89 protein-coding genes are annotated in these 87,798 nt (G+C 43.9%); 45 read left to right on the top strand and 44 right to left on the bottom strand.

The window, feature by feature from the left end; translation table 11 throughout:
- Positions 1–13: 13 nt before the first annotated feature.
- Complete coding sequence (locus AC6RV6_RS06280) at positions 14–244, top strand: hypothetical protein (RefSeq protein WP_500239743.1); 231 nt, start codon at positions 14–16, stop codon at positions 242–244.
- Between the two features lie 85 nt (positions 245–329).
- Here the strand turns inward: AC6RV6_RS06280 and AC6RV6_RS06285 are convergent, their stop codons facing one another.
- Together AC6RV6_RS06285 and AC6RV6_RS06290 are read right to left on the bottom strand one after the other, a co-directional pair.
- Entirely contained in the window at positions 330–584 is a 255-nt protein-coding gene (locus AC6RV6_RS06285) for a hypothetical protein (RefSeq protein WP_500239744.1), read from the bottom strand.
- A 736-nt stretch (positions 585–1,320) separates the two neighbouring features.
- Entirely contained in the window at positions 1,321–1,770 is a 450-nt protein-coding gene (locus AC6RV6_RS06290; protein WP_500239745.1) for a tellurite resistance TerB family protein, read from the bottom strand.
- 126 nt (positions 1,771–1,896) lie between these two features.
- On the opposite strand from AC6RV6_RS06290, the gene aspS reads away from it, so the two are divergent.
- Positions 1,897–3,681: an aspartate--tRNA ligase gene (aspS, locus tag AC6RV6_RS06295; RefSeq protein WP_500239746.1), complete on the top strand. Its 1,785-nt coding sequence runs from the start codon at positions 1,897–1,899 to the stop codon at positions 3,679–3,681.
- A 6-nt stretch (positions 3,682–3,687) separates the two neighbouring features.
- Here the strand turns inward: aspS and AC6RV6_RS06300 are convergent, their stop codons facing one another.
- Entirely contained in the window at positions 3,688–4,380 is a 693-nt protein-coding gene (locus tag AC6RV6_RS06300) for a L,D-transpeptidase family protein (protein ID WP_500239747.1), read from the bottom strand.
- Between the two features lie 157 nt (positions 4,381–4,537).
- On the opposite strand from AC6RV6_RS06300, the gene AC6RV6_RS06305 reads away from it, so the two are divergent.
- The 3 genes from AC6RV6_RS06305 (at position 4,538) to AC6RV6_RS06315 (ending at position 6,351) form a co-directional block, all read left to right on the top strand.
- Positions 4,538–5,044 carry a cupin domain-containing protein gene (locus AC6RV6_RS06305; protein WP_500239748.1) on the top strand — a complete coding sequence of 169 codons (507 nt, stop codon included), beginning with the start codon at positions 4,538–4,540 and terminating at the stop codon, positions 5,042–5,044.
- 133 nt (positions 5,045–5,177) lie between these two features.
- Positions 5,178–6,182 (top strand): porphobilinogen synthase, encoded by a 1,005-nt coding sequence (hemB, locus tag AC6RV6_RS06310; RefSeq protein ID WP_500239749.1) that lies wholly within the window; start codon positions 5,178–5,180, stop codon positions 6,180–6,182.
- Positions 6,183–6,216: 34 nt separating this feature from the next.
- Positions 6,217–6,351: a hypothetical protein gene (locus AC6RV6_RS06315; RefSeq protein ID WP_500239750.1), complete on the top strand. Its 135-nt coding sequence runs from the start codon at positions 6,217–6,219 to the stop codon at positions 6,349–6,351.
- Between the two features lie 11 nt (positions 6,352–6,362).
- Here the strand turns inward: AC6RV6_RS06315 and AC6RV6_RS06320 are convergent, their stop codons facing one another.
- The 4 genes from AC6RV6_RS06320 to AC6RV6_RS06335 form a co-directional block, all read right to left on the bottom strand.
- On the bottom strand, positions 6,363–7,526 hold the full coding sequence (locus tag AC6RV6_RS06320; RefSeq protein ID WP_500239751.1) for a hypothetical protein: 1,164 nt from the start codon (positions 7,524–7,526) through the stop codon (positions 6,363–6,365).
- A gap of 73 nt (positions 7,527–7,599) precedes the next feature.
- Positions 7,600–7,764, bottom strand: coding sequence for a hypothetical protein (locus AC6RV6_RS06325; RefSeq protein ID WP_500239752.1), 165 nt, complete (start codon positions 7,762–7,764; stop codon positions 7,600–7,602).
- Positions 7,761–8,084 (bottom strand): nucleotidyltransferase domain-containing protein, encoded by a 324-nt coding sequence (locus AC6RV6_RS06330; RefSeq protein WP_500239753.1) that lies wholly within the window; start codon positions 8,082–8,084, stop codon positions 7,761–7,763. Before AC6RV6_RS06330 ends, AC6RV6_RS06325 begins: the two co-directional genes overlap by 4 nt.
- A 79-nt stretch (positions 8,085–8,163) precedes the next feature.
- Complete coding sequence (locus tag AC6RV6_RS06335; protein WP_500239754.1) at positions 8,164–9,483, bottom strand: AAA-like domain-containing protein; 1,320 nt, start codon at positions 9,481–9,483, stop codon at positions 8,164–8,166.
- 67 nt (positions 9,484–9,550) lie between these two features.
- Here AC6RV6_RS06335 and AC6RV6_RS06340 point away from each other — a divergent pair, with 67 nt between their 5' ends.
- On the top strand, positions 9,551–11,473 hold the full coding sequence (locus tag AC6RV6_RS06340; RefSeq protein ID WP_500239836.1) for a S9 family peptidase: 1,923 nt from the start codon (positions 9,551–9,553) through the stop codon (positions 11,471–11,473).
- A gap of 85 nt (positions 11,474–11,558) precedes the next feature.
- Here AC6RV6_RS06340 and AC6RV6_RS06345 read toward each other — a convergent pair whose 3' ends face one another.
- Complete coding sequence (locus tag AC6RV6_RS06345; protein WP_500239755.1) at positions 11,559–12,431, bottom strand: pentapeptide repeat-containing protein; 873 nt, start codon at positions 12,429–12,431, stop codon at positions 11,559–11,561.
- Positions 12,432–12,851: 420 nt separating this feature from the next.
- Between AC6RV6_RS06345 and ilvD the strand changes: the two genes are divergently transcribed.
- The gene (gene ilvD / locus AC6RV6_RS06350) at positions 12,852–14,540 is read left to right on the top strand and encodes a dihydroxy-acid dehydratase (protein WP_500239756.1); all 1,689 of its coding nucleotides are present in this window, start codon (positions 12,852–12,854) and stop codon (positions 14,538–14,540) included.
- A 46-nt stretch (positions 14,541–14,586) separates the two neighbouring features.
- On the opposite strand, the gene gyrA is transcribed toward ilvD, so the two are convergent.
- The 3 genes from gyrA to purN form a co-directional block, all read right to left on the bottom strand.
- Positions 14,587–17,301, bottom strand: coding sequence for a DNA topoisomerase (ATP-hydrolyzing) subunit A (gyrA, locus tag AC6RV6_RS06355; RefSeq protein WP_500239757.1), 2,715 nt, complete (start codon positions 17,299–17,301; stop codon positions 14,587–14,589).
- A gap of 287 nt (positions 17,302–17,588) precedes the next feature.
- Positions 17,589–18,617: a hypothetical protein gene (locus AC6RV6_RS06360; protein WP_500239758.1), complete on the bottom strand. Its 1,029-nt coding sequence runs from the start codon at positions 18,615–18,617 to the stop codon at positions 17,589–17,591.
- Between the two features lie 53 nt (positions 18,618–18,670).
- Complete coding sequence (gene purN, locus AC6RV6_RS06365) at positions 18,671–19,372, bottom strand: phosphoribosylglycinamide formyltransferase (RefSeq protein ID WP_500239759.1); 702 nt, start codon at positions 19,370–19,372, stop codon at positions 18,671–18,673.
- Between the two features lie 246 nt (positions 19,373–19,618).
- Here purN and AC6RV6_RS06370 point away from each other — a divergent pair, with 246 nt between their 5' ends.
- Positions 19,619–19,933: a CdiA C-terminal domain-containing protein gene (locus AC6RV6_RS06370; RefSeq protein ID WP_500239760.1), complete on the top strand. Its 315-nt coding sequence runs from the start codon at positions 19,619–19,621 to the stop codon at positions 19,931–19,933.
- Between the two features lie 35 nt (positions 19,934–19,968).
- Positions 19,969–20,733: a SitI3 family protein gene (locus tag AC6RV6_RS06375; RefSeq protein ID WP_500239761.1), complete on the top strand. Its 765-nt coding sequence runs from the start codon at positions 19,969–19,971 to the stop codon at positions 20,731–20,733.
- A gap of 29 nt (positions 20,734–20,762) precedes the next feature.
- Here the strand turns inward: AC6RV6_RS06375 and AC6RV6_RS06380 are convergent, their stop codons facing one another.
- Positions 20,763–21,686, bottom strand: coding sequence for a hypothetical protein (locus AC6RV6_RS06380; protein WP_500239762.1), 924 nt, complete (start codon positions 21,684–21,686; stop codon positions 20,763–20,765).
- A gap of 142 nt (positions 21,687–21,828) precedes the next feature.
- Here AC6RV6_RS06380 and AC6RV6_RS06385 point away from each other — a divergent pair, with 142 nt between their 5' ends.
- A complete protein-coding gene (locus AC6RV6_RS06385; protein WP_500239763.1) occupies positions 21,829–23,175 on the top strand; it encodes a MurT ligase domain-containing protein in 1,347 nt (448 codons plus the stop codon).
- A 1-nt stretch (position 23,176) separates the two neighbouring features.
- Here the strand turns inward: AC6RV6_RS06385 and AC6RV6_RS06390 are convergent, their stop codons facing one another.
- Both AC6RV6_RS06390 and AC6RV6_RS06395 read right to left on the bottom strand, forming a co-directional pair.
- Positions 23,177–23,974: a metallophosphoesterase gene (locus tag AC6RV6_RS06390; protein WP_500239764.1), complete on the bottom strand. Its 798-nt coding sequence runs from the start codon at positions 23,972–23,974 to the stop codon at positions 23,177–23,179.
- A gap of 67 nt (positions 23,975–24,041) precedes the next feature.
- Positions 24,042–24,578 (bottom strand): pentapeptide repeat-containing protein, encoded by a 537-nt coding sequence (locus AC6RV6_RS06395; protein WP_500239765.1) that lies wholly within the window; start codon positions 24,576–24,578, stop codon positions 24,042–24,044.
- 201 nt (positions 24,579–24,779) lie between these two features.
- Here AC6RV6_RS06395 and AC6RV6_RS06400 point away from each other — a divergent pair, with 201 nt between their 5' ends.
- Together AC6RV6_RS06400 and AC6RV6_RS06405 are read left to right on the top strand one after the other, a co-directional pair.
- Positions 24,780–26,168 carry an AAA-like domain-containing protein gene (locus AC6RV6_RS06400; RefSeq protein WP_500239766.1) on the top strand — a complete coding sequence of 463 codons (1,389 nt, stop codon included), beginning with the start codon at positions 24,780–24,782 and terminating at the stop codon, positions 26,166–26,168.
- 134 nt (positions 26,169–26,302) lie between these two features.
- Entirely contained in the window at positions 26,303–26,524 is a 222-nt protein-coding gene (locus AC6RV6_RS06405) for a hypothetical protein (RefSeq protein ID WP_500239767.1), read from the top strand.
- 43 nt (positions 26,525–26,567) lie between these two features.
- Here AC6RV6_RS06405 and AC6RV6_RS06410 read toward each other — a convergent pair whose 3' ends face one another.
- A complete protein-coding gene (locus tag AC6RV6_RS06410) occupies positions 26,568–27,428 on the bottom strand; it encodes an EamA family transporter (RefSeq protein ID WP_500239768.1) in 861 nt (286 codons plus the stop codon).
- 283 nt (positions 27,429–27,711) lie between these two features.
- Between AC6RV6_RS06410 and mtnA the strand changes: the two genes are divergently transcribed.
- Positions 27,712–28,752, top strand: a complete 1,041-nt coding sequence (gene mtnA, locus AC6RV6_RS06415) for an S-methyl-5-thioribose-1-phosphate isomerase (RefSeq protein ID WP_500239837.1) — start codon at positions 27,712–27,714, stop codon at positions 28,750–28,752.
- 79 nt (positions 28,753–28,831) lie between these two features.
- On the opposite strand, the gene AC6RV6_RS06420 is transcribed toward mtnA, so the two are convergent.
- Complete coding sequence (locus AC6RV6_RS06420) at positions 28,832–29,020, bottom strand: hypothetical protein (protein ID WP_500239769.1); 189 nt, start codon at positions 29,018–29,020, stop codon at positions 28,832–28,834.
- Positions 29,021–29,120: 100 nt separating this feature from the next.
- Here AC6RV6_RS06420 and AC6RV6_RS06425 point away from each other — a divergent pair, with 100 nt between their 5' ends.
- Entirely contained in the window at positions 29,121–30,485 is a 1,365-nt protein-coding gene (locus AC6RV6_RS06425) for a sensor histidine kinase (RefSeq protein WP_500239770.1), read from the top strand.
- A 38-nt stretch (positions 30,486–30,523) separates the two neighbouring features.
- Here AC6RV6_RS06425 and ileS read toward each other — a convergent pair whose 3' ends face one another.
- From ileS to AC6RV6_RS06440, 3 genes are all read right to left on the bottom strand, one after another.
- Positions 30,524–33,403 (bottom strand): isoleucine--tRNA ligase, encoded by a 2,880-nt coding sequence (gene ileS / locus AC6RV6_RS06430; RefSeq protein ID WP_500239771.1) that lies wholly within the window; start codon positions 33,401–33,403, stop codon positions 30,524–30,526.
- A 121-nt stretch (positions 33,404–33,524) separates the two neighbouring features.
- Positions 33,525–34,451, bottom strand: coding sequence for an HD-GYP domain-containing protein (locus AC6RV6_RS06435; protein ID WP_500239772.1), 927 nt, complete (start codon positions 34,449–34,451; stop codon positions 33,525–33,527).
- Between the two features lie 136 nt (positions 34,452–34,587).
- Positions 34,588–35,505 carry a tRNA (5-methylaminomethyl-2-thiouridine)(34)-methyltransferase MnmD gene (locus tag AC6RV6_RS06440; RefSeq protein WP_500239773.1) on the bottom strand — a complete coding sequence of 306 codons (918 nt, stop codon included), beginning with the start codon at positions 35,503–35,505 and terminating at the stop codon, positions 34,588–34,590.
- On the opposite strand from AC6RV6_RS06440, the gene AC6RV6_RS06445 reads away from it, so the two are divergent.
- From AC6RV6_RS06445 to proB, 6 genes are all read left to right on the top strand, one after another.
- A complete protein-coding gene (locus AC6RV6_RS06445) occupies positions 35,497–35,946 on the top strand; it encodes a hypothetical protein (protein WP_500239774.1) in 450 nt (149 codons plus the stop codon). The two genes, AC6RV6_RS06440 and AC6RV6_RS06445, sit on opposite strands and share 9 nt — an antisense overlap.
- A 121-nt stretch (positions 35,947–36,067) precedes the next feature.
- The gene (locus tag AC6RV6_RS06450) at positions 36,068–37,501 is read left to right on the top strand and encodes an LCP family protein (protein ID WP_500239775.1); all 1,434 of its coding nucleotides are present in this window, start codon (positions 36,068–36,070) and stop codon (positions 37,499–37,501) included.
- A gap of 138 nt (positions 37,502–37,639) precedes the next feature.
- Positions 37,640–38,212: a DUF3727 domain-containing protein gene (locus AC6RV6_RS06455; protein WP_500239776.1), complete on the top strand. Its 573-nt coding sequence runs from the start codon at positions 37,640–37,642 to the stop codon at positions 38,210–38,212.
- Between the two features lie 50 nt (positions 38,213–38,262).
- A complete protein-coding gene (mltG, locus tag AC6RV6_RS06460) occupies positions 38,263–39,321 on the top strand; it encodes an endolytic transglycosylase MltG (protein WP_500239777.1) in 1,059 nt (352 codons plus the stop codon).
- Between the two features lie 74 nt (positions 39,322–39,395).
- Complete coding sequence (locus AC6RV6_RS06465; protein ID WP_500239778.1) at positions 39,396–39,947, top strand: YqeG family HAD IIIA-type phosphatase; 552 nt, start codon at positions 39,396–39,398, stop codon at positions 39,945–39,947.
- A 286-nt stretch (positions 39,948–40,233) separates the two neighbouring features.
- Positions 40,234–41,340, top strand: a complete 1,107-nt coding sequence (proB, locus tag AC6RV6_RS06470) for a glutamate 5-kinase (protein ID WP_500239779.1) — start codon at positions 40,234–40,236, stop codon at positions 41,338–41,340.
- Between the two features lie 37 nt (positions 41,341–41,377).
- Here the strand turns inward: proB and AC6RV6_RS06475 are convergent, their stop codons facing one another.
- Both AC6RV6_RS06475 and AC6RV6_RS06480 read right to left on the bottom strand, forming a co-directional pair.
- Positions 41,378–42,427, bottom strand: a complete 1,050-nt coding sequence (locus AC6RV6_RS06475) for a helix-turn-helix domain-containing protein (protein WP_500239780.1) — start codon at positions 42,425–42,427, stop codon at positions 41,378–41,380.
- Positions 42,428–42,578: 151 nt separating this feature from the next.
- The gene (locus tag AC6RV6_RS06480; protein ID WP_500239781.1) at positions 42,579–43,223 is read right to left on the bottom strand and encodes a J domain-containing protein; all 645 of its coding nucleotides are present in this window, start codon (positions 43,221–43,223) and stop codon (positions 42,579–42,581) included.
- A gap of 36 nt (positions 43,224–43,259) precedes the next feature.
- On the opposite strand from AC6RV6_RS06480, the gene AC6RV6_RS06485 reads away from it, so the two are divergent.
- From AC6RV6_RS06485 to AC6RV6_RS06495, 3 genes are all read left to right on the top strand, one after another.
- On the top strand, positions 43,260–44,120 hold the full coding sequence (locus AC6RV6_RS06485; RefSeq protein WP_500239782.1) for a sugar kinase: 861 nt from the start codon (positions 43,260–43,262) through the stop codon (positions 44,118–44,120).
- A 26-nt stretch (positions 44,121–44,146) separates the two neighbouring features.
- Positions 44,147–45,019: a 3'(2'),5'-bisphosphate nucleotidase CysQ family protein gene (locus tag AC6RV6_RS06490; RefSeq protein ID WP_500239783.1), complete on the top strand. Its 873-nt coding sequence runs from the start codon at positions 44,147–44,149 to the stop codon at positions 45,017–45,019.
- 343 nt (positions 45,020–45,362) lie between these two features.
- Positions 45,363–46,265: a pentapeptide repeat-containing protein gene (locus tag AC6RV6_RS06495; protein ID WP_500239785.1), complete on the top strand. Its 903-nt coding sequence runs from the start codon at positions 45,363–45,365 to the stop codon at positions 46,263–46,265.
- Positions 46,266–46,743: 478 nt separating this feature from the next.
- Here AC6RV6_RS06495 and AC6RV6_RS06500 read toward each other — a convergent pair whose 3' ends face one another.
- Positions 46,744–47,850, bottom strand: coding sequence for a S8 family peptidase (locus AC6RV6_RS06500; RefSeq protein WP_500239786.1), 1,107 nt, complete (start codon positions 47,848–47,850; stop codon positions 46,744–46,746).
- Between the two features lie 320 nt (positions 47,851–48,170).
- On the opposite strand from AC6RV6_RS06500, the gene AC6RV6_RS06505 reads away from it, so the two are divergent.
- Complete coding sequence (locus AC6RV6_RS06505) at positions 48,171–49,634, top strand: RecQ family ATP-dependent DNA helicase (RefSeq protein ID WP_500239787.1); 1,464 nt, start codon at positions 48,171–48,173, stop codon at positions 49,632–49,634.
- Positions 49,635–49,666: 32 nt separating this feature from the next.
- Here AC6RV6_RS06505 and AC6RV6_RS06510 read toward each other — a convergent pair whose 3' ends face one another.
- From AC6RV6_RS06510 to AC6RV6_RS06520, 3 genes are all read right to left on the bottom strand, one after another.
- A complete protein-coding gene (locus AC6RV6_RS06510) occupies positions 49,667–49,816 on the bottom strand; it encodes a hypothetical protein (protein WP_500239839.1) in 150 nt (49 codons plus the stop codon).
- 27 nt (positions 49,817–49,843) lie between these two features.
- Positions 49,844–49,933 carry a cytochrome b6-f complex subunit PetN gene (gene petN / locus AC6RV6_RS06515; RefSeq protein ID WP_204105725.1) on the bottom strand — a complete coding sequence of 30 codons (90 nt, stop codon included), beginning with the start codon at positions 49,931–49,933 and terminating at the stop codon, positions 49,844–49,846.
- A gap of 111 nt (positions 49,934–50,044) precedes the next feature.
- Complete coding sequence (locus AC6RV6_RS06520) at positions 50,045–51,313, bottom strand: ABC transporter ATP-binding protein (RefSeq protein WP_500239789.1); 1,269 nt, start codon at positions 51,311–51,313, stop codon at positions 50,045–50,047.
- 226 nt (positions 51,314–51,539) lie between these two features.
- Between AC6RV6_RS06520 and AC6RV6_RS06525 the strand changes: the two genes are divergently transcribed.
- From AC6RV6_RS06525 to AC6RV6_RS06545, 5 genes are all read left to right on the top strand, one after another.
- Positions 51,540–52,925 carry an N-acetylmuramoyl-L-alanine amidase gene (locus AC6RV6_RS06525; RefSeq protein ID WP_500239790.1) on the top strand — a complete coding sequence of 462 codons (1,386 nt, stop codon included), beginning with the start codon at positions 51,540–51,542 and terminating at the stop codon, positions 52,923–52,925.
- A 469-nt stretch (positions 52,926–53,394) separates the two neighbouring features.
- Positions 53,395–54,192, top strand: a complete 798-nt coding sequence (locus AC6RV6_RS06530) for a hypothetical protein (RefSeq protein WP_500239791.1) — start codon at positions 53,395–53,397, stop codon at positions 54,190–54,192.
- A 60-nt stretch (positions 54,193–54,252) separates the two neighbouring features.
- Positions 54,253–54,585 (top strand): DUF433 domain-containing protein, encoded by a 333-nt coding sequence (locus AC6RV6_RS06535; RefSeq protein ID WP_500239792.1) that lies wholly within the window; start codon positions 54,253–54,255, stop codon positions 54,583–54,585.
- Positions 54,586–54,936, top strand: coding sequence for a DUF5615 family PIN-like protein (locus tag AC6RV6_RS06540; RefSeq protein ID WP_500239793.1), 351 nt, complete (start codon positions 54,586–54,588; stop codon positions 54,934–54,936).
- Positions 54,937–55,113: 177 nt separating this feature from the next.
- Positions 55,114–57,582 carry an ATP-dependent Clp protease ATP-binding subunit gene (locus AC6RV6_RS06545; protein WP_500239794.1) on the top strand — a complete coding sequence of 823 codons (2,469 nt, stop codon included), beginning with the start codon at positions 55,114–55,116 and terminating at the stop codon, positions 57,580–57,582.
- Between the two features lie 105 nt (positions 57,583–57,687).
- Here the strand turns inward: AC6RV6_RS06545 and AC6RV6_RS06550 are convergent, their stop codons facing one another.
- Together AC6RV6_RS06550 and AC6RV6_RS06555 are read right to left on the bottom strand one after the other, a co-directional pair.
- Positions 57,688–58,851, bottom strand: coding sequence for an iron-containing alcohol dehydrogenase family protein (locus tag AC6RV6_RS06550; RefSeq protein WP_500239795.1), 1,164 nt, complete (start codon positions 58,849–58,851; stop codon positions 57,688–57,690).
- 10 nt (positions 58,852–58,861) lie between these two features.
- Complete coding sequence (locus AC6RV6_RS06555) at positions 58,862–59,392, bottom strand: Ycf51 family protein (protein WP_500239796.1); 531 nt, start codon at positions 59,390–59,392, stop codon at positions 58,862–58,864.
- A 173-nt stretch (positions 59,393–59,565) separates the two neighbouring features.
- Here AC6RV6_RS06555 and AC6RV6_RS06560 point away from each other — a divergent pair, with 173 nt between their 5' ends.
- Positions 59,566–62,166: a colicin uptake protein gene (locus AC6RV6_RS06560; RefSeq protein WP_500239797.1), complete on the top strand. Its 2,601-nt coding sequence runs from the start codon at positions 59,566–59,568 to the stop codon at positions 62,164–62,166.
- Positions 62,167–62,359: 193 nt separating this feature from the next.
- Here the strand turns inward: AC6RV6_RS06560 and AC6RV6_RS06565 are convergent, their stop codons facing one another.
- Both AC6RV6_RS06565 and AC6RV6_RS06570 read right to left on the bottom strand, forming a co-directional pair.
- Positions 62,360–63,850, bottom strand: a complete 1,491-nt coding sequence (locus tag AC6RV6_RS06565; protein WP_500239798.1) for an adenylate/guanylate cyclase domain-containing protein — start codon at positions 63,848–63,850, stop codon at positions 62,360–62,362.
- An 86-nt stretch (positions 63,851–63,936) separates the two neighbouring features.
- Positions 63,937–64,998, bottom strand: coding sequence for a diguanylate cyclase domain-containing protein (locus AC6RV6_RS06570; RefSeq protein ID WP_500239799.1), 1,062 nt, complete (start codon positions 64,996–64,998; stop codon positions 63,937–63,939).
- 64 nt (positions 64,999–65,062) lie between these two features.
- On the opposite strand from AC6RV6_RS06570, the gene AC6RV6_RS06575 reads away from it, so the two are divergent.
- Positions 65,063–66,487 carry a hypothetical protein gene (locus AC6RV6_RS06575; protein ID WP_500239800.1) on the top strand — a complete coding sequence of 475 codons (1,425 nt, stop codon included), beginning with the start codon at positions 65,063–65,065 and terminating at the stop codon, positions 66,485–66,487.
- Here the strand turns inward: AC6RV6_RS06575 and AC6RV6_RS06580 are convergent.
- Complete coding sequence (locus AC6RV6_RS06580) at positions 66,430–66,603, bottom strand: hypothetical protein (RefSeq protein WP_500239801.1); 174 nt, start codon at positions 66,601–66,603, stop codon at positions 66,430–66,432. The two genes, AC6RV6_RS06575 and AC6RV6_RS06580, sit on opposite strands and share 58 nt — an antisense overlap.
- A gap of 15 nt (positions 66,604–66,618) precedes the next feature.
- Here AC6RV6_RS06580 and AC6RV6_RS06585 point away from each other — a divergent pair, with 15 nt between their 5' ends.
- Both AC6RV6_RS06585 and hisA read left to right on the top strand, forming a co-directional pair.
- Positions 66,619–67,428, top strand: coding sequence for a carbon-nitrogen hydrolase family protein (locus AC6RV6_RS06585; RefSeq protein ID WP_500239802.1), 810 nt, complete (start codon positions 66,619–66,621; stop codon positions 67,426–67,428).
- A gap of 41 nt (positions 67,429–67,469) precedes the next feature.
- On the top strand, positions 67,470–68,243 hold the full coding sequence (hisA, locus tag AC6RV6_RS06590; protein WP_500239803.1) for a 1-(5-phosphoribosyl)-5-[(5-phosphoribosylamino)methylideneamino]imidazole-4-carboxamide isomerase: 774 nt from the start codon (positions 67,470–67,472) through the stop codon (positions 68,241–68,243).
- A 46-nt stretch (positions 68,244–68,289) separates the two neighbouring features.
- On the opposite strand, the gene AC6RV6_RS06595 is transcribed toward hisA, so the two are convergent.
- From AC6RV6_RS06595 to AC6RV6_RS06615, 5 genes are all read right to left on the bottom strand, one after another.
- A complete protein-coding gene (locus tag AC6RV6_RS06595) occupies positions 68,290–68,574 on the bottom strand; it encodes a hypothetical protein (protein ID WP_500239804.1) in 285 nt (94 codons plus the stop codon).
- A 38-nt stretch (positions 68,575–68,612) separates the two neighbouring features.
- Positions 68,613–69,131, bottom strand: coding sequence for a type II toxin-antitoxin system death-on-curing family toxin (locus AC6RV6_RS06600; RefSeq protein WP_500239806.1), 519 nt, complete (start codon positions 69,129–69,131; stop codon positions 68,613–68,615).
- Positions 69,132–69,134: 3 nt separating this feature from the next.
- The gene (locus AC6RV6_RS06605) at positions 69,135–70,139 is read right to left on the bottom strand and encodes a DNA-binding protein (protein WP_500239807.1); all 1,005 of its coding nucleotides are present in this window, start codon (positions 70,137–70,139) and stop codon (positions 69,135–69,137) included.
- 52 nt (positions 70,140–70,191) lie between these two features.
- Positions 70,192–71,274 (bottom strand): 3-isopropylmalate dehydrogenase, encoded by a 1,083-nt coding sequence (leuB, locus tag AC6RV6_RS06610; RefSeq protein ID WP_500239808.1) that lies wholly within the window; start codon positions 71,272–71,274, stop codon positions 70,192–70,194.
- A 268-nt stretch (positions 71,275–71,542) separates the two neighbouring features.
- On the bottom strand, positions 71,543–72,367 hold the full coding sequence (locus AC6RV6_RS06615) for an SPFH domain-containing protein (protein ID WP_500239809.1): 825 nt from the start codon (positions 72,365–72,367) through the stop codon (positions 71,543–71,545).
- Between the two features lie 126 nt (positions 72,368–72,493).
- Here AC6RV6_RS06615 and AC6RV6_RS06620 point away from each other — a divergent pair, with 126 nt between their 5' ends.
- A complete protein-coding gene (locus tag AC6RV6_RS06620) occupies positions 72,494–73,369 on the top strand; it encodes a 6-carboxytetrahydropterin synthase (RefSeq protein ID WP_500239838.1) in 876 nt (291 codons plus the stop codon).
- Positions 73,370–73,446: 77 nt separating this feature from the next.
- Here the strand turns inward: AC6RV6_RS06620 and AC6RV6_RS06625 are convergent, their stop codons facing one another.
- Positions 73,447–73,647, bottom strand: a complete 201-nt coding sequence (locus AC6RV6_RS06625) for a hypothetical protein (RefSeq protein ID WP_500239810.1) — start codon at positions 73,645–73,647, stop codon at positions 73,447–73,449.
- Positions 73,648–73,825: 178 nt separating this feature from the next.
- On the opposite strand from AC6RV6_RS06625, the gene AC6RV6_RS06630 reads away from it, so the two are divergent.
- Positions 73,826–75,010, top strand: a complete 1,185-nt coding sequence (locus tag AC6RV6_RS06630) for an extracellular solute-binding protein (protein ID WP_500239811.1) — start codon at positions 73,826–73,828, stop codon at positions 75,008–75,010.
- A gap of 4 nt (positions 75,011–75,014) precedes the next feature.
- Here the strand turns inward: AC6RV6_RS06630 and AC6RV6_RS06635 are convergent, their stop codons facing one another.
- Genes AC6RV6_RS06635 through AC6RV6_RS06645 form a run of 3 tightly spaced genes read right to left on the bottom strand, consistent with a single transcriptional unit; the run spans position 75,015 to position 77,293 of the window.
- Positions 75,015–75,614, bottom strand: a complete 600-nt coding sequence (locus tag AC6RV6_RS06635) for a hypothetical protein (protein ID WP_500239812.1) — start codon at positions 75,612–75,614, stop codon at positions 75,015–75,017.
- Positions 75,615–75,619: 5 nt separating this feature from the next.
- Entirely contained in the window at positions 75,620–76,747 is a 1,128-nt protein-coding gene (locus tag AC6RV6_RS06640) for an aldo/keto reductase (RefSeq protein ID WP_500239813.1), read from the bottom strand.
- Between the two features lie 42 nt (positions 76,748–76,789).
- Entirely contained in the window at positions 76,790–77,293 is a 504-nt protein-coding gene (locus AC6RV6_RS06645; RefSeq protein ID WP_500239814.1) for a bifunctional nuclease family protein, read from the bottom strand.
- 166 nt (positions 77,294–77,459) lie between these two features.
- Here AC6RV6_RS06645 and ribE point away from each other — a divergent pair, with 166 nt between their 5' ends.
- The 4 genes from ribE to AC6RV6_RS06665 all read left to right on the top strand — a co-directional run bounded on the left by ribE (position 77,460) and on the right by AC6RV6_RS06665 (position 80,455).
- On the top strand, positions 77,460–78,146 hold the full coding sequence (gene ribE / locus AC6RV6_RS06650) for a riboflavin synthase (protein ID WP_500239815.1): 687 nt from the start codon (positions 77,460–77,462) through the stop codon (positions 78,144–78,146).
- Between the two features lie 31 nt (positions 78,147–78,177).
- Entirely contained in the window at positions 78,178–79,017 is an 840-nt protein-coding gene (locus AC6RV6_RS06655) for a M28 family peptidase (protein WP_500239816.1), read from the top strand.
- A gap of 100 nt (positions 79,018–79,117) precedes the next feature.
- The gene (locus tag AC6RV6_RS06660; RefSeq protein WP_500239817.1) at positions 79,118–79,630 is read left to right on the top strand and encodes a cofactor assembly of complex C subunit B; all 513 of its coding nucleotides are present in this window, start codon (positions 79,118–79,120) and stop codon (positions 79,628–79,630) included.
- 21 nt (positions 79,631–79,651) lie between these two features.
- On the top strand, positions 79,652–80,455 hold the full coding sequence (locus tag AC6RV6_RS06665; protein WP_500239818.1) for a Uma2 family endonuclease: 804 nt from the start codon (positions 79,652–79,654) through the stop codon (positions 80,453–80,455).
- A 9-nt stretch (positions 80,456–80,464) separates the two neighbouring features.
- Here AC6RV6_RS06665 and AC6RV6_RS06670 read toward each other — a convergent pair whose 3' ends face one another.
- Together AC6RV6_RS06670 and AC6RV6_RS06675 are read right to left on the bottom strand one after the other, a co-directional pair.
- Positions 80,465–80,665, bottom strand: coding sequence for a hypothetical protein (locus AC6RV6_RS06670; protein ID WP_500239819.1), 201 nt, complete (start codon positions 80,663–80,665; stop codon positions 80,465–80,467).
- Between the two features lie 4 nt (positions 80,666–80,669).
- Positions 80,670–80,852, bottom strand: a complete 183-nt coding sequence (locus tag AC6RV6_RS06675) for a hypothetical protein (RefSeq protein ID WP_500239820.1) — start codon at positions 80,850–80,852, stop codon at positions 80,670–80,672.
- Positions 80,853–80,907: 55 nt separating this feature from the next.
- Here AC6RV6_RS06675 and AC6RV6_RS06680 point away from each other — a divergent pair, with 55 nt between their 5' ends.
- The 4 genes from AC6RV6_RS06680 (at position 80,908) to AC6RV6_RS06695 (ending at position 83,521) form a co-directional block, all read left to right on the top strand.
- On the top strand, positions 80,908–81,213 hold the full coding sequence (locus AC6RV6_RS06680) for a TMEM14 family protein (protein WP_500239821.1): 306 nt from the start codon (positions 80,908–80,910) through the stop codon (positions 81,211–81,213).
- An 81-nt stretch (positions 81,214–81,294) separates the two neighbouring features.
- Positions 81,295–82,113 (top strand): 16S rRNA (adenine(1518)-N(6)/adenine(1519)-N(6))-dimethyltransferase RsmA, encoded by an 819-nt coding sequence (rsmA, locus tag AC6RV6_RS06685; protein ID WP_500239822.1) that lies wholly within the window; start codon positions 81,295–81,297, stop codon positions 82,111–82,113.
- Positions 82,114–82,220: 107 nt separating this feature from the next.
- A complete protein-coding gene (locus AC6RV6_RS06690) occupies positions 82,221–82,757 on the top strand; it encodes a hypothetical protein (protein ID WP_500239823.1) in 537 nt (178 codons plus the stop codon).
- A gap of 5 nt (positions 82,758–82,762) precedes the next feature.
- A complete protein-coding gene (locus tag AC6RV6_RS06695) occupies positions 82,763–83,521 on the top strand; it encodes an ATP-binding cassette domain-containing protein (protein WP_500239824.1) in 759 nt (252 codons plus the stop codon).
- Positions 83,522–83,562: 41 nt separating this feature from the next.
- On the opposite strand, the gene AC6RV6_RS06700 is transcribed toward AC6RV6_RS06695, so the two are convergent.
- Together AC6RV6_RS06700 and AC6RV6_RS06705 are read right to left on the bottom strand one after the other, a co-directional pair.
- Positions 83,563–84,321 (bottom strand): galactosyltransferase-related protein, encoded by a 759-nt coding sequence (locus tag AC6RV6_RS06700; RefSeq protein ID WP_500239825.1) that lies wholly within the window; start codon positions 84,319–84,321, stop codon positions 83,563–83,565.
- A 19-nt stretch (positions 84,322–84,340) separates the two neighbouring features.
- Positions 84,341–85,822, bottom strand: coding sequence for an Ig-like domain-containing domain (locus AC6RV6_RS06705; protein ID WP_500239827.1), 1,482 nt, complete (start codon positions 85,820–85,822; stop codon positions 84,341–84,343).
- A gap of 88 nt (positions 85,823–85,910) precedes the next feature.
- Here AC6RV6_RS06705 and AC6RV6_RS06710 point away from each other — a divergent pair, with 88 nt between their 5' ends.
- Entirely contained in the window at positions 85,911–86,198 is a 288-nt protein-coding gene (locus tag AC6RV6_RS06710; protein WP_500239828.1) for an RNA-binding S4 domain-containing protein, read from the top strand.
- On the opposite strand, the gene AC6RV6_RS06715 is transcribed toward AC6RV6_RS06710, so the two are convergent.
- Entirely contained in the window at positions 86,195–86,548 is a 354-nt protein-coding gene (locus tag AC6RV6_RS06715) for a TfoX/Sxy family protein (protein ID WP_500239829.1), read from the bottom strand. The genes AC6RV6_RS06710 and AC6RV6_RS06715 overlap by 4 nt on opposite strands.
- A gap of 242 nt (positions 86,549–86,790) precedes the next feature.
- Here AC6RV6_RS06715 and minC point away from each other — a divergent pair, with 242 nt between their 5' ends.
- A complete protein-coding gene (gene minC, locus AC6RV6_RS06720; RefSeq protein WP_500239830.1) occupies positions 86,791–87,744 on the top strand; it encodes a septum site-determining protein MinC in 954 nt (317 codons plus the stop codon).
- Positions 87,745–87,798 lie beyond the last annotated feature (54 nt).

Genomic DNA, 87,798 nt, shown 5'->3' on the forward strand with positions numbered 1-87,798 from the left:
CCCCCTAAAGGAGATGCGATCGCATTTTTATTTTATCCAGATCGATAAGCGATCGAACAATAATTTATCCCCAACCCCAGAGAGCGATCGCGCAGGAGGAGTTATCCGAAAAACTAAGCGATCGCCAAAATTTAATAATAGCTTTGTGCGATCGCCTCTCTTCCTAAAAAAAACACAATCGCTCTTAGTTTCCCAAGAACGATCGTGGTTTTCAATATTAAGAAAGCGAGTTGTGCTTCACTAACGAATCATCTGGGAAAGACGATCGAGATAAAGCATCCAACGAGAAAAACGCGCTAAACTCCTAGTCAGCAAGATTGCATTGCCTACTACAGAGATGGCATCTCACACTTAACATTTAACGTTGTACCCCAAGCTTGCCATACTGCCGATCCTGCTCCACCTGCTTGAGTGATGGTTGGAGTGCATTCTTTTGTTTCTCCGGCGAGCGCATGGACTTGTGCTACAAAAGTGCTACCTTCGGAAACAAAGGCAACATCTTGGCATTTGGTTTGTCCAATGGGGAATGAACCCGTCCAATCTGTGTATAAGATAGTGCCGTTAATGTCTACTTTCGTTCTCATCTCTGCAGCATATCCGGCTCCGACTAGAAGCGATACACAGGATTTATCGTAAGCATGAGCTTGTAGCGGCCAAGCAAATGTAAATGCGAGTACAAAAGCGATACAAGCAATCATTAATTTCCGTAGCTTCATTTTAGAACTCCTACATTGATTTTGTTCTGTTACCATACTAGGTGACTAGCAATCTGACAATAACATAGATCTAACAAAAATATTCAATTTAAGAAAAAAAACACTTACTAAGGGTTGTTAATATTTTTGTGTAGCAGACAGATAGAACGATCGCAGAGTAAACCTTATGCGACAACAGAAATACTGTACATATTCAGACACAGTACGCACCAGACTATTCAACTCACTTGAGTAATCTGGTTTGTAGAGTTCCCAGAAAATAGAATGCTGTAATCGCAAACAATGTTGCGATCGCTAAAGTGCAGTTCAATAATTTTGTTAGACGTTTACTAATTTTTATTTTTCGGAGTCGGATAGGTAAGAGCGATCGCAGTTTTTCTCTCGACTAACAACAAGATAAAAAAACAGGCGATCGCCTCTTCAGAGAAACAAAGGATTTTGCTCGATTATCCTTTATTTTTAATCATCATCACTTTGATAATTTCATTGGCGGACCCGAGGGTAATTTGTCCGGAATTAATTTCACTGCTATTGCGAAATTCATCAAATAATCCCATTCTTTTCTCCTATGTAAAAAAAGGGCGAGGATGACCCGCCCGCGTTATTATCCTCTATTTTTAATGACCATGACCTGAATAATTTGATCCACTTGGTCTTGAGGTAAATTTAAGGCTCGACACAGACTTCCCAACAAGTCTTCTTCTTCCTTAGAGACCTCACCATCGGACAGAACAAGATCCGTCGCGATCGCAAAGGTCGTATCGTAAAGATCGTGAGGAAGTGTTTCAATGGCGGCATTAAACAAAACATCAGCCCCATCTCGGCGCAAAATCCCTGAAATATTGTCAAACATTCGGCGCATGACATCACCGGAATAGCTGCGAAAGAGCCTCATTCGTCCCAAGGTCGTATTCAGCAGGCGAACTTCATCATCGGCGAGATAGCCATCGGCTGCGACGACTAAAAGCATAATGGCTGCAAAGGCTTCAGCAGGACCGAGAGTCACCTGTTTCTGGATGCTTCCACTTTTGCGGAATGCGTCAAATAAACCCATTTCTCTATCTTCTCCACAATCGGCATTCCCGATCTATGATGAACGACAGGAGAAGATAATGGGCAAAGTGTGAAGTTCTGTTACTATATAAAACTGCGTTATTTTTTGTGTTAAACCTCAATTGTTATGCGTACTCAATATTGTTCTGCCCTGCGAGCCAGTCATGTCGGCGAAACTGTCACCCTTTGTGGTTGGGTCGATCGCCGTCGGGATCTTGGTGGGGTTATTTTTATCGATTTGCGCGATCGCACGGGAACAATCCAAATTGTTAGCGATCCCGAGCGCACTCCCGACTCTTATGAAGATGCAGATGCGTTGAGAAATGAATATGTCATTGAAATCACTGGAGAAGTCCGTCAACGTCCGGAAGACTCCGTAAATCCTAAAATTGCAACGGGAGAGGTGGAAATTTTTGCCGATCGCATCTCTCTTCTCAACCGTGTCAGCAAGCAATTACCGTTTCAAGTTTCTACAGTCGATACGGAATCTGTTAAAGAAGAATTGCGCTTGAAATATCGTTATTTGGACTTGCGACGCGATCGCATGACGCAAAATTTAGTTTTGCGTCATCAAGTGGTTAAAGCAATGCGGCGCTTTTTGGAAGATGAGGAGAACTTTATTGAAGTGGAAACGCCAATCCTCACAAAATCGACTCCAGAAGGGGCGAGAGATTATCTCGTTCCCTCCCGGGTCAGTGGAGGGCAATGGTATGCTTTACCTCAGTCACCGCAATTATTCAAGCAATTGTTAATGGTAGCGGGATGCGATCGCTATTATCAGATTGCTCGTTGTTTTCGCGATGAAGATTTACGCGCCGATAGACAGCCAGAATTTACGCAACTGGACATGGAAATGAGTTTCATGTCGGAAGAAGAAATTATCGAGTTAAATGAAGCGTTAATCGGTTACATTTTCAAAACCGTGAAAGGAATCGATTTACCGCGTCCGTTTCCTCGGTTGACTTATAAAGACTCCCTCGCAAAATATGGGACGGATCGCCCGGATACTCGTTTTGGATTAGAGTTAGTGGAAGTTTCCGAATTGCTCAAAGATAGCGGCTTTAAAGTATTTTCTGGTGCAGTTAAAAAAGGCGGCATTATTAAAGTTCTTCCCATCCCTGACGGCGACAAAATCTCGAATGTGCGGATTAAACCCGGTGGCGATTTATTTAAGGAAGCCACGATCGCAGGGGCAAAAGGGATCGCTTATATCCGCGTCAAAAAAGATGGAGAAATTGATACAATTGGCGCAATTAAAGATAATCTCAGCGAGGAACAAAAACAAGAATTATTAGCGAAAACAGGCGCAAAAGAAGGCTATTTACTCTTGTTTGGCGCAGGAGATGCCGAGATTGTCAATAAGTCTTTAGATCGATTGCGTCAGACGATTGGTAACCAAATGGGACTGATCGATCGCGAAAAAATTAGCCTCGTTTGGATTACCGAGTTTCCGATGGTTGAATGGAATACTGATGAGAAGCGTTATGAGGCACTCCATCATCCTTTTACCGCACCTAACCCCGAAGATATCGACGATTTGAAAACAGCGAGGGCGCAGGCTTACGATCTGGTTTATAATGGCTTTGAAATTGGTGGCGGTAGCTTGCGAATTTATCAAAAAGATATTCAAGAAAAAGTGTTTGAAACAATTGGTTTATCAAAAGAAGAAGCCGCCGAAAAATTTGGGTTTCTTTTGGAAGCCTTTGAATATGGAACGCCTCCTCATGGGGGAATTGCTTATGGGTTGGATCGTTTGGTGATGCTATTGGCGAAGGAAGAATCCATTCGAGATGTGATTGCCTTTCCGAAGACTCAACAAGCGCGATCGCTATTAACAGATGCACCTGCAACGGTTGATGAAAAACAACTGAAGGAATTATATGTGCAATCGACTTATGACCCGGAAGAATAAGGGCAATTAGGGGATAATTTCTACTGTTGTCCCGGTTTGAATAACGCTATATATCTCATCAACATCTTTGTTTTTGAGAGAAATACATCCCAATGTCCAATTGTTTTGGCGATCGATGAGATTGTCCCCTCCTTCTGGTACGCCATGAATGCCAATTTCACCGCCAATACTGGCATTAACTGGAATGTTCCCTTGTTGTTTGGCTCGCAGATGCTTGCGCCATGAGTTGGGGTTGGGATAATCTAACCAAATGAATTTAGACCAACTTTGATGAGGGTAAAGATCGCGAACTTTAAAAACCCCTTCAGGCGTTTTGCGATCGCCTTCTCTGAGTTTATCTCCCGTAGGATTTCCTCCGAAAACTACAGGATAAGATTTAATTGGCTGGCGATCGTAATATAATGTCAGGATGCTCTGAGATTTATTGATAAGAATAGATGTTTTGCTTTTATCGATCGCAACAGAATTGAGAATATCGGGAATATTGCGATCGCTGTTTAATAAGTGGCTATAGTCTGGAGAAGAATGCCAAGGAGAAACTTGAGAATTTGTCAGAATTCCCCACAAATGATTGACTGGGAAAAGATAACCACGTTTAACTAAAATCAGATAAAAAGCCGTTCCGGATAATAATAGCAAGGAAAGTCCAGCGATCGCTTTTCTGTAACGCTTTTTGGTTTTAACGCGATTGTCAATCATAATCAGTTATCTAACGAGAAAACGATCGCCTCTACAACTGCGATCGCCCCTATTCCGGAAAATGTCTTTTAATGATATCATTAAACTGATACCAAATACAATCAAACCATAACGTTACTTTTCACAAAAGAATTTGCTTTAAGTGGTTTTATTCCTAATGAACAAAAATGAAATTATTAAAAAGCTGTCTCTTGTCAAACATATTGAGGGAGGATATTTTCAGGAAACTTACCGTTCTCATGCCACGATAAACACAGATCGACAAGGTAGTGAGAGAAACTTGCTCACTTCTATCTATTATATGCTGACTGACGATCGCCCCTTGGATCACTTTCACAGAAATCAATCAGATATTATTCATTATTTTCACGGCGGTTATCCCGTGACTTATTTGATTGTTGAGCCAAATGGAAAATTGTCAAAATTTAAACTGGGCTTTGATATGACTAAAGATCAGATTCCTCAGCTATTGGTGCCAAGTGGTTGTTGGAAAGCAGCAATACTCGAAGAAGGTGAATTCTGTTTACTTGGAGAAGCTGTTGCTCCCGGGTTTGACTATCAAGATATGGAACTGGCCAAACCTGATTCTTTTCGGGCGAATTTTCCGGGTTTATGGGAAGAACTATCACCTTATATCAAACAAGAAAGAAAGCCGAACAATTAAGCGATCGAATGTTTGACCTAATTTGAGGACAGCAGGAATTGACGACAGCAGGACAACTTAATAAAACTTTTCATTTTCGAGGTACGTTCCTCTCTACCATAATTTAACGAACCCTTGCTCGTCTCAAAGTGATATGCCTTCAGCAAACTCTACCTCAAACCCCCTCGACCTGATTCAACGCCCTCGTCGCTTGCGCCGCACTGCTGCATTTCGGCGCATGGTGCGGGAAACGCAACTGACAGTTAACGATCTGATTTACCCCGTATTTGTCATGGAAGGGGAGAATAAAAAAGAAGAGATTGTTTCCATGCCAGATTGCTATCGCTATTCTCTCGATTTATTGGTTAAAGAGGTGGCTGAGGCTTATAGTTTGGGAATTAATGCGATCGCTTTGTTTCCTCTCGTTGCGGATGATAAGAAAGATAATCAAGGTACGGAAGGTTATAATCCCGAGGGTTTAGTACAACGCAGCATCCGCGCTATCAAAAAAGAAGTTCCGGAAATTGTTGTCATTACCGATGTTGCTCTCGATCCGTTTTCCACCTACGGTCACGATGGTATTGTCGAAGATGGCGTGATTCTCAATGACGAAACGGTAGACGTGTTAGTGAAAATGTCGGTTTCTCATGCTGAAGCTGGAGCCGATATGGTTGCACCATCAGATATGATGGATGGTCGCATTGGTGCGATTCGAGCGGGATTGGATGAGGCAGGCTATATTGATGTCAGCATTCTCGCTTATTCTGCCAAATATGCTTCGGCTTATTATGGACCCTTCCGAGATGCCCTAGAATCTGCGCCGAAGTTTGGCGATAAGAAGACCTATCAAATGGATCCGGCGAATACGGATGAAGCATTGAAAGAGGTTGAGTTAGATATTGACGAAGGGGCTGATATTGTCATGGTTAAACCTGCTTTAGCCTATATGGATATCATTCGCCGCGTCAAAGAATTTAGCGATATGCCTGTTGCTGCTTATAATGTCAGTGGCGAATATGCCATGATTAAAGCCGCCGCACAAAAGGGCTGGATCGATGAGAAAAAAATTGTTTTAGAAACCCTCACTAGCATGAAGCGGGCAGGGGCGGATCTGATTCTTACTTATTTCGCAAAACAAGTTGCTTTGATGCTGAAGTAAGGCCAGTATAATATTGCGATCTGTCGGGAAGTGAATGAAGAAGTCTGCGATCCCTATAAAAACGGCGATCGCTTTTCTGAATCCTTCCCCAGAAGCGATCGCACGGAAATCCTATATCTTTATTCAATTGCGATATGGATTTTGTCCACAACAAGGCATCATAACTTAGATATTCTTGGTTTAAATCAGAAAGTTTTCTAGCGCTATATTCGCAGCTTCACGAATAGCAGTCGAACGGCGATCGTGTTCTGAATAGTCTTTCATAAACTTATGATACGCATCTTGATACTCTTCCTCTGACTTAAATTCATTTCGTTTGGGGTCCTCGATCTGCCTCCAAACGAATCTTAACATTCTTTCTGTTCGTTCGATTTGATCTACACAATTCCGAAATTTTCTAAATGTTTTATCATCGTGTAAAACACCAAGTTTAAATTTATAAATACCATCTGTGCGTTTTTCTTGAATATACCAGCGCACAATCATATTCAAAGTTTGCTCATAAGCAAAAGGAGTATAGGTTTCAAGAAGTTTTTTGAGTACATCTTTACGAATGTTTAGGAATTCAGATCTAGGTTTGCTTAATCCGCAATCGCTAGGATCGTTCACGTCCAAAATATTATTAGTGATTTGCCTAAAAGCGCCTCGAAACCAATTGGCAATTAAAGGAAAAGTTCCATGAATATCAATTAATTCTTTAGCCGAATGGGGTTGACTCTGATAATCTCCAATCACAATTTCTAAACCTTGTGTTTGTCTGTTACCGATTTCGATAAACATCCTCAGTTTTTGAAAGAAAATCCTAATGTTATTAATATACCTATCTATATCATTAAGATATTGTGATTCTAAACCTTGTGATTCTAAATCTTGTGTTTCCGAACCTTGTGTTTCCAAATCTTGTCTTACATTATTTGACAGTTCGTATGTATTCGCAAGAATCGCATCTGCAATCGCATTTGCAATCGCATTTGCAATGGAGGTGTTATTGTTATCTTGACCAATTTTTAGATCGATATCACCTATTCTCTCTATATCTCCAGGTAATAGCACAATTCTATCTGTATCATTTTGAGACTTCTCTAGTGCATATCCCCAACCTATCAGCCACCTTTGACAAGTATCTACAGACCACGTAGAAAGTATCTCTAATCGTTTATCTCTTTTTAGTTCGTCCCAATCAGAGGGGTTCATCTTGTTTTTGGTAGCTTCTTCAATCACAAGAATTGCTATTCTCCCATGTGTCGCAGCCGACGAACACTCCACTATTTTCTCAAAAATAGCTTTTTGAATTTCTGATTTTAAACCACCATAAGGAAATATAATTACAACTTGAGTTTCCATGACTGCCTAAACTTTTTTTGATATCAACAATATTAGCACTAAACCCGAGTGTTATTATCTCATACTCTATGCGTCAATAAGTAGCACAAAAAATAGTACAAAAAGCAGATGCGATGTAAAACATTCCATAATAAGCACGAGAAACCGCTAACTCAGCCAAATTGCTGTCTATTAATAAATCTGCACCGATTAAACTACATCGAGCTTTTTCTAATAGTAATTGTTGTTCGTGCGTCATAAGACAATACCTTCTCGTCGTACATTCAATAAAAAAGGGCTATTTTCTTGTTTAAATCTCTCCTGAGAAACGAAAGCACGAGAAATCACTGTTTCATATTCTAGAGATAAATCAGCAATAAATTTACTGGTTTTCTCAATTTCCTCCCTATAATTAAATCTTCGATTTAAAACAATTAGAACATCAATATCCGAATATTCTCCAGCATCTCCTCGTGCTTGAGAACCATATAAAATAATTTTTATCGAGTTTTCTTGGTAATTCTTAACAAACCAATTTTTAAGGATCGATATGATTTCATCTAAATTAGGATTTTTCATGCTTTCTCCTTATTTTGTGGATATTTTTCGATTGCGAACCTTCTTTGACTTTCCTTCGCATTATCAATCCTCCTCAAATTCAATTTAACAACTGGTAAAAATAATCTCGATACAAGCGATAACGAGGAAAAACGGCGCGATCGCTAAACTGAACTAAGCCCAAATTATATAACTTCTGTGCTTGTTCCTTCTCCTGATAAGATTGTAACTCAAGGGAATTTTCTGCGGTATAAATCTTTTCAAATACGGTAATAATTTCTTGAGGGAGTTGTTTTAAATAACGACGATAGCGGCGTAAATGACTGCCATAAATTCCCGACTCTGCGATCGCACTCTCTCGCAAAGTCTCAAAATCTCCTTCTCCTCTGGCGAAATAAGTTAAAGATTTCTGCACTAAATCAGGATGTCCCCCTATCAATTCCATTAAATTCCTAACTTGTTCCTCATCCCATGACAAACCATATAATTTAGACAATTCCCAAACTTCCTCCGTGGTAAATTCAGGAATAGAGATTTGCGTCCCGACATTAAACGGCGATTGATTGATTTCCAACTGTTCGTATAATTCCGTATGAACGATGAGCAATCGTAATGTTTGCCAAATCTTTCTCGTTTTTGCCTGTTCGTGTAGCGTTCTGAGAATCCCTAAAAACTCCCCAGCAATCTTAGCATAAGGAAAAATGCGATCGACATCATCTAAGGCAATTGTAAGAGGTTGATTATCAGCAAGCAAGTATTTCTCAAAATAAGTCATACACTTCACCTTATTATTGCCGAGCTTACTTTGCCAATGCTTTTCAATATTATTTTCCCCGGCCAAAATTTCCGTCACACTGGTACAAAACCAGAGTAAAAAACTTTCTAAACTAGCAAAATCCGACGCTTCTGCAAGGCGCAAACTCAAGCGAACGACGCGATCGCCGCGACTCTTGCGATAATTTAATCCTTTTGCCATCAGCAGCGTTTTCCCCATTTGCCAGGGAGCCTTAATACGAACCAAACACCCTGCTTGTGATAAAGTATGATAAAAAGATTGTTCGATTTGAGGACGTTCTAATTCTCGTGAATTGGCAATAATTTCTCTAGTGTCTTTGATAGGAGAAAGAATACGATCGTGAGAATTGTTCCAGTTGTGCCAATGTCGTTCTAATGCCTTGCGAAAATTGCGCTTTTCTACTTTTTCTCCTAACGCATCGGATAATTTTCGCCATAAATCTTGCCCGATTGTGCCGCGAATATAATCGGGATTAAAATTAGCTTCGCTGGCAATCTCTTCGTACTTTTTCTTCTGCCAAGAGCCTTGTAGCACGATCGCTTCGATATCTGTTAAATGTTCCCCCGTGCGATCGCAAAGGACGCGATCGGCAATTTGTAGTAATTCAGCTTCTCCAAAATTCATAACTTGTTTCTCTAACCCGCTAAACTACGATAAAATAAAAGACTAATTTGTTATGGTAGCGATCGCGATGAGTCATCCCCAAACCGCTCCTTTTGGTGCATGGAAATCCCCCATTACTGCCGATCTTATTGTATCGGGAACGATTGGGCTAGTCGATGCGGTCGTCGATGGAGAAACCGTTTATTGGTTGGAGGGGCGACCCTCAGAAGGGGGACGGAATGTTATCGTCAAACAGGATTCTCAGGGAAATGCGATCGATATCACGCCGCAACCATTTAACGTTCGCACTCGGGTGCATGAGTATGGTGGTGGGGCATTTTTAATCGCAATGGGAACGATCTATTTTGCCAATTTTGCCGACCAACGACTCTATCAGCAAGTACCGGGATCTGAACCGCAACCGTTAACCCCTGAAAATCAAAAACGCTATACCGATGCAATTTTAGATCGCGATCGCTTAATCTGCGTTTGCGAAGACCATACAGGAGAAGGAGAGCCGAAAAACACCCTCTCAACTGTCGATTTAAACACGGGAGAAGTCCGCGAACTCGTATCGGGAAGCGATTTCTATACCTCCCCTCGCTTGAGTCCAGATGGTTCCCAATTAGCATGGATCGATTGGAATCACCCCAATATGCCTTGGGATGGGACAAAATTATGGATTGCAACCCTACAAAGTAATGGAACTTTAGATAACGTACAGTGTATTGCCGGCGGAGAAGAAGAGTCAATCTGCGCCCCGGAATGGAGTCCCGACGGCGTATTATATTTTACGAGCGATCGCAATAATTGGTGGAATTTATATCGCTTTATCGACGGTAAAAGCGAATGCGTTTATGAAAAAGATGCAGAATTTGGCTATCCTCACTGGGTCTTTGGCGAAAAACCTTATACATTTTTAAACGAAAAGCAAATACTTTGTACCTATTCTCAAAATGGTCGCAAATATTTAGCCAAACTCGATCTAGAAAGCCAAAAATTAACAACTTTAGATGTTCCTTTTACCAGTATTTATTCCTTGACAAAACAAGGGAAATATGCTTATTTTATCGCCGGTTCTCCCCTCGAACCCACTCAACTTGTCAAACTAGATTTAAACACCCTCAACTACACGACGTTAAAGAAATCAAGCACCATTGAAGGAAACCCGGACTATTTTTCTCTGCCTGAAGCGATCGCCTTTCCCACAGAAGCCGGAAAGACTGCTTATGCTTGGTTCTATCCTCCCAAGAATAAAGATTATACCGCCCCCGCAGAAACCTTACCTCCCTTATTAGTCAAAAGTCACGGCGGCCCCACTGCAGCCACTTCTGCAACCTTTAATTTAAGAATTCAATATTGGACGAGTCGCGGTTTTGCTTTTGTGGATGTGAACTATGGCGGAAGTACGGGATACGGCCGAGAATATCGCCAACGCTTGCACAAAAAATGGGGAATTGTGGATGTTGATGACTGTACGAATGCAGCCAAATATTTAGCCGATCGAGGACGAGTAGATCGGGAAAAATTAGCGATCGCAGGAGGAAGTGCAGGTGGATATACAACCCTTGCGGCCTTAACTTTTAAAGATGTCTTTAAAGCTGGAGCGAGTTATTATGGAGTCAGCGATTTAGAAGTTCTTGCCAAAGATACCCATAAATTTGAATCCCGCTATCTCGATGGTTTGATCGGGAAATATCCCGAAGAAAAACACATTTATGACCAACGTTCTCCCATTTATTTCACCGATCGCTTATCTTGTCCCGTTATTTTCTTTCAAGGGTTAGAAGATCGAGTTGTTCCTCCCAATCAAGCAGAAATGATGGTGGCAGCCATTCAGAAAAAAGGTTTACCGGTTGCATATATTGCCTTTGAAGGGGAACAACATGGGTTTCGTCGGGCAGAAAATATTAAACGTGCTTTAGACGGGGAATTTTACTTTTATGCTCGTATTTTTGGCTTTAAACCCGCAGAGGCGATCGAACCGATTGAAATCATGAATTTAGATTAATCCTACAGCCAATAGAGAGGCGATTCGAGCAGTTAAATCAGTGACTGATTGCCTCTTTATTATTAAACTGTTTACTGATAACTATTCATGCTTTTCCATTCAGATCGCGACTTCCCGCATCCGGCATAATTGCTCCGCGTAAATCCGTATTCTTAAAATTGACATTATTAATATTGGCATCAATTAACTGTGCCTCAACTAAAATTGCTCCCGTCATATTCGACCAACACAATTGAGCCTTATAAAAATTACCGCGAGTAAAATCCGTACTTCGTAATGTTGTCCAAATGATATGAGCAGCTCTAAAATTGGATTCGGGAAACTTACTGCTCCCTAAATTGGCACTGCTAATACGCGCGTGACTGAAATCGACTTTTGCCCCCGTTGCGTAACTCAAATTTGCGCCATCCAAGATTGCTTTTGCTAAATTGGCATTATCTAAATTTGCCTTCATCAAAACCGCATTCGTTAAATTCGCCCCTTCTAAATTCACCCCTTCAAGGGAAGCGTTCATTAATTTTGCTCGTCCCAAGTTGCAGCCAATTAACTTGGCTCGACTTAAATTGCTCTCACGTAAATCGGCTTCGCTGAGAACGGCAAAACTCAAATCTGCTCCTGTCAAAATAGCACCGTGGAGATTAGCTGCTCTCAAAGAAGCATTGATTAATTTAGCCCCTTTTAAGGTCGCATTTTTTAAATTAGCGCCAATTAAATTAGCTTCGTTTAAAAGAGCATCAAGATGAGATTCACTGAGGTTGGCTTCTCTTAAGTTGGTTCTTGCTAAATTGGCACCAATTAAGTTTGCTCCACTCAGATCGCATTCGCGCAAATTTGCATCGCTTAAATCAGCCCCACCCAGAAAAGCGCTCTCGAGTTTTGCGCCTTGAAAATCTCGTTCTCCCCTTGCATAGCGTTGCAAGAGTTCTGCGGCATTCATCATCAATAACCCTTTACTCATATCCTCAATTACTTTGCGATACAACACCGTGAAAAAGTTGGCAGGCGATCGCCTTCCCGTTTATTGATAGTTTTCAATGTTGCACCCCTGAAATTTGTCCGTTTTGACTGCTCTATTCGAGCATTGCTTCTATTTAGTTATAATTCTTCATCTGTAGGAATAACCGATTGACCTGCGATCGTTTGGGCAGCGATCGCGATCCCTTCTTTAATGAAAATACAGTAAAAACAAGGCCGGGTAAGGCAATCAGACTTTCTTAAACAATTGTTAAGGATTTAGGGGATTTACGTATTTCCCGAGAAAAACTAACATTTCCAAAAAATTCCCAAAGATTGCCAAAAGAAGGGAAGGAAAGTTGGACAATAGAGCAATAGCTTCATCAAAATTGCCTTCTGGGTTAGCAGGAGAACAGAACAGATTATGTCAAGCAATGTATCGGACAACCGGAGAAGTCAGACCATTACTCAAGGCGTTCGGCGATCGCCCAACCGTGCCATGTTACGGGCGGTGGGATTTGGGGACGACGATTTTAGCAAGCCTATCGTCGGGCTTGCTAACGGTTATAGCACGATTACCCCCTGCAATATGGGGATTAATCTGCTGGCCGGACGGGCAGAAACCGCACTGCGAGAGGCGGGAGCCATGCCCCAGATGTTTGGGACGATTACTGTATCCGATGGTATCGCTATGGGGACTGAAGGGATGAAATATTCCCTTGTTTCGCGGGAAGTCATTGCCGATGCCATTGAAACCGCCTGTAATGCTCAAAGTATGGATGGCGTGCTGGCGATCGGGGGTTGCGATAAAAATATGCCCGGGGCGATGATCGCCATGGCCCGCATGAATATTCCCGCTATTTTTGTCTATGGCGGCACCATAAAACCGGGACATTACAACGGGCAAGATTTAACCGTGGTCAGTGCTTTTGAGGCGGTCGGGCAGCACGGGGCAGGGAAAATGGATGAGGAGACCCTGATGGCGATCGAGCGCAATGCTTGTCCGGGGGCAGGATCTTGCGGGGGAATGTATACGGCGAATACCATGTCTTCGGCGTTTGAGGTGATGGGGATGAGCTTGCCCTATTCTTCGACGATGGCCGCCGAAGATGAGGAAAAGGCGGAGAGTACCGCAAAATCGGCTGAGGTTTTGGTGGCAGCGATTCGGAAGCAAATTCTCCCTCGTCAGATTTTGACCCGCAAGGCCTTTGAAAATGCCATTTCTGTGATTATGGCGATCGGGGGATCGACGAATGCGGTTTTACATTTGTTAGCGATCGCTCGCACGATTGGCGTAGATTTAACCCTCGACGATTTTGAAACCATTCGCAATCGCGTTCCAGTATTATGTGATTTGAAGCCAAGCGGGCGTTATGTTGCCACAAATCTGCACGCGGCGGGAGGGATTCCTCAAGTGATGAAAATGTTATTGAGTCACGATTTGCTGCATGGCGATGCCTTAACCATCAGTGGGCAAACCGTTGCGGAAGTTTTGGCGGAAATTCCCGATGAACCTTCCTCCGACCAAGATGTGATTCGCCCGTGGGACAATCCCATGTATCAAACCGGGCATCTTGCCATTTTGAAAGGGAATTTAGCGGAATTTGGCGGCGTGGCCAAAATTAGCGGCGTGAAAAATCCGCAAATGACGGGACCTGCGAAGGTGTTTGAGTCGGAGGAAGAATGTTTGAGCGCAATCCTCGAGGGAAAAATCGGGGCGGGAGATGCGATCGTCGTGCGCTATGAAGGCCCGAAAGGAGGGCCGGGGATGCGGGAAATGTTGGCCCCTACTTCTGCCATTATTGGCGCGGGTTTGGGGGATTCTGTGGGCTTGATTACCGATGGGCGTTTCTCTGGAGGAACTTACGGGTTAGTTGTAGGTCACGTGGCTCCAGAAGCGGCGGTGGGCGGCGCGATCGCTTTGGTTAAAGAAGGCGATATGATTACGATTGATGCGAAAGCGCGATCGCTACACCTTCATGTTTCTGACGAAGAATTAGCGCAACGCCGTGCCAACTGGAAAGCACCCGAACCTCGCTATACTAAGGGGGTTTTGGCAAAATATGCGAAGTTGGTTTCTTCGAGCCATCTCGGAGCTGTGACGGATTCGTAACGAGTCTTGAAGGAGTAGAGCGGGCAATGCCCGCTCTCAGCGATCGCTATTCCTCTTCTCCCGTACTCTCTTCTGTTATCGTGTCAACTTCAGTGACTTCAGCTTCAGTTGCTTCAATCTCAGTTGCCTCAGTTTCAGTGACTTCAGTTTCAGTTGCTTCAACCTCAGTTGCCTCAGCTTCTATGGCTTCGACTTCAGTTGCTTCAAAACTTTCCTCTTCGTCCGAAAGCGGCACGATCGCAACAGCAGCGATCGCATCGTCTGTATCCAACTTTTGCACCCGTACTCCCGTCGCCCCGCGAGACTGAGGAGAAATGGCATCGACCGCTTGACGAATAATAACGCCTCGATTCGTGACTAGCATTAACTCATCTCCTGGGTGGACGACGAGTAAACCCACTAACTCATCCTCTTTCGACTTGAATTTGATCGCCCGCAGTCCCATTCCCGCTCGGTTTTGCAGGCGGAATTGAGACACCGGAACCCGCTTTCCGTAACCTTTGGCGGTGATGACCAAAACCCAAGGGCCTTCTCCCGCATCCGTTACGGTTTCTACGGTTTCCTCGCCATTTTCTTCAGTTTCCTCCTCTTCTTCCGTGCTGGGAGCAAGACTCGCCACGACTTGACTGGGGAAAATATCCATGCCGATCGCATTGTCATTTTTCTTCAGTTTCATGGACTTCACCCCCCGCGTTGCCCGTCCGAGAGGTCGCAGCTGTTGATGACTGGCTTGAAAATGAATAGCCATTCCCAACCGGGATCCGAGAATGATGCTATCTTCCTCTTTGGCCAAACGCACCCAGCGCAAACTATCCCCTTCTCCGAGGGAAATGGCAATCAAACCATTGGTGCGAATATTGCTAAAGGCAGACAATGCGGTTTTCTTAATGATTCCGTTTTGGGTCAGCATGACCAGATAACCATCGTCGCTAAACTCGCTGACACCAATTAACGAGGTAATTTTTTCCTCCCGAGGGATGGGGAGAAGTTGGACAATGGGCGCTCCCCGTGCCGTCCGGGATGCCGTGGGAATTTTGTAAGTATTGAGAGAGTAAACGACTCCGCGATCGCTAAAAAATAGCACCATATCGTGATCGCAACAGGTTAAGAAATGTTCGACGGCATCATCTTCCTTGATTTTGGCCCCCGCCCGTCCGCGAGTGGCGCGGTTTTGTGCCTCGAAGGTATCCACGGGCATCCGCTTGATATATCCTTGTTCGGTGAGAAGAATGACAACGGGTTCGTTGGCGATGAGATCGGTTTCGTCTAATTCTCCTTCTGCGGCCAGAATCTCCGTGCGTCGAGGAGTCGCATGAATGTTCTTAATTTCTGTGACTTCCTCGACAATAATGGCTTCGATCCGCTCTCGCCGGGCCAAAATATCTTCTAAGTCTGCGATCGTTGCCAGTAATTCTTCATGTTCTGCCTGAATTTTCTCGGCTTCTAAAGCAGTTAAACGACGTAACTGCATTTGTAAAATGGCATCAGCCTGAACTTCTGAAAGTCCAAAACTCTCCACTAATTGCTGTTTTGCCGTTGCGGTATCCGCCGCTTGGCGAATGAGTCGAATCACTGCATCTAAGTTTTCTAGCGCAATGAGCAATCCTTGCAAAATGTGGTCGCGTTCCCGGGCCTTGCGGAGTTTATACTGGGTACGACGAGTAATGGCTTCGATGCGAAAATCGAGGAACACTTGCAAAAAGCACTTTAGATCGAGGAGTTGGGGTTCTCCGTTGACCAAGGCCAGCATATTGGCCCCGAAATTGCTGCGTAGGGGGGTTTGTTTGTAGAGATTATTGAGGACGACTCGAGCGATCGCATCTCGTTTTAATTCGATGACAATTCGCATGCCATCGCGATCGCTTTCATCGCGAATGTCGGAGATGCCATCAATGCGTTTATCGTTAACGAGATCGGCTATTTTTTCAATTAACGCGGCCTTGTTGGTTTGATAGGGCAGTTGAGTGACGATAATGGCCTCGCGATCGGGACGGCCGCGATGTTCGATCAGTTCGATCGCTGCGACCCCCTGCATGGTAATCGAACCGCGTCCGGTGGTATAGGCATCGCGGATGCCGGCATGTCCTAAAATTTGCGCTCCCGTCGGAAAATCAGGGCCTTTGATATAGTGTCGCAGGTCTTGAATGGTAACTTCTGGGTTTTCAATCAGGGCAATTAATCCGTCGATGACTTCCCCTAAATTATGGGGGGGAATATTGGTGGCCATCCCCACGGCAATTCCCGAAGAACCGTTCAGCAAAAGTTGCGGAATGCGGGAAGGGAGGACGACGGGTTCTTGTTGCGCCCCGTCAAAGGTATCGGCAAAATCAACGGTTTCTGCTTCGATGTCTCGCAATAAAGCATTGGTGGCTAAAGATTGCAAGCGACATTCCGTGTAACGCATGGCGGCGGGGGGATCGTTGTCCACGGAGCCAAAGTTACCGTGACCGTTAATCAGAGGATTACGCATGGAAAAATCCTGCGCCATCCGCACGAGGGCATCATAAACCGCCGTATCGCCGTGAGGGTGGTACTTCCCAAGAACTTCTCCAACAACCCTCGCGCATTTCCGGAAGGGACGTTCGGGGGTGAGTCCCAACTCGTACATGGCGTAGAGAATGCGGCGGTGAACGGGTTTGAGACCGTCTCTCGCATCGGGTAATGCCCGCCCCACGATTACGCTCATCGCGTATTCGAGATAGGAGCGCGACATTTCATTTCTTAAATCTGTTGGGACAATTCGTTCCTGAGAGGAAGTCATAGGGTAAACAACTCCGTAAAATTGAAGTAATGGGAAAATGCTAAAGATTCGAGCTTTTTTTGCTTTACTCGGGCATCGTTTTATGGGTGCTACTTATCTGTACTACTTTTTCCCAATCGTTCTACTAAATTGATATGGTTTTCTCTACTATTTTATCTTGATTTTGTCTCTCTGGGAAGGGCATAGATTTAAAAACAGTTGTTATCAGCCTAATTTGAATTATCAATGGCACAAAAAAGGCTTCTCATTAATTAATTTTATGTTAGATTTGTCACGATCTTGAAGTCTTAATTTTCCACAATAGAATCACTGATAAATGATAATAAGTTATTTTGATTGAGAACGCGAAGGCCGTATAAACTGGTTAAACTTTCTGTCAATTCATCTTTGAGATCGAGGATGACGAGAAGAGCGCGATCGGGACTGATTCCTAATGTACTTCTAAATTTAGAATATTTCTCAATATGTCCTTGATAATCGCCAGTTTTACATTCAATCCAAAGCGGTTCGCCTTCAATCAAAAAGAGCATATCTAGCTCAAAATCCTCTCCTGTCGCCAGAATAATTTGCGAGTTAACGAGAAGTTGATAGCGAAGTTCTTGTGCGGCTAAAATTTCAACAATTTCCAGCTTGATAAAACGCTCGAACCAGTTACCATCAAAAAAACGTTTGATGCCTCCTTCTTTAATTGTATTAGCGTGAATTGTTTTATTATTGCGTTGATAGCGATATTCTTTTAAAAATGCTCGCTCGAAGAGAGTTTTACCAAATTGGGTACAAGCGCCAATTTCTTGAGGGGGACGAGAGGATAAATTGAGAGAAAAACTTTGACTGTCGTGGTGATTGCGTTTAATTTTTAAATAAAGACGTTTGACGAGATCGTATCTGCGACCGAGAAGCAAGGCAATATGATTGAAAACTCGATCTTCTGGAGCGGGTTTGTGATAGTTTTTGACTTCAATATTGCGACTGTTTAACCATGCAATCGCGCGATCGCATTCCGGTTCGCTAATTTCTACTTCTGGAGAACTCGGTAATTTTCCCTCGTTCTTTTTCGCGGTTTTAAGGTTGGGTAATGCGGCATAATAGTCGGGATCGAGTTGAGTGAGAATGCGATCGAGTTGGGTGCGGGTTTTTTGCTGTTCTTTTTCAACAATATTTCTCACTCTTAGAACCGATGCACCGACTGTTGCACTGGCACTAAGGCCACAAAATAGAGCGATCGCTTTACTGGAAGAAAACAGTAAAGAGGCTGTAATACCAACACCGATACCGACTCCTGTAGCCCAAAGACTGTCGATCGCTCTCTCACGCATAATCGATCCCGCTAAAACAACTCAATCTATTATATCTGAGTTATTGTTGTTTTTTATCTGCTTTCTTTCGGACTTATTGGAGGGCTATTGGGATTCTTAGCGAACTGTTGAGCTGCAAGGGCGATCGCGGGAGGAAAAATGCGATGTTCTTGGACTTGAATGCGGGCGTGAAGGGTATCTGAGGTATCCTCGGGTAAGATGGGAACAACAGCTTGCATGAGAATGGGACCGCTATCGACTTCTACGCATGCTAAATGGACGCTACATCCCGTTACTTTGACTCCGGCGGCGAGAGCTTGTTCTACGGCTTTAATTCCGGGGAAACTGGGGAGTAAACTGGGGTGAATATTGATAACGCGATCGCGAAAAGCATCGAGTAAGGTTGAGGTGACAATTCGCATCCAGCCTGCCATAATGACCCAATCAGCTTGATACTTTTGTAGGGTTTCAACAATAGCGAAATCCAGTGCTTCTCGACTTTGATAATGTTTATGATTTAAAAGAACAGCGGGAATGCCGAGATTTTTTGCGCGTTCTACCGCTTTGGCTTTGGGTTTATTGTAAATAAGGACTTGTATTTTAGCATTCAGTTGTCCGGCTTCAATAGCGCGAGCGATCGCTTCAAAGTTACTTCCGCTTCCGGATGCTAAAACTCCTAAATTTAAAGTTTCTTCAAGTTTTAGTTGCTCTGGGATAATGGGAGGAGAAATTAAAACAGGAGTATTTTGAAGTGCGGGTGAAACTGTTTCTAGCATAGAGAGTTTAAGAGGGTGAGTTTGAGCGATCGCGCTACGTTTTTGGAAAAATATTGTGTTTTTTAGGTGAATTATGATGACTGAATTACGATACCATAAAGAAGATTAACAGAAAAGATTAATATAAGCGATCGCACTGTCCCATCTCAAAGTTTAGGAGGAATACCACTGGGAACATCAACTCAAATTGAAGATAATGAGGATGATGAGACGAAGCGATCGCTAAGGCGAGAAAATGAATCGGCGATGACTCTGGCCAAGGCAGGCTATAATATAGAACAGAATCCCAACGTCACTGGATATAAACAACCAGATTATAAAATTGAAGGAAAAATCTTCGATTGTTACTCACCAAAAACAGCAAATGCTCGCAATCTGTTAGATGTAATCGCTGAAAAAGTTAATAAAAAACAGGCTGAACGCATTGTTCTCAATCTTGATGATACTAAAATTTCTTTAAAAAAATTACGTCAACAATTGGTAAATGCTCCAATTCCCAATCTTAAAGAAATCTTGTTAATTAAAGATGGTAATATTGTATCATTCTATCCTTTTGATTAATCAAAAAAACAATTAACGGAGGTTTAACAACAAAAATGTCTCTTTCCTATCAATTAAAAATTTCCACAGTCATTGAACCTCTACAAGTTCTAGAAATTGTCTCAAATTCAATAAGTTTTGAGTGGATTGAAAAAGAGGTAGAAAACCCAACAATATTTACTTCTGGAATGATTCTAGGTGTAAATAAAGTTTCAGAACGGACTCAAAATAGCATAGCTGATGCGTTTGGGTTTACTCCTCAGATTGATATTTGGTTTCGTTTAAATACCAATGATCCAGAATACAATCGAGCAAGAAAAACTTTACTTTTATTTGTATTAAATATCTTAAAAAATTTTCAAGGAGATGCAGTATTTTTATTCAACTATGAAATTACTTTTCTAGAAAGAATCGAAAATATTCTCATGTTCGATCGCAAGATGAAACCTTGGTTCGAGAGAGAAAATTACAATACCGATCCGAATTGGAAATTTCTTTCATTATCGTCACCTTTGCTAGATAATCATGACCCAACAATTAAAGTTTCAGCTACTATTCATGACCTTTTAAGGAAAGTAGCAAAATATCAAAACAAGAATATGCGTCAAGTTGCAAGTAAAGCGATAGAAATATACTTGCAAAAATCTGATATTGCTATAGAATTAGAGCGAGATAAATTAAAGTCACCAATAAGAATTGAGCATGGGCTTCATACCCGCTTAAAAGCGAGAGCAAGTCGCTTTGGACAAGCAATGAGTCAATTAGCTAATGCAGCAATAGAAAGCTACTTACATCAACAGGAACAATTCATTCAAGTGTAATTAGCAATAGTTCGCGATCGTTTCAGTTTTTAATCAGAAGTACGCCGACTAATATATGCGATCGCAAGACAAATTAATCCAAATACAATCCCAATGACCGAGAGAAAGATAATGCGATCTATAATGGAAGTATGAGCAACGATCGCGGTTTTTAAAAGCAAATTTCCGGCGGCAGGATCTTCTTGAACTATAGTACTGTTGAGTTGAGTTTGCAGCGCATTCAGCGAAGTGGATCTTGCGCTAAAAGAGACAATTCCAACGAATATTGTACTGGAAAGCCATGTCAAACCCAGCATAAATAAACCATTGCGCCAAGGACGAGGTGCGATCGCCAGCAGGAAGATCGAGAGAAAGAGAATAAACCCATAACTCAACCGAGGAATTAGGGTTGCGATCCCAAAAAATTTGCGGATATTTGCCAGTTTTTCATAATCAAGTTGGATATCTTCTTCAGTAATTGTCAGTTTGTCAGATATACCATTACTGGGTAATTGAGAAGGGTTTAATTGCGATGGATCGATCGGCAGAGGGATCGGCAAATTGCTTGGAGGTAGCTGAGGAATATTGGGATCGGAACTTTGAGTAATATCGGTTAAATTAATAGTAAATTCAACTCGATCTTTGCGACGGTGAAAGTAGTCAAAATGTGCGTCGAGAACTGTCTCAAATGAATTTTGTACGAAATCATCGGGAAGAGATTGTGCGATCGCGGTAAAAATTTGGCTATTCCCACTCACGGGAAAATTGGGAATTTGAGGAATCATTGCTTGTAACTTTTCTTGAAACGCAGAGGCAAGAAATTCATCGTAAGCATTACTCTCATTAAACCAAGTTTTAACGGTTTGAGCGTTAGTAATTTGTTGTACGATCGCCGTGGTAGGTAGAGAGAAAATCAAAGCGATCGCGAGAATTAAAGCAAGGAGAATAGAAAAAAACCAGCGCAATGCTTTCATAGGGTTTCGTTTGCCTGAATTAGCCTGTGCTTATCTATGATAATGGGCGTTTCGCTGAAAATACTTGTCGCGATCGCAAAATGTATTGATAATCGCTCCTCAATGGTTGATAATTGGGGATTAGTCATCGATAACCGAACACATGAACGTATTCGATCGCATTCGTTTAGGACTTGCTGTAGGGGTTGCCAAAACTGTTACTGCTATTGTCAAAGGCTTAAAATTAGGGGCAGCTAGCGTGCTTCCGGGGGAGGTTTCTCGACGCATTCATCCTCGTTTGTTACCGTTACTCTTTGAACAAGTCAAACAGGGTGTTATTCTCATTGTTGGCACAAATGGCAAAACTACCACCTCTCTTTTATTACGAAAAATACTCGAAGATTGTGGCGCAAATGTTACCCATAATGCCACAGGTGCGAACTTAATTAATGGCTTAATTACTGCGCTTTTAGCCGATACAAATTTAATCGGACAACTCAAAACCGATTATGCAATTTTAGAAGTGGATGAAAATATTTTACCTCTAGTGCTGCGAGATTGTCGTCCTCGTTATATCTTAGGCTTAAATTTGTTTCGCGATCAATTAGATCGTTATGGTGAAGTCGATACAATTAGTTTTCGCTGGCAACAAGCGATCGCACCCCTTCCTCAAGAGACTGTCGTGATTCTCAATGCTGACGATCCGACTCTTTCCTATTTAGGACAAAATTTATCTCAAAAAGTTATCTTTTTCGGGTTAAACGAACCCGATCGCTATCTCGAAGAAATTCCTCATGCGGTTGATTCGATTTACTGTCCCAGTTGCGGTCATTTATTAGATTATCAAGGGGTTTATCTCTCTCATCTCGGCGATTATCGTTGCCCCAAATGTGATTTCAAAAAGAGTGAAACATCTCTCAATAGTCAAGAATGGGGTCAAATTTTAATCGGTATTTATAACAAGTACAACACACTTGCTGCTGGATTATTAGCACAGGAGATCGGCATCTCGCAAGATCGTATCAATACAACTATTAAAAGTTTCCGGGCCGCTTTTGGACGGGCAGAAGAATTAACCGTGAAAGGAAAGCACGTCCGCATTTTACTCTCCAAAAATCCCGTCGGCATGAATGAAACCATCCGCGCCGTTAATGATATCAAAATAGAGGGCAACTCTTCAACAACTTTGATTGTTCTGAACGATCGCATTCCTGATGGAACAGATGTTTCTTGGATTTGGGATGTCGATACAGAAAAATTGGTCAGTTTGGGAGGAACAATTGTCGTCAGTGGCGATCGCGTTTACGATATGGCTTTGCGTCTTAAATACAGCCAAGCAACCCGAGAAATAGACTCAAAAAATCTGAATCTTATTGTTAAAGAAAATTTACAAGAAGCGATTCAAACTGCTTTAGAAAACAGTCCTAGTGAGGAAACTTTACATATTCTCCCCACCTATTCGGCAATGTTAGAGGTGCGAAAAATTCTCACAGGGCGAGAAATTTTATAGACTAAATTTCTACCATAAACATCGGATCGAAGTGTGAGTTAAATTTTTCGGGATATCCGCGAGGGTTAGAAATAATTCGCGTATTACCAATACAATAATCGACAGAGTGGTGTAAATGTCCGTGAATCCATAAATTTACATTAGATTCGGCGATCGCAGCATCAAGATTTGACGCATAAGCTGCCGTTAAAATATCCAGTAAAGATTGGCATGGAACGGATTTTTGACTCGGTGCGTGATGGGTAATGACAACGGTTTTAGAGGTTTCAGTCTGTCTAAAATTAGTTTGTAGCCAAGAAAAAGATTTTTGATGAATCATTGCCGTATCTCGCGATCGCAGTCGAGAATATTGGGGACTAAGGCGAATTTTACGATAGTCATTCATTTTTTTTGTGGCTTCGTATCCAGCACTCATGGGATCGCCAAATAATCTAAAATTTGTCCAGAGGGTGCAGCCGAGAAAAGTGACATTGTTGAAAATAAAACGATCGTTTTCTAAAATATGAATATTCGTTTCCTTTGCTTCTTCTTTTAAGCGATTGAGAAGTTTAGGATATGCTTGGGTATAATATTCGTGATTGCCTAAAATATACAAAATAGGGCGATCGCTAACCTCCTGCATTGCCCATAATAATCCCCTAGAACCGATATGAATATCCCCTGCGAGGATAATTAAATCCGCATCCGTATCGGGAATGTGAAACTCTTGGAATTCTAGATGTAAGTCGCTTAAAATTAAAATTTTCATATTCTGTCCGGCGATCGCATCGTTTAATTTACCCTTTTCATTTCTCCTCACTTCTTCTGCTAAGATTTTATTTTTATTTGAAGATGCGATCGCGAATCTCTGCAAAGTATTTCCCCTGTCAATCGCAAAATAAGCTCTCTCGTGTATTCACTCCTGTTATCGGATTAACCCCTTCAGCGCGATCGCACAATAAGCGAATCTGATAGCGGTCTAAAAGCGCCCCTGAAAAATCAGCCCCTGTAATCTCGGCATCAAAAAAGCGGGTACCGGTCGCAATCACATCGTGTAAAATCGCATTACTTAAATTAGCAGAATCGAAAATTACCCGATCCATTAACGCACTACTTAAATTGGCCCCCGATAAATCTGCTTGAAAAAAAGCAGCTTTCGTCAAAATTGTTCCTTGTAAATTGGCATTGCTAAAATTACAACCTCGCAAATCTGCCCCCGCAAAACTCGTTCCCGCTAGGTTTTGTCCAGAGAAATCTTGATAGTGCAGTTCCGTAAGCGTATAGTTAACCGTGTTATCTTGTGCTAAAACCGGGCGAGTGCCGAGAATGAGCCAAAACCCCGCTAGGAATAAAATCGCTAGCAAACTTAAAAAGCGCTGCAACCAAACTACTAATTTATTTTTAACGCGATGTTTTTGTTTCATTGAAAAAATTTTATTTTCTCTACTCTATTTCTCAAGAATACTATCATTTTAGTACAATTTAACAATAACTTCCCAAGGTAATCCCACCGTCCTATCGAGGAATCGTTTACAATCACAGTTGACCTTTCTTGCCATTTCCCATCAGCGATCGGTGTGCCTTTATCTCTTATATTCCTCATGCTGTTGTTATGAATAATATTTATGAAAAGTATTGAAGAAGTTTTACAATTTGTTGAGTCATCCGTTTATGCAACAACGGAGGAACATCTCAACGATCTCCAACGGATTATCTTGCGCGAATCATGGCAAAGAACCAAAAAAACTTACGATAGTATCGCCAAAGAATACGGTTATTCCTCCAATTACATCAAACAAGGAGTTGCGCCGAAATTATGGCGTTTGCTGTCTCAAGCCTTTGGAGAAAAAGTGACCAAAACCACTCTACAATCGGTGGTAGAGCGAAATATGGCCGAGACGCAACCCCAAAATATTGAAAATGGCACCGCGATCGCCACTTTGCCATCCATATCTGATACGATCGCACCTCCTACCTCGCCAATATCTCTCAATTTAGAACTTCCTCTCGAGAGCGTTCCTTTAAACTCACCTTTTTATATCGAGCGATCGCCTCACGAACAAAGATGTTATGAAGAAATTACCCGCAACGGTGCATTTATTCGCATCAAAGCCCCTCGACAAATGGGTAAAACTTCCCTAATGATGAGAATTCTGGCTCGGGCAAACCAACAGGGCTATAAAACAGGATTATTGCATTTTCAACAAGCAGAAGCCTCAGTCCTTACAGATATCAATCGGTTATTGCGTTGGTTATGTGCCAATCTCAGCTTGCAAGTTGGCTTGAAACCGAACTTAGATGAGTTTTGGGATGAAGATTTGGGCAGTAAAATGAGTTGTACGCTATATTTGCAAGGATATCTTTTTGCGCGAGTGGATAGTCCGATTGTCTTTGCTTTTGATGAAGTGAACGAAATTATTGAAAATCCGGAAATTGCCCGAGAATTTCTCAGTCTTTTGCGATTTTGGCACGAAAAAACGAAAACCGATCTGCTCTGGCAAAAACTGCGACTCGTGATGGTACATTCTACCGAAATTTATATCCCTTTAGATATTAACCAATCTCCGCTCAATATTGGCGTGAGAGTTGAATTGCAACCCTTTACAACCGAACAGGTGCAAGAACTGGTACAACGTCACAAACTAACATTAGATCGAAAACAAATTGCTCAATTAATGCGCTTATTAGCCGGTCATCCTTATTTGATCCGTTTATCTTTATATCGTTTAGCACGAGAAGAACTCACATTCAACGAGTTACTAGAAACTGCTCCAACAGATACAGGAATTTATCGAGATCACCTGCATCGATGCCTCTGGTATTTTCAACAAAATCCCCCTTTATTTGCAGCGTTCAAACAAGCGATCGCTTCCTATCTCCCGATCGCCTTAGAGCAAGTCGAAGCCTTTAAATTACACAGTATGGGCTTAGTTCATTTAGACGGCAATCAAGTCACGGTTAGTTGCGATCTATACCGAGATTATTTTCGTGAAAGAATGAAAAATGACCGATAATCGCAACTTCTGCCGATTGTCTTCTGCTCAAATTTATCAACTTTTATCAGTTTTTCTCTATTTACACTCGCCAGAGAATAAGCCATAGTGGAAACATAGACTCCGATGGGTCTGACCCCTTAATCTTAAAACCCATGTTCGAGATTTCCGAATTGCCAGACTCTCAGACTTCGATCGCGACAACCTTGCAAATGAGCATTGAAAAGATTTTTGCCACCGGAAAGATTACCTTGCGCGATCGCCAGATCTTACAAAATGCCCTCTTAGAAGATTCTGCCTTAACGCGAGAACAAAGCGATCGCGTGCGTGCCATCTACGATCGCGTCAGAATGGGCTTTATTCGCGTCGTGGATTAATTCTCTTGCTTGCGATCGCGCCTTCATATCTCTTGATTAACCCTCACTCTGAAGTGCGATCGCGAAATCGAGAGACTCCCGCAGCAGCGAAAGAAATCAAAAGAATTGCCACTGTTGCTCTCAAGGTTAACATTTCTCCGAGTACCAAAAACCCTGCCAAAGCAGCAGCGACGGGTTCAAGACTTTTTAAGACACCAAAGACATTAAGGGGAAGCGATCGCAATGCTGCCATTTCTAAAGAATAGGGTAACGCCGACGACAAAATTGCCACGCCAAACCCTAAAAGTAACACCCGAGGTTGCAAAAGCGTACTACCTGCGGATAATATACCGATCGGCATTAAGATTACTCCACCAATTGCCATTGCCCAAGCTAATCCTGCAACTCCCGGTATGACTTTTCCGACTCGAGCGGATAAAACAATATAAGTTGCTAAGAAAAAAGCCGCTATGAGTGCGAGAATAATTCCCCAAATATCTAAAACAAATCCCCCGATCGGTGCGAGAAGTAATAAGCCGATCGCAGCCAGCAAAACCCAAATAAAATCAAGTTTTCTTTGCGATTTTAATGCGGCTAACCCTAAAGGACCTGTAAATTCTAATGCGGAAGCAATTCCCAAAGGAATGCGATCGAGTGCCTCATAAAAAGAAAGACTCATCAAAGCCATAACTATACCAAAAAGGCATAATAATTTAAAATTTTCTCGGATCTGAAGAGTTAGTTTGGGTTGCCAAAAAACAAAAAGAAGAATCGCAGCAAAACCCACGCGCATGAATAACATGCCACCGGCTCCAACCTCTGGAAATAAAGATTTTGCAAATGCGGCTCCTCCTTGCATTGAGACGATCGCCAACAAAGCTAAAGCGATCGGAGGAACAGAAATACGGGCAGCAATTCGGTTCATTACCATTGTTGAAAAGTTGTAAAAATCGGAAAACTCTCTACCCGTGTTTTTGTTTTCTACATTGGTAGAGAGATAGAGAAGTCACTCAAAGGGACAAATTTCTAATTTATTTTCTTCTTATCAAGTGCTTTTAGAGCATATAATCAATCATCCCAAAGTTCGGATTGTAGCTGAAAAAAGCATTCAGAACCATTGGAGAAGAACTCGATCGCCAATATCTCCCCTCTTGCTCGCGATCGCACCGACACCTTACTCTAAAAGCGCAGTCAATCCCACCATGCTCATGCCGTCAGAAATTTATCCCGTGATTTGGGAAGGCGATCGCGCCATTCTCATCGATCAAACTTGTCTTCCATCCGAATATACTACCGTTGCGATCGCCGATAGCGCCACCATGGCCAAAGCCATTAAAACCATGATCGTGCGGGGTGCGCCAGCGATCGGGGTGGCGGCTGGATACGGAATGTATTTGGGGGCGAGGGAAATCCAGAGTAGCGATCGCGCCACCTTCCTTGCTGAATTGGAGGAAGTCGCTCAAAAATTGCGTCAAACTCGTCCTACCGCCGTCAATTTATTTTGGGCGATCGCCCGTCAATTGCAAACCGCTAACGAAACATCCGGGAGTGTTGAAGAGATTAAAACCGCATTGTTGCAAACCGCCAAAGCCATTCAAATCGAAGATCTACAAACCTGCAAAGATATTGGCGATAATGGTTTAAGCATTCTCCCAAAAACTCCTGAAAAACTCACTTTGTTAACCCACTGCAATGCAGGGGCTTTAGCAACAGCCGGTTATGGTACTGCTTTAGGTGTCGTGCGATCGGCTTGGCGAGAAAATCGTTTAGCCCGAGTGTATGCCGACGAAACCCGCCCGCGCCTGCAAGGGGGAAAATTGACCTCTTGGGAATGCGTGCAAGAAGGCATCCCCGTAACGGTAATTACCGATAATATGGCAGCACATTGTATGAAACAGGGTTTAATTCATGCCGTTGTCGTCGGAGCCGATCGCATTGCTGCCAATGGCGATGCGGCGAATAAAATTGGCACTTATGGAGTCGCTACGATCGCTAAGGCTCATAACATTCCTTTCTTTGTGGCCGCACCGCTTTCGACGGTTGATTTTAAGTTAGAAACTGGCACAGAAATTCCCATCGAAGAACGCGATCCAAAAGAGATTTATCAAGTCGGAGAAACGCGGCTTTGTCCCGATGGCGTTGATTTTTATAATCCTGCTTTTGATGTCACGCCGGCAGCTTTAATCGAGGCAATTATTACCGAAAAAGGAGCCGTAAAACCAGAGGAATTGCGGAATTTACAGGCTTAATTCAGTATAATACGGATATCTTAACACCCGATTCTTACAGAGAACGGGTTTTTTAGTTTTATTTCTAGGAGCATGTTAGTTATGTAAGAATAGATAAACTAAAGCAGTTAGAGACTATTATTAAGGTAAGCACATCGATGTTTAAGAACTTGGGAAACAAAGAATCTCGACGTGCTTCGGTGCCAAAATCATAGCCCAAAGTACCGATCGCATAGATAATATTTTCCCCTTGAGAGGGACTAACTTCACTCGGAGTAACAGAATTCATCGGCGTAGTAGAATTAACAACAGATGGAAACTCAATAGTCGAAAATCTTTCCAGCCAATCGCGAGTACAATAAATCCCGACTCCAAACTCTTCTTTCTCTATGTTCCTCGCTACCCGTCGCCATCTTGCCATTTGGTATGCTACTGTTACGGCGATCCTGTTGTTGGTTTTTGCGACGGGATTTTATGTTTACGTACGCAATACCCTTATCGATCGCGTGGATGACACCCTCAAGCACGTGACCGAGGTGGTGGAACGATCGCTGGTCATTCGGCATCAACCGGCAGCGAAAGGCGGCGATCGCGTCGATATTATGGCCAGTTTTCGCAACAATACCCAAACGGGAGAGGAAGATCGCATCGATCTCGAATGGTTCGATCCAGAAGGAGAATTACTTTGGTCAACCTTTGGGACTCCACCGCGCGTTCCTTTACAGTTATCAGGTAGAGGAGTAACGGTGCATATTTCGCCCACCTATTTATTGCGACAAGTGACTAAACGTATCGAACGAGGTCGCTATGTTTTGGGGTATTTGCGAGTCAGCCATCCTTGGTTTGAAGTCACCAAACCCAGTCACAAGTTAATTTACGACTTAATTTTGGGAACGAGTCTGACGGTGGCTTCTGTGGCGGCTATCGGTTGGCTGCTGTCGGGTCTGGCGATCGAACCGATTAAGGAATCCTATCAAAGTCTCGAACAATTTACCGCCGATGCGTCCCACGAATTGCGAAACCCGATTGCAACCATCCAAACGAACGTGCAGATGGCCTTGGCCTATCCCGATAGCGATCCCAAGGTTCAACAAAGACAGTTGCAAATTGTCGAACGCTTAACGCAACGATTGGGCAAATTGGTCAACGATCTGCTCTTTTTGACGCGATCCGATCGAGGAATCGCACAAAATCAATTTCAAAGTTTGCCCTTAGATGCGTTGTTAATGGAAGCGATCGAGGAACAGCGTTTTGTAGCAGAACGAGAGAGTATTGCTTTATTTTTACATATTATCGAACCGAAAACGCAAGAGGATTTACCTGTAGGAGAGGACGTTTTTAATGTTTGGGGAGATTGGGATAGTTTGGCGCGATTATTTACGAATTTAATGAGTAATGCGATCGAATATTCTCGCCGCGATCGCACGACGACAGACGCAGAAAAAGCGAAGGTTGAAATTGAATTACAACGGGTGAGAAAAGATCGCCGCCATGAGTGGTTGCAGGTGAAGATAAAAGATACGGGAGGAGGCATTCCCCAGAAAGATTTACCTTATATTTTCGATCGCTTTTACCGGGTCGATCCTTCCAGATCTCGCGATCGCACTCTCTCGCAACCGACGGGATCGGGATTGGGATTAGCGATCGCCAAGGCAATTGTTGAAAGCCATTCCGGACAAATTAAAGTTGCAAGTCAATTTAATTTCGGAACGACATTTACGGTGCTTTTACCGATTGCAAAAGGAGAATCTTAATCTTCGATCGTATAAATTGACAGGAGTATTGTTCATGGTTAAAAGGTTTCCGCTAATGCAGATTCACAGCGATCGCAGAGTAGGGGATGTTCGCTGGATTTCCCGACAGAAGTGGAATAATTCCAACAGCGATCGCATTTTTCTCCCTCTGCTTTCACAATTCCAATGGCAATTTTATCGGATTCGCTTTTATATTCTGCGGTTTGAATGCGATCGAGAGAATCGACCAATTCAACTTGAGAAGCGAGAAATAAATAGCGGAGTTCGTCAATATGATTGCCTTGCAAACTATCCGTAGGATTGAATGCTTGCAAAGATTTCTTCAGTTCTACATCGGAGACATAAAGTAACACCTTTGCATCCAAGGAAGAACCGATCGCTTTCTCGCTGCGTGCTTGTTCCATCACTTTATTGACTTCGGTTCGGACATCTCGTAAATTTGTCCAAGACGCGGTTAGTTCTGGCTTTTTCCATTCTGATTCCATTTTCAGCCAACCGGAGGCGAAAACGGACTTGTAAGGAGTCTTGTAGGGTAAAAATTGCCAGATATCTTCCGCCATGTGAGACAATACCGGGGCGATGGATTTAGCGATGTTTTCCAAGGCGATCGCTAACACAGTTTGACAACTGCGACGACGGGGAGAATTCAAGGCAGAAATATAGAGGCGATCCTTGGCAATATCCAAATAGAAATTAGACAGATCGACAACACAGAAATTCTGCACGGTTTGGAAGAAACGATAAAATTGATAGGTATTAAACGCATCGGTAATGTCGTCAAAAACTTCTGTTATCCGATGCAGCATATACTTATCTAATTCTGACATCTCCGTATAAGCAACTGCATTTTTTTCGGGGTCGAAATCATGGAGATTCCCCAATAAAAACCGCGCTGTATTACGAATCTTACGATAGACATCAGAAAGTTGCTTGATAATATTGTTCCCAATGAGAACATCAGAGGAATAGTCTACGGAAGACACCCATAAACGCAGCACATCGGCACCGTAGGGCGGTTCTTTTTTCTTATTATTTCCTCCTTCAATAATTTTATTGGGATCGAAAACATTCCCCAAGGATTTACTCATTTTATATCCTTTTTCATCGAGGGCAAATCCATGAGTTAATACGGTTTTATAAGGGGCGCAACTGTTAGTTGCCACACTGGTGAGTAAGCTGGATTGAAACCAACCGCGATGCTGATCCGATCCTTCCAAATACATATCTACGGGATATTTTAATTCTGCTCGACTATCAGCCACGGCTGACCAAGATGAGCCAGAATCAAACCAAACATCCATTGTATCCATACCTTTCCGATAAGTCTTACCATTGTTGCGATATTGTTCCGGTAATAACGCTTCAACCGATAATTCCCACCACGCATCGGAACCGCGATCGCGGATAATTTCCTGAATATGGTCGATCGTTTCTTGAGTAACTAAAGGTTCGTTGGTTTCCTCATCGTAAAAAACGGGAATCGGCATTCCCCAACTGCGCTGGCGAGAGATGCACCAATCTGCGCGATCGCTAACCATTGGGGTGATACGATTTTGTCCTTGAGCGGGAATCCATTCTACTTCTGCGATCGCTTTTAATGCCTCCTCTCGGAATCCCTCCACAGACGCAAACCATTGTTCTGTCGCCCGAAAAATAGTCGGTTTTTTCGTGCGCCAATCGTAGGGATATTTATGCACGTAAGACTCTTCTAAAAGCAGAGACTTGGCTTCCATTAAGGCTTCAATAATTGCACCATTGGCATCTTTTAAAACATTTAAACCGGCAAACTTTCCCGCTTCTTCGGTAAAGTTTCCATGTTCGTCAACGGGGGATAAAATCGGCAATCCATAACGTTTTCCCACGATAAAATCTTCTTGACCGTGACCCGGTGCCGTATGCACTAAACCCGTCCCAGATTCGGTGGTCACGTAATCGCCACCCACGAGAATTTTACTCTCGCGATCGTATAAAGGATGCTGGTAAATACAACCTTCTAATTCTGCGCCCTTAACGGTTGTTTTAATTGTTAAAGTTTTGCCCAATTTCTCGCTCAATCTTGCCTGTAAATCCTCAGCAATGAGTAAATATTGAGGCGTGTCAATTTCTCCAGACATTTCGACAACTGCATAAGTTAATTCTGGGTTAATTGCCACACCTAAATTAGCGGGAATTGTCCAAGGGGTTGTCGTCCAGATCGCGACTCCTAAATTGGGCAAAAATTGGGCAAATTTTTCCTCAACTGGTGCCGCCGCTTTTATCATCGGAAAAGCAACATAAATACTGCGAGAAGTGTGACCTTCCGGATATTCTAATTCTGCTTCGGCGAGGGCGGTTTTAGAACTGGGACTCCAATGCACCGACTTTAAACCGCGATAGATATAGCCTTTTAGTGCCATTTTCCCAAAGACGGCAACTTGAGCGGCTTCGTATTCCGGTTGTAAGGTTAAATAGGGGTTGTCCCAATCTCCCCAAATCCCATAGCGTTTGAACCCCGATCGCTGTTCTTCCATCGCTGCGATCGCAAATTCTTTGGCTTTTTGTCGCAGAGATAAAGGAGTTAATTTTTCTCGCTCTTTCCGCTTCATTTTTTGCAGAACTTTGAGTTCGATAGGCAGTCCGTGACAGTCCCAGCCGGGAACATAACGAACCTTACGCCCTTGCAAAATTTTATATTTATTAACAATATCTTTGAGAATCTTGTTGAGGGCATGACCCATGTGCAGCGACCCGTTAGCATAGGGAGGTCCATCGTGTAGCACGAAAATCTCACCCGGATTATCCCGCGACAGGGTTTCGTAAATCTGTTCCTCTGCCCAAAATTGTTGCAATTCCGGCTCGCGTTTGACGGCATTTGCCCTCATGCTGAAGTCGGTTTTGGGGAGATTGACGGTTTCTTTGTAGCTCTGTTGTTCGGTCACGGTCTAATCCAGAATGCGATTTCTCTCCATTATCAATGAAAATTGCTTTTTCGGGCAAGATGGAAATGGTTTCGCGATCGCGTTGCAAAATTGAGGAGGTAGAGAAGTCAATAACGCTCTTTTAACCAGAAAAACTGCAAAACTGCATCACTAAATCCGGATTTCTCCACCCTCGGGCGGCTTCTTCTTGTAAAATTTTCAAAGCATTGGCAGCAGCAAAGGGTTTTTTGTGAGGACGCTTGCTGGTCAGGGCATCAAAAATATCGATAATTTGAAAAACTTGTGCCAACCAAGGAATACGCTCTCCGGAAATGCCATCGGGGTAGCCACTGCCGTCCCAACGTTCGTGATGATGGCGGATAATGGGTAAAACCCCTTGTAATTCTCGCACGGGTTGACAGAGTTGCTCGCCGATCAAAACGTGCTGGCTAATGAGTTCTCGTTCTTCGGCAGTCAGGGGCGTTGTTTTTAACAGAATGGCATCAGGAATCGCGATCGTGCCGATATCGTGAAGGTGAGCAGCATCTTTGAGATTTTGAATATCTAACTTGGAAAGCTGCAAATGCTGGCCAAACCTTTGTGCCAAATCTATCAAACGTTCTGAAGGATTTGTGGCATTACTGCAACGACATTCGAGAGCTCGGGCAATCGAAAAAAGAACTTGTTTGGACTGGTTTAAATCTTCATTGAGGCGTTTTTGGCGAATGAGAGATTTTACTCGAACAGAAAGTTCGAGGCGATCGAGGGGTTTGGCCAGAAAATCCGTTCCCCCAGCTTCGAGTCCGTCGAGACGCACGCGGCGATCTTCCGCAATGGTCATAAAAACAATAGGAATATGAGACGTTCGTTCGTTTTGCTTGAGTTGACGGCAAACTTCAATCCCATCCATCTCTGATAGGGATACGTCCAGTAAAATCAAATCGAGATTTTCCTCAGAAGCGATTTCTAGCGCGATCGCACCACCTTCAGCCTCTCGTACCTCATAACCTTCCAACTGCAACAAATCGATCGCTAACTGTCGCGTTAGCGAATGATCGTCTACAACCATTACTTTTGGTCGATCCGCGCGAATCTTTGCGATCGAATCCTCAATCCCCTCAGAGATAGAAATCACTAGCTTAAAAAGAACCCTACCTCAAGTATGCTATCGGAGATGGGTTTTGAGATCGGTTTTTTCACGGAAATTAAAATTGATTATTGGTTGTTGGTTGTTGGTTATTGGATAACTCGTCACTCATTTTTTGCCTCCAGCGTTTTTTCCAGCGACTGGTAGCCTCGAGAGAACACAATTCTTGTTCTTGCTGGCGTTGCTGCAAGATTTTGGCGATCGCATTGTTTAAGTTCGGATCGCGATAAGGGATGGCTGCACGAGTTTGTAGGTGTTCTCGTTCTTGTTGTGATAGTGGGGGAAGCCCTTGAGCAACAAAGCTGGCAATAGTACCGGGCGATCGCCGTCCGACCCCCTCCGTCGCTCCAAAAAATAAACCCGCCCTTGCTAAAGCGGTTCTCACCGCCGCCGCACAGGAATAAGTAGCCAATCTTCCCTGTGGGTGCAAGCACCGAGCAACCCACCCTAAAAACTCGATCGTCCAGAGTTGGGGACATTTAGGCGGGGAGAAGGGATCGAGAAAAATGGCATCGGCGCGAAACCCCGATCGCTGGACGGTTTGAATGTGCGATCGCGCATCCCCGATATATAAATCTGCCTGCAATTGAGGCGATCGCAAGCGTTGTGTTTCAGCAAATTCACGGAGAAGGGGTGAAAGATGGCAATGAGAAGAAGAAAAAGGAAGTAATAAGCCTTGGCTCGCTGCTTCTTGAGAAATGCTAACATCGAGTTCGAGAGCAACAAGTTCGATGCGACAAGTCGGATTAACCGACCAAATTGCCGCGATCGCCGCCGCACTGTTATACCCTAACCCGTAGCAAACATCTAATAAACGCAAACAATCTTGCTCTTTTGCCCTGTGGTACAACTGACAGGGTCGGACATATTTACATTCTGCCTCTTGACTCGCTCCATGCACGGAATGAAAGCATTCAGTAAATGTCTCAGAATAGAATGTAAAAGAACCATCATCAGTTAATTGCGGTTGCCACATATCAGTCATCAGTCACCAGTCACCAGTCACCAGTCACCAGTCACCAGTTATTCTTTATTCAGTATGAACGATCCGTTTTACGAAAAACCGTTGCAACGATTGCAAGAATATATTTATCTTATGCCAGTATTTGGGGTTTTGCCGGCTTTGTGGACGTTAAGGAGCGATCGCGGTACGCCTCAACAGCGCAAAGTTTGTCGTTTAGCAATAACCCTCGCCTTGGGTTGGCTGTTCGTTTACGGCCTTCTTTCCTTGGGAAGCACGCAAACTCACGAAATTTTGCACTTTCGCCTGCTTTTTCTCAATAGTTTGGTGAGTTCGGGATACTTTCTCACCTGTTTGGTATTGATGTTCCGCCTGTTTCGCCGTCAATCGATCGCGATCTCGGGAGTCAGTCAAGTTGCGGAAGGAATTGTGCGGAAAAACTTACATTCAAGGTGAATATCTTTAAATTTAGCCGGAATTGCAAGCGATCGCGGTGTAAAAAATTGCGAAGAGTCCAAGTAAAACCGTAAAGTAAACGAACGGTTTACAATCAAAATCGATCGCTAACTTTTGCCGCATGAGGAAACCCGTGTCAGTGAAAAGAAAGTCAAAATCCAGCCCTCGTCGCTATCCCAAAACTTCTCCCCAAATTCGCAAAGTCAAAAAGCGCAAAATTGAGAAAAAAAACGCGCGCTGGCTGTGGGTTTGGCTGGGGTTAACCGGGGTGGGTATTGTTTCGGCAACGGCGGGGGCAATTTTAGCAGTCTCTTTATCGGCAACGCCCTTACGTCAAGTTCTCCTCAGTCCCGAAGATGCAGCAATTTTCAATCAAAAAGAAGCGATCGCCTCTCAATCTTTGAGCTTTCCCAAACTGACTCGCCCAGTTAACATTCTCATTCTCGGCACGAAAGTCCTCACCTCGGACTTGGACGATCCCCCCCGCGATAATTTGGGCTATCACGCCCTTGTCGATTCTTTTGAAGGCTTGACGGATACCATGCTCCTCGTCCGTTTCGATCCCGATAATTACAAGCTCTCCGTCCTCTCTATTCCTCGAGATACTCGCACCTTTATTGACGGGCATGGAGAAATGAAAATCAATGCCGCCAATTATTATGGTGGAGCGGCTCTGAGTGCGAGAACCATTAGTAATCTCTTAGAAGGCGTATCCATCGATCGCTATGTCCGCGTCAATATTCAAGCGGTGGAAAAACTAATCGAGGCTCTGGGGGGGGTCACAGTTTACGTCCCCAAAGATATGAAATATACCGACCACAGCCAACACCTTTATATCAATCTCAAGCAAGGAGAACAACATCTCGACGGCGAAGAAGCCATTCAATTTCTGCGCTTTCGCTACGATCGCTATGGCGATATTGGTCGCGTACAACGTCAGCAAACCCTCATGCGGGCAGTTATCGAACAAACCCTCAGACCTGCAACCCTATTACGAATTCCCGATGTGATTCAAGTGTTGAAATCTAATATCGATACCAATCTAAGCGTTGAGGAAATTGCTGCCCTCGCCGGCTTTATTGCCCATGCCAACCGCCAAGACGTACAAATGCTCATGTTACCGGGAGACTTTAATGGGACTGGAGAGAAAGAAATCAGTTATTGGCTTCCCAGCACTCGCCGCATTCGCACCATGATGGCACAACATTTCGACCAAGGCTATACGGAATCTCTCCCCGCGAGAAAAGCGGCTCTCCGGATTGCCATTCAAGATAGTACGGGCAACCCGGAAGCGATCGCCACCCTCAAACAAATTTTACGCGAACAAGGTTATGGGAACTTCTTCATCGGACAGTCCGTATCCAAGACGATCGGCAAGACTCGCATTATTGCCCAACGCGGCGATCGCGATGGTGCCACGGAACTCCAGTACGATTTGGGGTTAGGAGAAGTCCTCGTGGAAAGTACCGGGGAATTAAACTCGGATATTACCGTTCAACTGGGAAACGATTGGTCTCGCTTGCAAGAAAACGGCGATCGCTGGATTGATAATTGATAGGCGATCGTTAATAATTGAGGTCGAGGGATAGCGAATCATCTCTTGGTGCGTATTCCCTTGGCGAATTCGATTGTTCCGGTAGGTCGCACCGCCATTCGCCAAATTTAATCGACCTATTGATAATTGAGATTGCATATGGCATCTTTTCCTCAAAATAGTTCCGATCCGCCTCGCAGCATTACGCTTACCGACGAAGTCGGACAAAGCCTTTGCTGTTCCATCGAGCATTCTTTTCGACAAAATGAGACGACTTATTTTTTGCTTCTCCCTCTCGATATTCCGATTACGATTATTGCTTGGGAGAGCGATCGCGAAGATGCCGAAGCCACTTGGGTAGAAGACCCCGAAGAAATCGATCGTATTTTCGAGGATGCGAAAGCTGTTTTAGCCGAGCGAAACCTCACTATCGAGCGAGCCGCCTATACCCTCACGGTCAATGGAGAATTACCCGAACCCGATGAAGATAATATCCTCACCCTAGAAATTGAGACCGAGGAAGACACGCTAGAATCAGAACAGTTTCAATTTTTGACCCACTTTTACCACCAAGAACAAGAGTATGAAATTTATACGCCTCTCGACCCTCTGCTCTTGTTCGCCAGACAAACCCCAACAGGAAATGTGGAAATGCTTTCCTTGGAAGAGTTACAAAATATTCAACCTCAACTCCAAGAGATCCTCGTGCGGGAACTCGATCGCGAAAATTAGTTATTTCATTTAATGAACCAGAAGTCCCCATTACCCATTACCCAGAATTTATGAATTTTGGCAGTTTCTTAAAATGGTTTTACACCCTCGCCCTCTTGCCCGGGGTTTTGGTTTTCAGTGCGTGGCATGGCAATCAATGGTGGTATTGGGCTGTTTCTCCCCTTGCTCCCACCGAAAAAGCCGTTCGGATCGATATTGACGTGCCGGGGGAAACCTCAACCCGACAAATTGGCTCGGATTTAGAAGCGGCTGGCATTATCTCGTCATCTTGGGCGTGGAATATTTGGGCGTTTTGGTTATTATTCCAAGATCGAGGCGGCTCTTTCAAAGAAGGAACTTATACGCTTTCTCCCTCTCAATCCCTATCCGAAATTGCCGATTCGATTTGGCAAGGAAAAGTGCGCGAACAAACTTTTACGATTCCTGAAGGTTGGTCTCTCGCACAAATGGGAACTTATTTCGAGCGTCGGGGCTATTTCGAGCGAGAAGCCTTTTTAGAGGCCGCCCGACAAATCCCGAGCGATCACCCGTGGTTGCCCGCAGGACTCCCTCATCTCGAAGGATTCCTCTATCCCGACACCTACCAACTGGCCAATAATAGTGCCCAACCCCAAGAGGCGATCGCCTTGATGCTCGATCGCTTTGCCGAAGTTGCTCTCCCGCTCTATCAACAAAACCAACAACAAACGTCACTCAATCTCAAAGAATGGGTGACGTTGGCGAGTTTGGTGGAAAAAGAAGCCGCGATCGCCACGGAACGTCCCTTAATTGCAGGAGTTTACACCAAAAGATTGAATGAGGGAATTAAATTGGAAGCCGATCCCACCGTAGAATACGGTTTAGAAATTCAACAAACGCCCGATCGCCCTCTAACTCTTGCTCAAGTGAGAACTCCCAATCCTTATAACACCTATCTCAATCAAGGACTACCTCCGACCCCGATTGCCAATCCGGGACGAGATAGCTTACAAGCCACTCTCAATCCCACCCCGACGGATTATCTCTTCTTCGTTGCCCGTTACGATGGAACTCACGTTTTCAGCAAAACCGTCGAAGACCACGAAGCCGCGAAAAACACCATTCGCCAAGCAAGGGAAAACCGGGAATGAGATAGGAAACCCGATTCGTCACTCCCTCTTCACTGATAACTGATAACTGATAACTGATAACTGATAACTGAAATATGTCTTGGGCAAAATTTTTACAACCGGATTTGGTTTTAGGGGACACGGCGATCGCAATCACTCCCGAAATCCTCCAACGCTATCAACTGCAAGGATTAGTTCTCGATGTGGATGAAACTCTCGTTCCATTGAAAGAACGGAAAGTCTCTCCAGAGGTCGCTCAATGGGTCGAGGAAATTCGTCAAATTGCCGAGTTGTGGTTGGTCAGTAACAATATCAGCGAAAGTCGCATCGGCAATATTGCGGAATCTTTACAACTTCCTTATCTTTGCGGAGCCGGTAAGCCTTCGCGCAGAAAGTTAAGAGCCGCGATCGCCGCGATGGGATTTCCCGTAGAACGCGTAGCGATGGTGGGCGATCGCTTGATTACTGATGCCCTTGGGGGCAATCGCATGGGCATGTTTACCATTTTGGTCGAACCGATGGTCGATCCGGCGATCGCGGCTCGCTCTTACCCGTTCCGCACCCTTGAAGTGCAATTGACTCAACTCCTGCTCGGCAGTCCTTTAACGGGAAAGCAACAAAAATTTGATGACAGTCACAAATCTTGACAAAGTGAAATATAAAGAAAAGATTACGAAACAAAAGTTAAGGGAATTGTTATGGCATCCTGATAATTATAGAAACGGGGTCAGCCCATATAAAGATCCTGAAAATAAGAAAATATCAAAGCACCAGCCCAAGAAAGCAATTTCACGGCTGGTGTTTTAAATTGTGCATTCTCATCTCCTTCCATTGCCCCTATCTCCAGACAACCCTCTCGCGAGGAATATATAAAGTCGCCCTTCACGAGGGTATTTCAGGGATATATTGAAAATTGAAAATCGTTCGTTGAAAATGTCTCGTACTCTTGTTGTTAAAATTGGTACCTCCAGCTTGACCCATCCTGAAACAGGTCAACTTTCTCTCTCTACTATTGCTTCTCTGGTCGAAACCTTGACTCGCTTGAGGAACTCGGGCGATCGCGTGGCTTTAGTCTCCTCCGGTGCGGTAGGGGTGGGGTGTTCCCGGTTGAACTTAAGCGATCGCCCGAAAACCATGTCTCGCAAGCAAGCGATCGCCGCCGTGGGACAAGGGCGCTTAATGCGGATTTATGATGATTTCTTTACCAGTTTGCAACAACCCATCGCGCAAATTTTGTTAACAAGACGGGACTTAATGGAGCGCAGTTGTTATGTAAATGCTTACAACACCTTTAAAGAATTATTTGAGTTAGGTGTTATTCCCATTGTGAATGAAAACGATACTGTCGCTGTCGAAGAATTAAAATTTGGCGATAATGATACCCTATCCGCCCTCGTTGCCAACTTAATTGAAGCAGATTTCCTCTTTTTACTCACCGATGTCGATCGCCTCTATTCTGCCGACCCCAGAGCCTTTCCCCACGCTCAACCGATTAATACCGTCACCCCCGAAGAACTGGCAACCCTACAAGTTAATGCAAGCACAAAAGGCTCCGGCTGGGGAACCGGAGGGATGGCGACCAAATTAGCGGCGGCTCGCATTGCCACCCATGCTGGCGTTAAAACCGCAATTACGCAAGGCCAGCAACCCGCCAATATTGAGAAGATTCTGCAAGGAGAGCTTTTAGGCACTCAATTTGAACCCCAAACCCGTACCGAAACCGCTCGCAAACGCTGGATCGCTCATGGTTTGATTACGATGGGCAAACTCTATTTAGATGAGGGAGCCGTCAAGGCCATTCGCGATCGCGGTAAATCTCTACTTGCGGCGGGAATTACCCAAATTGAGGGCAACTTTCCAGCCTCAGAAGCCGTCACGCTCTGCGATCGCGAAAGGAAAACAATCGCTCGGGGCATTGTCAACTATAGCAGCACGGAACTCCAACAAATTCAAGGCGTGCGATCGGAAAAAATTCCCGAAATTTTAGGCTATGTTGGCGCAGAAACGATTGTTCATCGCGATAATCTCGTTTTGGAATAGTTATCGGCGAACAGTTATCAGTGAATAGTCCTTTCCCTTAATTCATTTCTGGGGGGGAAATTTCTGCGCTTAATTGTTCCGATAAGGTCACGCGATCGCTGCCATGTCTGGCCGACTGAGACTGGGACTCCATCGGTGGGGGTTCGGGTTCGACGGTTGCTTCCGGGTTGGGGCGATCGGCAGTAATCCAACTCAAACCGCCCACGGCTCCAGCCACGAGAGCCGTATAGCCAACATAAGTTTGTAGGGTTGTTTGAGAAGCGAGAGCGGGTCCGCGCACTTTAATATTTGGGGTATACCAAGAAGGAACCGCACTATTTTGTATGGGTTTAGGCAGAGAGTTGGCGAGGGTCGTGCCATCCAAACCGAGAGAATTACTCAAACGCCGTATAAAACCGCGCAAATAAACATCTTCGGGTAAGCGTTCGATCTCGCCTTCTTCAATCGCTTTAATGTAATAAACCTGTATGAGGGTTTTACTGTAAAGGGCACCGAAAGAAATCCCTTGAACCAACCGTGCTTCCTTCAAAGTCTGTCCAATTTGCCGACAAATTTTTAGCCGTTCTTCTGCTACCATGCGATCGTTTTGGGCTTTAGTAACTTTGGCTGTGAATTTAGAACGGCCTTTGGACTTCTTGGACTGCGATTTTGGTTTTGCCGGGGTCGCAACAGGCGCTTGCGTTGAGAGTTTAGCGTTGGCGATCCGGGCTGCATTTTGAGAAGTCGAGGGCATTTCCGGATCGACGCATTCCGTCGAATATTGCTCGACGGAGGTTTGCGGTGATTTCCCTTCGGATTTGACGGAAACCACCTTTTTTTTCAAGGTATCGGGAGCCACGTGATAGTGTTGGGCAATTTGTTGAAAGGTGACGCGAATGGCCTCTCTACCAAAAGATTGCAACAGCGATCGCGTTGCCTCGAGAGTGTCACCAGCAAGACATTCTAATCCAGCCATAACGCGCTGATAGATTTCGCTTTGCTCGAGATCGGTTTCAATTTGAGAGAACACCGATTGCGTCCGGAGTTGAGTTGTAGAATTTGCAGATGGGGAAATTCCACCCGCACAAGTTGCTAATTGTAATTCCATAGTCTCGCTCTGTCATTACCGCGCGAACGCGTTAAAAAGATTAAGGATAAAAGGTGAGGAATGTCTAAAGATTGCAATCTTCCTTCGCTACTTTCTTCTAGAGGCGGCAAGTCAGTCCGGATTATTTTGGGGTTGGAGAACATTTTTTTGCTTAAAGCGTTGTTCTCTCGGAACTTCGCAGGCGCTCGGCTCGACGAAATAATTCTTTTCCCGAATGCAAATAATGTTCGTCATAGTTGCGACCGAACCATTCCATTTCCTCCAAGCCATCACTGATATGATTGAGGCAGTAATATAAATTGGCTGCTGTGCCAGCAAATTTGGCAGGATTGGGTTGAGAGGTAAAAATATTTTGTGCCTTATCGAGGATTTGGCGGCAGTTGGCCAGGTAGTCTTGAAAGTTTTCCATTAATTCATCATCAAAGGGATCGGCCGCGAGATCGTCAATTTGAGCGTCTAAAGCGTTGAGGATGCGATCGATCGCGCGTTGGACGGGAATATAAACATTTTGAGTCCATGTTTGCAGACACGTATCTCGCTCTTGACTGGTTTTTTGGGGTTTGGCGGTGCGAGGGGAAGAATGAGAATTGCGCTGGCGATCGTAGTGCTGACGGCGTTGGGGATCGCCGAGGATTTCGTAAGCATCATTGAGTTGTACGATCTCTTCATGACTGGCATTTTTATGCTGGCTGTCGGGGTGCAGTTTTTTGGCCAAACGCCGATATGCTTGTTTAATCTCCGCTTGGGTGGCGCGGGGAGACACTTGCAGGATTTTATAGCGATCGTGTTGGGACATTACTATCAAAAGAGAATTATCGCGGCTTGACCATTGATGAAATATTGCGGTTTATTCGTGGGACTGATTACCCTCGATTTTATCTATCTCGTTCGACAATTTCCCCAACAAAACGAAAAAATTGTTGCTTTAGATTATCTTTCGACAGCGGGGGGACCGGCAACCAATGCGGCAATAACTTTTGCAACATTGGGCAATTCAGCGCGAGTACTGGGGGTTTTGGGCAATCATGTCAATGCTGGCATCATTCGCGCAGATTTACAGAAATATAACGTACAATTGTGCGATCTGAATGAAAGTTGGACTGAATCTCCTCCTGTCTCATCGGTTATCGTGACGGAAGAGACTGGCGATCGTGCGGTGATTTCTCTCAATGCAACGAAGTCCCCTGCAACTTCGGCGCAAATTCCGGTGGATATTTTGCAAGGGGTCGATTTTGTGCTGATTGACGGGCATCAGATGAAGGTAGGGGAAGCGATCGCGCAACAAGCGAAAAAGGCGGGAATTCCAGTCATTATCGATGGGGGAAGTTGGAAAACCGGCTTCGATCGAATTTTACCGTTTGTGGATTATGCTATCTGTTCGGCAAATTTTTATCCCCCTGCTTGTGGGACTCCCGATGAAGTTGCGGCTTATCTCACTAACTTTTCGATTCCTCATATTGCTATCACCAACGGAGCCGCAGCAATTCAATATTGGCGCGATCGCTCATCGGGCAGCATTTCCCTTCCCTCCGTTAAAGTCGTCGATACCCTTGGTGCAGGAGATATTTTTCACGGTGCATTTTGCCACTATATTTGTACCGTGGATTTTAGGGAAGCGTTGGCTTCTGCTGCTAAAATTGCTACTCGAGCTTGCCAATTTTTCGGAACTCGAGGGGAGATTGGCGATCGCTAAACTTGTAAACTGGAACTTTAAGGAACATGATCGAAAATCGTTTGGATGAAATTTGTGCGATCGCTCGTCAAGCCGCATGGGGTGCTGCTGATATTTTACAGCGTTACTATCGCGGCGATACAGATTTAGATGTTAAAGACAAACAGGGAGATCCAGTCACAAAAGCAGATTTAGCCGCCAATCATTATATCCTCGAATATTTACAAAAAAAATTGGCAGAGGAAGATTTAGGCTATCTCAGCGAAGAGAATTTTGATGTCGAAAAAGCCGAACCAATCGCAAAAGATTGGGTTTGGATTATCGATCCACTTGATGGCACGCGAGATTTTATTGAAAAAACGGGAGAATATGCCGTTCATATTGCTTTAACTTATCAAGGCCGACCAAAGTTAGCTGTTGTGGTGGTTCCGGAAACGGATAAATTATATTTTGCTATTGAAGGGAAGGGAACAAAAGTAGAAACGCGATCGGGAGAAATTAAGGACATTCGTGCCAGCGATCGCAATAAAATCGAGGACTTAAATCTCGTTGCCAGTCGCAGCCATCGCAATATTCGCCTCAATAAAATGTTAGAGCGAATTCCTTTTAAAGAACGTTTTGCAGTGGGTAGCGTTGGCTGTAAAGTTTCTACGATTCTCGAGCAAAAAACCGACGTTTATATCTCGCTTTCGGGTAAGTCTGCCCCGAAAGATTGGGATTTTGCCGCACCGGAATTAATCTTGACGGAAGCGGGGGGAAGTTTTACCAGTTTTGCAGGAAAAGTATTACTTTACAATCAAGGCGATGTCAGTCAGTGGGGCGGTTTAATGGCGAGTAATGGCAATTGCCACGAAGAACTTTATACAATGGCATCTCGGGTTTTAGCTGAAATTGATGCTGAAATTGCCAACGAAGCATAAGGTAGGAAGGCGATCGCTTTTTATACCAAATCCCCATTGCTGAGAAGGTTTTCCCTGAACTGACCTAGAGACAAGACACGCCTTGTCCCTACTGGGTTTCAGGTAATCTATGAACATAGTCCAAGGTCACTAACCTTGATATTCTCAAACAGAGCGATCGCATTAGCTGGCGATCGCTGCATTCTTCTTGCACAATAAATCCTGTTACTTTGCAGAAAAGTCTCATTTTTACTACAGGAATCTTCTTGTGAATATACATTATATGAAATTAAAATGAAGTAGTAAGAAGAAAGGATCGCACTTGTTTTACATATGTGATTTTTGATATATTTTGGAGTTTACAATGTCAAATTCTGAAAACCATTCTAGACAATGGTGGAATACGTGCAGGAGTTTAGGAAAGCGCTTAATCTTCCTAGTAAAAGAAGGTGCCACTATAATTACTGCTATTACAGTGTTTATTGGAGTGAGCCAGTATTCACAAGAGAGCAGCGAACGAACAAAACAAAAGCATTATCAGGCATGGCAAGTCATTAATTTAAATGTGGGACGCGAAGCCGAATCGGGTCGGAAGGCTGCGATCGAAGACCTTTGGGCGGATGAGGTCAGTCTATCTGGTTTAGATATTCATAAAGCTCGAATTCCAGACTTAGATCTATCACCTCATTGTTTTTTCCCTCGTTATTCCCGTCGTTCTTCCCGCCGTTCTTCCCGTCAAGAGTGTTCGGATGTAGATATGAATAATGCCAACCTCCAAGAGGTAGAGTTGTCAGAAGCCAAACTCCAAGGGGCAGATTTGTTTAAAGCCAAACTCCAAGGGGCAGATTTGTTTAAAGCCAAACTCCAAGGGGCAGATTTGTCAGAAGCCAAACTCCAAGGGGCATGGTTGGTAAAGGCTGAACTTCAAAAGGCAGAGTTATTAAACGCCGACCTCGAAAAAGCAAATTTGTCAGAAGTCAACCTCGAAGGGGCAGATTTGTCAGAAGCCAACCTTCACCACACAATTTTTATAAGTACAGACTTACGAACTACAAAAGAACTTTTTCGAAAACAGTTAGAGGGAGACAAACCTCCCTTTATTTGTAATTCTCCTATCTCTGAAGCACTTGGGATTGATCGAGACAGGGATTGTGATAACGATAAATTACCTCAATTATTAATGAAAGTATGGCCAAGAAATTTTCCTACTATCGAAGATGCTGAGTTTTATATAAAAAATAGGCGAGAACAAAAAAAATGGGATTAATAAAAGTGATGTACCTATTAACACGGTAAATTAATACCAATTCTATGTAAAGCTGCACTTAATGTAAAAGTGGATCGCTTTACTAGATGTCGATTAGACCTCTCCAAAAATTTGCAAAAATAGGGTTGAAACACCTATTTTGCCATACCGAAATCAGGTTTCCCGAAGAGGTCTATTGATTGAATGCAATCTCATTTGGACTTGGTATAAGCAGTTAATACCATACCTAATTATAACCTGAGTTCGGGCGAAAACCCGCATTCTCTCGTTAGCTGTAACTCTCATTCTTTCGTCAAATAGGCTGAAACATTACCTTAACCCGAACTGACGTTAATTATAACAAATCCTGTTTGCGTGATACGACTTTGCTACGCCTGTACGATCGTCTGTAACCTTGTAGCGACGTTGCAGGCAACGTCGCTACAGAAGGGATGGTAAATATCCTCAGCAGAGCGAATTTTTTATGAAACAATCAACCTCACACTCGCGAACCATCATAAATTCCTCCATAACAAATACCACCTCTGACCTTGCCACGACCTTTTCGACATTGACGACGAGAAACGCGATTAACCTCAAATTCTTCGAGAAGATCGTAGGTTATTGACTCAAATGCGATCAACGTACCGTACCCTGCGCCATTCTTATGACTTCCCGGATTAGAAGACATTCTTAATAAATGCTCCCTTAAATCTTCATTATTTTCGAGAGGGGTGTGATTATCTTGGTTTTGCTTGTGTTTGGCTTGAATCAAAGCAGCCAATCCAGCAACCCAAGGAGCAGCCATTGATGTGCCATTTAAAATTGCATAACCTCCATCTTTGTAGGTTGAGAAAATATTCTCGCCCGGTGCAATAAAGTCTAACTCGCCTCCTCGAGAAGAACTACTGATGGGATTGCCAAATTCATCATGTGCGGCAACAGTAATCACCCCTCCATAACGACCCGGATAGCCAATATTACTCCGATAACGAGAGCCATAATTTCCTGCAGAACAAATTACGAAAACGCCTTCCGCTAAAGCATGATGAATGGCTCGATGTAATAAATTATCAGAACTTAATCCCCCAAAAGAAATGGAAATAATATCGGCTTGGTTTTCGACGGCCCAATTAATTCCACTCGCAATGGATGCAGTTTCACCCATTCCCTTGCGATCGAGAACTTTGCCAATGAGAAGTTTTGCTTTTGGTGCTAATCCTTCAAATCGTTGTTCCGCTAATCGTGCAGCGATAATCCCCGCACAATGGGTACCATGACCATTGCGATCTTCAATCCCTTCACCTGTAAAATCTTGTGTGTCAAGAATAGCTCCTTTGAAAGCTGGGTGATTGGTATCAATTCCTGTATCTAAGACAGCAATTTTGACTCCTTTACCTTTGGTGTCTGACCAAATATGAGGAACACCATACATCTGTAGACCTGTATCCGAGTGTTTGTTTTGATGAGTGCCATTCTTTTTTAGTTTTGGGAGTTGAATGACCTTTAATTGTTCCCATAAACTGAATGTCTGAGAATCTTGAATTTCTTTTAGCCTCTCTGAACTAATTGGATAAGATGTCTTTAATGATGGGATTTCATACATAGCTAAACAATCCTTGTGAAAACTTATTTTGAGAGTTTTTGTTGATGTAGAGTACGATCAAAGCAGTAATCTATGTGGCTTCATGTCCTACATACAAAAAATCAACTTTTTTCTTCTCTTCTTTAGAATAACCAAACAAAAATATTTTTCTTTTGCCGAGGAAAGACTCAACAATTGCAAGATTCTGCAAAGATGCGAACCTAAAAAAGTAAAGAACAAACGTGCTATTATCGATACATTTAACAATATCTTTTTGCCCAAAGTTCCGATCGCATTCCCGCAGCCGCTAAAATTGCTCTAGATGAATATCAGGGTACGAAATGGATTGGCAAACCGTGCGAGCAACGTTTCAACGCATTTGGGGTTATGAAGATTTTCGACCCCCTCAAGGTGAAATTGTGCGGAGTTTGCTCTCGGGACGAGATGCGCTCATTATATTACCGACGGGGGGTGGAAAGTCGATTTGCTTTCAGTTGCCTGCATTGTTACAAACCGGATTAACTTTGGTGGTTTCTCCTTTGGTGGCATTAATGGAAAATCAAGTACAGGAGTTGCGCGATCGCAATCTTTTGGCTGCTTCTCTTCACAGTCAATTACCATCTTATCGACGCAAACAAATTTTAAAATTGCTGGAAAAACAATCTCTCCGCTTGCTTTATATATCCCCAGAAACTTTGTTGAGTCCTCCAGTTTGGGAATGTTTAATCCGACCCAATTTACAGATTAATGGTTTAATTCTCGACGAAGCTCATTGCTTAGTACAATGGGGGGAAACTTTCCGTCCAGCTTATCGCCGTTTGGGGGCTGTTCGTTCGGCTTTACTTCAGTCTAAACCTGCTGGGTCAAAAATTGCGATCGCAGCTTTTACGGCAACAGCAGATCCCCAAACGAGAGCGACTATTATACAATGTTTGCAATTAGAAAATCCGCACCTTTTTCTCCTCAGTCCCTATCGCAAAAATCTCCATCTCAAGGTGCAAACTGTTTGGACTCCACGAGGACGCAAACAAAAAATGTTAAAGTTTATTCAGAGCAAAGATAACAAGGCTGGATTGGTTTACGTGCGATCGCGTCGGGAAAGTGACGAATTAGCACAATGGTTTGCCAGTTTAAAATACAAGGTCAAAGCCTATCACGGAGGATTAAGTGCGGAAGAGAGACGAGAAATTGAAGGAAATTGGTTGCGAGGAAAAACGCAATTTGTTATCTGTACCAGTGCTTTTGGGATGGGGATTAATAAACCAGATGTACGCTGGGTCGTACATTTTCAAGCCCCGCAATTATTATCGGAATACATTCAAGAGGTGGGACGCGGAGGACGAGATGGAAAAGTTGCTGAAGCCTTAACATTAATAAGCGAACCGACGGGATTTTTAAATCCAGAAGACAAACAACGCAATCAATTTTTTGCCCAACAGCAACAAAAACAATATCAAAAAGCTAAGAAACTTGCGAAAAATCTTCCCGATCGCGGTAATATTAAAGCAATTGATGAGCAGTTTCGCGGCGGTGCAATTGCCTTATCTCTACTTCACAGCGCAGAACTATTAGAATGGCAAGATCCTTTTAATTATCGCTTTGTAGGGGCGTTAAATGCAAATTCTCTACAACAATCCTTACAGCATTTAAGTGCAGGACAAACAAAAATCCAGAAACAAATGAGTCAATATTTAAACACTCGTAGCTGTCGCTGGCAATATTTATTGCAGGCTTTTGGGTTTGAAAAAGAAGCGATCGCATTTCGTTGCGGTCATTGCGATAATTGCAAAAAAGAGAATAAGTAATTGAGATATTAACCAATTACCTATTCCTCAAATTAATTCATTTTTTTATCGCGATCGGCACGACGGCGATCGCGCCATTCTAGGGTCGTCAGATAGAGAATTCCGATACTGATTGCACCGAGAAGAATAAGGGCGACCAGAAACAGAATACTCACTAAGGGCATATGAGTAGAAATTTCCACGCTTTAGACTCCTAAATTTTCAGAATTCTAGAATCCGTTACGACCCCAGATAACCATTGCGATCGACCAAGTAAACAGGGCTAGCAAACCAACCCAACCTAATGTCAAAATGTCCATAACGCTTGAATCCCAACCCGTTTTGTTAAACAACAACATCAACCATAATACCAGAGGAGGAACTTTTTTTGAGGAAGCGAAAGGAGTTGGGAAGTTGGAGAGTAGAGAGATTTAGTCGCGAATATTGTTTTCGGTTTCTGGATCGAATATATGAATTTTATCGGCGATGCAAGATAGATTGAGTGAATCACTTAGGTTCACTTTTTTGTTCGGGGAAACGCGAACTTGAAATTTAGATTCGGGGTAATTGGCGAGGCGGACTGATAAATAAGTTTCGTTTCCTAATGCTTCCACGAGATCGACGCAGACAGATAAGCGATCGCACCCTTCGGAACTCAATTCAAAATGCTCTGGACGAATACCCAACAAAAGCGATCGCCCTTGATAGGGAGTCAGATATTTTTCCCATTCTTGTCCTAAAGTCAAGCAAAACTCGCGATTTACCAAACTCAATGCAGAGTTGACCTCAACCGGGAGAAAATTCATAGGAGGGGAGCCGATAAACCGCGCCACAAAGCGATTGGCGGGATGATTGTAAAGTTCGAGAGGCTTCGCAATTTGTTGAATTTCCCCTTGATTCATCACGGCGATGCGATCGCCCATCGTCATCGCTTCGGTTTGATCGTGAGTCACATAAATCGTCGTAATATCTAATTCTCGCTGTAACTGCACGATTTGACTGCGGGTTTCCGCCCGTAATTTCGCGTCTAAATTCGAGAGGGGTTCGTCCATCAAAAAAACCTGCGGGTTGCGGGCGATCGCTCTCCCTAAAGCCACGCGCTGTTTTTGTCCTCCCGAAAGTTGTCTGGGCAAACGATTGAGGAGTTCTTCGATCTGTAATAATTCTGCCACCCCTTGCACTCGTTGAGCGATCGCCTTTTCCTGTTGAGAACGATAATGCCATCCCTCGGGCAGCGATCGCGTGGCTCCCCCTAAAAAACTTTCGCCCCATTTTCCCAAGCGATCGGGCAATGAGTTAACTTTCCCTTCTTTTCCCATGCGACGCAGACCAAAGGCAATATTGTCATAAACCGACAAATGAGGATAGAGGGCATAACTTTGAAACACCATGGCAATATCGCGCTGTTTGGGAGGCAAATGATTGACGAGGCGATCGCCGACGTATATATTGCCTGCTGTGAGTTCTTCCAGTCCTGCGATCGTGCGTAACAAGGTACTTTTACCGCATCCCGATGGACCCACCAAGACCATAAATTCCCCATCTTCTACCTGAAAATCGATCGCCCGCAGAACATGCGTCGTGCGATCGCTTGCGGGTTCGCGTCCCTTTTCCTCTTGCGGAATCTCGGTTTGCGAGGGAGGTCGAACCGCAGTACGGGCAAAACTCTTATAAACCTTTTCTAAAACAACTCGCGCCATGTTCAGTTATCAGTGATCGGTGATCGGTTATCAGTGATGAGCTATTTCTCGATTACCCATGACTAAATTACCAATTACTCATTCTATCCCCCTGTCCCCCATTCCCTATTCTTTGCTTTGTCTGGCATAATCGAAATTCTGGGATTCTCAATGAGGCGACATTTAGATTTTCCTGGCTTTGTTTGAGCTTATCGCCCTTGACCTCTGACGATTGGAGTGCGCTTTCGTGAAACTTCGTTGGTATATCCTCAGTTTGCTGGCTGCTGTTTTCTTTGCCTTACCCGCAGAAGCAGCGCGATTGTTGTTTTGGGATTTCGATCGCGATCGCAATCGCCTCAGTTTCACCACCGATAGCAACGTGCAACCCACGGTAAGGTTAATTCCCAATCCGACGCGCTTGGTTGTCGATCTGCCCGGGACGGGAAGTCGTTACAGCAGAACTCAGCGCGTGGGAGGCGCGATCGCGAATGTGCGGATCGGACAACCGAATGGGCAAACAACGCGCCTTGTGGTGGAACTCGCCCCGGGATATTATCTCGATCCCCAAAAAGTGCAAATTGAAGGCACTCCTTCTCAATGGAGCATTCAACTTCCTGCTCCTCAACGCACCCGCCCCAGTTTTAGCCCTCTCGTTCGCAATATTCCCGAATGGTTTCAAATTACCCGGAACGGCTTTTTTATCCGCTTGCGCGATCGCGATCGACCCGATGATATTGAAGTCGATCGCAGCAATGATGGCCGGCAAGTTGATATTACGTTAGAAGGAGCGAGAGTGCGATCGACAGAACCTTCAAAAACCTTTAAGGTCAATCGCTACGGAGTTGAGGAGGTTCGCTTCACGCAATTGGGCAATAACGCCCGCATTATCCTCTCTCTCGATCGCAATAGTCCCCGTTGGGAAGTTGACGATCGCCGAGGGGGAGTTTCCATCGTTCCCGAAGAAGGGAGTCAAGTTTTGCGCGACGATCGCGGCGATCGCAACCCCGAACCCCAACAGGTCGTTATTCCCGTTCCACCGCCCACTCAACCCAGTTTGCCGAATCCAGATGATTTTCCTCGCCCCAACGGACGTGCCGTGGTTGTCCTCGATCCCGGACATGGAGGGAAAGATCCCGGGGCGATCGGGATAGGGGGTTTGCGAGAGAAAGATGTCGTTTTACCCATCTCTTTAGAAATTGCCCAAATTTTACGCTCTCGCGGTGTCAATGTAATTATGACCCGCTCTGACGATCGTTTTATCAGCTTGCAGGGACGCGCTTATATGGCCAACCGCGCCCGAGCCAATATTTTCACCAGCATTCACGCCAACGCCGTCGGGGGCTATCGTCCCGAGGTGAATGGCATGGAAACTTATTATTATTCTCGGGGCTATCGTTTGGCGCAGATCGTTCACCAAACCATTCTCGAAACCGTTCCCGTCTATCGCAATCGCGGGGTTAAACAAGCGCGATTTTATGTCTTGCGGAATACATCCATGCCTTCCATTTTGGTTGAAGTGGGTTTTGTGACCGGACGAATCGACTCTCGTAATTTAGCAAATCCTGCCTATCGCAGCCAAATGGCTCAAGCGATCGCCCTAGGAATTTTGCGTTATTTACAACAGTATCGGTAAACTACTGCGATCTGGTTTCTTTCAGTCGAGCGATCGACCCATCTAACATCAACGCAACCTCAATCGTAAATGACAATCTTTGCTCTACATCCAGATCGCCCCGTCCAAAGAATTGTAAGCGGTAACTTCTAACTTGTCGCGATCGCACAACGCTTCAAAGCTCTTATCTCTTTCTGCCTCAGAAAAAGCCCGAGCTATTTCAAATCCTTTCTCAAAGTTTGGCAAATAGTTGGCAAAACGCGCATTCCCGTTTGGGTCTTAGTCAATGCCCGTCATTTGGGAGTTTCTGAAGCTGAACTTCTCGAAGATTATCTGACCATTACAGCAATGGATTTAATAAATACTTGGGCTTACGCAGAAGCCTTTCCCGATGAGATTGAATGGGATATTCGCGAAAATGAGAAAATGGTACAGTGTTAGCACAATAGAAAACCTGTTAAAATAAAAAAAGCAAAAAAGAAGATTTTCTATGAGTAATACATTCAAATTTCCAGAGTTTGTTTCCTCCATCGAAACTTCGATTTCTCGAACCATTCAAAGTATTATTACAGATGAATTAAATAATTGGGATGAAAATTATATTACCCAAGACTTTTTAAAGGAATTGAGAACTAGCTTAAAAAAAGTCAAGATTCAATATAACAAAAATAATTATATATATATACAAAGTGAGTTTTTTAAATTAACCAAGAAATTGAATGCAGAGGCCAAATATGGAGATATAGCAATTTTAGTCAATCTTTCTTATGATGATGGTTCGAGTATTGAAGGAGTTGCTTTAATCGAAGCAAAAAGAATATATGAAGACAATGAAACATTCAAAGCGGTTAAATCTCCGCAATTAGAAAAAATTCAGAAAAATGCTCCTCATGCTTATCTAATGTTATATGATTATCAAAAGATAGATGATGATGAGAATTTTAAGAAATATTTATCAGTAAAAAAAACATCTATGATGCTTCCTACAGATATACCTTTATATTCTTCTTTAGTCCCAATAAATCTTGCTCGTGAATTCAATACCTTTGATCGAAAGCTTTATAGATTTTCTACAACATTTTCCTATCAACTTGCTTATAGATATATTTTCGGATTGGATCTTGAATTCGATCGAGATATAATTGATACCGCAAAAGGATATCGTCGAGAATCTGTGCCTAATAATATTGTTCAACTATCAGTAAAACATAGTTCAATCAAAATTGAGGAGGATATTGAATTCACACTTCCTGCTGTGGATTCTGAACTTTTTACAAGATTAGAATAAGATTAAAGTATAGGTTTTTATTTTTGAAATTTACTTTTACGATCTTGTTTTTTCCTTGAAATGACCATGCTCAAAGACATAGAATCTCAACTTTTATCCCTTTCTGCCTCAGAGAAAGCTCGAGCTATTTCAATCCTTTCTCAAAGTTTGGCCAATAGCTGGCAAGGCATAGAAAAGACCCCTGGAGTCTGTGGAGGACGTGCCTGTATTCGCCAAACTCGCATTCCCGTTTGGGTCTTAGTCAATGCCCGTCGTTTAGGGGCATCTGAAGCTCATTTACTCGACAATTATCCCACAATTACTGCAACAGATTTAGTCAATGCTTGGGCTTATACAGAAGCCTTTCCCGATGAGATTGATTGGGATATTCGCGAAAATGAGGAATTGGATTAGATGGCACGTCTTTATGCTGACGAACAATTTCCCCGGCAAATTACGAACTATCTTCGAGAGATGGGTCATGATGTTTTAACCGTACAAGAAGCTGGAAAAGCAAATCTAAAAATCCCCGATTCAGAGGTGTTAGAATTTGCCATTCAGGATCGTCGTGCGATTTTAACCTTCAATCGTATTGATTTTCTCAAATTGCATTATCAACGGCCTGAACATTTGGGTATTATTATTTGTCGGGATGATCCAGAAAACCTTGAAAAAGTGGCTAAAAGAATTAACGTAGCACTTTCTAGTCTGGAAACTTTACAAGGTCAATTAATTCGAGTTAATCGTTCTTCTCCATCGGAATAGTGTAAAAAATAGTGCGTTATGCTGTTAAAAAAAGCGGCAACGATCGCGATCGCCTCTCCCGTATCCGCAAATTTTGCAATCCTACCGTAATAGCCGATCGCAACCGAAGATCGTGGGGATCGATTGGCCTGTGCTAGAATGGGCTGACAACGGGCAAGCAACAGGTGATAACAAGTCATGTTTGAACGCTTCACAGAAAAAGCCATTAAGGTCATTATGCTGGCTCAGGAGGAGGCGCGTCGCTTGGGTCACAACTTTGTGGGAACCGAGCAAATTCTCTTGGGTTTGATTGGTGAGGGAACTGGCGTGGCTGCCAAAGTTCTCAAATCAATGGGAGTCAATCTCAAAGATGCCAGAATCGAAGTCGAAAAAATTATCGGTCGCGGTTCGGGTTTCGTTGCTGTTGAAATTCCCTTTACCCCCAGAGCCAAGCGCGTCTTAGAGTTGTCTTTAGAAGAAGCTCGCCAACTCGGACACAATTATATCGGCACAGAACACTTACTTCTCGGCTTGATTCGCGAGGGGGAAGGGGTCGCAGCCAGAGTTTTAGAAAATTTAGGCGTAGACCTATCTAAAGTCAGAACGCAAGTCATCCGGATGTTGGGAGAAACTGCCGAAGTTCCCGCAACTCCGGGGGGTGGCGGACGCACGAAAACACCAACTCTCGATGAGTTTGGCGCTAATTTAACCCAAATGGCCGCCGATGGCAAGCTCGATCCCGTGGTCGGACGCATTAAAGAAATCGAGCGGGTGATTCAAATTCTCGGTCGTCGGACAAAAAATAATCCCGTGTTAATTGGCGAACCGGGAGTGGGTAAGACGGCGATCGCGGAAGGGTTGGCACAGCGTATCGCTCAACAGGACATTCCCGACATTCTCGAAGAAAAGCGCGTCGTTACCCTCGATATTGGTTTATTGGTCGCGGGAACGAAATATCGCGGGGAATTTGAAGAACGCCTGAAAAAAATTATGGATGAAATCCGATCGGCGGGGAATGTGATCTTGGTCATTGACGAGGTTCACACGCTGATTGGCGCAGGGGCGGCGGAAGGCGCGATCGATGCGGCAAATATTCTCAAACCTGCTTTGGCGCGAGGAGAATTGCAGTGCATCGGGGCGACGACTCTCGATGAATATCGCAAGCATATCGAGCGGGATGCGGCTTTGGAAAGGCGTTTCCAACCCGTGATGGTCGGAGAACCCAGCGTCGAAGAAACCATTGAAATTCTTTATGGTTTGCGGGAGCGTTACGAACAGCACCACAAACTGAAAATATTAGATGAGGCTTTAGAAGCGGCGGCGAAATTGTCCGATCGCTATATCAGCGATCGCTATCTCCCAGATAAGGCGATCGACTTGATCGACGAAGCCGGTTCTCGAGTGCGCTTGATTAACTCTCAGCTTCCCCCCGCCGCGAAAGAATTAGATAAGGAATTGCGACAGCTTCTCAAGCAGAAGGATGATGCAGTCCGGGCGCAAGATTTTGATAAAGCTGGGGAGTTGCGCGATCGCGAAATGGACATCAAAGCCCAAATTCGCACTATCGCCGCCGCGAAGAAAAATGAAGATGGCAGCGATGAGGAAGGTCCTCACGTTGATTCGGAAGAAATTGCTCACATTGTTGCCTCTTGGACGGGAGTTCCGGTGCAAAAGCTCACGGAAAGTGAATCCGAAAAGCTCCTGAAGATGGAAGATACCTTACATCAGCGCTTAATCGGTCAAGAAGACGCGGTGAAAGCTGTTTCTCGCGCTATCCGACGCGCTCGAGTGGGGCTGAAGAATCCCAACCGACCCATTGCCAGCTTTATTTTCTCTGGTCCGACGGGGGTGGGTAAAACCGAGTTAACCAAGTCCCTCGCCGCTTATTTCTTCGGCTCGGAAGATGCGATGATCCGTTTGGATATGTCGGAATACATGGAACGCCACACGGTGTCCAAACTCATCGGTTCGCCACCGGGTTATGTGGGTTACAACGAAGGTGGACAACTCACCGAAGCCGTCCGTCGTCGTCCCTATACGGTCGTGCTTTTTGATGAGATTGAAAAAGCGCATCCCGATGTCTTCAATATGCTTTTGCAAATCCTTGAAGATGGTCGCCTGACTGATGCGAAAGGTCGCACGGTGGACTTTAAGAACACCTTGTTAATTATGACCTCCAACATCGGCTCGAAGGTGATTGAAAAAGGTGCAGCCGGGTTAGGATTTGAGTTCGACGATAACCAAGACGAGGCGCAATACAATCGCATTCGGTCTTTGGTGAATGAAGAATTAAAGAACTACTTCCGTCCCGAATTCCTCAACCGTCTCGATGAAATTATCGTCTTCCGTCAGTTGAGTAAGGATGAGGTGAAACAGATTTCCGAAATCTTGCTTAAGGAAGTTTTTGCTCGTTTAACCGAGCAAGAAATCACGCTGCAAGTGACGGAGAAATTCAAGGAACGCTTAGTAGAAGAAGGATACAATCCCAGTTATGGGGCGCGTCCTTTACGTCGGGCAATTATGCGCTTGTTGGAGGATGTTCTTGCTGAGGAAATTCTCTCGGGTCGCGTTAAGGAAGGCGATACGGCGCAAGTTGATGTTGATGACGATAACAAAATTGTCGTTCGTCCTCAAGAACAAGCTAAAATTCTTTTGGAAAAGAGTTAAACAAGAGATTAAACCTCGTTGTTTAGAAGAGTTGAAAAAGGGCGCAAATGCGCCCTTTTTTTTGTTTGCGCGATCGCTTCAGAAGTAAAAAGAAATCGCATTTCCTTATGCTTCTGTTGTAGCAGGAGAGGGTAAGGGTTGAGAAACAGTGACTTTACGATTATTTTCGGTTGTCACTGTCGTTGAAACCATTGCCGCCATCAGTTGTTCTGGTGTGACAATAAAGGGTAATCTGTGAATATCAGATTGGGGATTGCAGGCCACATCGGCCGCGTGACGCAGAGAAGCTAAAGAAATGCGATCGAGTCCCAAATCTGACAACGATTTAGGCAAGCCAATATCTTGATAAAATTTTAATAATTGTTGTCGTGCTGACACGGCAAGTTGATTGCCCTGTAGCATCTCTTCTAAACGCAACTGAACGAGAATACCGTAAGCCACCTTTTCGCCGTGTAAAATCACATGAGCCTCGGGAATATGAGTGAGTCCATTATGAACTGCATGAGCAGCAACCGTGCGGCAATTTGCTCCCCCTAAACCTCCGATAACACCAGCTAATAAAACACTCGCATCGACGACTTCTCGCCAATCTTCACCTCCCGGATTTTCCAATGCGTTAACAGATTTTTGTAATAAAATATCTCGCAAAATCCGTGCTTGTTGAACGGCAGCAATGGTTAATGTTGTGGTGGAATTGCCACTACTCACCGAGGCTTCATACCATTTCGCGATCGCATCGCCGATGCCGGCAATTAAAGTGCGTTGGGGAGCGCTTTGAATCAAATCGTAATCCAAAATGAGGAGATCGGGACAGCGATCGAGAGGGACATCGTATTGAAATGCACCTTCATTCGAGTAAATATTAGATAAAGCACTCCATGCCGCACAAGTTGCCCCAGAGGTGGGAATCGTGGCGATGGGAAGCTGACAGCGATACGCAAGAAGTTTGGCCGTATCGAGGGCTTTTCCTCCTCCTACACCGATAACAAAATCGGCATTGTGTTGATGAATGGCTGCTTGGAGAAATTCGAGGGAACTTTCCGAACAATCAGGGGAATAACTAGCGCGATCGGCTGCGAGATTATAGCGGCTAAAAATCGGTTGTAGTTGGGTAAAAATGACAGGTAAAACGCGATCGCCACCAACAACAAGAGGACGTTTCCCCAAACGCGATATTTCTTGTCCGCATTGTTGCATAATGCCACCGCCGCGTAAAACTTTGGCGGGAGCAATGAGAAGGGGGGTGAGTTGTAGAGTTGGTTTTTCCATCTGTCGATACTTAACTATTAACGGAAGAAAGCTTTTCCCAATTTTGCGGAAATAATTTAACGGTAAGATTTTCAGGATCGCGAGAGTTGGCGAGTTTTTCGGCTTGCCCCAAATATAAAGGAATCGAAACTCCCGGTGTGGGGTGAATTACAGTTCTGGCACGGATCGTGACAATATTATTCTGCGTTCCCAAGCGGCCGAAAGGAGTGATATCGATCGCAGCTTGACGGAGGGTTGCTTCGACTTGCGATCGCGTGGTTTCGGGAGGGATCGCGATCACGACATTATTGGCTGCATTGTCAAAAACTAAAGTATAGCGGATGGCTCCTGGGATGGCGATTCGGGTGAAGAGTCCTAAATTGAGTCCGAATAAACCGATCGTGAGAACAATTGTAAACGCCGTCGCCCCAAAAAGGCGAAAGCGTAGACCCCATTTAAATAAAAAGGCGAGGAGGGTTATGCCGAGAAGAACGAGGGCTAAAATACCACACCATTGGGTATAAACGGCAAGATCTGTGGGAATGGGGAGATTTTCAAACATAAATTGAGGGGTTGGGGTTGTAGTAGGAATATTGCATGCAACGTCCCTACGGGTTTAATTTTTGCGGTCAAAATTGCGATCGCCTTTCATTATCTCTCAATCTTCCGGGTTTGGGCTGGACGTTCTAGAAACAGTGGTTACAATCGAAAATAGCGCACCTCATCCCAGAATTAATGACGATGAAATCCGATATCTCCGTAAAAAATGAAGCCCCCAGCGTTTCTAGCGGCGTAATTCGCCTCAAACCTCAGCAGTTCGTTCATATTCTCGATAATAATACAGGGGTTACTCGCTTGGAGGTGGGACCGCAGACTCTCACTCTCGGCGACGCGGAACGGCTGGTACTTAAACCCAATCCTATGATAATTGTTCCGCCTCGTCACTATTGTATTATTGCCAATCCCGTAATGCGAGATGAGGAAAATAACCCGATCGCGGATAATTACGGACAAATTCGCCTGCGTTACGGGGATGAAGAGGTGCGCTTTGCTCAAGATCCCTTTCCGTTGTATCCGGGAGAGGAGATGGCGAGTATCGTGACGCGGCTTTTGGTGGTAGAGACGAATGAAGCCTTACGACTGCGGGCGATTCGCGATTTTAGGGAGGAAGGAGAAGAAGAAGAAGCGATCGCCCGTCAAGCGGGAGATGAGTGGTTATTTGAAGGGCCTGGCACTTATGTTCCTCAGGTGGAAGTGGTAGTCGTGGAAACTGTGAAAGCTATTACCATTAAGCCCAATCAGGCTTTACGGTTGTCTGCGAGACAGAGTTGCCGCGATCGCAATGATATGCCACGTCGGGCAGGGGAAGAATGGTTAGTGAGAGAGGAAGGGGCATATTTACCCGGCGTAGATGAGGAAGTACAGGATTTAATCGATGCTTATATTCTCACGGAACAAAAAGCCTTGCACTTAAAAGCAAAACGGACTTTTAATGATATTTTTGGACGACAGCGCAAGGCGGGAGATGAATGGTTAGTGACGTTTGAGGATGCGGAAATTCACATTCCCGATGTTTATGAAACTGTGGTGGGAGAGGTAGAAATTACGACATTAAGCGATCGCGAATGGTGTATTGTTGTCGATCCTATTGATGCAGAAGGAAAACCTCAATTAGGATTACAAGAAATTCGTCAGGGACGCACTTCTTTTTTCTTACATCCGGGGGAATCGTTGGAAAGCGGGATCGAAGAAATTTATGTTTTAGGAGAACAAGAAGCCTTATTGTTGCGGGCGCGAGAAGAGTTTATTGAGGACGATGAAACCATTCGTCAACCGGGAGATTTATGGTCAATTATTGGACCGAGGGATTATATTCCACCGGTAGAAGTGGAGGTGAAAGAGCGCCGAAAAGCTATTCCTTTAGATAAAAATGAAGGCATTTACGTGCGAGATATTCAAACCGGAGAATTAAAACTTGTAAGCGGTCCGCAGGCTTATTTATTGAGTCCTTATGAGGAATTATGGGCAAAGGAATTACCGCCAGTTGTTGAGGAATTATTGGGACAACAGAGGGATCCGGTTAGCGATCGCGGAGGCTATCAAAATCGAGATGCGGTTCAAGATCAACCGACAATACACCGAAATAAAACTCGGGCGGTTGTTTTCCACGTTCCTCAAAATGCGGCGGTACAGATTCACGATTATAAGGACAGGACAGCGCGGACAGTATTTGGTCCAGATTTGGTAATGTTGGGACCCGATGAAGCCTTTACAATCTTGAGTTTATCGGGAGGAAAACCCAAGCAACCTAATATTATTAAGTCTCTGGCTTTATTATTGGGTCCGGACTTTATGACGGATATTTTTTCTGTGGAAACTTCAGATCATGCTCGCTTACAGTTGCAACTCTCTTATAACTGGTTTTTTGATGTCGATCGCCATGACGAACAAGCAGCAGCGCGATTATTTCAGGTGCCGGATTTCGTCGGCGCAGTTTGTAAGGCAGTGGCTTCACGAGTGCGAGGGGCAGTGGCAGGAGTTCAATTTGATGAATTTCACCGCAATTCGGCGCGAATTATTCGTCAGGCAGTCTTTGGAGAGGACGAACAAGGGCATATTCGGGATGAATTCCGCATGACAACGAATCAATTAGTGATTACGAACGTCGATATTCAAACTGTAGAACCGATTGATGCAGAAACTTTAAAGAGTCTGCAAAAATCCGTACAATTGGCGATTCAAATTACAACCGATGCTCAAGAAGCAGCGGCGCGAAGAGATGCCGATCGCATCGAACAAGAGTCGAAAGCACGATTAGAACGTCAAGTAATTGTCGATCGCGGTTTAGCGGAAACAGAGCGGAAAAATTTGCTGGAACTACAAGCAGAAAATGCGGTAATTGAAGCATCGGGAACGGCGACGGCGACGGCGCGAGCAAAGGCGGAAGCAGCACAGATTGAAGGGCAATTGGCGGTTAATTTGGCACAGCAAGAAGCGGAGGCGGCACGTATTCGGTCTGAGGTGGAATTAACCCAGTTGAGAGCGCGTCAGGAAGCTGAGTTAACGCATCAACAAGCATTGAATGAATTAGAAGTTGAAAAATCGCGCGCGATGGCGGAAATTATGGCTGAAGAATACCGCCAGAAAGTGGAAGCGATCGGTCCGGAAACAATCCGTGCGATCGCGCAAGCGGGTCCGGAAATGCAGGCGCGTTTATTGGAGGGTTTAGGTATTCAAAGTATGCTGATTACTGATGGTAAAAATCCGATCAATTTGTTTAGTGCAGCAAATGGGTTGATCGTGCAGCCAAAAGTAGAGGAAGATACCCATTTTTAATTTTTATGGGTCTACCGAAGTTGTTATGCTAAAAAAATGAATAGTACATAAAAACTGCATTAAAGCATTGGAATACAGTCCGAGATTTACATTGGGGAAAGCAGAGAGTATATCTGAAAGTGAATCGGCGACCAATGAAATGCGATCGCTGTAGAAAAAAATTCAGTTGTTATTCAACTGTCAAACTATACTCTTATCTCTTGCCGCGCAACCAATAGGTTGTCATTTCTCCTTTACCTTTAACTTTAATAATTCCGCGTTCTTCAAACAGATAAGACTCCTGTAAAACATCATAAATCGCCTGCGTCACTTGAATTTGATGGGGTAATCCCTGAGATTCCATGCGAGAGGCAATGTTCACCGTATCCCCCCAAAGATCGTAAATAAACTTACTCACTCCAATGACTCCTGCGACTACCGGACCCGTGTGTAAACCCACCCGCAAGGCGAAATTTTGACCGGTTCCTTCATTAAATTCTTTAATTGTATCCAACAAATCTAACGCCATATTAGCCGACGCTTCCACACGATCGCTTTTTGGATAGGGCAACCCCGCAACCGCCATATAAGCATCTCCAATCGTTTTAATTTTCTCTAAACCGTGTCGCTGGGCCAAATAATCAAAATCCGAGAAAATAACATTTAAAATTTCCACCAACTCAATCGAAGAAAGTTGCGTCGAAAGTTCTGTAAAATTCACTAAATCGGCAAATAGTACTGTGACATCATCAAACTTATCAGCAATGGTACTCTCCTCTGCCTGCAAGCGCTGGGCGATAGGTTCCGGAAGAATATTTAATAATAACTGTTCCGATCTCGCTTTTTGTTGTCGCAAAGCCGATTCTGCTTCTTTACTGGCCGTAATATCCCGAGCCACCCAAATGACCGTATCTTCAGAGAGGGGAGATACATTCGCCGAAAACCAGCGCTTGCGATATTCAAGAGGTAAATAGTATTCTACTGCTACCGTCTGGCGGGTTTTTAACACTTCCTGAATGTGGTGCAAGTGCAATGCCGCTTGTTCTGGGGGAAATAAATCTCTAACCGTTAAATCGCCCTGAGATTCTCTTTCTACCAAAGTGCGATCGGACTTTGTCGGGGCAATTTTCAAGCAAATTCCTTGGCGATCGAAGACCAAAATCAGATCGTCCATTGCGGCAAATAACGCCCTTAATTCAGCCTCCGATGCTTGCAAGGCTTCTTCTGCTGTCACGCGATCGCGAACTTCCGTCACCAAACGCTGATTCTGAGACTCCAATTCCTGTTGTAATTGTCGCAACCGTAATTGATTTTCTACGCGCACCAACACTTCGGCAAATTGAAAAGGTTTGGTAATATAATCCACTCCTCCCACACCAAAGGCTTTCACTTTATCCAAAACATCGTTTAATGCACTTACAAAAATAATAGGAATATCCCGGGTCACTTCATCTTCTTTCAATTTCTGGCAGACTTCATAACCGTCCATACGAGGTAAATTGATATCCAGCAAAATCAAATCCGGGGGAGCCGATTTAGCTGCCTTTAAGGCCATTTCACCGCTAATTACGCTGCGGACTTTGTACCCTTTCTTAGTTAAAAGAGAAGATAAAATTCGGAGGTTGTTGGGAACGTCATCGACAGCTAAAATATCGCCGTTAAAGACTTCAGGACTCTCTTGAGGATTAGCAACCGAATCCGTCATTTCAATGAACAATGAACAATGAGCAATGAGCAATGAGGAATAAAAGAAATATCATGGGAATGCACGCCAGCTTAGCCACCCCAAGTTTAGTCGTTATCTTTCAATTTTGGTTGGGTTTGCTCGAGAGTTTCATCGGTGACAACGCGATCGCGCCCTTGGGCTTTGGCGGCATATAATGCTTCATCGGCTCTAGAAATCAATATTTTGGGATCGAGATCGGAAGAGGGGATCGCGGTGGCCACCCCCAAACTTGCCGTTACCCATTTGCCAATGGATGAATGAGAATGATGAATTTTTAACTGTTGTACCGCCTCGCGAATTTCCCTCGCGACATTGCTTGCTAACTCGCGATCGACCCGGGGAAGAATCACGGCAAACTCCTCGCCCCCATATCGTGCCAATAATATTTGCGGGGCGATATCTTTCTTTTGTGTCGCGATCGCATCTTTAATGCCCCGGACAATTGCTTGCAAGCAACTATCCCCCGCTAAATGACCGTAGGTATCGTTATAGCGTTTAAAATAATCTACATCGCACAAAATGAGGGAAAGGGGGGCGCAGGGTTGTTGCAATTCTTGCCATTGTGTTTGCAAGTATTCATCAAAGCGGCGGCGGTTGGCTGCTCCAGTTAAACCGTCGGAATTGGCGAGATTTTGTAATTTTTGATTGGCAGCTTGTAGGGCGCTTTCAGCTTTGAGGCGCTCTTTCACTTCTTGTTGCAATTGAGCATTTTGTGTTAGTAACTGGGTTTGTAAAGAGCGAATTTTGAGTTGATTTTCGACTCTAACTAAAACTTCTGCCCATTGAAAGGGTTTGGTAATATAATCCACGCCACCCACTTCAAAAGCCCGCACCTTATCCATCGCTTCATTGAAAGCACTAATAAAAATAACGGGAACTTCGCGGGTATTAGTATGAGCTTTGAGTTCTCTGCACACCTCATATCCATCCATGAGAGGCATACTGATATCAAGGAGAATCAGATCGGGAACGGCAGAACGAGCGGCTCTCAACGCCATTTCTCCACTGAGGACGCTCCGCGCTTCATAGCCATGATTTTGCAATAAAGTTGATAACAGGCGCAAATTATTGGGCGTATCGTCCACAATGAGGATATCCCCTTTCTTCATGACGGTTGTTCCATCCATTCCCCGATCCTCCAATACGATTTCCCCCTGTTCGATTTAACCGTAAAAGTACCCAAGAGTAATAATGATTATTATCTTGCAAGCCCCCCAAGGTATTCCCGATCTTCCCGATCTGACTCAACCTTCGCAACTGATTGACCTTGGCAAACAAGCGATCGAAACCTTTTCCCTGTTAATTTTCGCGGCAGGAATTTTGGGGGGAGCGATCGCTTTAATTGCTTTTGCCTTGCGCGGCGATTCCGAGCATTACCGTCGTTTTGTGGCGGAATGGAGCGATCGTTATAGTCAACTCCTGCGGACGCTTCCCCACATTACTTTAATTTTATTACTTCTGGCGACCAGTTTTCTCGTGGGGGGAACTCTCAGCCGGCGCTATCATTTTTGGGAACAGGCAAAAGTGATGCAGGTGGCAAAACGGGTGGCAGGCTCTCGTTTGGAACAGAGAGCGCCGCGAGTGCGTTATGTGGTGCAGGAGCCTTATACTTATACGGTTTATATCGATGGACGACCGATTGAAGAAGAGCGCCTGCAAGATCGCGATCGCTTCTTGGCTTTATCGGGATCGAATATTCAAGTGGCGATCGAAGAAATTCCCGATCCGCAACGAGACGGGGAAACAATCTATCTCGCAGATTTTGCCGCTACCTATCAAGTTAAAAATACTTTGCCCGAGGTGCAAGATTTCTTTTTTGAGATGCGACCGCCTTCAGGATACACTCTCCTACAAGATTTTCGAGTGGAACGAGAAGAAGAAAGACTCCAACTCCCAAGGCCTGGAGATTATAATTTCCCCTTTCGCCTCGCACCGGAGGAAGAAGCAGAATTCCGCGTTACCTATGGCGTGCAAGGGAATCCGAGGTGGGTTTACGGGGCTTACGGGCAGTTGTTAAGCAACTTCCGACTCTATATCGAAGCCAATTTTCCCCATGCTAATTTTGCGAGCGGGATCGTCCCCGCAGATACTCGCATTGAGGGTAAAACTACTCGTTTTACTTGGCTTTTTGAGGATAATGTTGCCGTACAAAATCCCTTTGGTGTCTTTACCGCAACCGCAACGGTGAAAAACCTCGGGGTTTTACCGCAATTGCTCTTTCTTTCTCCGGCAATTTTGCTCTGGTGGCTGCTTTTACTCTATTTATCGGTATCAATGCGCTTGCGAAATTTGGCGATCGCATCCGGTATTTTTTGGGCATGTTTATTGGCATTAACCTATCTCAGCCGTATTTTCCCCGCGATCCCCGTTTGGCTGACAATTTCTGGAGGATTTCTCGTTTTAGCGTGGAGTTTGGGTCGCGATCGCGCCAGTTCTCTCGCCGCAGTCATTAGCACCCTCTGCGGCGCCATCATCCCTCTCTTTGCTTTTTTAGTTCCCTATACGGGTTTAACTTTAAGTTTGGCAGGAATTCTCAGCGCGGTTTGGCTGGCTGTACTTCACCGATATCCGCAACAGTTATCAATGAACAGCGAACACTCAAATACTTCTCTCTGACTGATAACGGGTGACTGGTGACGGGTGACGGGTGACTGATAACGGGTGACTGGTAACTGGTGACTGGTGACTGATAACGGGTTATGGTACGATCGCGATCGTGACAATTTTCGCATTACAGAAGCCGCCCCATGAAATCTTATCTTGCTGCTGCGATCCAGATGACGAGCAAGCCCGATCTCGATCGCAATTTAACTGAAGCTGAAGAATTAATCGATCTAGCAGTACGTCAGGGAGCAGAATTGGTTTGTCTGCCGGAAAATTTTTCCTTTTTGGGGCCTGAAGCAGACAAAATTCAACAAGCCGATGAAATCGCTCATAAAAGCGAGAAGTTTCTCAAGACCATTGCTCAACGGTTTCAGATCTCGATTTTGGGAGGAGGTTTCCCCGTTCCGGCTGAGGATGATAAGGTTTACAATGCGGCTCTCCTCATCGATCGCAATGGCAAGGAACTCGCTCGCTATAACAAAGTTCACCTCTTTGACGTGAATTTACCTGATGGGAATACTTATCAAGAGTCGAGTACGGTCATGGCGGGTCTGGAATTGCCTCCAGTTTATCATTCGGAGATATTGGGAACATTAGGACTTTCCGTCTGCTATGACGTGCGCTTTCCCGAACTCTATCGCCATTTATCCCGAGAAGGGGCAGATGTATTATTTATTCCGGCAGCTTTTACGGCTTATACAGGGAAAGATCACTGGCAAATTTTAATCCAAGCGCGGGCGATCGAGAATACCTGTTATGCGATCGCTCCGGCTCAAACGGGAAATCATTACGGAACCCGCAATACTTACGGTCACGCTCTCATTGTCGATCCTTGGGGTACGGTGTTAGCTGATGCTGGGAACAAACCGGGAATTGCGATCGCGGAAATCGATCCTCATCGCCTCACTCAAGTTCGCTCTCAGATGCCCTCTCTCAAACATCGCGTTTTTTAGTTTTTTAACTGCCAGTACATTTCACCGATCGCCAAAAAATTATGGATGTCATTCCCGCTATTGATTTGCTCGAAGGTCGCTGCGTGCGCCTGTATCAAGGAGATTACGATCGCTCGCAAGTATTCGGCGATCGCCCGGTAGAAGTTGCTCGACGTTGGGAAGAGGAAGGGGCAACTCGACTGCATTTAGTGGATTTAGATGGTGCAAAAAAAGGTGAGTCGGTTAATGGAGAAGCGATCGCGGCGATTGTTCGCGCGGTGTCTATTCCCGTGCAGGTGGGAGGAGGACTGCGCGATCGCGAGAAAATACGGCGGATTTTAGATTTAGGGATAGAGCGAGCGATCGTCGGGACGATCGCGGTGGAAAACCCTGCTCTCGTGGGAGAATTATGCCAAGAATTCCCCGGTCAAATTGTCGTGGGCATTGATGCCCGCAATGGCAAGGTGGCAACAAAAGGTTGGCTGGAAACCTCAAAAGTTGAAGCAACAGATCTGGCGCAACAAATGGAAACGCAAGGGGTTGCCGCGATTATTTATACGGATATCCATCGAGACGGAACCCTATCGGGTCCGAATATGGCGGCATTGCGAGAATTAGCGCGATCGGTGCAAGTTCCCATCATTGCTTCGGGTGGTGTGAGTTCTCTCACAGATATCCTGAGTTTATTGTCCCTCGAACTAAAGGGAGTAACAGGAGTGATTATCGGTCGCGCTTTGTATACAGGAGCTGTTGACCTCCGAGAAGCTGTACAAGCGATCGGCCCTGGACGGTTACAGGATATCCCGCTAGATTTTGGTTCTTCTGCGTTGGGTTAATTGCCTGATATTTTGTAGGGACGTTCAATTGAACATCCCTACAGGATTATTCGGTTTCTAGGTTATCAATAGGGATAAAAAATTCTCTGGGAAGTAAGATGGGTTGGTTGCTAAAAAGAAGTTTTCCCCAATGACTGTGGGGATCGATCGCAACCCCTGTTGGTGGGGCGGGAAACCGTTGATGAACTTGATAGAACACATAAAAGATTGCTTGTGCCGATCGCATGACCATCACATCGGGAACGGGAGGGCGTATTGATTGCCGCATTCGTTGAACGTGCTGTTCTCGCTCTATAGCATAAGAGCGATCGCTTAAGTCAAAAGAAACCATCAAGACACCAATCGATAACTCTATCCCAAAATATCAAATCAAGGTTCAAAAGGGAATAGGGAAAATAATTTTAATTTTAACGCTTCAGAGTAATCATCTTCAAACAGAATCGATTCAATGAGTTCTCCCAGCAGTTCCTTATCAATTTTACCCTCTGCTACCCAAACTGAAATATTCTCCATTTCCTTGACAAATTTACGAATGATAAAGTCATAACCGTTAAGTTTCAAAAAATAAGCCCCTAAAACAATACTTGCTCTTTTATTTCCGTCTATAAAAGCATGAAATTTATTGACTGAAAAAACTAGATGTGTAAGTTTATGCTGTATTTTTCGATAATAACTATCATTTTTAATATGCTCTAATACACTTTTTAGTCGTCCTAAACTTTCATTATTATAACCTAATAAACCCCCAGAACGAATACTTTCTAATTCATTTTTCAATCCTTCTAAATTTTCATTATTATTATCGAATAAATCTTTAGATCGATCGATAACCCAATCATGTAATCGAATAGCATAATCAATATCAAAATAGAAAAATTTTGTCATCATAGTTTAACGATCTTTGAGACGCTTAAATACCTCTAATAGTTGAGGCTCTGAGAGTTGTTTTTGTAAAGAACGACTGGCTTCTCCTAAGAAACGCTCGAAATCTCCATCGGGAACACTGCGAATATATTCTTCTAGCTTTTGATGAAGTGCATCGCGAAAGCCTAAATCTCGACTTGCCATTTTAATACGCGCATCTTCAATAATAGGTTTCAAATAAGGATTCTTTTCTGTCGCAGCAAATAATTCATCTAATTCTGAAGGTTTTAATTTACGTCCTAATTGTTCAAATTTATTTTTTATTTCTTCAGCTAAACCATTTTCAATACTCGCGATCGCTTTCAGAACTTCTGCATACATTGTATCGCGAGTATTGTCTTTTCGGCTCAAATTTAAAATTTGTTTGTATTCCTTTGCATTTTCTCGAAAAACAAGCTGATAAACTTTATTGGTGTAGAGACTGTATTTCACTTTTCCCATCTCTAAATAGCGATCGAGAGCGTCGGTAAAGATTTGGCGATAATTAAATTCTTGATAAGCAGTTGGTAAATAATCAGAATCTCGTTGGTTAATATATTTTGTGCTTCCTCCCGCACGTTCTGCAATAATATCAATGACAATATCTAAAATTCGAGAACGAATTTCCTTCGCACGATCGCTCTCTGTCAAAAGCATTGATAGATTGAGAGCTGCACGAAATGAGAAGGCTCCCAGAACATTTATTTTGGTACCGTAATCGATTACGGTACCTGACAGGAAATCTTTAAGTTCTTTCCCTCTCAATAAACGATAACCATTGCGATCGAGTTCCTCTCTATGGTTTTTGATATACTTCTCAATCGTACTTTCACTAATTTCAAACAGTTTTGCTAACTGTTGTTTGGTAAACCAAAATTCGTCTTGATAAAATATTCCCCCCAAACCGAGATGCTCTTCGATTTTTTCTAAAGCATAGGAGTTATTGAGAATATTTTGCCGATCTAAAGGTGATGAAGTTAAGTCTTTAGCCATTGACTTTTATTTCTCTATCAAGAAATTGACTAAACAAGGTGTTTCAATATCATTATAAGACTTTTAATAATGCTTCTCCCATTTCTTTACAGCCGACTAATTGACCCCCTTCTGACATAATATCCCCCGTGCGATAGCCGGCATCTAAGACTGAGATCGCGGCTTTTTCCAACTTCTCGGCAGCGGCGGGTTGGTCTAACCCGTAACGCAGCATCATCGCCGCACTGAGAATTTGCGCGAGGGGGTTGGCTTTGTCCTGTCCGGCGATATCCGGTGCGGAACCGTGGACGGGTTCAAATACCCCCGGTTTACCCGGTGCGCCTAAGCTGGCAGAGGGGAGCATGCCAATACTTCCGGTGAGCATGGCGGCGGCATCGGAGAGGATATCGCCAAATAGATTCCCGGTCACAATTGTGTCGAACTGTTTCGGCGCTCTCACTAATTGCATAGCAGCATTGTCTACATAAAGATGGCTGAGTTCCACCGAGGGATATTCTTGGGCGAGGAGGGTGACGCGATCGCGCCACAATTGAGAAACGTCTAAAACATTGGCTTTATCCACAGAACAGAGTTTTCCGCCCCGTTTTTGCGCCGTTGCAAAGCCAACTCGGGCAATGCGATCGACCTCTGCTTCGGTATATGCCATCGTATTGACTCCGCGTTTTTCCCCGGTTTCCGTCGCGAAAATCCCTTTGGGTTGTCCGAAGTAAATTCCCCCAGTTAATTCCCGCACCACCATAATATCAACCCCTTCAACGACTTCCCGTTTGAGACTAGAAGCGTTGATAAGCTGGGGTAAAATCGTCGCGGGACGCAGGTTGGCAAACAGGTCTAACCCGGCTCTCAGCCCTAATAACCCCGTTTCTGGGCGTTGATGGCGAGGGAGATTATCCCATTTATAACCCCCGATCGCCGCTAGCAATACCGCATCGCTATTTTTACAGGTTTCTAAGGTTTCCTCGGGGAGAGGGTTTCCCGTAGCATCGATCGCCACACCACCGATCGGAGCCTCAGTAAAAGTAAATTCTAGGTCGAATTGAGGTGCAATTGTCTTAAGCACTTCGACCGTGACGCTCATGATTTCGGGACCGATGCCATCTCCGGGGAGTAAAGTAATGCGGTATTGCCGTGCCATAAATTCGGTATTGTTTCGTTACAACAGATGCAAAAATGAACGCATCCGGGTTTAGTATAGACTCTTACTGCAACAAACTTAAAGATACGAGCATCATCCTTGCCTAGGGCGTGTTGCAGAAGAGGTTTCAGTTCAATGCGTGGTGCTGAATGTTTGTTACCCAGATGTTCAAAACAATGCAATTCAGCCTTATGTGCATTATGTGGTGAGGATGAAACAAGCGATTGGCGATCGCACTTCTCGAAAATTTGCCATCGGGTTTTACGCCTTATTCACTTGTTCCGTTACTATTTGGATTGGAGTTTGGGGGTTGGCGATCGCGACCGGACATGAGATCGGTTGTTGCTTCGTTGAGTGCCTTGGGATCCATAAAAAGAATCTTAGAATTTTCGCTCATGCCTAATTTTTCATTGGCATCAACGTAACGTTGAGCAATGAGATAACTGAGAACTTCTTGGGCGTTGGGTTGTTGTCGTAAGGCTTCTGATAGCATTTGAATAGATTGCACCGTTCCTTGCGTTTCGAGAATTGCTGCTTTTTTCTTACTTTCTGCGGCGCGTTCGACTTCGAGGGATTCCATGACAGTTTTAGAAAGTGCAATTTCTCGGACTTCAATACGGGTCACTTTAACGCCCCAATTTCCCGTTGCTTCATCTAATTGTTGTAATAATTTGCGATTGATACTTTCCCGTGAGGAGTAGGTTTCATCTAAATCTAATCGTCCAATTTCAGAACGTAATGTTGTCACGACTAAATTTTCAATTGCATCTTGGATATCTTCAACAGCATAAAAGGCTTTTTCAAGATCGAGGATTTGCCAATAAATTACGGCATCAATTTTGAGGGAAACATTATCTCGACTAATTGCATTTTGCGGCTCAATTCCTAATACTTTTTCGCGGGTGGTTTCTTCCACAACAATTGTATCGAGAAAAGGCAGAACAAAGTTAACGCCAGGGCTGAGTTTGGTATGGTAGCGTCCCAATCGTTCGACTAAAGCCTCGTTCCCTTCATTGATAATTCGCATTGAAGTCAAAAGCATACTGCTACTGCCCACAATCAAGGAAATTACAATATAAAAAAGTGCATCCATTTCGGTTATCAGTTATCAGTTATCAGTTATCAATGGTTATCCCGAGTATAGCGTTGAGGATTGAAAGCGATCGCGGTTTTGGTTTATATTAAGAATGGTAACGAATGTGACGCAATCCCCGCCGATATGAAATGTATTATCCACCGCCGAGCGCAGTTTTCTGCCAGCCATCGCTATTGGTTGCCAGAATTGACGGAGGCAGAAAATCGGGAAAAATTCGGCGCTTGCAGTCGTTTTCCCGGCCACGGTCATAATTATGTTCTCTACGTTTCTCTTGAGGGGGAACTCGATAAATATGGGATGGTGCAAAATCTATCTGATGTGAAGAGAGCAATTAAACAATATGTTACTCAAGATTTAGATTTTTCTTACCTCAATGATGTTTGGGAGGAATTCCAGCACACCCTACCGACAACGGAAAATCTGGCTCGAGTCATCTGGAACAGACTTTCCCCTCATCTCCCTCTTGTTAAAATTCAAGCGATCGAACACCCAGAACTTTGGGCTGAATATTACGGAAACAATATGGAAGCAGCATTAACAATTAGCACTCACTTTAGCGCCGCCCATCGGCTCGCCCTCGATAGCCTCAGCTATGCAGATAATTTGGAAATTTATGGTAAATGCGCTCGCCCTCACGGTCACGGGCATAATTATCATTTAGAAGTGAGCGTTGTTGGCGAACTCGATCGCCGTACTGGCATGATAGTGGATCTTGTCGATTTGCAAAAAGTGGTTGACGATCGCATCGTCGAACCTTTCGATCACACTTTCCTAAATAAAGATATCCCCTATTTTGCTGAAGTCGTTCCCACGGCAGAAAATATCGCGCTTTACATTGCCCAAACCTTACAACAGCCCCTCGCGGAGTTGGGAGTTGAGTTGGATCGGGTAAAGCTGATCGAGAGTCCCAATAACTCGGCGGAAATTTACTGTCGCACGGGAGTCACGCAACAAAAAATCGATCGCACTTCAGAGCCAATTTTGGCAGTAGCCTCATAAGCGCGCGATCGTCGTGTACAAGAAATGTGCTGAGGTGGGATCGTCCACCTTTCTTCCTGTGGGCGAAAGGATCTGAGTTAATTATTTTCGTTGTGCGGGGTGGGGCTATCTTGCTTGAGCTTTATGGCGTGTAATTGTTGGAGGAGAACGTCAACTTCAGCTTCCAAATGTAAGTATTTGATCTGTTGATTCGTATTGTAAGACCGCATGAGCTTGGTTAAATGGGAATGATTGATTTCGGGTTTTGTTAAGGTTGCTAGACCAGAGCCAGTAGACATTGTTTTTTAAACCTAGTTATATATACTTATGCAAATCCATTAAGCATTGTAAACGAATTGAAGAAAATTGCTGTAGCAAATATAGCTTTTCTGGAAATCGAGCGATCGCGAAAAGGCTGAAACCCTTTTTTTCTCAAGGATTTGTATCTGATTAGAATTTCCTATCATACTGATATTTATGTTGAATCGTCGTTCTTTTTTAGCAGGATTCGGCGCGATCGCCCTCGGTCAACTTTTAGGAGGATGCGGCGATCGCACCCGGGAATCTTTGAAAATTCAACTCCTCAATGGCTCTATTCCCTCACAATTGATTGGTAAATTTCGCGCGACTTCTACTGCGGGACAATCTGTAAAGTTTACGCCTAGCGCCCAATTTGAGGAAATTTGGCAACGATTGCAAGATTGGCAGCAAATTGCCCGAGGGGAAAAATCCGCCGGACGTTTTCCCAACTGGGTCCCTTTTGTGGGCGATCGCATTCCTCCTTCTGCGAATTTGGTGACGTTGGGAGATGCTTGGTTAGCTGGGGCAATTCGCGATCGCCTCATTCAGCCTCTGACACCCTCTCAACTTGAGGGTTGGTCTAATCTCCCCGAGTCCTTTGCCCGAGTCGTCACGCGCAACAATGCTGGCTTTGTAGACGAAGGTGGGGAGGTTTGGGGCGCTCCTTATCGTTGGGGAACAACAGTTATTGCTTATAACCAAGATGTTTTTAAAAAATTAGACTGGACACCGGAAGATTGGGAAGATTTATGGCGCGAGGAATTGCGCGATCGCATTTCAATTGTTCGCCAGCCTCGAGAAATTATAGGTTTAACTTTAAAAAAACTCGGCTATTCTTACAATACGAAAGATTTAGCGGCAGTTCCCAATTTACAACCAGAATTAGAGGCTTTAAGCAAACAAATCAAATTTTATAGCTCGACCCATTATCTGCAACCTTTAATTCTTAAAGATACTTGGGTTGCTGTGGGTTGGTCTGCGGATATTTTGCCAACGATTGAGCGCTATCCTCAAATCAAAATTGTCGTTCCCAAATCAGGGACGGCATTATGGTGCGATACTTGGGTTAAGCCTCAATTTACTCAAAATACAACTGCGACTTTAAGCGATCGCTGGATTGATTTTTGTTGGCAAGATGAACCCGCCCAGAAAATTTCTTTATTCACCGATGCTATTTCGCCAATGCTTTTGCAAACAGAGCGATCGACATTACCCAAAACCTTACAAAAAAGTTCCCCTATCTTTCCCGATCGCGAAATTATTGCGAAAAGCGAGTTTATCGAACCCCTTCCTCAACCCATCTTAGCTCAATATCAAAAACTGTTTAAGGAAGTCGAAAGTAGAAAAACTAATAACGAATAACAAATTAAAAAATATTAAACGCATCGCGACGAGAGGGTTGTAGATCGACATTGCACTCATAAGTCGCTTCCTGTAAACTACAATTGTAAATTGCGAGGCATTTGGGCTGGCGATCGAAAACGCGCAATTCGTAGCCATAATATCGTGCCGTAGTCCCAAAATGATTGACAAAACTATAGCGATCTAAGTAATCCATTTGCGACCAAAGCTGACGATTTACTAATAGCTCAATTCGTCTTTTCTCTGGAAAAGCTAACCAGTTTTGTAATAATTTTTGATCGCTGAATTGATCTCTTCTCCACCATAAACTCGGAATTGTTAAGCCGGCTTGAGAAATGGTGGTTGCCGTAATAACTCCTTGTTGCGCGAGTTGTTCTTGTGTGGATGAATTGAGATAGGCGGGATCTAACTCGCAAGTTTCTAGCGATCGCGTAAAAAAGTCTCCTACCATCGAGCCACTTTCGGCAGAATCTTCTTCATTAAGTGGCTCAGTTTCTTCGGTTTTATTTTCTTCTTTAACTTCTGATGTTGATGTTTGTCCGAGGATAACTTGAGGATAAAATAATGAGACAAAACTGAGGCACAGAATAAGAATAATTTTCATTATTTTTAACTCCAAAGACGGCGACGGGGTTTCCCATTCAGACGATGATGAGTATCGCGTAAAAGTTGAGGAATCTCTAACTTTTCGGGACAACGAGGGAGACAGTCGCCGCAGTCGGTACATCGATCGCCTTTTCGCCCCGGAAACCAGTGTCCCGCATTTTCAAACATTCGGTAACGATATTCCCCAAACGATTTCATCTCGTAAGCAACGGTTAAGTTTCGCAAGCGCAAGATTTCAGGAATATTAATCTCTTCCGGACAGGGTAAACATAAATGACACTGACTGCAACGATCTGTTCCTAATGTCTCTTTTAATTGGTTTTCCAAGCGATCGTGAATCTCATTTTCTTCTAAGGTAAAATCTTCATCGCGATCGGCAACTTTGGCAATACTTTGAAAATCTTCTGGTTTGGTGGCTCCAAAACTCAGGGTAGTAATGCGGCGATCGCGCAATAAAAAGCGATAGTTAAATTCTAAGGGCGTGAGGGGTTGACATAATTGTTTTAATGTGTATGAGGGAGAATAGAGTTGACCGCCCTTATCAACGGGAGAAATAATAAAAACCCCCATATCTTTTTTTTGTGCCAAGGCGATCGCGGGTTCATTCCGTTGTAAAAAGTAGTAATAATGCAGATTGATAAAGTCAAAGAAATTAGTTTCTATTGTCGCGAGAATGGTCTCTAATGGCGCATGAGTGGAAAAGCCGATGTAGCGAACTTTCCCTGTATTCTGAGCTTCTTCTACGGCTTTCATGCAGCCGTGGCTATTTTTGAGCCAAATGAGATGTTCTGGTGTATTAATGCCATGAATCGCCAAACAATCAATATAATCGAGTTTTAAGCGCTCTAAAGATTCTTCAATCTGCGATCGCATTGTTTCATAATCTGGCGTTGGCGGCAATTTTGTCGTAATATAAAATTTGTCTCGCGAAAGAGAAAGAGACGCAAGGGTTTTTCCCAAATATTCCTCGCTTTTACCATAACCGCGAGCCGTTTCAATATGATTGATTCCCGATGCGATCGCCCCTGCAACAATTTTCCTAAATTCAGACGAACTCGCCAAACAACGCATCGTTCCTAACGAGAAAATTGATAAATTTAGATCGGTTTTGCCAAATCGTCGATAGTGCATTTTTGTTATTGATTATCGCTCTCGAATAACAAATAACAAATCTTAACTTTCTTTTTGATGGCGGCGGGATTGTTCGATAAAATCTTCGGGGCGGATATTGGAGACAAAATTGCGGAAGGCTTGACGCTCTTCTTCATCTGCATCGCGATCGACTGGGATCGACGCATCGACGATGACTTCCTCCATCACCCAGATAGGCGCATTCATGCGAAGGGCGATCGCGATCGCGTCACTGGGACGACAATCAATTTCTTTTTTTTCCTCCCCTTTCCCGATGCACAAAACAGCGTAAAATGTACTATCTTGCAGTGCGTGAATAATCACCTTGGTTAAAGTCATCTCCCAAGCCTCTAGCAAATTGCTAAAGAGGTCATGGGTCAAAGGACGAGGGGGTTTTTGTCCCTCCAAGGCGCTAATAATCGCTTTTGCTTGGTCTTGCCCAATATAAATAGGGAGGGCGCGGCGATCGGAACCATCCTTCAGGAGAACGATAGGACTGCGCGTAACGGCATCAAGGGCAATACCGGCAACTTTCATTTCAATCATGAGCTTTTCTCGCGAATGAGGTCAGCCTTTATGAGGTCTCTTCACCAGTATGCCCCAGTATGCGGCGGAATGAGCGGATCGGTTCTTGAAGAAATGCAAAAGAAGAGAAAATATAATATATTTGTTCTGTATTTTTTATTCTCTGTTGTTCATTGTTCATTGAAAAGTGTTTACTGGATTAATTCAAGGATTGGGCAAAATTCAGCCCCAAGGTAGAGACCGCTTTACTATTTCTATTGAGAAAGAAAATTCGGCAGCCATTCTGTACGATCTAGAAATTGGCGATAGCGTTGCCGTAGATGGGGTTTGTTTAACTGTGGAGAAAGTCGAGTCCCGAGGATTTATTGCGACAGCTTCTCCAGAGACATTACAGCGCACCAACTTAGGCAGGAAAAGTGAAATATTAAGCCATGTTAACGTCGAAACTTCACTGCGGGCAGGCAGCAAAATTGGCGGTCATTTTGTGACCGGTCATGTGGATGGGGTAGGCTGTTTGTTAGAGTCAGTACAAAGCGATCGCGCTTGGGAAATGAAGTTTGTTCCCGTTTCTTCATTAGCTTCCCAATGGTCTCGTTATATTGCCCGCTATCTTGTTTCTAAAGGAAGTATTGCTGTCAATGGCATTAGTTTGACGATCGCCGATTGCGATCGCGAAAGCAATTGGTTTACCGTGGCAGTTATTCCGCATACTTATGCCGAAACCAATCTTTGTTATCTACAACCGGGAGATTGGGTGAATTTAGAAGGCGATATTTTAGGAAAATACGTGGAAAAATTATTGGGCTATTCTGCGGCAGAGGAAACGCGATCGCCAGATATTGATTTAACTTTTTTAGCAGAACATGGTTATTGAACAGCGAACAGTTATTAATTATTAGCGAGCGATGGATGATGAAATTCGGTTGAAAGAGCATTTACAGGAAATTATTCGCGATCGCGATCCTTTTTTGGCAACAGCAGGACATTTTTATGCTCGCGAATATATCTATCAACAATTGCAACAATGGGGAAACGTAGAACGCGATCGCTTTCAATTTAACGGTAGAACACATCAAAATCTCGTTCTCAAACTTCCCTCTCGAAATCCCAATAATAAAGCCAGTATTTTGATTGGCGCTCATTACGATACTGTTCCGAATTCTCCCGGTGCTGATGATAATGCCACAGGAGTAGCAGTTTTATTAGAATTGGCTCGCATCTTTTCCCAAAATCGCTCTGCATATCCCTTACAATTAATTGCTTTCGATCTTGAAGAATTTGGCTTGCAAGGAAGTCAATACTATGCTAATCAATTATACCAGAAAAAAGAGCCATTACATTTGGCAATCTCTCTCGAAATGTTGGGGTATTTTGATTCAACACCGAACTCGCAAAGTTATCCTCCCGGACTGCAATATTTTTATCCCGATCGCGGCGACTTTATTGCCCTCTTGGGTAATTTACGAACGATTCCCGATATGATTTCTCTGCATCGCAATTTCCTCAAAAATAAGCTATCTTGTCAGTGGTTGCCTGTCCCTTTTCAAGGCAAAATTCTTCCCGATACTCGCCGTAGCGACCATGCCTCCTTTTGGGATTTGGGATATCGAGGCATAATGGTGACAGATACCAGTAATTTTCGCAATCCTCATTATCATCAACCGAGCGATCGCCTCGAAACTTTGAATCTAGAAAAATTAGCAAAAGTGCTGCGAGGTTTGGTCGATTGGTTGCGAACAATTTGAAATCAGCACTGTTTATATCACAAAAACATGAGATAATAGAAATAAAACTGAATTTTATTTTCAACACATCTCATTTTTCATTACCAATCGCCAATTTCCTATGAACACCCCTGTATTATCTTCAACTTTTTTACTCACAATCCTGTTGATGGTAGGTTTATTTTTCTTTATTCGCGCTTCAATTAAAGAGCGAATAGAAGAGATCCAAATAATAACAGAAGAAACCAAAGAATCATTATTTGAAAAACTACAAGTATATTTCGATCGCCGTGCTTATAAAGTCACCGAATCAGAAAGCGATCGCTTAACCTTTGAAGGATTCGTGCGTCCGAGTTGGTTTTTAGCCATTTTCCTCTCAGTTCTAGCTGCGATCGGTTTTCTCTGTTTAGCATTGGTTTTGACTTATCTTTTCCCGACTATTGGGATGTTCGCGATCGCTTTAGTGATCGTTGCCCCATTAGCAGGTTATTTTTACTGGAAAGGTGCAGCACGAATTGAGAAAGTATCGATTAAAATAGAAACAGAAGCAACAGATAAAAATCGAATTCTGGTACAAGGTCATCGCGATGAATTAATCCAACTCAAACGAGCTTTTCCTTTTGTAACTCAATAATATAGTCCAAAATATAGTCTAATGGTTCAAGCTATCTCTAAAACTGAACTCCCTCCTCTTTTTCCCGACCATACTCAATTGCCAGATGAAGATGGAACATTTGTGAAAAATTTTCAAGAACATCCTCAAAGTTTATTGCTGACAGACTCCCTCAGTTCGATTTTGTCGCAATTGCATCCTGACGGACAATATTGTATCGGTCAAGATTGTGGGATTTATTGGCGTGAAACCGATCCTCCTGCACGAGGCGCAGAAGCACCAGACTGGTTTTATGTTCCGAATGTCCCTCCCGATCTTGACGGACAAATAAGACGCTCTTATGTTCTCTGGCGAGAATATATGCGTCCGACAATCGTTCTCGAATTTGCTTCGGGAGACGGTTCAGAAGAACGAGATCGCACTCCTCTATCCCGTTCGTCAGATAGCGATCGTATTAAACCCGGTAAATTTTGGGTCTACGAACAAGTGATGAGAATTGCCTATTACGGCATTTTTATCGTGACCACCGGAGAATTAGAAATATATCAACTCGTCGGCGATCGCTACGAACTCATGACCCCCAACAATCGCGGCCATTATCCCATCCTTCCCATGCAAATCGAGTTAGGAGTTTGGCCGGGAACCTATCAAAATCAATTTCAACGTTGGTTGCGATGGTGGGATTTAGAAGGAAATTTATTGCCGATCGGTCAAGAATTAGCGCAACAAGAACGCTTAGAAAAAGAGCAGGAACGGCAAAAACGCCTAGAGTTAGTAGAGAAACTGCGATCGCTATCTCCAGAACAACTCAAAGCGTTAGGAATAAACTCGGATGACTTAATTTAAAGTTAAATTTTAATCAACGACACGGATTAATCCATGACTGACGGCTTCATAAATGCGATTGACTTCTTGCTGATGAGCATCACCTAAAACCCCATCAAATAACAAAGACATTAGGATATTTTGGTCTTCGCGGGTGATTTTGCGAGAAGCAAGGATCTCTTCAATGACTCGCTGGATAGGGTCTTGGGAACTTAAAGTTTGAATTGACATGAGATTATTTAAAGATGCGAACAATTCCCGATACTTTTCTACAATGGTTGAATTTTGTCAAAAAGGATGCGATCTCGCAACGGCTTTTCCTGTGAATGCGATCGGATAGTTCTGCGATCGCGATCGGATAGTTCTGCGATCTCGATCGCAGCAAATGCAACAAATCATCAAGATTATTCGTTCCCATGCGATCGCTCCCTTTAGAATAAGGGTTTGCAAAACATTTTGGGAGAATAAGCGCTATGAGTTTGGGAATTATTGCAGCAATTGTTTACGGGATCGTTGCGATCGCGGGGGGAATCATGGGTTATATTCGTGCCAACAGTAAAATCTCGCTTATCTCCGGTTGTGGGAGCGGTACTTTATTACTTATTGCCGGATTGTTATCTTTGCAGGGACAAATTTGGGGGTTAACTGCGGCGATCGCCATTACGGCAATTCTGATTTTAACCTTTATCATTCGCTTGGCCAAAACTCGTAAAATGATGCCTGCGAGTTTGATGATTGCGTTAGGAATTCCGGCATTAGCTTTAATGTTTTTAGGTTAATATTAGCTGTAGGGGCGCAATGCTTGCGCCCAAATCTTGCGCCCGAATCAAGTCTTACTGTTTTTATCTATTTTTTAAAATATGCCTAGACCGAGAAAACAGTTTGCTCAACATTGGTTGCGATCGGAAGCTGCATTAGAGAAAATTATTGCCGCAGCAAAGTTAGAGAAGTGCGATCGCATTTTGGAAATCGGACCCGGTACGGGAATTCTCACGCGTCGCCTTTTAGCTGAAGTTAATGCTGTGGTTTCTGTCGAAATCGATCGAGATTTGTGCAAAGGTTTAGTGAAAAATTTTGGCGATAAAGAAAATTTTCTTTTGTTGCAAGGAGATATTCTAGAACTCGATCTTACAGCTAATTTAACCAACTTTTCCAAGTTCCAAAACCCCAATAAAGTAGTTGCCAATATTCCTTATAATATTACAGGACCGATTCTCGAACGACTTTTAGGATCGATTGTCAAACCCATAACACCCGCTTACGATTCTATTGTTTTACTCGTCCAAAAAGAAATTTGCGATCGCCTTTGTGCCAAACCCAATTCTAAAAATTTTGGTGCATTATCCGTGCGAATCCAATATTTAGCGGAATGCGAAGCAATCTGTGATGTTCCTGCAAAGGCATTTTATCCCCCTCCTAAAGTTAATTCAGCCGTCGTGCGCTTGCGTCCCTACCAACGAGAAAAACAGGTTCGCGATCCTCGTCATTTAGCCATGTTAGTGAAATTAGGATTTGCGAATAAGCGAAAAATGTTACGCAATAATTTAAAAAGTCTGATTGAAGCCGATCGCCTTTCTTCTCTCCTTGAAGCATTACATCTCAATCCTCAATGCCGCGCCGAAAATGTTAGTGTTGAGAAATGGATTGAATTAAGCGATCGTTTACTAGATATTCAATGAGAGATTCATTATTGTGAAGTGAAAGCGATACTGTAAAAATCAAAATAAAATTATTTTATTTGCATAAACAAAATATTGTCCTTTCAATCAAAATACAAAAATAATTCATGAAAGAAACATTTTATATTTCTCCTTTAATTCGGATGACCTTAATTTGTTTTTATCTTGCTTTAACCACACCTTTACCTTTTCTGTCGGCAGTTACTGCTGCTCCTATTTCTCCTGAAATGATAGGGATTGGGATTCTACTGGGATTAATTATCTTATTAGGTGTTTTGAGTGAAAAAGTAACTGTAGATGATGACACGATTCAAGTTAAATATCCGATTTGGTTTCCTTCATTTTTTCGGAAAGGATGGTTATTAAAATGGGAAGAGATTAAAGAATTAAAACTTCGTACTACGGGACAAGGCGGATTAGTTTATTATTTTGTTACTGAGTCTCGCGATCGTGCCTATTTATTACCCATGCGTGTCGTTGGATTTACACGTTTAACAAGACTGGTAGAAGAGAAAACAGGAATTGATACCCACGATATTCGTCCCCTCTCGCAACCTTGGATGTATTTTATTTTACTGGTTGTCACTCTGCTATTATTTTTAGTGGATACTTGGACGATTTGGACGGCAACTCATTTGGGATAATTTGCATGAACGATCGCGCAATTCCGCTTCTACAATTGCAACAAGTTAGTTTTGCTGCTTCTGTCGGTTCGGGATATTTATTACAAGATATTTCTTTTGACATCGATCGCGGCGATCGGGTTGCTTTAATCGGTGCATCGGGTTCCGGAAAAACGACGCTTTTAAGATTGCTCAATCGTCTCGAAGATCCTGCATTGGGTAAAATTTTCTTTAATACTTCTCAATTTTCTCAATTTCCTATTCTACAATTGCGGCGAGAAATTGTCTTAGTTTTACAAGAACCAAAATTGTTAGAAATGCGAGTAGAGGACGCACTTTCTTATCCTTTAAAATTACAACATATTCCCAAACGAGAAATTAAAGAAAGAGTGGAAAAATGGTGTAGAAAAATGCGAATTCCTGAAGAATGGCGCGATCGCAATGAGCTACAACTCTCTTTAGGACAGCGCCAATTAGTGGCGATAACTCGTGCTTTAATTTTACAGCCAAAGATTCTCTTACTCGACGAACCAACTTCGGCTTTAGATGTCGGGACAGCTTCTCATCTTTTAACAGTTTTAAAAGAACTCAATCAAGATGAAAAAGTAACTATTATTATGGCGAATCATCACTTAGAATTCGTACAAGAATTTTGCGATCGCGTCCTCTATCTCCAACAAGGGTGCTTAATTCAGGATACAACGACCCAGCGTCTCGATTGGTCTAAATTGCGTGAGGAGTTGCGCGATCGCGAAAAACAGATCGCCGATGAATGGGAGAGTTAGAATCTCAAGGGATTTTTGCTGTTTGAATGCTACTCTAATTCTTATCGATCTCGGTATCGATGTTTTTGATAATAATACTGGCGATTCTGTTCGATAATTTCTGTTTCATTCCATTGTTCTGTTTGCGCGTGAAAAAGATGTAAATAAATGAGTTCCGGACTGCGACAAAAATAACGCCCATCTGCCAAATATCGCTCGATAATATCTTGATCTTCTCCTCCCCAACCAAGAAAATTTTCATCCCAACCGCCAATTTCTAGCAAGCGATCGCGCAAAAAAAAGGGCAAAACCCCAAACCTCTCACGATGGATGAGTTGTTTCCAAAGGGCAGTTTTTGCATCTTCCGGGGCGATCGCAGCATTTTTGATAATCGTTGCTAAATCTGCAAAATTGATGGTTTCTCGGTCTAACATGACGCGATATCCCGATATTAAAAGTTTAGGGTTGAGTTGCGCCATTTCCAAATGGCGAAAGAGAGTATTTTCCCAAGGAATGAGATCGACATCAAAAGGTGTAATAAATCTTCCCTTAGCATACTTCAGAGCAAAATTCAAGGCTTTCGTTTTGGGAAATATATCTTCACAAGCATAATAAAAATAACGGCAATGAGAATGCTTAAGATTATCTTGAATCCATTGGGAAGGTTGACGATCGCATTCCACAATCAAAACTTCAATATTCTCAAATAATCCCAACTTAACTTGTTCTGCAAACCAACTCAACTGAGTGCGTAAATGCGCCTCTCTTTGTCGATAAGTCACCAATAACGATAAGTTGGTTATTTTTTGTTCATTGCTCATTGCTCATTGCTCATTGAAATCAGGGAATCCATTGGGGATCTAAACCCGAGGTTATTTTTTGAGGAGGGGTTAATTGTTCGTTGCGATCGCCAGAAATAAAGTCTGGAAGATTGAGAGACCAAACACTGCCCGTAGTTCGGAAATTCTCATTTGCTTGCGGAAGAGTGGAACCCGTGCGAGAATTGAGAGTAATTTGATCGAAAAGCAAACTTCTCCCATCGGGAGACATACTCATTCTCACTTCTGGATCGTTGGTTAAAGCTAATAAAGGAACATCGGTTCCCGTGGCAATATTAATAATTGAAAGAATGGGTCTTTCTAGCGTTGAATTGGGATTGAGCGGTTCCGTGCGAAGACAGTATAAAAGTTTTTCTTCACGCGGTTCAAACTGACAATCTAAAATTGCGCCCGTTGTCTTTAAAATTTCTCGTTCTTGTCCGCGATCGCCGATCGCAAAAAGCGACCGAGTTAAATCCCGATTGCTTTTCAGGGCAATAATGAGCCGACGTTTGCCATTAGCAAAAGCAACAACGCGATCGTGTCCCGGAAAAAATTCTCGATCGGGTGCATCGGGAGTTAAAGGAACGAGGGAAATCCCCAAATTACCTGCAACAGCAACAGAGCGACCATCTGGAGAAATTTTAAAGGTTTTCCCTTGAATTCCCAACGGTCGAGGATTGCCATTTTGAGGCACGATCCACAAGCCCGAGTCGGTAGGGTTTTGACGGTTGATGCGCTGAACTACAGCGTTCTCACCATTTTGTGAGAGATCGAATTGTAAAGTTTGATAGTTCTCTCCTCCCAGAATGCGTTGAACGCGGCCATAAGGCAAAGTTTCCTCGTTGCGTCGATAGTTTAACCCTGTTGTGACCGAGTATAGTTTTTGTTGGGCAGTCGCTGCCGTACTTTGGCGATCGTAAGCAGAGAAAAGAACGCGATCGCCATCGGGATAGGGTTGAAAATTCACGATCGCCAGATCGGGAGGAGTCAGGAGAATTTTTTTTCCCTGCGTTTCGTTGTAAAGCAACAAACGCCCCTTTTCTTCCCCTTCTACCCCCAAATAAGCAAAGGCGCGATCGCGGGTTTGTAGCTCCATTTTCAAAGGGTGTAGGGTTTTGGCTTCCCGATTGCTGTCCTTGGGTTGCTCTTTTGCTCCCTCTAAATCAATTTGGTAAGTTGTCCCGTAAATGGGCAGATCCGTCAGGGTATAAGCAAGAGTCCGATCGTTCCAACTGAGTTTACCGGGAAGTGGAGGGGCAATTGTGAGGGAATTTTCCACGGTTTCCCAATTCATAGGACGATTAAAAGTGAGGGTAAGAGTATTATTATGTACGCCAATTTGCCGATCTTGCCAGCTAAATTCTGTCGCCCGAGGCATTGAGCGATCGCCAATAACGACAACTGCACCAATTAAAATTGAGAAGCATCCAATTGCACTAATGACGGCGATATCAATGGGAAGTACCCCTTTTTTATCGAGAATGTTTAACTTGAGCTTCATAGGTTGGGAACTAACAAATAGGAGACCGTTTCCGATCTGGTGCAATTCGCGATCGCGTTGCTTCTATCTTCCGTCTGAATTTGAGGAGATGCAAGTTATTCCCAAAAATTCCTCTGGATCGGAGAAAATAGCTTGTAACCTGCACTACTTTTTGCAAACCGAGATGGACAACAAACCCGACCAACCCAATACGATTAAACTTGATGGTTTCATGAAAATTGTCGGTGCGACCTCCACGGGGGGACAAGCCAAGATTTTGATCCAAAGCGGCCAAGTGAAGGTTAACGGCGAAATTGAAACCCGACGGCGACGAAAACTGATTGATGGCGATCGCGTTACTGTCAATGGCAAAATGTTCCGCGTCCATGTTGATTAGGGCTTGGCTTTCTGGTGCTGACTATAACGTGCAACTTCCACGGACTTCTCGAGCCATTTTGCCAAAATTTCTACATGGGCAAAGACTTCATCGGGAAGTTGATAATAAGACATGGCGATCGTGCGATCGCCGCGCCAGTAAATAAACGGTTTCATATTTGCTGCTTTGAAATCGTCGCGATTGCTGTCGTCTACCTTGAAATATAGGGTAGAGTCCGCAATCAAAGCAAACATAACACCATCTAAATAGAGTCCGTAGCCACCAAACATGGCACGAGAAGAAACGGCAGCGCAACGATTGAGTTGAGAGACGACGCGATCGCAAAATTGGCGTTGTTCTTCTTTAGACATTTAGTATTTTTGTACAAACTCAGTATATTTTAACCAGAATTTTTCCCAGATTTCCCCGTTAAACCCCAAATTTTGGCAAAAAAATCCTGCGAAGGGGGTGACACCCCTCATCCCAAATGCTATATTGAATTTGTAGATGCACCCTGATGATTGGGGGAGTCACCAAGGTGGCTCTCTTTTTTTTTGGGAATGGGGAATGAGTAACGAGTAACAACGCTTTGCGGTAGGATGGCGATCGAGCGATGCCCAGTCCCCAGTCTCCTGTTATGAGTGACGATTCCGATACCCCGATTTTGCCCAAGGATAATGACCTCGACGAACTCTCCCTTGAAACCGAGGTCGAACCGCCCTCAGCACCAACAAAACAGCAAGATCCCGAAGGCAAAACAACAGCCCCCCTTCAACCCGAACGAAATATTGCTTTTGTCAACCCGCGATCGCAAGTGCGTTTGGTCAAACACAAAGGCAAACTGCACCTGATTTTTCCCACCATTCAGCAATTTTCAGTCAAGATACACTGGACGGAAGTATGGGAACAACTCAAACATCGCCTCAATGCGGGGGAACAGTTTTGGCAACCCGGCACCCCCATCGAACTCATCGCCGCCGATCAACTCATTGATACCCGCCAACTGCAAGCGATCGCCGAAGCCCTCGCCAAAGCCAATCTCGACTTGCGGCGAGTGAAAACCAGTCGTCGTCAAACTGCCGTCGCCGCCGCTACAGCAGGGTATTCTGTAGACCAACAAACCCATGTTATGGCTGCCGACTTGCAAAAAACAGCCGACTCCTCCGCCGAAAACTGGTCGCCTCCCCTGTATGTGAAATCCACCGTGCGATCGGGTTCGGAAATTCAACATCCCGGCACCATTGTCGTTTTAGGAGATGCCAACCCCGGCAGCAATCTCATTGCGGCGGGGGATATTCTCGTTTTAGGTCGGTTGCGAGGGGTTGCCCATGCAGGATCCCAAGGTAACCGAGCTTGTCAAATACTCGCTCTGCAAATGGAAGCCACCCAACTACGAATTGCGAATACGATCGCCCGTCCCCCCGGAGATCCCCCTCCAGAAGGCTACTATCCCGAAATTGCTTACATGACCTCCTCTAGTATTCGGCTCGCTCGGGCGGTAAATTTCTTTAAGACCCATTCTTTCTCCCTCGATCTGGAAAGCTGGCGGGATAACAGTGAACAGTGAACAGTCACCAGTCACCAGTCACCAGTCACCAGTCACCAGTCACCAGTCACCAGT

The organism is Spirulina sp. LEGE 11439, assembly GCF_059821285.1.

Excerpts from the sequence above, each read along its gene's own strand:
- AC6RV6_RS06280 (WP_500239743.1), top strand. The coding sequence starts at position 14 with ATGCGATCGCATTTTTATTTTATCCAGATCGATAAGCGATCGAACAAT.
- AC6RV6_RS06285 (WP_500239744.1), bottom strand. The coding sequence starts at position 584 with ATGAGAACGAAAGTAGACATTAACGGCACTATCTTATACACAGATTGG.
- AC6RV6_RS06290 (WP_500239745.1), bottom strand. The coding sequence starts at position 1,770 with ATGGGTTTATTTGACGCATTCCGCAAAAGTGGAAGCATCCAGAAACAG.
- aspS (WP_500239746.1), top strand. The coding sequence starts at position 1,897 with ATGCGTACTCAATATTGTTCTGCCCTGCGAGCCAGTCATGTCGGCGAA.
- AC6RV6_RS06300 (WP_500239747.1), bottom strand. The coding sequence starts at position 4,380 with ATGATTGACAATCGCGTTAAAACCAAAAAGCGTTACAGAAAAGCGATC.
- AC6RV6_RS06305 (WP_500239748.1), top strand. The coding sequence starts at position 4,538 with ATGAACAAAAATGAAATTATTAAAAAGCTGTCTCTTGTCAAACATATT.
- hemB (WP_500239749.1), top strand. The coding sequence starts at position 5,178 with ATGCCTTCAGCAAACTCTACCTCAAACCCCCTCGACCTGATTCAACGC.
- AC6RV6_RS06315 (WP_500239750.1), top strand. The coding sequence starts at position 6,217 with ATGAAGAAGTCTGCGATCCCTATAAAAACGGCGATCGCTTTTCTGAAT.
- AC6RV6_RS06320 (WP_500239751.1), bottom strand. The coding sequence starts at position 7,526 with ATGGAAACTCAAGTTGTAATTATATTTCCTTATGGTGGTTTAAAATCA.
- AC6RV6_RS06325 (WP_500239752.1), bottom strand. The coding sequence starts at position 7,764 with ATGACGCACGAACAACAATTACTATTAGAAAAAGCTCGATGTAGTTTA.
- AC6RV6_RS06330 (WP_500239753.1), bottom strand. The coding sequence starts at position 8,084 with ATGAAAAATCCTAATTTAGATGAAATCATATCGATCCTTAAAAATTGG.
- AC6RV6_RS06335 (WP_500239754.1), bottom strand. The coding sequence starts at position 9,483 with ATGAATTTTGGAGAAGCTGAATTACTACAAATTGCCGATCGCGTCCTT.
- AC6RV6_RS06340 (WP_500239836.1), top strand. The coding sequence starts at position 9,551 with ATGAGTCATCCCCAAACCGCTCCTTTTGGTGCATGGAAATCCCCCATT.
- AC6RV6_RS06345 (WP_500239755.1), bottom strand. The coding sequence starts at position 12,431 with ATGAGTAAAGGGTTATTGATGATGAATGCCGCAGAACTCTTGCAACGC.
- ilvD (WP_500239756.1), top strand. The coding sequence starts at position 12,852 with ATGTCAAGCAATGTATCGGACAACCGGAGAAGTCAGACCATTACTCAA.
- gyrA (WP_500239757.1), bottom strand. The coding sequence starts at position 17,301 with ATGACTTCCTCTCAGGAACGAATTGTCCCAACAGATTTAAGAAATGAA.
- AC6RV6_RS06360 (WP_500239758.1), bottom strand. The coding sequence starts at position 18,617 with ATGCGTGAGAGAGCGATCGACAGTCTTTGGGCTACAGGAGTCGGTATC.
- purN (WP_500239759.1), bottom strand. The coding sequence starts at position 19,372 with ATGCTAGAAACAGTTTCACCCGCACTTCAAAATACTCCTGTTTTAATT.
- AC6RV6_RS06370 (WP_500239760.1), top strand. The coding sequence starts at position 19,619 with ATGACTCTGGCCAAGGCAGGCTATAATATAGAACAGAATCCCAACGTC.
- AC6RV6_RS06375 (WP_500239761.1), top strand. The coding sequence starts at position 19,969 with ATGTCTCTTTCCTATCAATTAAAAATTTCCACAGTCATTGAACCTCTA.
- AC6RV6_RS06380 (WP_500239762.1), bottom strand. The coding sequence starts at position 21,686 with ATGAAAGCATTGCGCTGGTTTTTTTCTATTCTCCTTGCTTTAATTCTC.
- AC6RV6_RS06385 (WP_500239763.1), top strand. The coding sequence starts at position 21,829 with ATGAACGTATTCGATCGCATTCGTTTAGGACTTGCTGTAGGGGTTGCC.
- AC6RV6_RS06395 (WP_500239765.1), bottom strand. The coding sequence starts at position 24,578 with ATGAAACAAAAACATCGCGTTAAAAATAAATTAGTAGTTTGGTTGCAG.
- AC6RV6_RS06400 (WP_500239766.1), top strand. The coding sequence starts at position 24,780 with ATGAAAAGTATTGAAGAAGTTTTACAATTTGTTGAGTCATCCGTTTAT.
- AC6RV6_RS06405 (WP_500239767.1), top strand. The coding sequence starts at position 26,303 with ATGTTCGAGATTTCCGAATTGCCAGACTCTCAGACTTCGATCGCGACA.
- AC6RV6_RS06410 (WP_500239768.1), bottom strand. The coding sequence starts at position 27,428 with ATGAACCGAATTGCTGCCCGTATTTCTGTTCCTCCGATCGCTTTAGCT.
- mtnA (WP_500239837.1), top strand. The coding sequence starts at position 27,712 with ATGCCGTCAGAAATTTATCCCGTGATTTGGGAAGGCGATCGCGCCATT.
- AC6RV6_RS06420 (WP_500239769.1), bottom strand. The coding sequence starts at position 29,020 with ATGAATTCTGTTACTCCGAGTGAAGTTAGTCCCTCTCAAGGGGAAAAT.
- AC6RV6_RS06425 (WP_500239770.1), top strand. The coding sequence starts at position 29,121 with ATGTTCCTCGCTACCCGTCGCCATCTTGCCATTTGGTATGCTACTGTT.
- AC6RV6_RS06435 (WP_500239772.1), bottom strand. The coding sequence starts at position 34,451 with ATGGTTGTAGACGATCATTCGCTAACGCGACAGTTAGCGATCGATTTG.
- AC6RV6_RS06440 (WP_500239773.1), bottom strand. The coding sequence starts at position 35,505 with ATGTGGCAACCGCAATTAACTGATGATGGTTCTTTTACATTCTATTCT.
- AC6RV6_RS06450 (WP_500239775.1), top strand. The coding sequence starts at position 36,068 with ATGAGGAAACCCGTGTCAGTGAAAAGAAAGTCAAAATCCAGCCCTCGT.
- AC6RV6_RS06455 (WP_500239776.1), top strand. The coding sequence starts at position 37,640 with ATGGCATCTTTTCCTCAAAATAGTTCCGATCCGCCTCGCAGCATTACG.
- mltG (WP_500239777.1), top strand. The coding sequence starts at position 38,263 with ATGAATTTTGGCAGTTTCTTAAAATGGTTTTACACCCTCGCCCTCTTG.
- AC6RV6_RS06465 (WP_500239778.1), top strand. The coding sequence starts at position 39,396 with ATGTCTTGGGCAAAATTTTTACAACCGGATTTGGTTTTAGGGGACACG.
- proB (WP_500239779.1), top strand. The coding sequence starts at position 40,234 with ATGTCTCGTACTCTTGTTGTTAAAATTGGTACCTCCAGCTTGACCCAT.
- AC6RV6_RS06475 (WP_500239780.1), bottom strand. The coding sequence starts at position 42,427 with ATGGAATTACAATTAGCAACTTGTGCGGGTGGAATTTCCCCATCTGCA.
- AC6RV6_RS06480 (WP_500239781.1), bottom strand. The coding sequence starts at position 43,223 with ATGTCCCAACACGATCGCTATAAAATCCTGCAAGTGTCTCCCCGCGCC.
- AC6RV6_RS06485 (WP_500239782.1), top strand. The coding sequence starts at position 43,260 with ATGAAATATTGCGGTTTATTCGTGGGACTGATTACCCTCGATTTTATC.
- AC6RV6_RS06490 (WP_500239783.1), top strand. The coding sequence starts at position 44,147 with ATGATCGAAAATCGTTTGGATGAAATTTGTGCGATCGCTCGTCAAGCC.
- AC6RV6_RS06495 (WP_500239785.1), top strand. The coding sequence starts at position 45,363 with ATGTCAAATTCTGAAAACCATTCTAGACAATGGTGGAATACGTGCAGG.
- AC6RV6_RS06500 (WP_500239786.1), bottom strand. The coding sequence starts at position 47,850 with ATGTATGAAATCCCATCATTAAAGACATCTTATCCAATTAGTTCAGAG.
- AC6RV6_RS06505 (WP_500239787.1), top strand. The coding sequence starts at position 48,171 with ATGGATTGGCAAACCGTGCGAGCAACGTTTCAACGCATTTGGGGTTAT.
- petN (WP_204105725.1), bottom strand. The coding sequence starts at position 49,933 with ATGGACATTTTGACATTAGGTTGGGTTGGTTTGCTAGCCCTGTTTACT.
- AC6RV6_RS06520 (WP_500239789.1), bottom strand. The coding sequence starts at position 51,313 with ATGGCGCGAGTTGTTTTAGAAAAGGTTTATAAGAGTTTTGCCCGTACT.
- AC6RV6_RS06530 (WP_500239791.1), top strand. The coding sequence starts at position 53,395 with ATGAGTAATACATTCAAATTTCCAGAGTTTGTTTCCTCCATCGAAACT.
- AC6RV6_RS06535 (WP_500239792.1), top strand. The coding sequence starts at position 54,253 with ATGACCATGCTCAAAGACATAGAATCTCAACTTTTATCCCTTTCTGCC.
- AC6RV6_RS06540 (WP_500239793.1), top strand. The coding sequence starts at position 54,586 with ATGGCACGTCTTTATGCTGACGAACAATTTCCCCGGCAAATTACGAAC.
- AC6RV6_RS06545 (WP_500239794.1), top strand. The coding sequence starts at position 55,114 with ATGTTTGAACGCTTCACAGAAAAAGCCATTAAGGTCATTATGCTGGCT.
- AC6RV6_RS06550 (WP_500239795.1), bottom strand. The coding sequence starts at position 58,851 with ATGGAAAAACCAACTCTACAACTCACCCCCCTTCTCATTGCTCCCGCC.
- AC6RV6_RS06555 (WP_500239796.1), bottom strand. The coding sequence starts at position 59,392 with ATGTTTGAAAATCTCCCCATTCCCACAGATCTTGCCGTTTATACCCAA.
- AC6RV6_RS06560 (WP_500239797.1), top strand. The coding sequence starts at position 59,566 with ATGACGATGAAATCCGATATCTCCGTAAAAAATGAAGCCCCCAGCGTT.
- AC6RV6_RS06565 (WP_500239798.1), bottom strand. The coding sequence starts at position 63,850 with ATGACGGATTCGGTTGCTAATCCTCAAGAGAGTCCTGAAGTCTTTAAC.
- AC6RV6_RS06570 (WP_500239799.1), bottom strand. The coding sequence starts at position 64,998 with ATGGATGGAACAACCGTCATGAAGAAAGGGGATATCCTCATTGTGGAC.
- AC6RV6_RS06575 (WP_500239800.1), top strand. The coding sequence starts at position 65,063 with ATGATTATTATCTTGCAAGCCCCCCAAGGTATTCCCGATCTTCCCGAT.
- AC6RV6_RS06580 (WP_500239801.1), bottom strand. The coding sequence starts at position 66,603 with ATGCGAAAATTGTCACGATCGCGATCGTACCATAACCCGTTATCAGTC.
- AC6RV6_RS06585 (WP_500239802.1), top strand. The coding sequence starts at position 66,619 with ATGAAATCTTATCTTGCTGCTGCGATCCAGATGACGAGCAAGCCCGAT.
- hisA (WP_500239803.1), top strand. The coding sequence starts at position 67,470 with ATGGATGTCATTCCCGCTATTGATTTGCTCGAAGGTCGCTGCGTGCGC.
- AC6RV6_RS06595 (WP_500239804.1), bottom strand. The coding sequence starts at position 68,574 with ATGGTTTCTTTTGACTTAAGCGATCGCTCTTATGCTATAGAGCGAGAA.
- AC6RV6_RS06600 (WP_500239806.1), bottom strand. The coding sequence starts at position 69,131 with ATGATGACAAAATTTTTCTATTTTGATATTGATTATGCTATTCGATTA.
- AC6RV6_RS06605 (WP_500239807.1), bottom strand. The coding sequence starts at position 70,139 with ATGGCTAAAGACTTAACTTCATCACCTTTAGATCGGCAAAATATTCTC.
- leuB (WP_500239808.1), bottom strand. The coding sequence starts at position 71,274 with ATGGCACGGCAATACCGCATTACTTTACTCCCCGGAGATGGCATCGGT.
- AC6RV6_RS06615 (WP_500239809.1), bottom strand. The coding sequence starts at position 72,367 with ATGGATGCACTTTTTTATATTGTAATTTCCTTGATTGTGGGCAGTAGC.
- AC6RV6_RS06620 (WP_500239838.1), top strand. The coding sequence starts at position 72,494 with ATGAAATGTATTATCCACCGCCGAGCGCAGTTTTCTGCCAGCCATCGC.
- AC6RV6_RS06625 (WP_500239810.1), bottom strand. The coding sequence starts at position 73,647 with ATGTCTACTGGCTCTGGTCTAGCAACCTTAACAAAACCCGAAATCAAT.
- AC6RV6_RS06630 (WP_500239811.1), top strand. The coding sequence starts at position 73,826 with ATGTTGAATCGTCGTTCTTTTTTAGCAGGATTCGGCGCGATCGCCCTC.
- AC6RV6_RS06635 (WP_500239812.1), bottom strand. The coding sequence starts at position 75,614 with ATGAAAATTATTCTTATTCTGTGCCTCAGTTTTGTCTCATTATTTTAT.
- AC6RV6_RS06640 (WP_500239813.1), bottom strand. The coding sequence starts at position 76,747 with ATGCACTATCGACGATTTGGCAAAACCGATCTAAATTTATCAATTTTC.
- AC6RV6_RS06645 (WP_500239814.1), bottom strand. The coding sequence starts at position 77,293 with ATGATTGAAATGAAAGTTGCCGGTATTGCCCTTGATGCCGTTACGCGC.
- AC6RV6_RS06655 (WP_500239816.1), top strand. The coding sequence starts at position 78,178 with ATGGATGATGAAATTCGGTTGAAAGAGCATTTACAGGAAATTATTCGC.
- AC6RV6_RS06660 (WP_500239817.1), top strand. The coding sequence starts at position 79,118 with ATGAACACCCCTGTATTATCTTCAACTTTTTTACTCACAATCCTGTTG.
- AC6RV6_RS06665 (WP_500239818.1), top strand. The coding sequence starts at position 79,652 with ATGGTTCAAGCTATCTCTAAAACTGAACTCCCTCCTCTTTTTCCCGAC.
- AC6RV6_RS06670 (WP_500239819.1), bottom strand. The coding sequence starts at position 80,665 with ATGTCAATTCAAACTTTAAGTTCCCAAGACCCTATCCAGCGAGTCATT.
- AC6RV6_RS06675 (WP_500239820.1), bottom strand. The coding sequence starts at position 80,852 with ATGGGAACGAATAATCTTGATGATTTGTTGCATTTGCTGCGATCGAGA.
- AC6RV6_RS06680 (WP_500239821.1), top strand. The coding sequence starts at position 80,908 with ATGAGTTTGGGAATTATTGCAGCAATTGTTTACGGGATCGTTGCGATC.
- rsmA (WP_500239822.1), top strand. The coding sequence starts at position 81,295 with ATGCCTAGACCGAGAAAACAGTTTGCTCAACATTGGTTGCGATCGGAA.
- AC6RV6_RS06690 (WP_500239823.1), top strand. The coding sequence starts at position 82,221 with ATGAAAGAAACATTTTATATTTCTCCTTTAATTCGGATGACCTTAATT.
- AC6RV6_RS06695 (WP_500239824.1), top strand. The coding sequence starts at position 82,763 with ATGAACGATCGCGCAATTCCGCTTCTACAATTGCAACAAGTTAGTTTT.
- AC6RV6_RS06700 (WP_500239825.1), bottom strand. The coding sequence starts at position 84,321 with ATGAGCAATGAACAAAAAATAACCAACTTATCGTTATTGGTGACTTAT.
- AC6RV6_RS06705 (WP_500239827.1), bottom strand. The coding sequence starts at position 85,822 with ATGAAGCTCAAGTTAAACATTCTCGATAAAAAAGGGGTACTTCCCATT.
- AC6RV6_RS06710 (WP_500239828.1), top strand. The coding sequence starts at position 85,911 with ATGCAAGTTATTCCCAAAAATTCCTCTGGATCGGAGAAAATAGCTTGT.
- AC6RV6_RS06715 (WP_500239829.1), bottom strand. The coding sequence starts at position 86,548 with ATGTCTAAAGAAGAACAACGCCAATTTTGCGATCGCGTCGTCTCTCAA.
- minC (WP_500239830.1), top strand. The coding sequence starts at position 86,791 with ATGCCCAGTCCCCAGTCTCCTGTTATGAGTGACGATTCCGATACCCCG.